Annotated in this window: 103 protein-coding genes (1 of these 103 only partly in view); 44 read left to right on the plus strand and 59 right to left on the minus strand. The window is 61.1% G+C overall.

From position 1 onward, the window contains the following. Positions 1–417, plus strand: the 3' portion of a protein-coding gene (gene chrA / locus ACX3M4_RS29185) for a chromate efflux transporter (protein ID WP_459356435.1). 912 nt of this gene lie to the left of the window's left edge; 417 of the gene's 1,329 nt are visible here — the last part of the coding sequence; its start codon lies off the left edge, out of view; it ends in the stop codon at positions 415–417. Between the two features lie 4 nt (positions 418–421). Here chrA and ACX3M4_RS29190 read toward each other — a convergent pair whose 3' ends face one another. The 8 genes from ACX3M4_RS29190 to ACX3M4_RS29225 all read right to left on the minus strand — a co-directional run bounded on the left by ACX3M4_RS29190 (position 422) and on the right by ACX3M4_RS29225 (position 7,504). Next, complete coding sequence (locus ACX3M4_RS29190; RefSeq protein ID WP_459356436.1) at positions 422–1,051, minus strand: lysophospholipid acyltransferase family protein; 630 nt, start codon at positions 1,049–1,051, stop codon at positions 422–424. A gap of 245 nt (positions 1,052–1,296) precedes the next feature. Next, the gene (locus ACX3M4_RS29195) at positions 1,297–2,223 is read right to left on the minus strand and encodes a phosphatidate cytidylyltransferase (RefSeq protein ID WP_459356437.1); all 927 of its coding nucleotides are present in this window, start codon (positions 2,221–2,223) and stop codon (positions 1,297–1,299) included. Continuing rightward, complete coding sequence (locus ACX3M4_RS29200; protein ID WP_459356438.1) at positions 2,220–2,831, minus strand: CDP-alcohol phosphatidyltransferase family protein; 612 nt, start codon at positions 2,829–2,831, stop codon at positions 2,220–2,222. Before ACX3M4_RS29200 ends, ACX3M4_RS29195 begins: the two co-directional genes overlap by 4 nt. Positions 2,832–2,927: 96 nt before the next feature. Next, on the minus strand, positions 2,928–3,623 hold the full coding sequence (locus tag ACX3M4_RS29205) for an alpha/beta fold hydrolase (protein WP_459356439.1): 696 nt from the start codon (positions 3,621–3,623) through the stop codon (positions 2,928–2,930). Further along, a complete protein-coding gene (locus ACX3M4_RS29210; protein WP_459356440.1) occupies positions 3,620–4,420 on the minus strand; it encodes an HpcH/HpaI aldolase/citrate lyase family protein in 801 nt (266 codons plus the stop codon). The genes ACX3M4_RS29205 and ACX3M4_RS29210 overlap by 4 nt, the downstream gene beginning before the upstream one ends. Beyond that, positions 4,414–5,250 (minus strand): HTD2 family dehydratase, encoded by an 837-nt coding sequence (locus tag ACX3M4_RS29215; protein ID WP_459356441.1) that lies wholly within the window; start codon positions 5,248–5,250, stop codon positions 4,414–4,416. Before ACX3M4_RS29215 ends, ACX3M4_RS29210 begins: the two co-directional genes overlap by 7 nt. 2 nt (positions 5,251–5,252) lie before the next feature. After that, positions 5,253–6,350, minus strand: a complete 1,098-nt coding sequence (locus ACX3M4_RS29220; protein ID WP_459356442.1) for a CaiB/BaiF CoA transferase family protein — start codon at positions 6,348–6,350, stop codon at positions 5,253–5,255. Continuing rightward, positions 6,350–7,504 carry an acyl-CoA dehydrogenase family protein gene (locus ACX3M4_RS29225; protein ID WP_459356443.1) on the minus strand — a complete coding sequence of 385 codons (1,155 nt, stop codon included), beginning with the start codon at positions 7,502–7,504 and terminating at the stop codon, positions 6,350–6,352. The genes ACX3M4_RS29220 and ACX3M4_RS29225 overlap by 1 nt, the downstream gene beginning before the upstream one ends. 119 nt (positions 7,505–7,623) lie before the next feature. On the opposite strand from ACX3M4_RS29225, the gene ACX3M4_RS29230 reads away from it, so the two are divergent. Then, a complete protein-coding gene (locus ACX3M4_RS29230; protein ID WP_459356444.1) occupies positions 7,624–8,595 on the plus strand; it encodes a LysR family transcriptional regulator in 972 nt (323 codons plus the stop codon). On the opposite strand, the gene ACX3M4_RS29235 is transcribed toward ACX3M4_RS29230, so the two are convergent. Both ACX3M4_RS29235 and ACX3M4_RS29240 read right to left on the minus strand, forming a co-directional pair. Next, positions 8,592–9,572, minus strand: a complete 981-nt coding sequence (locus tag ACX3M4_RS29235; RefSeq protein WP_459356445.1) for an aldo/keto reductase — start codon at positions 9,570–9,572, stop codon at positions 8,592–8,594. The two genes, ACX3M4_RS29230 and ACX3M4_RS29235, sit on opposite strands and share 4 nt — an antisense overlap. A 163-nt stretch (positions 9,573–9,735) precedes the next feature. Beyond that, positions 9,736–10,722, minus strand: coding sequence for a LysR substrate-binding domain-containing protein (locus ACX3M4_RS29240; RefSeq protein WP_459356446.1), 987 nt, complete (start codon positions 10,720–10,722; stop codon positions 9,736–9,738). Positions 10,723–10,817: 95 nt separating this feature from the next. Between ACX3M4_RS29240 and ACX3M4_RS29245 the strand changes: the two genes are divergently transcribed. The 3 genes from ACX3M4_RS29245 (at position 10,818) to ACX3M4_RS29255 (ending at position 14,482) form a co-directional block, all read left to right on the plus strand. After that, entirely contained in the window at positions 10,818–12,395 is a 1,578-nt protein-coding gene (locus ACX3M4_RS29245) for a trimethylamine methyltransferase family protein (protein ID WP_459356447.1), read from the plus strand. Between the two features lie 17 nt (positions 12,396–12,412). Further along, entirely contained in the window at positions 12,413–13,597 is a 1,185-nt protein-coding gene (locus tag ACX3M4_RS29250) for a mandelate racemase/muconate lactonizing enzyme family protein (RefSeq protein ID WP_459356448.1), read from the plus strand. A 156-nt stretch (positions 13,598–13,753) separates the two neighbouring features. Continuing rightward, positions 13,754–14,482: a S1 family peptidase gene (locus ACX3M4_RS29255; protein WP_459356449.1), complete on the plus strand. Its 729-nt coding sequence runs from the start codon at positions 13,754–13,756 to the stop codon at positions 14,480–14,482. 12 nt (positions 14,483–14,494) lie between these two features. On the opposite strand, the gene ACX3M4_RS29260 is transcribed toward ACX3M4_RS29255, so the two are convergent. Continuing rightward, positions 14,495–15,214, minus strand: coding sequence for a DUF1287 domain-containing protein (locus tag ACX3M4_RS29260; RefSeq protein WP_459356450.1), 720 nt, complete (start codon positions 15,212–15,214; stop codon positions 14,495–14,497). 266 nt (positions 15,215–15,480) lie between these two features. Between ACX3M4_RS29260 and ACX3M4_RS29265 the strand changes: the two genes are divergently transcribed. Beyond that, a complete protein-coding gene (locus tag ACX3M4_RS29265) occupies positions 15,481–16,938 on the plus strand; it encodes a diguanylate cyclase domain-containing protein (RefSeq protein ID WP_459356451.1) in 1,458 nt (485 codons plus the stop codon). Between the two features lie 224 nt (positions 16,939–17,162). On the opposite strand, the gene ACX3M4_RS29270 is transcribed toward ACX3M4_RS29265, so the two are convergent. Further along, a complete protein-coding gene (locus ACX3M4_RS29270; protein ID WP_459356452.1) occupies positions 17,163–18,203 on the minus strand; it encodes a PLP-dependent cysteine synthase family protein in 1,041 nt (346 codons plus the stop codon). Positions 18,204–18,347: 144 nt separating this feature from the next. Here ACX3M4_RS29270 and ACX3M4_RS29275 point away from each other — a divergent pair, with 144 nt between their 5' ends. Continuing rightward, the gene (locus ACX3M4_RS29275; protein WP_459356453.1) at positions 18,348–19,586 is read left to right on the plus strand and encodes a DUF1963 domain-containing protein; all 1,239 of its coding nucleotides are present in this window, start codon (positions 18,348–18,350) and stop codon (positions 19,584–19,586) included. A gap of 30 nt (positions 19,587–19,616) precedes the next feature. Here ACX3M4_RS29275 and ACX3M4_RS29280 read toward each other — a convergent pair whose 3' ends face one another. Continuing rightward, the gene (locus ACX3M4_RS29280) at positions 19,617–20,162 is read right to left on the minus strand and encodes a LuxR C-terminal-related transcriptional regulator (protein ID WP_459356454.1); all 546 of its coding nucleotides are present in this window, start codon (positions 20,160–20,162) and stop codon (positions 19,617–19,619) included. A gap of 405 nt (positions 20,163–20,567) precedes the next feature. Here ACX3M4_RS29280 and ACX3M4_RS29285 point away from each other — a divergent pair, with 405 nt between their 5' ends. Then, positions 20,568–22,097: a class I adenylate-forming enzyme family protein gene (locus tag ACX3M4_RS29285; protein ID WP_459356455.1), complete on the plus strand. Its 1,530-nt coding sequence runs from the start codon at positions 20,568–20,570 to the stop codon at positions 22,095–22,097. Continuing rightward, positions 22,094–22,897, plus strand: a complete 804-nt coding sequence (locus ACX3M4_RS29290; protein WP_459356456.1) for a 3-hydroxybutyrate dehydrogenase — start codon at positions 22,094–22,096, stop codon at positions 22,895–22,897. Before ACX3M4_RS29285 ends, ACX3M4_RS29290 begins: the two co-directional genes overlap by 4 nt. A 45-nt stretch (positions 22,898–22,942) precedes the next feature. Here ACX3M4_RS29290 and ACX3M4_RS29295 read toward each other — a convergent pair whose 3' ends face one another. The 3 genes from ACX3M4_RS29295 to ACX3M4_RS29305 form a co-directional block, all read right to left on the minus strand. Beyond that, positions 22,943–25,318, minus strand: coding sequence for an autotransporter family protein (locus ACX3M4_RS29295; RefSeq protein ID WP_459356457.1), 2,376 nt, complete (start codon positions 25,316–25,318; stop codon positions 22,943–22,945). Positions 25,319–25,548: 230 nt separating this feature from the next. Next, positions 25,549–27,621 (minus strand): recombinase family protein, encoded by a 2,073-nt coding sequence (locus tag ACX3M4_RS29300; protein WP_459359421.1) that lies wholly within the window; start codon positions 27,619–27,621, stop codon positions 25,549–25,551. Further along, positions 27,608–27,787 (minus strand): hypothetical protein, encoded by a 180-nt coding sequence (locus ACX3M4_RS29305; RefSeq protein ID WP_459356458.1) that lies wholly within the window; start codon positions 27,785–27,787, stop codon positions 27,608–27,610. The genes ACX3M4_RS29300 and ACX3M4_RS29305 overlap by 14 nt, the downstream gene beginning before the upstream one ends. A gap of 527 nt (positions 27,788–28,314) precedes the next feature. Here ACX3M4_RS29305 and ACX3M4_RS29310 point away from each other — a divergent pair. Beyond that, positions 28,315–28,638: a hypothetical protein gene (locus ACX3M4_RS29310; RefSeq protein WP_459356459.1), complete on the plus strand. Its 324-nt coding sequence runs from the start codon at positions 28,315–28,317 to the stop codon at positions 28,636–28,638. Between the two features lie 21 nt (positions 28,639–28,659). Here the strand turns inward: ACX3M4_RS29310 and ACX3M4_RS29315 are convergent, their stop codons facing one another. Beyond that, positions 28,660–29,196, minus strand: a complete 537-nt coding sequence (locus ACX3M4_RS29315; RefSeq protein WP_459356460.1) for an isochorismatase family protein — start codon at positions 29,194–29,196, stop codon at positions 28,660–28,662. A gap of 267 nt (positions 29,197–29,463) precedes the next feature. Between ACX3M4_RS29315 and ACX3M4_RS29320 the strand changes: the two genes are divergently transcribed. The 3 genes from ACX3M4_RS29320 to ACX3M4_RS29330 all read left to right on the plus strand — a co-directional run bounded on the left by ACX3M4_RS29320 (position 29,464) and on the right by ACX3M4_RS29330 (position 31,093). Beyond that, positions 29,464–30,063 carry a dihydrofolate reductase family protein gene (locus ACX3M4_RS29320; RefSeq protein ID WP_459356461.1) on the plus strand — a complete coding sequence of 200 codons (600 nt, stop codon included), beginning with the start codon at positions 29,464–29,466 and terminating at the stop codon, positions 30,061–30,063. Between the two features lie 62 nt (positions 30,064–30,125). Beyond that, on the plus strand, positions 30,126–30,608 hold the full coding sequence (locus ACX3M4_RS29325) for a VOC family protein (RefSeq protein WP_459356462.1): 483 nt from the start codon (positions 30,126–30,128) through the stop codon (positions 30,606–30,608). 41 nt (positions 30,609–30,649) lie between these two features. Continuing rightward, positions 30,650–31,093: an SRPBCC family protein gene (locus ACX3M4_RS29330; RefSeq protein WP_459356463.1), complete on the plus strand. Its 444-nt coding sequence runs from the start codon at positions 30,650–30,652 to the stop codon at positions 31,091–31,093. Positions 31,094–31,153: 60 nt separating this feature from the next. On the opposite strand, the gene lysM is transcribed toward ACX3M4_RS29330, so the two are convergent. Together lysM and ACX3M4_RS29340 are read right to left on the minus strand one after the other, a co-directional pair. Further along, on the minus strand, positions 31,154–31,588 hold the full coding sequence (lysM, locus tag ACX3M4_RS29335; protein WP_459356464.1) for a peptidoglycan-binding protein LysM: 435 nt from the start codon (positions 31,586–31,588) through the stop codon (positions 31,154–31,156). Positions 31,589–31,734: 146 nt separating this feature from the next. Next, positions 31,735–32,595 carry a DMT family transporter gene (locus tag ACX3M4_RS29340; RefSeq protein WP_459359518.1) on the minus strand — a complete coding sequence of 287 codons (861 nt, stop codon included), beginning with the start codon at positions 32,593–32,595 and terminating at the stop codon, positions 31,735–31,737. Positions 32,596–32,715: 120 nt separating this feature from the next. Between ACX3M4_RS29340 and ACX3M4_RS29345 the strand changes: the two genes are divergently transcribed. Further along, positions 32,716–34,119 (plus strand): aminotransferase-like domain-containing protein, encoded by a 1,404-nt coding sequence (locus tag ACX3M4_RS29345; RefSeq protein WP_459356465.1) that lies wholly within the window; start codon positions 32,716–32,718, stop codon positions 34,117–34,119. An 87-nt stretch (positions 34,120–34,206) separates the two neighbouring features. Here ACX3M4_RS29345 and ACX3M4_RS29350 read toward each other — a convergent pair whose 3' ends face one another. Genes ACX3M4_RS29350 through ACX3M4_RS29360 form a run of 3 tightly spaced genes read right to left on the minus strand, consistent with a single transcriptional unit; the run spans position 34,207 to position 35,558 of the window. Then, a complete protein-coding gene (locus ACX3M4_RS29350) occupies positions 34,207–34,812 on the minus strand; it encodes an ATP-dependent Clp protease proteolytic subunit (protein ID WP_459356466.1) in 606 nt (201 codons plus the stop codon). Positions 34,813–34,857: 45 nt separating this feature from the next. After that, positions 34,858–35,247, minus strand: coding sequence for an SRPBCC family protein (locus ACX3M4_RS29355; protein ID WP_459356467.1), 390 nt, complete (start codon positions 35,245–35,247; stop codon positions 34,858–34,860). After that, complete coding sequence (locus ACX3M4_RS29360; RefSeq protein WP_459356468.1) at positions 35,244–35,558, minus strand: ArsR/SmtB family transcription factor; 315 nt, start codon at positions 35,556–35,558, stop codon at positions 35,244–35,246. The genes ACX3M4_RS29355 and ACX3M4_RS29360 overlap by 4 nt, the downstream gene beginning before the upstream one ends. Before the next feature lie 185 nt (positions 35,559–35,743). Between ACX3M4_RS29360 and ACX3M4_RS29365 the strand changes: the two genes are divergently transcribed. Both ACX3M4_RS29365 and ACX3M4_RS29370 read left to right on the plus strand, forming a co-directional pair. Further along, on the plus strand, positions 35,744–36,085 hold the full coding sequence (locus ACX3M4_RS29365) for an ArsR/SmtB family transcription factor (protein ID WP_459356469.1): 342 nt from the start codon (positions 35,744–35,746) through the stop codon (positions 36,083–36,085). Continuing rightward, positions 36,082–37,005: an SRPBCC family protein gene (locus ACX3M4_RS29370; RefSeq protein ID WP_459356470.1), complete on the plus strand. Its 924-nt coding sequence runs from the start codon at positions 36,082–36,084 to the stop codon at positions 37,003–37,005. Before ACX3M4_RS29365 ends, ACX3M4_RS29370 begins: the two co-directional genes overlap by 4 nt. Here the strand turns inward: ACX3M4_RS29370 and ACX3M4_RS29375 are convergent. Next, positions 36,963–38,828, minus strand: a complete 1,866-nt coding sequence (locus ACX3M4_RS29375; RefSeq protein ID WP_459356471.1) for a CHASE2 domain-containing protein — start codon at positions 38,826–38,828, stop codon at positions 36,963–36,965. The genes ACX3M4_RS29370 and ACX3M4_RS29375 overlap by 43 nt on opposite strands. Next, entirely contained in the window at positions 38,828–42,514 is a 3,687-nt protein-coding gene (locus ACX3M4_RS29380; protein WP_459356472.1) for a FecR domain-containing protein, read from the minus strand. The genes ACX3M4_RS29375 and ACX3M4_RS29380 overlap by 1 nt, the downstream gene beginning before the upstream one ends. 260 nt (positions 42,515–42,774) lie before the next feature. Between ACX3M4_RS29380 and denD the strand changes: the two genes are divergently transcribed. Beyond that, positions 42,775–43,761: a D-erythronate dehydrogenase gene (gene denD, locus ACX3M4_RS29385; RefSeq protein WP_459356473.1), complete on the plus strand. Its 987-nt coding sequence runs from the start codon at positions 42,775–42,777 to the stop codon at positions 43,759–43,761. Next, complete coding sequence (locus tag ACX3M4_RS29390) at positions 43,758–44,531, plus strand: SDR family oxidoreductase (protein ID WP_459356474.1); 774 nt, start codon at positions 43,758–43,760, stop codon at positions 44,529–44,531. The genes denD and ACX3M4_RS29390 overlap by 4 nt, the downstream gene beginning before the upstream one ends. A 92-nt stretch (positions 44,532–44,623) precedes the next feature. On the opposite strand, the gene qhpR is transcribed toward ACX3M4_RS29390, so the two are convergent. Then, positions 44,624–45,646: an AraC-like transcriptional regulator QhpR gene (gene qhpR / locus ACX3M4_RS29395; RefSeq protein WP_459356475.1), complete on the minus strand. Its 1,023-nt coding sequence runs from the start codon at positions 45,644–45,646 to the stop codon at positions 44,624–44,626. A 241-nt stretch (positions 45,647–45,887) separates the two neighbouring features. Here qhpR and qhpG point away from each other — a divergent pair, with 241 nt between their 5' ends. From qhpG to ACX3M4_RS29435, 8 genes are all read left to right on the plus strand, one after another. Continuing rightward, positions 45,888–47,222, plus strand: a complete 1,335-nt coding sequence (gene qhpG / locus ACX3M4_RS29400; RefSeq protein WP_459356476.1) for a flavin-dependent monooxygenase QhpG — start codon at positions 45,888–45,890, stop codon at positions 47,220–47,222. 35 nt (positions 47,223–47,257) lie between these two features. Continuing rightward, entirely contained in the window at positions 47,258–48,823 is a 1,566-nt protein-coding gene (peaA, locus tag ACX3M4_RS29405; RefSeq protein ID WP_459356477.1) for a quinohemoprotein amine dehydrogenase subunit alpha, read from the plus strand. A 15-nt stretch (positions 48,824–48,838) separates the two neighbouring features. Beyond that, positions 48,839–50,275 (plus strand): quinohemoprotein amine dehydrogenase maturation protein, encoded by a 1,437-nt coding sequence (peaB, locus tag ACX3M4_RS29410; protein WP_459356478.1) that lies wholly within the window; start codon positions 48,839–48,841, stop codon positions 50,273–50,275. Beyond that, positions 50,272–50,604, plus strand: a complete 333-nt coding sequence (gene qhpC, locus ACX3M4_RS29415; protein WP_459356479.1) for a quinohemoprotein amine dehydrogenase subunit gamma — start codon at positions 50,272–50,274, stop codon at positions 50,602–50,604. The genes peaB and qhpC overlap by 4 nt, the downstream gene beginning before the upstream one ends. A 33-nt stretch (positions 50,605–50,637) precedes the next feature. Next, positions 50,638–51,741 carry a quinohemoprotein amine dehydrogenase subunit beta gene (gene peaD, locus ACX3M4_RS29420; RefSeq protein WP_459356480.1) on the plus strand — a complete coding sequence of 368 codons (1,104 nt, stop codon included), beginning with the start codon at positions 50,638–50,640 and terminating at the stop codon, positions 51,739–51,741. A gap of 167 nt (positions 51,742–51,908) precedes the next feature. Continuing rightward, positions 51,909–53,663, plus strand: coding sequence for an ABC transporter ATP-binding protein (locus ACX3M4_RS29425; RefSeq protein ID WP_459356481.1), 1,755 nt, complete (start codon positions 51,909–51,911; stop codon positions 53,661–53,663). Then, complete coding sequence (locus ACX3M4_RS29430; RefSeq protein WP_459356482.1) at positions 53,660–54,322, plus strand: S8/S53 family peptidase; 663 nt, start codon at positions 53,660–53,662, stop codon at positions 54,320–54,322. The genes ACX3M4_RS29425 and ACX3M4_RS29430 overlap by 4 nt, the downstream gene beginning before the upstream one ends. Before the next feature lie 44 nt (positions 54,323–54,366). Next, entirely contained in the window at positions 54,367–55,026 is a 660-nt protein-coding gene (locus ACX3M4_RS29435) for an AraC family transcriptional regulator (protein ID WP_459356483.1), read from the plus strand. Here ACX3M4_RS29435 and ACX3M4_RS29440 read toward each other — a convergent pair. Together ACX3M4_RS29440 and ACX3M4_RS29445 are read right to left on the minus strand one after the other, a co-directional pair. Then, complete coding sequence (locus ACX3M4_RS29440; RefSeq protein ID WP_459356484.1) at positions 54,978–55,373, minus strand: VOC family protein; 396 nt, start codon at positions 55,371–55,373, stop codon at positions 54,978–54,980. The two genes, ACX3M4_RS29435 and ACX3M4_RS29440, sit on opposite strands and share 49 nt — an antisense overlap. A gap of 97 nt (positions 55,374–55,470) precedes the next feature. Continuing rightward, the gene (locus tag ACX3M4_RS29445; RefSeq protein WP_459356485.1) at positions 55,471–56,055 is read right to left on the minus strand and encodes a TetR/AcrR family transcriptional regulator; all 585 of its coding nucleotides are present in this window, start codon (positions 56,053–56,055) and stop codon (positions 55,471–55,473) included. Between the two features lie 157 nt (positions 56,056–56,212). On the opposite strand from ACX3M4_RS29445, the gene ACX3M4_RS29450 reads away from it, so the two are divergent. Then, positions 56,213–56,641, plus strand: a complete 429-nt coding sequence (locus ACX3M4_RS29450; RefSeq protein ID WP_459356486.1) for a VOC family protein — start codon at positions 56,213–56,215, stop codon at positions 56,639–56,641. A 134-nt stretch (positions 56,642–56,775) separates the two neighbouring features. On the opposite strand, the gene ACX3M4_RS29455 is transcribed toward ACX3M4_RS29450, so the two are convergent. From ACX3M4_RS29455 to ACX3M4_RS29470, 4 genes are all read right to left on the minus strand, one after another. Further along, the gene (locus ACX3M4_RS29455; protein ID WP_459356487.1) at positions 56,776–57,270 is read right to left on the minus strand and encodes a hypothetical protein; all 495 of its coding nucleotides are present in this window, start codon (positions 57,268–57,270) and stop codon (positions 56,776–56,778) included. A gap of 158 nt (positions 57,271–57,428) precedes the next feature. Then, positions 57,429–58,904 (minus strand): hypothetical protein, encoded by a 1,476-nt coding sequence (locus tag ACX3M4_RS29460; protein ID WP_459356488.1) that lies wholly within the window; start codon positions 58,902–58,904, stop codon positions 57,429–57,431. A gap of 52 nt (positions 58,905–58,956) precedes the next feature. Next, on the minus strand, positions 58,957–59,883 hold the full coding sequence (locus ACX3M4_RS29465; RefSeq protein ID WP_459356489.1) for a DUF6384 family protein: 927 nt from the start codon (positions 59,881–59,883) through the stop codon (positions 58,957–58,959). Between the two features lie 68 nt (positions 59,884–59,951). After that, positions 59,952–61,157, minus strand: a complete 1,206-nt coding sequence (locus ACX3M4_RS29470) for a cell surface protein (protein WP_459356490.1) — start codon at positions 61,155–61,157, stop codon at positions 59,952–59,954. Positions 61,158–61,492: 335 nt separating this feature from the next. Here ACX3M4_RS29470 and ACX3M4_RS29475 point away from each other — a divergent pair, with 335 nt between their 5' ends. Next, positions 61,493–63,967, plus strand: a complete 2,475-nt coding sequence (locus ACX3M4_RS29475; RefSeq protein ID WP_459356491.1) for a DUF3772 domain-containing protein — start codon at positions 61,493–61,495, stop codon at positions 63,965–63,967. Here ACX3M4_RS29475 and ACX3M4_RS29480 read toward each other — a convergent pair. The 3 genes from ACX3M4_RS29480 to ACX3M4_RS29490 form a co-directional block, all read right to left on the minus strand. Then, positions 63,964–64,908: a pseudouridine-5'-phosphate glycosidase gene (locus ACX3M4_RS29480; RefSeq protein ID WP_459356492.1), complete on the minus strand. Its 945-nt coding sequence runs from the start codon at positions 64,906–64,908 to the stop codon at positions 63,964–63,966. The two genes, ACX3M4_RS29475 and ACX3M4_RS29480, sit on opposite strands and share 4 nt — an antisense overlap. Before the next feature lie 108 nt (positions 64,909–65,016). Further along, positions 65,017–65,940, minus strand: coding sequence for a PfkB family carbohydrate kinase (locus tag ACX3M4_RS29485; protein ID WP_459356493.1), 924 nt, complete (start codon positions 65,938–65,940; stop codon positions 65,017–65,019). A gap of 1,091 nt (positions 65,941–67,031) precedes the next feature. Further along, the gene (locus ACX3M4_RS29490; protein WP_459356494.1) at positions 67,032–67,397 is read right to left on the minus strand and encodes a hypothetical protein; all 366 of its coding nucleotides are present in this window, start codon (positions 67,395–67,397) and stop codon (positions 67,032–67,034) included. 624 nt (positions 67,398–68,021) lie between these two features. Here ACX3M4_RS29490 and recA point away from each other — a divergent pair. Both recA and alaS read left to right on the plus strand, forming a co-directional pair. Continuing rightward, on the plus strand, positions 68,022–69,095 hold the full coding sequence (recA, locus tag ACX3M4_RS29495; RefSeq protein ID WP_459356495.1) for a recombinase RecA: 1,074 nt from the start codon (positions 68,022–68,024) through the stop codon (positions 69,093–69,095). 325 nt (positions 69,096–69,420) lie between these two features. Continuing rightward, entirely contained in the window at positions 69,421–72,078 is a 2,658-nt protein-coding gene (gene alaS, locus ACX3M4_RS29500; protein WP_459356496.1) for an alanine--tRNA ligase, read from the plus strand. Between the two features lie 176 nt (positions 72,079–72,254). Here the strand turns inward: alaS and ACX3M4_RS29505 are convergent, their stop codons facing one another. Next, positions 72,255–72,380, minus strand: coding sequence for a hypothetical protein (locus ACX3M4_RS29505; protein WP_459356497.1), 126 nt, complete (start codon positions 72,378–72,380; stop codon positions 72,255–72,257). 195 nt (positions 72,381–72,575) lie between these two features. On the opposite strand from ACX3M4_RS29505, the gene ACX3M4_RS29510 reads away from it, so the two are divergent. After that, positions 72,576–73,919, plus strand: a complete 1,344-nt coding sequence (locus ACX3M4_RS29510) for a cyclic nucleotide-gated ion channel (RefSeq protein WP_459356498.1) — start codon at positions 72,576–72,578, stop codon at positions 73,917–73,919. A 281-nt stretch (positions 73,920–74,200) separates the two neighbouring features. Here ACX3M4_RS29510 and ACX3M4_RS29515 read toward each other — a convergent pair whose 3' ends face one another. Then, complete coding sequence (locus ACX3M4_RS29515; protein ID WP_459356499.1) at positions 74,201–74,674, minus strand: hypothetical protein; 474 nt, start codon at positions 74,672–74,674, stop codon at positions 74,201–74,203. Positions 74,675–74,718: 44 nt separating this feature from the next. On the opposite strand from ACX3M4_RS29515, the gene ACX3M4_RS29520 reads away from it, so the two are divergent. After that, a complete protein-coding gene (locus tag ACX3M4_RS29520; protein WP_459356500.1) occupies positions 74,719–75,414 on the plus strand; it encodes an aspartate/glutamate racemase family protein in 696 nt (231 codons plus the stop codon). Positions 75,415–75,802: 388 nt separating this feature from the next. Here the strand turns inward: ACX3M4_RS29520 and ACX3M4_RS29525 are convergent, their stop codons facing one another. The 5 genes from ACX3M4_RS29525 to ACX3M4_RS29545 all read right to left on the minus strand — a co-directional run bounded on the left by ACX3M4_RS29525 (position 75,803) and on the right by ACX3M4_RS29545 (position 79,831). Continuing rightward, positions 75,803–76,444: a glutathione S-transferase family protein gene (locus ACX3M4_RS29525; protein WP_459356501.1), complete on the minus strand. Its 642-nt coding sequence runs from the start codon at positions 76,442–76,444 to the stop codon at positions 75,803–75,805. Then, positions 76,441–77,247: an ABC transporter permease gene (locus ACX3M4_RS29530; protein WP_459356502.1), complete on the minus strand. Its 807-nt coding sequence runs from the start codon at positions 77,245–77,247 to the stop codon at positions 76,441–76,443. Before ACX3M4_RS29530 ends, ACX3M4_RS29525 begins: the two co-directional genes overlap by 4 nt. Then, entirely contained in the window at positions 77,244–77,852 is a 609-nt protein-coding gene (locus tag ACX3M4_RS29535) for an ABC transporter ATP-binding protein (protein ID WP_459356503.1), read from the minus strand. The genes ACX3M4_RS29530 and ACX3M4_RS29535 overlap by 4 nt, the downstream gene beginning before the upstream one ends. Positions 77,853–78,022: 170 nt before the next feature. Then, a complete protein-coding gene (locus ACX3M4_RS29540) occupies positions 78,023–79,240 on the minus strand; it encodes an NADP-dependent isocitrate dehydrogenase (RefSeq protein WP_459356504.1) in 1,218 nt (405 codons plus the stop codon). Between the two features lie 150 nt (positions 79,241–79,390). After that, positions 79,391–79,831 (minus strand): RrF2 family transcriptional regulator, encoded by a 441-nt coding sequence (locus ACX3M4_RS29545; RefSeq protein WP_459356505.1) that lies wholly within the window; start codon positions 79,829–79,831, stop codon positions 79,391–79,393. A 127-nt stretch (positions 79,832–79,958) separates the two neighbouring features. Here ACX3M4_RS29545 and ACX3M4_RS29550 point away from each other — a divergent pair, with 127 nt between their 5' ends. Together ACX3M4_RS29550 and ACX3M4_RS29555 are read left to right on the plus strand one after the other, a co-directional pair. Further along, complete coding sequence (locus ACX3M4_RS29550) at positions 79,959–81,416, plus strand: MFS transporter (protein WP_459356506.1); 1,458 nt, start codon at positions 79,959–79,961, stop codon at positions 81,414–81,416. A gap of 284 nt (positions 81,417–81,700) precedes the next feature. Then, positions 81,701–83,815: a bifunctional diguanylate cyclase/phosphodiesterase gene (locus ACX3M4_RS29555; RefSeq protein WP_459356507.1), complete on the plus strand. Its 2,115-nt coding sequence runs from the start codon at positions 81,701–81,703 to the stop codon at positions 83,813–83,815. A 35-nt stretch (positions 83,816–83,850) separates the two neighbouring features. Here ACX3M4_RS29555 and aroQ read toward each other — a convergent pair whose 3' ends face one another. The 4 genes from aroQ to ACX3M4_RS29575 all read right to left on the minus strand — a co-directional run bounded on the left by aroQ (position 83,851) and on the right by ACX3M4_RS29575 (position 86,063). Next, positions 83,851–84,402: a gamma subclass chorismate mutase AroQ gene (gene aroQ, locus ACX3M4_RS29560; protein WP_459356508.1), complete on the minus strand. Its 552-nt coding sequence runs from the start codon at positions 84,400–84,402 to the stop codon at positions 83,851–83,853. A 76-nt stretch (positions 84,403–84,478) separates the two neighbouring features. Further along, on the minus strand, positions 84,479–84,655 hold the full coding sequence (locus ACX3M4_RS29565; protein ID WP_459356509.1) for a hypothetical protein: 177 nt from the start codon (positions 84,653–84,655) through the stop codon (positions 84,479–84,481). 360 nt (positions 84,656–85,015) lie between these two features. Further along, positions 85,016–85,501, minus strand: coding sequence for a YHS domain-containing (seleno)protein (locus ACX3M4_RS29570; protein ID WP_459356510.1), 486 nt, complete (start codon positions 85,499–85,501; stop codon positions 85,016–85,018). A gap of 190 nt (positions 85,502–85,691) precedes the next feature. After that, positions 85,692–86,063, minus strand: a complete 372-nt coding sequence (locus ACX3M4_RS29575; protein WP_459356511.1) for a hypothetical protein — start codon at positions 86,061–86,063, stop codon at positions 85,692–85,694. Between the two features lie 176 nt (positions 86,064–86,239). Here ACX3M4_RS29575 and ACX3M4_RS29580 point away from each other — a divergent pair, with 176 nt between their 5' ends. Then, positions 86,240–87,184, plus strand: coding sequence for an AraC family transcriptional regulator (locus ACX3M4_RS29580; protein ID WP_459356512.1), 945 nt, complete (start codon positions 86,240–86,242; stop codon positions 87,182–87,184). A 14-nt stretch (positions 87,185–87,198) separates the two neighbouring features. On the opposite strand, the gene ACX3M4_RS29585 is transcribed toward ACX3M4_RS29580, so the two are convergent. Together ACX3M4_RS29585 and ACX3M4_RS29590 are read right to left on the minus strand one after the other, a co-directional pair. After that, positions 87,199–87,900, minus strand: coding sequence for an HAD family hydrolase (locus ACX3M4_RS29585; protein WP_459356513.1), 702 nt, complete (start codon positions 87,898–87,900; stop codon positions 87,199–87,201). A gap of 2 nt (positions 87,901–87,902) precedes the next feature. Continuing rightward, complete coding sequence (locus ACX3M4_RS29590; RefSeq protein WP_459356514.1) at positions 87,903–88,400, minus strand: MarR family winged helix-turn-helix transcriptional regulator; 498 nt, start codon at positions 88,398–88,400, stop codon at positions 87,903–87,905. A 248-nt stretch (positions 88,401–88,648) separates the two neighbouring features. Here ACX3M4_RS29590 and ACX3M4_RS29595 point away from each other — a divergent pair, with 248 nt between their 5' ends. Then, complete coding sequence (locus ACX3M4_RS29595; protein WP_459359519.1) at positions 88,649–89,470, plus strand: alpha/beta fold hydrolase; 822 nt, start codon at positions 88,649–88,651, stop codon at positions 89,468–89,470. A 54-nt stretch (positions 89,471–89,524) separates the two neighbouring features. Here ACX3M4_RS29595 and ACX3M4_RS29600 read toward each other — a convergent pair whose 3' ends face one another. The 5 genes from ACX3M4_RS29600 to ACX3M4_RS29620 all read right to left on the minus strand — a co-directional run bounded on the left by ACX3M4_RS29600 (position 89,525) and on the right by ACX3M4_RS29620 (position 95,503). Then, on the minus strand, positions 89,525–90,121 hold the full coding sequence (locus tag ACX3M4_RS29600) for a hypothetical protein (RefSeq protein WP_459356515.1): 597 nt from the start codon (positions 90,119–90,121) through the stop codon (positions 89,525–89,527). Continuing rightward, the gene (locus ACX3M4_RS29605; RefSeq protein ID WP_459356516.1) at positions 90,108–90,599 is read right to left on the minus strand and encodes a hypothetical protein; all 492 of its coding nucleotides are present in this window, start codon (positions 90,597–90,599) and stop codon (positions 90,108–90,110) included. The genes ACX3M4_RS29600 and ACX3M4_RS29605 overlap by 14 nt, the downstream gene beginning before the upstream one ends. A gap of 189 nt (positions 90,600–90,788) precedes the next feature. Next, positions 90,789–93,005 carry an NADP-dependent isocitrate dehydrogenase gene (locus ACX3M4_RS29610; RefSeq protein WP_459356517.1) on the minus strand — a complete coding sequence of 739 codons (2,217 nt, stop codon included), beginning with the start codon at positions 93,003–93,005 and terminating at the stop codon, positions 90,789–90,791. Positions 93,006–93,290: 285 nt separating this feature from the next. Then, the gene (locus ACX3M4_RS29615; protein WP_459356518.1) at positions 93,291–95,162 is read right to left on the minus strand and encodes a putative bifunctional diguanylate cyclase/phosphodiesterase; all 1,872 of its coding nucleotides are present in this window, start codon (positions 95,160–95,162) and stop codon (positions 93,291–93,293) included. Next, entirely contained in the window at positions 95,159–95,503 is a 345-nt protein-coding gene (locus ACX3M4_RS29620) for a hypothetical protein (RefSeq protein WP_459356519.1), read from the minus strand. The genes ACX3M4_RS29615 and ACX3M4_RS29620 overlap by 4 nt, the downstream gene beginning before the upstream one ends. A gap of 282 nt (positions 95,504–95,785) precedes the next feature. Between ACX3M4_RS29620 and ACX3M4_RS29625 the strand changes: the two genes are divergently transcribed. Both ACX3M4_RS29625 and murI read left to right on the plus strand, forming a co-directional pair. Next, positions 95,786–96,595 carry an RNA methyltransferase gene (locus tag ACX3M4_RS29625; RefSeq protein WP_459356520.1) on the plus strand — a complete coding sequence of 270 codons (810 nt, stop codon included), beginning with the start codon at positions 95,786–95,788 and terminating at the stop codon, positions 96,593–96,595. 227 nt (positions 96,596–96,822) lie between these two features. Then, positions 96,823–97,614 carry a glutamate racemase gene (murI, locus tag ACX3M4_RS29630; protein WP_459356521.1) on the plus strand — a complete coding sequence of 264 codons (792 nt, stop codon included), beginning with the start codon at positions 96,823–96,825 and terminating at the stop codon, positions 97,612–97,614. A 590-nt stretch (positions 97,615–98,204) separates the two neighbouring features. Here the strand turns inward: murI and ACX3M4_RS29635 are convergent. Next, positions 98,205–99,950, minus strand: a complete 1,746-nt coding sequence (locus tag ACX3M4_RS29635) for an EAL domain-containing protein (protein WP_459356522.1) — start codon at positions 99,948–99,950, stop codon at positions 98,205–98,207. Between the two features lie 534 nt (positions 99,951–100,484). On the opposite strand from ACX3M4_RS29635, the gene rpsD reads away from it, so the two are divergent. After that, positions 100,485–101,102, plus strand: coding sequence for a 30S ribosomal protein S4 (rpsD, locus tag ACX3M4_RS29640; RefSeq protein ID WP_459356523.1), 618 nt, complete (start codon positions 100,485–100,487; stop codon positions 101,100–101,102). Positions 101,103–101,169: 67 nt separating this feature from the next. Here rpsD and ACX3M4_RS29645 read toward each other — a convergent pair whose 3' ends face one another. The 6 genes from ACX3M4_RS29645 to ACX3M4_RS29670 all read right to left on the minus strand — a co-directional run bounded on the left by ACX3M4_RS29645 (position 101,170) and on the right by ACX3M4_RS29670 (position 107,002). Then, complete coding sequence (locus ACX3M4_RS29645; protein WP_459356524.1) at positions 101,170–101,787, minus strand: hypothetical protein; 618 nt, start codon at positions 101,785–101,787, stop codon at positions 101,170–101,172. 49 nt (positions 101,788–101,836) lie between these two features. Beyond that, positions 101,837–102,325 carry a LysM peptidoglycan-binding domain-containing protein gene (locus ACX3M4_RS29650; protein WP_459356525.1) on the minus strand — a complete coding sequence of 163 codons (489 nt, stop codon included), beginning with the start codon at positions 102,323–102,325 and terminating at the stop codon, positions 101,837–101,839. 151 nt (positions 102,326–102,476) lie between these two features. Continuing rightward, positions 102,477–102,803, minus strand: coding sequence for a peptidoglycan-binding domain-containing protein (locus ACX3M4_RS29655; protein ID WP_459356526.1), 327 nt, complete (start codon positions 102,801–102,803; stop codon positions 102,477–102,479). Positions 102,804–102,965: 162 nt separating this feature from the next. After that, positions 102,966–103,325 (minus strand): hypothetical protein, encoded by a 360-nt coding sequence (locus ACX3M4_RS29660; RefSeq protein ID WP_459356527.1) that lies wholly within the window; start codon positions 103,323–103,325, stop codon positions 102,966–102,968. A 137-nt stretch (positions 103,326–103,462) separates the two neighbouring features. Beyond that, positions 103,463–104,746, minus strand: coding sequence for an L-rhamnose catabolism isomerase (rhaI, locus tag ACX3M4_RS29665; protein ID WP_459356528.1), 1,284 nt, complete (start codon positions 104,744–104,746; stop codon positions 103,463–103,465). 153 nt (positions 104,747–104,899) lie between these two features. Then, the gene (locus tag ACX3M4_RS29670; RefSeq protein ID WP_459356529.1) at positions 104,900–107,002 is read right to left on the minus strand and encodes a bifunctional rhamnulose-1-phosphate aldolase/short-chain dehydrogenase; all 2,103 of its coding nucleotides are present in this window, start codon (positions 107,000–107,002) and stop codon (positions 104,900–104,902) included. Positions 107,003–107,186: 184 nt separating this feature from the next. Here ACX3M4_RS29670 and ACX3M4_RS29675 point away from each other — a divergent pair, with 184 nt between their 5' ends. The 5 genes from ACX3M4_RS29675 (at position 107,187) to ACX3M4_RS29695 (ending at position 112,782) form a co-directional block, all read left to right on the plus strand. Then, entirely contained in the window at positions 107,187–107,993 is an 807-nt protein-coding gene (locus ACX3M4_RS29675; RefSeq protein ID WP_459356530.1) for a DeoR/GlpR family DNA-binding transcription regulator, read from the plus strand. Positions 107,994–108,137: 144 nt separating this feature from the next. After that, complete coding sequence (rhaS, locus tag ACX3M4_RS29680) at positions 108,138–109,130, plus strand: rhamnose ABC transporter substrate-binding protein (protein WP_459356531.1); 993 nt, start codon at positions 108,138–108,140, stop codon at positions 109,128–109,130. A gap of 159 nt (positions 109,131–109,289) precedes the next feature. After that, positions 109,290–110,789: a sugar ABC transporter ATP-binding protein gene (locus ACX3M4_RS29685; protein ID WP_459359520.1), complete on the plus strand. Its 1,500-nt coding sequence runs from the start codon at positions 109,290–109,292 to the stop codon at positions 110,787–110,789. Next, entirely contained in the window at positions 110,786–111,769 is a 984-nt protein-coding gene (locus tag ACX3M4_RS29690; protein ID WP_459356532.1) for an ABC transporter permease, read from the plus strand. The genes ACX3M4_RS29685 and ACX3M4_RS29690 overlap by 4 nt, the downstream gene beginning before the upstream one ends. Beyond that, positions 111,766–112,782, plus strand: a complete 1,017-nt coding sequence (locus ACX3M4_RS29695; protein WP_459356533.1) for an ABC transporter permease — start codon at positions 111,766–111,768, stop codon at positions 112,780–112,782. The genes ACX3M4_RS29690 and ACX3M4_RS29695 overlap by 4 nt, the downstream gene beginning before the upstream one ends.

Here is a 112,782-nt window from a genome sequence, read left to right on the forward strand (position 1 = left end):
GGCTTTCTGGCTGCCTATCACGGCGGCGGGCTTTTATTGGGTTTTGCGGGTGGCCTCGTCGCGCTCTGGGCGACCTTCGCGCCGTGTTTCCTCTGGATCTTTGCCGGTGCCCCCTACATCGAGTGGATCTCGGCGCAGCCACGGCTGAAATCGGCGCTGTCTGCAATCATTGCCGCCGTCGTCGGCGTCGTCCTGAACCTGTCGGTCTGGTTCGCATTGCATGTCTTCTTCGAGACGGTGACGGCGACCCGTGCCGGCTGGCTGACGTTGTGGCTGCCGGACCTTGCAAGCCTCGACTGGCGCGTACCGGTGCTGGCGGTCATCTGCGGCGTGATGCTGCTGCGGTTCCACATCAACCTGCTCTGGGTGCTGCTAGCGGCCGCCCTCGGCGGGGTGCTTTTGTCGCAAGTGGGGTAGAACCTTACTCCCAGGGGGCAAAGGTCTTTTCGCTGGAGAGTGTCTTAAAGCGCTCCTTCAATTCGGTCATGAATTGAGTCCGGTCTCCGGCCCAAGTCACTGGTTCCCCGACGAAAATATCGCAGAAGAACGGAACCAGCAGAAAGGAGCCCCGGGGGAGGGCCTTGCCGAGGCCGTGGGTGAAGACGGGCACGACCGGCGTCTCGGGAAACTTCTCGGCCAGATACGAGATGCCCTTCTTCAGCTCCGTCATTTCCTCCGGTTCGCCGCGCGAGCCTTCCGGAAAGAGGATCAGCACCTTGCCTTGGCGCAGGACCTCGTAACAGCCTTCGAGCGGATCGACATCCTTGTCCTTGCGGTCGCGTTCGACCGGGATGATGCCGAGGACATGTTCCGAGATCCACGCGGTGAGAGGCGTTGAAAAGAAGTAGTCGGCCGCCGCAACCGGTTTGATGTCCTTCAGCTTCGACAGCGGCATCAGGGCCATAAGCACCATGGTGTCGAGATGGCTGTTGTGATTGGCAACGATGATCGCCGGGCCGTTCGCAGGCAAGAGCTCCTTGCGTCGAACGTTCAGCCCGAGCAGGAACAGGACGGCGATCTTGACGAAGATGTAGAAAGCCATCTGGAGCATCAGTTGGCGCTCCGACTTTTATTGAACCTTGTGCCGATTCCGGAGCTCTCCATCGTCATCCCGGCCAAGCGCAGCACGAGCCGGGACCGGGGAGCCAACAAGCCATGCAGGTGACAACCGAACCGCTTGAGCCCCCGGGCTCCCCGGCCCCGGATCGCCGCTTCGCTGCGTCCGGGGTGACGATGGAGAGGAGCGTGCGGAAGGCGAAGGGGTACCGTTGTCGCGTTCATGCTCATCCCGCCCGCCTAATAATAAAAATATCGCGTGAAGTGGAAGAACAGCGGTGCGGTGAAGGTCAGGCTGTCGATGCGGTCGAGGATGCCGCCGTGGCCGGGGATCAGGCTGCCTGTGTCCTTGACGCCAAGGTCGCGCTTCAGTGCCGAGACGGTGACGTCGCCGACGAAGCCGGCAACCGGGATCAAAAGGCCCGCCGCTGCCGCGTGGATCATGTCGAAGGGCGTCACCAGCGGAGCGGTGAAGAGCGCCAGCACGAAGGTGGTGCCGACGCCGCCGAGAAAGCCTTCCCAGGTCTTGTTCGGGCTGACGCCGGGGATGATCTTGCGACGGCCGAAGAGCTTGCCCCAGGTGTATTGGGCGACGTCGTTGAACTGGGTCAGGAAGATCAGATAGAGCAGCAGGCCCGGCCCGCCGGCGCTGCTGGCCGGTGTCGGAGGCATGATCAGAAGGAAAGCCGCGTGGCTGATCGAGAAGACGCACAGCATCAGGCCCCAGTTGAGCGTGCCGACTGACTTCAGAAAGCCTTCCGTTTTTTGGGTCATCAGGCTGGCAAAGGGCAGGAACAGGAACATGTAGACCGGGATGAAGACCGCGAACATGCCGTAATATTCGTCATAGACCCAGAAATATTGGACGGGGATCGACAGATACGCCCAGAAGAGCACGCGCCTGTCGGCCCGGCGTGTCGGGATCATCGAGAAATATTCCTTCAGCGCCAGGAAACTGATCAGGGCGAAGACGATGATAGAGACCGTGTTGCTGACGAGGAAGGAGATGGTGAAGATCGCCACCATCACCCACCAGCTGACGGTGCGCTGGACCAGCTCGCTCATGTTCTTGGAGGAGCGCTTCGAGATCACATAGACGATGACACTGGCGATGCCGAGAATGCCCCAGATGCCGATGAGGGCCCAATGAATGGCGTGAAGGGTCATGCGGATTGCTTCTCTCTGATGGCGGCCCGGGCACGATTGAAGACGGTGACGGCGGCGAGCAGCAAAGCCACGGTGAAAACGAACTGATAGAAGTAAGCGGCCGTCAGGCCGATCGCCATCAGGAAGCCGCAGATGCCGAAAAGGGCCGCCCGGTCGCTTTTGCCGAAAGGTCCGTCATAGCGGCGGCTGGCGCCGATCTGGACGCCGATGACGCCGGTCATCTCGCCGATGATTGCAAGCACCACCAGGCCGACGACCAATGTTCCGCTCACGAAAGGCAACAACGCGAAGGGCAGGTAGAGGGCAGCGTCCGACAGCACATCGCCGAGCTCGTTCAGGACCGCGCCAAGATCCGACTTCTGGTCATGTTCGCGCGCAAGCATGCCGTCGATGGCGTTCAGCCCCATGCGCACGAAAAGAACGACGGGCAACAGGAGGAGGGGCAGGACAGCACCCGGGAAAAACCAGAGCAAAAGGCCTTCCAGAACGGAGAGGCCGAGAGCGGCAAGGGTGACCTGGTTGGCGGTGACGCCCCTGGCGGCAAGGTCCCGGCAGATCGGACGCAGAAGGTCCTGAAACCGCGACTTCAACTGATAAATGGTTGGCATTCCTGAAACTTCCCCCGAAGAATCCAGGAACGATATAGGCATTGCGCACGCGGTGCACGTCAGATTTTTCAGGGACTGCTGCCAATCCCTGACAGCTCAGCGCCTCAAAAGACCTGCGAGATGTGCCGTTACCCGCCCGGGTTCTTCCAAAGGCGTCAGGTGGCCGCTGCTTTCGAGAACAACCAGATCCGCCCCCGGAATGAGATCCGCCATGTCACGATGGAGTTCCGGCGGGGTCAGGACATCGTGTCGGCCACAAAGCACTAGCGTAGGGCAGGTGATGCCTGTGAGGGACGCACGGCTGTCCGGACGGGCGATGCGGGTCTGGCGGATGAAGACTTCGGGGCCGAGCCGTTCGGTCATGGCGCGGACCCGGTTGATCAGCTCCTCGTTCTCCCGGTTTTGCGGCGCCAGATAGGATTGCGCCAGCTTGCGTCCGAAGCCGTGGAACCTTCCGGGCTTGGCTGCCTGGGCGATGAGCTGTTCGCGTTCTGCGGCGCGTTCGGGCGTATCCGGAAGCATGGTGGTGTCCAGAAGAGCCAGATGCGTTACCCGCTCCGGCGCGCGGCGCATGATCTCCTGGGCGACGATGCCACCAAGTGAAAAGCCGGCGAGCGCAAAACGGTCCTCGCTGGTTGCCAGCACCATTTCGGCAAGCACAGCCAGGGTATCGCCTTTTGTAATGTTGGCAACGCGTGGGCGGGCAATGCTGGCAAGACCGGCAATCTGGTCGCGCCAGAGGTCCGCATCATTGAGAAGGCCCGGGATCAGGACGATCTGCGGCAGGCTCATTCGCTTTGCTCCGATGCAGCAGCAAGGATTGCCCGGGCACGGATGCGGACGGGTTCGTCGACCATGGAGCCATCGACGGCAACGGCGCCGTCGCCGGAGGCGAGAACCCGCTTGGCCCAGGCGATCTCAGCCTCGGTCGGCGCGAAGGCGCGCCTGACCTCCACCACCTGTTTCGGATGGATGCAGAGCTTCCCTGTCATGCCAAGATCCCTGGCGTGTGCGGCGTCTTCATAGGTGAGGGTGAGGTCATTCAGCTCGGCTGTGACGCCGTCGATAGGCGCGGCAATGCCGGCGAGCCTTGAGGCAAGAACCAGTTCCGAGCGGACCGGCAGCAGAACCTCGCGTTTGTGTGCGCAGCCGAGATCGGCGCAATAGTCGATGGAGCCGAAGGCGAGGCGGATAACGCCTTCAAGACCTGCTATTGCCTGGGCATCGGCAAGGCCCCTGGCGCTCTCGACAAGAGCGATCAACGGGATCTTGCCCCCCAGCGACTGCCAGAGCCGATGGATCTCGCACGGGTCTTCCGCCTTGGGCAGCATGACGCCGGCAGGCTTCAATGTCCGGAGGACTTCGGCATCGTCTGCGTGCCAGGGCGTGGCCGCAGCGTTCATGCGAACGATCACGGGCTTGCCGGTGAAGTCCGTCCGGAGATTGCTGCGGGCGCCGTCCTTTTGATCGGCCGGAACCGCGTCCTCCAGATCGAGGATCACGGCATCGGCTTCCGTGACCGCGGCTTTTTCGAAACGCTCAGGCCGGTTGGCGGGCACAAAGAGCGGGGCCTGGATCGAGGTCACCATGCGGCGGATGCCTCCATTGCGAGAGGGCCGCCAAGCTGTGCGGTCCAAAGCTTCAGGCTCTCTCCCTCTTCTGACGCGTTGATGGTGAATTCGGCGGTGTCGAAGATGGTCGCAAGGCTGCGGAAACGGAAGAGCTTCGGATTGGATCCCCGCAGATCGGCGGCGAACTGGCAGAGCAGGGTGGCCTGCAGCGGGCCGTGCACGATCAGGCCCGGATAGCCCTCGACATCACGCGCATAGTCCTTGTCGTAGTGGATGCGATGACCGTTGAAGGTCAGCGCCGAATAGCGAAAGAGGTAGGGGGCGGTCGGCGTGATCCGGCGGCTGTGCGCGCCGGTCTCTGCAGGCTCCGGCTCAGCCTTGACGACGACCTTGCCTTGCGCCTCCCGGTAGACGATATCCTGGCGCTCGGTGAGGACAGGTTCGCCGTTCGCCGTGACGTCATGGATCACGGTCACGAAGCACAGAGGTCCCGTACGCCCCTGTTTCAGAACGACGTCCTCAACGCGCGATACCCTTGTAACCTCGTCGCCGATGTGGATATCGCCGTGAAAAGTGAATTCGCCGCCCGCCCACATGCGCCGAGGCAGTGGCACCGGTGGCAGGAAGCCGCCGCGGGCGGCGTGGCCGTCCTGGCCAAGACCGGCGGTCGGCGCGGCCGGCTGGGCAAGACAGAAGTGGATCAGCAGCGGGGCGATGTCGCCCCCTGCTTCGCCAGAAGTGTGGTCGAAGGTGGCATTGAACTGGCGCACGAGGGCCGGGCTCAGGACCTCCGAAGCGCTGTCCTCGCGCCCGATCCAGCTGCGGAGGTGTGGGATATCAAGATCCATGGTCACGCCTCCAAAGGCTTCAGGGCCGGGATCGGGCCGTAGGTCCGGTTTTCACCGGCAAAGATGGCCGCCGGTGCGGGGAAGGAAACCGGGCCATTCGGGCTGTCGACAGTGATGCGGCGCAGGTGCGGATGGTGCGACAGGCCTTCCATGTCGTTGACAGAGGCCAGGGCGATCCCGGCTTGCGTCAGCAGGCGGATTGCCTCATCTGCATCATAGCTCGCGAAGGCCTCCGCAACCGCGCCGTCCGTCTCCTCCCGGTTGTTGACCCGCTCCACATTGGTGGCGAAACGAGGATCGGTGCCGAGTTCAGGCTTGCCGATGAAGCCGGCGCAGAGCGTCCGCCATTCGCGGTCGCTTTGAATGGCAATCAGGACCGGAGCGCCGCTTTTGGGGTGAAAGACGCCATAGGGGGAAATCGAGGGATGGGCGAGGCCGATCCGCTTCGGGCTCTTGCCGCCCTCGTGGTTGAGCAGCGGCACTGTCAGCCAGTCGGCGAGGACGTCGAACATGGAGACGGAGATGCGCGCGCCCTTGCCGGTGATGCCGCGCTGGATGAGTGCTTCCAGGATGGCGGTATAGGCGGTGGCGCCGGTCGCGATATCAACGAGGGAAATGCCGACCCGGGCCGGTTCGTTCGGTCCGCCGGTGATGGAGCAAAGGCCGGTCTCTGCCTGGATCAGCAGATCATAGGCCTTGCGGTCCGCCATCGGGCCGGTCTCGCCGAAGCCGCTGATCGAGCAAATGATCAGGCGCGGGTATTGCCGCGCCAGATGTTCAGGGTCGAAGCCGAGCCGGGCGAGGGCGCCGGGTTTCAGGTTCTGGATAAGGACGTCGGCGTTCGTAATCAGATCGCCGAGGGTCTGCTTGCCCTTCTCGGAGCCGAGATCGAGCGAGAGGCTGTCCTTGCCCCGGTTCAGCCATACGAAATAGCTCGACTGGCCTTTTGCGACATCGTCGTAGCCCCGCGCGAAATCGCCTTCCGGCCGTTCGATCTTCGTGACATGAGCACCTGCATCGGCAAGCCGGGAGGTGGCGTAGGGGGCAGCGACCGCCTGTTCGATCGCGAGAACCTCCAGTCCTTTCAGCGGCAACGTCATCAGAAGGACCTCGGCAGGCCGAGCACATGTTCGGCGACATAGGAGAGGATGAGATTGGTGGAGATCGGCGCCACCTGGTAAAGCCGCGTCTCGCGGAACTTGCGTTCCACGTCATATTCGCAGGCAAAGCCGAAGCCGCCGTGGAACTGGATGCAGGCATTTGCCGCCTCCCAGCTCGCCTTGGCCGCAAGATACTTGGCCATGTTGGCTTCCGCGCCGCAGGGCGCGCCGGCATCGTAGAGGCTGCAGGCCTTGTAACGCATCAGGTTGGCGGCCTCGATCTCGATGAAAGCCTCGGCAATCGGGAACTGGACGCCCTGGTTCTGACCGATCGGGCGGCCAAAAACCTCGCGCTCGCTGACATAGGCCGTCACCTTGTCTGTGAACCAGTAGCCGTCGCCGATACATTCTGCGGCAATCAGAGTGCGCTCGGCGTTGAGGCCGGTGAGGATATATTTGAAACCCTTGCCTTCCTCGCCGATGAGGTTCTCTTCCGGGATCTCCAGATTGTCGAAGAAGAGCTCGTTGGTCTCGTGGTTGACCATGTTCGGGATTGGCCGGACCTCCATGCCGAATTGCATGGCTTCCTTGATATCGACCAGGAAGATCGACAGGCCTTCCGACTTTTTCTGGACATCCTTCAACGGCGTCGTGCGGGCCAGGAGGATCATCAGGTCGGAATGCTGCACCCGGCTGATCCACACCTTCTGGCCGTTGACGACGTAGCGGTCGCCCTTCTTGACGGCCGTCGTCTTGATCTTGGTGGTGTCCGTCCCGGTGGTCGGTTCGGTCACGCCCATGGACTGAAGGCGCAATTCGCCGCTGGCGATCTTCGGCAGGTAGCGCTGACGCTGCTCTTCCGAGCCATGCCGGACGAGCGTGTTCATGTTGTACATCTGGCCGTGACAGGCACCCGAATTGCCGCCGGCCCGGTTGATCTCCTCCATGATGACGGACGCCTCCGTCAGCCCAAGGCCCGATCCGCCATAGTCTTCCGGGATCAGTGCCGCCATCCAGCCTTCGCGGGTGAGGGCGTCGACAAAGGCTTCCGGATAGGCGCGGTCCGCGTCGACCTGACGGTGATAGCTGGCGGGAAAGGACGCGCAGAGGGCACGGATGCCGTCGCGGATGTCCTGAAAAGTGTCTGAAGTCATTGTCTGGCGGCCTTGCGTCAAGGAATTCGGTTGGCCGCAGTTAAGCCCTCTCGGTGACATTAAACAAATATATGTTTTGGATAGTTTTCATATAAAAATGATATGGTAATCTCCGGCGCATGGACGTCAGGCAACTGCGCTATTTCCTTGAGATCGCTGAGCAGGGCTCGCTGACACGGGCAGCGGAAAGCCTGCATGTGGCGCAGCCGGCCTTGTCGCTGCATTTGAAGAACATGGAGGAGCAGCTCGGCACGCAGCTTCTCACCCGCAGCCGGTCCGGCGTGACACCGACGGAGGCGGGCGAGCTGCTGCTGCGGCGGGCGCGCGGCATCCTGGAGGATCTGGCCCGGACGGAAGACGATATCCGCAACCTCGAAACAGATCCGGCAGGTGTCGTCCGGATAGGACTGCCGGGCACGATCAGCGCCATGATTTCCCTGCCGCTGATCCTGGCCGCGCGCGAGCGTTATCCGCGCATCACGCTCAACATCACCGAGGCGATGAGCGGTTTCGTCGGCGACTGGCTGAGCGAAGGCAAGGTCGATCTTGCGGTGCTTTACAGCAAATCCAAAGATCCACGCATACGCTCCGAACTGCTTCTGGAGGAGGAACTGGTGGTTCTGTGGCCGGGTGGCAGCGCACAGCCACCGGAAATGGACCTTGCCGCCCTGGAAGGCGTACCGATGGTGCTGCCGAGCGGGGCGCACGGCTTGAGGCTGCTGATCGACCGGAAGTTCCAGACGCTCGGTTTTTTGCCCGAGATCGCGATGGAAATAGATTCCTTCAACAACATCAAACGCCTGGTCGCCGCAGGGTTCGGGCCGTCGATCCTTCCGCTTTATGCGGTCAGTGAAGAGGTTGCGGCCGGCACGCTTTGCGTCAGCCGGTTTTCAGCACCGGGGCTCTGGCGTGGGGCCCATCTGATGTCGCCCGGAGGCAGGCCGGTGACACGGGCGCTGGAAGCTGTGCGGGAGCTTCTGAAGACTGTCATTCTGGAGCTGCGCGACACGGGCGCATGGGCAGCCGCACGGCCGCCCAGCTGTGCGATGACGGGAGATGAGTTTCTCCGGACCCCCTCGGTGCCGGCTTAACGATCGATCCTGGACTGCATCTGTGCAGTGTATCGGTCACCGGCAATCGCGATCTCAGAGAGGACTGCCTCGATCCCCTCGAGATCGGCCGCACTCAGAACGACATTGAGGCTCGCAAGGTTCTCCTCCAGCCGGTGCACTTTGGTGGTGCCGGGAATGGGAACGATCCAGGGCTTCTGATGCCGGATCCAGGCAAGGGCGATCTGGGCTCTCGTCACACCTTTTGCGTCCGCAAGTGTACCGAGCTTTTCGACCAGAGCGGCATTGGCCCGGCGCATTTCGACGTCGAAACGCGGCACGTTGTTGCGGAAGTCGTTGGCATCGAGCTCCGTCGAGGCATCGATAGCTCCTGTCAGGAAGCCTCTTCCAAGCGGGGAATAAGGCACGAAACCGATCCCGAGTTCTTCCAGCACGGGAAAGATTTCCGCTTCCGGCTCGCGCCACCAGAGCGAATATTCGCTCTGAAGCACGGTGACAGGCTGCACCGCATGGGCCCGGCGGAGCGTGTTCACACCCGCTTCCGAAAGGCCGAAATGCTTGACCTTGCCTTCCGCGATCAGGTCCTTGACCGCTCCGGCGACATCCTCGATCGGAACGTCGGGGTCGACCCGGTGCTGGTAGAAGATGTCGATCCGGTCGGTGCGCAGCCGCTTCAGGGACGCCTCGCAGACGGTACGGATATGGTCGGGGCGGCTGCAGGAGGCAAACTCGGCTTTTTCGTTGATCAGGCCGAACTTGGTGGCAATCACCACGTCTTCGCGGATCGGCGCCAGCGCTTCGCCGACGATCTCCTCGTTGGTGAAGGGGCCATAGGCTTCGGCCGTGTCGAACAAGGTAACGCCAAGCGCGTGCGCCTTGCGGATCACGTCAATCGCGTCCTCGTGCCGGATCGGCTGACCGTAGCCGTGATTGAGCCCCATGCAGCCATAGCCGAGCGCGGAGACTTCCAGGCCTTGTCCGAGAAGGCGTTTTTGCATGATGAGGCTCCCGTTTCGGTATTTTGCAAATGGACGGGCGATTGTGGCCAGCGTCAAGGGGCAACCGGGGAAGAGTTAGAAGTCGTGTTCGGTCAAGCGGGGGCCGGGATGGCTGGAGGTTCGAGCGAAGTCTGAGAAGTGCTGCCACGTGCGACCCTGAAGCTTACGACGGTCCCGTCGACCCCATCTGCAGCATGTTCAGCCGCCTTTCGGCATTCGTGCCCGCTGAAGCCGGGTCTGTCGCCAGATCCGGCTGCGCCAGGATCCAGTCACGCACTTTGCGAGCGTTCTCCGTCAGGGGCTTTCTGCGGGAGCTGATGACATGGAAACTGTTGCCCGTCCGGAAAGCATGACCGGTCACCTGCCGCAAGCGCCCCTTGCGGATGAATTCGTCGACGAGATGCCGCCATCCGAGCGCGATGGCATCGCCGTCGAGGGCCATCTGCACGACGGCGACATATTCGTTTGCCCTTGTGCCGCGAACCTTGTCGGCGCCGCTGACACCGGCAGACCGCAGCCAGTCCTTCCAGGTGGCGGCATAGCGGTAGGGTTCGTCCAGATGTGCCAGGTGATGGCCCAGAAGATCAACCGGCCGCGCAGGCGCGCCTTTCGCTTCCAGATAGGCGGGGGAGGCGACGGCGATGATTTCTTCCACTGCGAACGGATGACTGTCGTAGCCCGGCCAGTTGCGGGGGCGCCCGCCTCTGATGCCGAGCGGAATGTTCTCGGCGGCAATGTCGAGATCCCGGTCGGCTGTGTGGAGGCGCAGCTCGATCTCAGGCAGGTCGGTACGCATCTGCTGCAGGCGCGGCGCAAACCAGAGAGTGGCGAAGGCGGTGGAGACAGAGAGGGTCACCACATCGTCGGACGGTTTGGTGCGCACCGCGTTAACGCTCTGGATGAGCAAGTGCAGGCTTCTGGACACCTCGACGTGAAGCTGTTTGCCGGCCGAAGTCAGCCGGACCTCCCGGTGTCCTCGCTCGAACAGGGACTGGCCAACCTCCTGTTCCAGTGACTTGATGGAATAGGAAACAGCGGACTGGGTCATGCCGAGGTCCTCGCCCGCCCGGGTGAAGGAGCCGAGACGGCCGGCGGCCTCGAAGGCGACGAGACCACGGAAGGAGGGGAGGAGACGGCGCAGGTTTTCCATGAAAAAATCATATGCGAAACATGACTATTTTCAAGCATCACAAGGCTTTCAAATCCGCCTAGCATCGAAAATGAAGATGCCTGGGAGGAGACGTCATGACGATTGCTGGAGAAGCTGCGGGTCTGAAGCAGCCTGTAGAGACGCCGCCACACGGCCGAAGTGGCGGCAGGGCCGCGCGGCGGGAGAAACGGTCGCGGACTGTTGCTCCCCTTCGAAAGCCCTTCATCGTCCGGCAATTGCCGCCCTACGACATTCTGACGGAAGAAAACCTCATTCGCATAGAAACGGCAGCCGAAACGCTTCTGGCAGAGATTGGCATCGAGTTTCGCGACGATCCGGAGACACTGGAACTGTGGCGGACTGCCGGAGCCGAGCTCGACGGGGTTCGCGTTCGTTTCCCGAAAGGCTTGATCCCCGAGCTTTTGAAAACCGCTCCGCGCCAATTCACCCAGCATGCCCGCAACCCGGCCAACAGCGTCGGGATCGGCGGCAACAACGTGGTGTTTTCACCGGCTTATGGCAGTCCCTTCGTCATGGACCTCGATGAAGGCCGACGCTACGGCACCATCGAGGACTTCCGCAATTTCATCAAGCTCGCCCAGTCCTCGCCCTGGCTGCATCACTCAGGCGGAACGATTTGCGAGCCTGTCGATGTGCCGGTCAACAAGCGGCACCTCGACATGGTGCTTGCCCATATGACCCTGTCCGATCGAGCGTTTCTCGGATCGGTAACGGCGCAGGAGCGGGCGGAAGATTCCGTCGAGATGACACGGATCCTGTTCGGCAAGGAGTTTGTCGAGCACAACTGCGTCATCATGGGCAATCTCAACGTCAATTCGCCGCTGGTCTGGGATGGCACCATGACGCGGGTGCTGAGGGCCTATGCCGGGGCCAACCAGGGCACCGTGCTGGTGCCCTTCATCCTGGGCGGGGCCATGGGGCCGGTGACGACGGCTGGAGCCATTGCCCAGGCCCACGCCGAAACGCTGGCCGGATGTGCACTGACCCAGCTGGTACGACCGGGCGCCCCGGTCATCTACGGCAACTTCCTCTCCTCGATGAGCCTGCGTTCCGGTTCGCCCACCTTCGGCACGCCGGAACCGGCGGCAGGCTCACTGGTCATCGGCCAGTTGGCGCGCCGCGCCAACCTGCCGCTGCGCTGTGCCGGCAACTTCACGACCTCCAAGCTGCCGGATGCCCACGCCATGAACGAGGGCACCATGTCGATGCTCTCGGCCATCCATTGCGGCGCCAATTTCATCCTGCATTCCGCCGGGTTCCTCGACGGACTGCTTTCCATGTCCTACGAGAAATTCATGCTGGACGCGGATTTCTGCGGCGCGCTGCACACCTATCTCGGCGGTGTCGCTGTCGACGACAATGCACTGGCACTCGATGCCTTCCGCGAGGTCGGGCCGGGCAATCATTTCTTCGGCTGCGCCCACACGATGCGCAACTACGAGACCGCCTTCTTCGACTCTGCCCTTGCGGACAACGAATCCTTCGAGAAATGGGAGGAAAACGGCTCTGTCGATGCGGCAACCCGGGCGAACAAGGCCTGGAAAGAGACGCTGGCCGCCTATGAGGCGCCGCCTCTGGACGCTGGCATTGCCGAAGCGCTGGCCGACTTCGTCGCCAGCCGCAAGGCCTCCATGGACGACCGCTGGTACTGAGGGGAGGGGCTCCCAAAATGAAGATCACCAATATCCGCGTCACCCATGTGAACGTGCCTTTCGACGCGCCCTTCTGGTGGACCGGCGGGCTCTATCCCGGCGCTTCGAAGTCGATCATCGAGGTGGAAACCGATGAGGGCGTCGTCGGTCTCGGCGAAGCGCCCTGGTACCATTTCGGCGAGGTCATCAAGGCCGAAATCGCCCCGGCGCTGATCGGGGCAGACCCGCTCGATATTGCCGATTGCGAAAGCCGCTGTGTGCCACCGTGGCAGATTACAGCGAATACGGGCGAGGGGGCGGCTTCGGTTGCCTTCGGCGCGGTGGAAGTGGCGCTCTGGGATATCAGAGGCAAGGTCTTCGGGTTGCCGCTCTACAAGCTTCTTGGTGGGGCGGTGCGCAAGGAGATCAGGTTCTCCGAGTATTTCTCCTTCCGTCCGGAACACAACGGCGCCGGCGGCGAGATGAGCCCGGAAGCAATCCGCGACTATTGCCTCAAAATGCGCGACGAGCATGGGTCCAGCATCTTCGAGGGCAAGCTGATCCTGGGCGACCCGGAGCTGGAGATTCGAACGGTGCGCATGCTGCGCGAGGCGCTGGGGGAGAACGCCCAGATCAAGCTCGATTCCAACATGCAGTATTCGTTGACGACGGCCCGCTGGCTGCTTCGGGAGCTGGAACCCTTCAACATCCGCAATTACGAGGACCCGGTCGCGACTTTCGAGGAAATGGCAGCGCTGCGCCAGCACAGCTTCATCCCTTTCTCGACCCATGTGCCGGACCTGCGGCGGGCCGTTGCGCTGGGTGCGCCCGACAATTTCGTCTGCAATTTTGCGGCTCTCGGCGGGATCTCCCGGGCGCTGAAATTCATTGCCGCCTGCGAGGCGATGGGCAAGGGCTTCTGGTGCTATTCCAACGATCTCGGCATCATGACGGCGGCTTACCTGCATGTCTCGGCGGCAACGCCGTTGATCTCGGAGGCTTCGCAATCCCTGTTCCGCTGGCAGATCGGCGACGTGATCAGGGATGGGCCTTTCCGGCAGACAAACGATGTCGTCGCCGTGCCCGAGGGACCGGGACTTGGTGTGGACCTTGATCCCAAGAACATGGCGCGCTGGGCGGCTGAGTTCCGCGAGAATGGGCCTATGAGCCATTTCCACAATCCGGCGCAACCGACGCACCACCGGACGCTGCCGCTGCATTAGGTGAGAGATTCTGACCGGGCACTGAACTTTGCGTTTCGCCCGACAGGAACAAAAACACCGTCGTATCGTTTTCCCGTGACTGCGTTAGGGTAGCTGTGAAGGCGGGCCGTTTGGTCTGCCAGCGTGGCTTTTGGCCTATTGGAGAACCGACCGACAATGATCGACCCCGTCCTGCTCACGTCGCCGCGCATTTCCACCTTCAACGACCAGGTCCATTTGACCAACGCAAGCAGCTTCTTCTTTGAACGGGGAGAGAGGCTTTTTCTGGTCACCGGCCGACATGTCATGGTCGACGAGGCGAGCGGTCACCATCCGACCCGGATCGAAATCGAGCTTCACAATAAGCCGGAGAATCTCGCCGTCTCCGTCGGGTTTTCCATCCCCCTGTACCGGGAAGGCGTCAGCCTCTGGCGGCAAGGGGGAGACGGCGGCGGCGACATAGACGTGGCAGTCATTGAGATCGACCGGGGAGCATTTCCGCAGAATGTTCTCTACCGGTCGTTCACTCCGGATCATCTGTGCGGTCCGCAGGAAAATATCGAAATCGGCAGTTCGGTGCTGATCGTCGGCTTTCCGCTCGGCTTTCACGACACGCTGCACCACATGCCCGTCGTCCGTCACGCCGTAATTGCATCCTCCTACGGCTTTCGCTTTCAGGGACTGGGGTATTTTCTGACAGATGCCCGTACCCATCGCGGCACGAGCGGCGCTCCCGTCGTTCTCAGAGCACCGGACCTGGAGGGAATGCCGGGAGACTTGCCCTGGAAGCTGCTCGGTGTGCATTCGGCGCGGCTCGATGTCGGCACACGCGACATCGTGCTGGACGAGGCGCTCGGGCTTAATTGTGCCTGGTACGCCGATATCCTGATGACGCTGACCGATTGAGGCCCCAAAGTATCAGCTTTCCGAGACTTCCGCCGGGCGGAACCGGTAATGTCCGGTTATCTCGAACTCGAAGAGCCGGTCTTCGAGGCGCGTGCCGGCGCCGATATTGTGGATCAGCATAGGCCTTTTGCCGTCCGGCGAGGGGTGGTGGCTGACGATGGCAATGTGGGGAAGATTGCCGGGAAGCATCTGGGAGACGAGGTCGCCGGGAAGATAGCCGGCGGGTTCCTGGCTAACCGAAAGCGCAGCGCCCCGGCGCTTGAGATAGGTTTGCAGGTTCGGCACGCGCCGGTGGTCGATATTCCTGTCGGGGCGGCGGAGGCCCCAGATCTTCGGATAGGCGGCGAAATTCGCCTTCATGTCCGCATTGACAGCGGACTGGAGATCGAAGCCGAAGGCGTCGCGATAAGCGCGGACGACAACATCGGTACACACACCGCGCTCGCGCGGCAGGTCGCCGTTCGGAAATTTCAGGGACACATAGGCCGGATCGTAGATCACGGTAACGCCGATCTGCTCCTCCGCTGCAGCGATCAGTTTTTCCGCCCAGGGGTCAGTCGTTGCCCATGCCGCCTGAAGGGCAAGTGGCTCGGGCGGCGCGGCCGGTCCGGCCAGGGAACTGCGGGCAACCTGAAAAGCGGTTTCCAACCGATGCCGGGGCACGGCCGTCGCCGCCATTGCGCCGCCTGCAGCCAGGATGCCGAACCCGAAAAGAAAAGTGCGCCGCTTCATTTCGACCCTCCGAACATGACGGGTCAGACCTAACGGGTGAGTAAGACGGCAATTGGGCGACGGGCCGATACCTGCCGTAGGTACGTCCGCCGATTACAAAAAACTGGTGAAATTGACACGCCAGGAATTCGTGATGTTGTTTCAGGAAATTTAATCAGATCCGGCTTTACTTGACCAAAAGGTGGTCGTTTCGAATGGATTTTGGCAAAATACTGTTAAAATGGACAAGGGTACTATGGGTTTTTCTGCTGCTGCCGCAGGTGGCTGTGGCACAGGACAACCTGCCCTATGACCAGGTCTTTGTGAACCACAGTGCCGCCATGATGTTGATCGAACCGGATACCGGCAAGATCATCGATGCCAACACTGCCGCCGCAACGTTCTATGGTTATGACCGCGACCGGCTGCGGGCCATGGCCATTCAGGACATCAATCTGCTGACGCCGGAGCAGGTCCGGGCCGAGCGGCAACTGGCGAAGAGCGAAAACCGCAACTTCTTCATTTTCCGCCACAGACGCGCCGACGGCACCGCCAGGACGGTTGAGGTGCATTCCACGCCGTTGATTTTCCAGGGGCAGCAGGCGCTGCTGTCGGTCATTCACGACATTTCAGCCGATCTGCAGCGGCAGGAGGAGCTGTCGCATTACAAGACCCGCCTCGAAGAGATGGTCGACCTGAAGAGCGCGCAGTTGTCCGAGGCCTACCAGGCGCGCAACAAGTGGATGCTGGCCCTGGTTGCGACGCTGGGCCTGTCGCTTGTGGTCGTTTTCTTCCTGTTTCTGGAACGCAACGGCGCGCACAAGCGACTGCGGTCTTCGGAACAGCGCCTGCGGGAAATCATCTTCGGCACGAATGTCGGGACCTGGGAGTGGAATGTGCAGACGGGAGGGGCCGCCTACAACGAGCGATGGGCGGAAATCGTCGGCTATACGCTTGAGGAACTGCAGCCAGTCAGCACCGAGACCTGGAGGAAACTGGCCCATCCAGATGACGTCAAGCTGTCCGAGGCAAAGCTGAAGGCCGTCTTTTCCCGTGAAAAGGAAGCCTATGACTGCGAGATCCGCATGAACCACAAGGACGGCCGCTGGATATGGGTCCTGGATCGCGGCCGGGTCGTGGAATGGACGAAGGACGGCAAACCCTTGCGCATGTCCGGAACCCATACGGACATCACCTTGCTCAAATCGACGGAAGAGAAGGTCCGGCGCCTGGCGATGACGGACTATCTGACGGGCTTGTCCAACAGGGCACATTTCAGCCTTTGCCTTGAGGAAAACGTCGCCCTGGCGGACCGGGAAGAAAGCAAGTTCGCGCTGATGATGCTCGACCTGAACACCTTCAAACCGGTCAATGACAGCCATGGGCACCCGGTAGGCGATGCGCTGCTGCGCACCGTTGCCGAAACCCTGAAGCGCTGCACCCGCGACGGCGATATCGTGACGCGCATCGGCGGCGACGAATTTGCGGTGATTGTCAGCGACTATTGCGGCGAAGAGGACGTGATGGCCTGCTCAAGGCGCATCTACCGGGAAATCTGCAAGCCCATGACCATTCAGGGTCACACGATCCAGATCAGCGTCAGCATCGGTATTTCGCTCTATCCCGACGACGCGGATTGCGCCGAGGGCCTTATCAAGGCCGCGGACCAGGCCATGTACGAGGCCAAGCGGACCGGTGCGAACATCCAGACCTTCAAGCGGTTGCGGCTGCAGGCGGCGAGCTGAACGGATCCCCGTACTCAAAGAGGCTGCTGTTGCTCAGGAGTATGTGGCCCATCCTTCGAGACGCGAGCAAGCTCGCTCCTCAGGATGAGGTTGAAATTGCTTGGAAAGTCCAAACCACCTCATCCTGAGGAGCCGCGTAAGCGGCGTCTCGCCGGATGGGGCACTTGTTCGCGCTTGCCCTTTTGAACCAGTTTCCCCTTTTCGGTCAGACGGGACCTGACGTCTCAGCACCAGCTCTCCAACTCGGCTGCAAAGGGCGAAATGTCGCCAATCCTGGCCGCCACCCAATCCGGATTGTAATAGGTATCGAGATATCGCTGGCCGCTGTCGCACATCAGCGTGACGATGGAGCCCTGTTCATCGCGTTCGATCATTTGCCGCGCGATCTGCAGCGTGCCCCAGAGATTTGTGCCGGTGGAGGCGCCAGCCTTGCGGCCGATGAGATTTTCCAGCCACAGGATGGTGGCGACGCTGGCGGCGTCCGGCACCTTGATCATGGCGTCGATCACATCCGGCAGAAAAGAGTGCTCCACTTGCGGCCGGCCGATGCCTTCGATGCGGCTGGAGCAGTTTTCGGTAAGGCTGCGGTCGCCGGTCCGGTAGGCATCGTAAAAGACGGAGTTTTCCGGATCGACGACGGTAAGGCCCGTGTCATAGCCTCGATAGCGGACGAAGCGGCCGAGGGTTGCCGAAGTGCCGCCGGTGCCGGCACTCATAACCAGCATCTTCGGAATGGGATGGGGCTCGAATTCCATCTGGCTGAAGATGCTCTCGGCAATGTTGTTGTTGCCGCGCCAGTCGGTCGCCCGCTCCGCATAGGTGAACTGGTCCATGAAGTGCCCGTTGAGGGAGGCGGCCAGTTCCACGGCGGCACCGTGCATTTCCGGAGCGGAGCCGACGAAATGCGGTTCGCCGCCGAACAATTTGATCAGTTCGATCTTGCTTGCGGCCGTGCTTTTCGGCACGACGGCGATGAAGGGCACGCCGATCATCTGGGCGAAATAGGCTTCGGAGACCGCGGTGCTGCCGGAAGAGGCCTCGATCACGGGCGTGCCTTCGCGGATCTTGCCGTTGCAGAGCGCATAGAGGAACAGGGAACGGGCGAGGCGGTGCTTCAGGCTGCCGGTCGGGTGAGTGCTCTCGTCCTTGAGGTAGATGTCGACGTCGCCGCAATTCAGCCCGTGAAGCTTGAAGAGATGCGTGTCGGCGGAGCGGTGCGCATCCGCATTGATCTTGGCAACCGCATCCCGCACCCATCTGTCCATCTGGTTCCTCACTCTCCCGTTTGCCACGCCGGTGCTGGCTTTTCGCAAGACATCACCATACCCCGATTTTCAATGGTTGCACTTTAGAACAAAACAAGTACAAATGTCGGGCTAACTTTTTTTTGCTCCAACCGAAAGTTGCTCATGTCATACTTGATTGCTCGTTGCCCGCTCGGAAAAAGTTCCTCCAGCTGGATCGGAGGGGTTCCAAGAATAGAGGCAAGCCAATGGCCACGTTGCTCGGTGACGGGACTGCCCCTGCATTTCCTTGCCCAGATTGATTTGTCTGCGGTGCCGGAAGGTGCAATCGAGGCAGGTTTGCCGGAAAAAGGTTGGCTAAGCTTTTTTGCGGATACGGAATTTTCGTTCTCGGCGATTGAAAATGATTTTCCGGCCAGCATCGTCTATAGCGAACACCACGCCGAGCCGTGTACGCCGCCTTCAGACCTGCCGCAGCCCTACGGGCAGGATTTCGAATACGCGTTGGAGTATCACGTCTTTCATCCACGCGATCGTTTTCTAAGCAGTCCGGTTGAGCTGGTCGAAGTTGCGGAAACTCCCGCTGCGAAAACGGCGAAAGCTGCGAGCCTGAGCTATGACAGTATCTACGATCTGGAACGGGACGGCTTGCCGTTCCGGGAGGCGGCTGCAGCCTGGCGCCTGTTGCTGCAGCGTGCGATAGAAAAAAAATACATCGAGTTCGACGTGGAAAAAGAACAGCAGCGGGTCGACTGGCTGTCAAACGCGCTGGACGCCATCCGACAGTTTGAACACATGGAAGACGACGCGTTCAAAGCGGCGATCAACGCCGCCGGGTATGGGAGTTTCAGCTACACACCTGTCCGGGCCGGGGAAAAGTGCGAAGAGCAACTCGAACATGCGCGGAACATGCTGTCGTCTGAAAGGAGAAATGAGGAAACACTTCCCAAGTTGATGGCGGAATTGCTTCGGATCTCCGAGGAGGGCGAGGCGCACTCATCGATTCCGCGACAGGATTATGAAATCCTTCTTGAATTGGCGGACGCTATGACTGCCATCTCTTCCAAGGTTTACCAGGCGCTGCCAAGGCATATGCGAGGCGTTCTGAGTATATTGGCCTTTGGTGCTCAGCCAAAACCTGTTCTCTTGCCGCCGACTGTTGCTAGTCGCTGGAACAACAAGCCTTATTCCGACGACGGACCGCATCTTTTCCTTGGCGCCGGGAAGCCGGTCCAGAAGATTGACAAAAAACTCAAGAGCTATCAGCCGCTGCTTCACCTGAGCGGTGATTCAGTTCTAGGATTGTCATGGGGCGATAACGGCGTGGTGCAATTCTGGATGCATCCCGATGACATTCGGGAGCGAAACTGGGATAAGGTGAAACTGCGGATGGCCGGGCACTGACACGTCCGCCGTTAAAGGATCTTCACTCAACTACAGCGGTATTCCCGCAATGTGGGCGATCAGCTCCAGGCTGTTGCGGGCACTGAACTTTTTCATCAACCGCGCACGGTGCACCTCCACCGTGCGCGGTGACAGGTCCAGGAGGCGGGCAATTTCCTTGGTGGTGTTGCCTTCGGCAAGAAGCTTTGCCACCTGCCGCTCGCGCAGGCTCATGACGGCAATCGGCCGGTCTTCGGAAATGTCGGCAAAGCTCCACACTGCCCTTGCGAAAGGGGCGTCGGGGTCAAGCGACTGGCCGCGCACCCTGCACCAGAACAACTGCCCGTTCTTCCTGCGCATGATGCGCTCGTCGCGGTAGCGCCCGGTTCCCTTCATGGCAGCAACGCCGACACGGCCGATGTGCTGAAACTCCTCGGAAGACGGGTAAAGGATCGATAGCGAGGCGTTTGTCAAGGCCTCCAGCGGAAAGCCGAACATCTCCGCGAGGCGCGGATTGCAGCGCCGGATCTCTCGGTTTTCGGTAAAGGCGAGGCCGACCGGGGCAAAGTCGAAGGCAAGGGCCGCGAAGTCTTCCATGATCTTCCCGTTAGGTGTTTTGACGGAATTTTCCGCCCAAGGGCCAAAAGGGTATCAGATAGACACCGATGGAGGCTGCTTTTCTGAAGACCACACCATGGCGGAAAATGGCAGCGATCCGAAGGGATGAGGCAGGCGTTGGGAGGCGCGTCTCCAAGACAAATGAAGCTACGGCTGGTGGTTTTGAAACCTCATCCTGAGAAGGACCGTCATATCCGCCTCGAAGGATAGTCGGCACGCTCCGTGGAAAGCGGCCCATCCTTCGGGACACGGGCAAGTTCGCACCAGAGGATGAGGTTTCCGGGCGGATAGCTTCAAATCCGGCGGCTGTCAGCGAATGCCGCCGTCGGCAAAGAATGCGGTTTCGAGATCTTTTGCCCGAAACCGCTTGAGGGGAGGAAAATCATGAACCCGGCAGAATGGCTGCATCGGACTGCATTGAAACACCCGGCAAACCCGGCGCTGCTCAGTGGCACCGAGCGCAGGGCCGATTACGCGGAGTTTGCCCGAAGCGCCGCGGCGATTGGCGCAGCCTTGGCGGGTCATGGGGTTAAAAAGGGCGACCGCGTGGCGCTTTTTGCCGGCAATTCCACGCAATATCTGGAAGCGCTCTACGGCATCTGGTGGGCGGGAGCCTGCGCGGTTCCGATCAATGCCAAGCTGCACGAGAAGGAAGCAGCCTGGATGATCGAGAATTCTGCCGCTTCCCTCATCTTTGCCGATGAAAAATCCGCAGCCTCTCTAAGTCCTTTACTTCCCTCCAGCGTCCCGCTGCTGGTCTTGGAAAGTGCCGCGTTCGATGACATGCGGCTGACCCAACCAAACGGGCCGCCTGTGGCTTTGGAGACGGGCGATCTTGCCTGGCTCTTCTACACATCCGGCACCACGGGCAGGCCCAAGGGCGTCATGCTGACCTGCGGCAATCTCACCTCGATGGCGCTGAATTACTTTGTCGATGTCGACGATGTGAAACCTCAGGACGCGATCCTTTATGCCGCGCCGATGAGCCATGGTGCCGGGCTCTACAATTTCATGCATGTGATGAAAGGCGCCCGCCACGTGGTGCCGGCGAGTGGCGGTTTTGACGCCGCCGAGATCCTGTCGATCGCCCCGGTGATCGGGTCGATCTCGATGTTTGCCGCTCCGACCATGGTGCGCCGCCTGGTGGATGTTGCCAAGGCGAAAGGCATCACGGGGAGGGGGCTCAGAACCATCGTCTATGCGGGTGGCCCGATGTATGAGGCCGACATTCTGGAAGCCGTCGAGGTAATGGGTGGGCGCTTCGTGCAGATCTACGGCCAGGGCGAGTGCCCGATGGGCATCACGGCGTTGCCGCGTGCCGAGGTCAGCGACCGGGCCCATCCGCGCTGGCGGGAACGGCTGAATTCTGTCGGGACCGCGCAATCCGGGGTGCGGGTGGCCATTGTCGACGGGGAGGGCAGGGAAGTCCCGCGCGGTGAGGCCGGTGAGATTGTCGTCCACGGCGAGACCGTGATGGCCGGTTACTGGGACAACGCGGAGGCAACCGCCAAGACCATCCGTGATGGCTGGCTCTGGACCGGCGATGTCGGCCGCATGGACGAAGACGGTTATGTCACCCTGCAGGACCGGTCCAAGGATGTCATCATCTCCGGCGGCTCCAACATCTATCCGCGCGAGGTGGAAGAGGTGCTGCTGGCTCATCCGGCGGTGCACGAAGTCGCGGTCGTCGGACAAAAGGATGCCGAGTGGGGCGAAGTGGTGGTCGCCTTTGTCGCCTGCCATCCGGGCAAGAGCGTCAGTCAGGCGGAACTCGACGCGCTCTGTCTTGACCGCATCGCCCGCTTCAAGCGGCCCAAGCACTATCACTTCCCGGCTGCACTGCCCAAGAACAACTACGGCAAGATCCTGAAAACGGAGTTGCGGGCCGAACTCAACACGAAGGAACTGGCATGACGGATCTCAGTGGAAAAACGGCCCTTGTCACCGGGTCCGTGCAAGGCATCGGGCTTGCCATCGCCAGGGCCCTGGCAGGCGCGGGCGCCCGCATTGCCGTGCATGGCCTTGCCGGCCCGGCGGAAGCGGAGGCCGCAGTGGCGGACATCCTGGCGGCCGGTGCTCCGGATGCCCGGTTCTTCGACGCCGACATGTGCGATGTTGCTGCGGTCGAAAAGATGATGGCCGAGGTCGAGGCCTGGGGCGGCGTGGACATCCTGGTCAACAACGCGGGGATCCAGAAGACCGCCAGCCTCGCCGATCTGAATGCCGACACCTGGGATGCGATCATCGGTGTCAATCTGTCCGGCGTCTTTCACTGTATGCGTCTCGCCCTGCCGAAGATGGCGGAGCGCGGTTTCGGCCGGGTGATCAACATTGCCTCGGTGCACGGGCTGGTCGCCTCGATCAACAAGGCACCCTACGTGGCGTCCAAATTCGGTGTCGTCGGCATGAGCAAGGTGGCTGCCCTGGAATATGCTGCTGCCGGTTCCAGGGCGTCAGGCGGTGTCACGGTCAACTGCATCGCGCCGGGCTGGACGGAAACGGCCATCATTGAACCCCAAGTGGAAGCGCGTGCTGCCCTCTTTGGCGGTGATCGCGACAAGGGCGTTGCCGATCTTCTGGCGGAAAAACAGCCTTCCCGGCGGCTCTCAGACCCGTCGGAAATCGGCGCCCTGGCCCTCTGGCTTTGCGCACCGGTGGCGCACAACGTTACCGGGGTGACCATCCCGGTCGATGGCGGCTGGACTGCGCAGTAGGCAGGGTCCGAATGCGATGTCCTGTCGAAATCAGAGCCAACGCATTCAGAAGCGGTGCAGATAGCCGAGCCGGGCGGAACCGGAGACGGTATTGGAGCTGTCGTAACCACTCTCCAGCGTTGCCGTGAATTCCGAGTGGGCGCTTGTCAGCAGTCTCGCACCGGCCTTCGCAAAACCACGCACGACCGGGTCGTCGTCGAGCGACAGATTGATCGCGGCTCCGTTCAGACTCGTGTCGGCGGTGTTTGCGGCGGTGAAAATGCCGTCGACACCGGTGGTCAGATCGAGATGAAGGGACGCGTTTTCGAACTCGATCGCCTTCAGCCCATAGGCAAGCTGGCCCCGAAGTTCGATGACATGAAGGGCCTGATCGCTGACGCCGAACCGTGTCGTGGTGTCATAGGCATCGTTCAGCTGGAACAGTCCGGAATAGCGAAGGCGGGCGCTTGGAGTAAGAGTGCTGCCGCCTTGAACGGCGAGGATCCGGCCAAGTGTCAGGGTGGGGCTGACAAAAACGCTGTCATAGGACAGGGAGACGTCCTGCAAGCCACCGGTCACGGAATTGTTGAGGATCGTGACGTCGTCATTCCGGCCAAGGTATCCAATTGTACCCGATAGCTCGGCAAAGGCCGCATCAAACTGCGCCGTCCAGTAGGCTCCGGCAAAGACACCCGTTGCATCGGAGCCGTAGCTGTCGTCGTTGCTTTCGGTTCTGCCAAAGGAGGCGCCTGCAAAAAGACCTGCACGGCCATTGGAGCTGAGGCGTGTGTCGATACCCGCCAGCACGCCACCGAACGCATGAACGAAGCCGCTCGAACCGTCACGCTGCAGCACCGAACCGATCGACGATGCCCAGAGCGTAAGGTCATCCGGCTGCGCTGCCGTGCCGTGCGTCGCGATCAGGCCGCTTGCCTGCCCTTCGGTCCGAGAAGTCTCCAGGTGTTCTCCTAATGTGTCGGCGATGCCGCCGGTAAGTGAATTCAACACCTCATCTACGGTGTCGAGCCGGAAATCGGTCGGATTTACGAAGCCGATGACTGAGCCGTCGGTCCAATGGGGGAGGCCGCCAGTTTGCAAACTTCCCGGGAGGTCGGAAAAGCGCAGAACAGCTGTCTGCCCGGCCGAATAGGCCAATGTGGCGGAATCGGCGTCGTCAAAGGAGATTACGCCTTCCAGAACGCTGCCTTCCATCAAGGATAGAACTGCGTCGGAACCTTCCAGTTGGAACGAGGAGCCGGTCCTGCTGATCACGGTGCCGCTGTTGCTGACGTTGGCGTTGTCGCCGGAGACGAAAATGGCATGGGCGCCAGAGCCGCTGGCAACAATGCGGCCGCTGTTGCTGATGGTAGCAAATTCGTTTTCGACCGAGATGCCATGAGCTTCGGCTCCCGTTGTCGTGATCGAGCCGGAATTGCCGATCCGGGCAGCAAATCCCTCGACATGAACGCCATGCGCCCAGTCGCCCGTTGTTGCAACGGAGCCGGAGTTGGTGAAGGAGGAATCGTCACCGGAAAGACGGGTGCCGAAGGATTCCTCCCCGAAGGTGGCGATGGAGCCGGAATTCGTCAGCGACGCGTTCGCGCCAAGCATCGAAACGGCTTCCGCGGTCTCGCCCGTTGTCATGATCGATCCGCTGGTGACAATTGTCGTTCCGTCGCTATCGGAGACGATACCATTGGCGAGAAACCCGGTTGTCGAAATCGACCCGCTGTTGGCGATTGTACTATTTTCCCCGTTTGCGGCGATACCGAACGCGGCAGCCCCAGTCGTCTCAATCGAGCCGCTGTTTACGAATGACGAGCCAGAGCCCGACGAAATCATGCCAACGGCATCGTCTCCGACGGTCGTCACGTTGCCGTTGTTGATGAGTTCGATCCCTGTCGCGGAGCCGATCAGGCCGCTGGAGGAAGCTCCTTGCGTGGTGATCGTACCGTTATTGATCAAGGTCGCGGTGTCGCCTGACGCAGAGAGGCCTCCGGCATCCATTCCGATCGTGGCGACGGTGCCATTGTTGGTGACCGATGTGTTTTCCCGAGACGCGAATATCCCGGTGGAAAGATCGTCTTCCGTTCTGATGGCGCCATTGTTGACGACAGTTGAGTTGGCGCTTTCGGACGAAATCCCGGTGGCGTTGGAACCGCTCGTTGTGATCGTTCCGTTATTGGTGATTTGATCCCGAAGACCGAAGGTGCCGATAGCGACAGAGTCGGTACCGGTCGTTGCGATGCTGCCGTCATTGACGATGGTACCATCCGCTCCGACGAGAAATATCGCGATACCGTTGTTGGTGGAAATGTCGCCGCTGTTGCGGACCGTTTGCGTATCGTTGTTCATCTCGACGGCTGAGACCCCGTCGGTTTCGATCCCGCCGCCTGCTTCAACTGTACCTGTGTCACCGGCATCGCCGAGGGTCTGAGTCACGGTTGCGATCGTTCCGTTCGAAACGGTAAAATCCGCGCCCGATCCCTGGTTGATAAGAGTCAGGAGGAACCCGGTGGCAAGAGGAAGAAGGAGAATAAATCCGGTCTGTTTGTTTGGGGTGGAAAGGTTACCGTTTGCACTGACTGACATATTACGGCGCTCTTAAGAAAAAAATGTTGATCAGGCCTTTTATCACACCCGGGACGCGTGTTTCATTATGCACTCCATATTCAAGTGTCTGTAAACATTGGAAGTGTGTCCGCGTCGAGTTTGCGACACGGGCGACCCTTTCGGGCTATCGCAGTTTTGACGGACTCCGACGCCAGGTCGTCAGCGCGAATTTGATACGGCGCGCCCGGCACGACCTGCACAGCTGGAAGAATACCGGTCTTGATAAGTCGCCGTACGGCGTGGTGTGTCACGCCTAAAGCCCTTGCGGCTTCACTCATGGTGAGCCAGTCGCCACCTTTTTCGGCAGAACGGTAGGCGTGGATGCCGCGAACCCGTCGAACCGATGAGACACGGTGCGCCGTCCACGTCTTGCCCTGGCCAGTAGGCAAACCCATACGATTAAGCGACGCGGCGATATGCTCGTCAGACCAACGGCCAGCCATGCTGCGCATCACTGCCAACGCATCGTCAGTTGTCGCGCAACCATGCTCTCCCGGTTGGGGTTTGCGAACGCGCAACTCTGAATGCTGGCCACCTCGCCAGTGGATCGTAAGGACAATGTCGCGCACCGTATCGTCGACATCGACGATGATGTCGGCGATTAAAGTCCGTAGCAGCTGCTGACGGGCACGCATTGTGACATCGGGGGCGTTCCAGGCTGCGGACAGGTTTTCCGCCATGTTGGCAAAAGCGCTTGGGTCAACCTCGATGGTCGATGAGTTTTCGGCCGGCTTGCGTGCTTCAAGATCTCGCACACGGCGTAACGCTATTTCCCAGTTTTTCTCCAACTGGGCGGCGATTAGACGATTGTCGGGATCACAGGCTGCGTAGCGGCGCTCGGCGAGATTGGCGTCGTAGCGCGCTTGCCGAAGTTCCAGATCGAGGATCTGGCGTTGATCATCTTGTCGTTCCCGGTGCATCCGCTCCGCCTCAAACGCAGCCTCGATCGCCAAGGGTTCTACCGCGCGCAGCAGTTCACGCGCAACAGCCGCATCCGCCCGGGGCCCACCGAAGGTCATGCACCTGGGCAAGCCCATCATCAGGTTGGGCTTGTCGCAGCGATAGACCGGCCGACTTTGCGGGTTCCCTGTATAGGTAACGGTCAGCCGCCGGCCACACCGGCCACATGTAAGGATGCCTGAGAGCAAAGCTCGGCCTCCGCGGCCCGATTTCACACCGTCGGCGCGACCGTAGTTGTTGAGCGCCAACTGTTTTTGGTTTCGTTCGTATTCGTCCCAGCTGATGTACCCTTCGTGATGATCCTTGATAAACACTTCCCAGGTCCCAACCGGCTTGCGGTGGCCATAGCTCCGCCGCGCGCGCCCATCGACGATGGAGGTCCGTTTCTCGCTTTTCCCGTAAACATAAACGCCTGCGTAAAACGGATTTTTGAGAACGGATATCACGTTGCGATAGCGGATCGGCAACCAGGTAAAGCTGGTCATACGACCCTCATCCGAAGGTCGAGGGAAGTGGATTTGGTCAGCCGTCATCGATAACAACACCTGGCGCGCGCTGCCCAACTCCCCGAAGCGGGCGAATATGAGCCGGATCACCTCCTGCAAGCGTAGATCAGGATCGAGCCCCAGACCCGCTTCGCGGTGCCAGATGTAACCGAATGGGACTGATAAGCGTAGTTCGCCCCGGCGCGCCTTCGACCTGGCGGCATCCAGCATCCGCGTCCTGAGCACGCCGAGCTCGAACTCGCTGATGCTGCCTTTCATACCCAAGAGCAGACGATCATTGGGTTGGCTGGGATTGTATATGCCGTCGTGGTCAAGGACACGGGCTTCAACGAGTCCGCACAACTCCAGAAGATGGTGCCAGTCACGGCCATTTCGCGCGAGCCTTGACGCATCCTGGCACAAAACAGCGCCCACTTTGCCTGCACACAGCCATGCCACCAGACGATCAAAACCGGGGCGCGCCACTGTCCCGCTCGCGGATCGCCCGAGATCGTCATCGATAACCTCAACGTCGATGAATCCGTGCTGGCGGGCAATGTTGACGAGGTCGTATTGCCGCCGCTGGCTCTCCAGGTTGGTCATGACCTGGGACTGCGTCGATTGCCGCACATAAACGACGGCTTTGCGCTTCAGGAGTTGCGTGGGGATCAATTCAACGCCGGTCATCATCGAGATCCTCCACGATGAGGCCGGCTGCCTGCATCAGAACTTGCGCAAGCGCGGTTACGACCTCCGTCCGCTCCGCCTCGTTCATCCCGTCCACCTTGCAGGGCTCGAACATCATGCTCATCTGCCTTCCCGCAGTCGGCGCGGGCGCGTTGTGCTGCTTCATCGACTTTCTCCCTTGCGATTCCATTTTCGCTCTGGGAGTGTGCGGGAGCAGCAGACGGCGTGACCAGCCTCTTGAGATCCGACAGCGCTGCAAGATCAACCTGTGGCTGGCCAATTCTCATGTCGGCGCAGACGAGGGGATCCACCATCCAGCCAGGAACGGAGACAACAATGCCAGACGGTCCTTCTATTTTGAGAAACTGACCAGTGGCCCGCTGCTCTACCTGCCGCACGATAACCTTCTGACCGAAATAGGGATGCCAACGATAATGAACTTCCCACTCTTCGCCGACATGGGCAGAATGAACGGGTGATGGGAACTTTGTGGGATACATGATTTTTTTTGAACGTCTGTTATCAATTTTTGCAGTAAGGTTATGAAAAATATGATTTAATTCCTCTACTTGAGGTTATTTTCAAGTCAGCCATTTTTGTGTGGCGGATCGAACCGCCGTCTCATGACAAGGAAAAAGCATCTGGGTGGTTTGCACACTTATATGGTGCCACTGGGGACGAGGTGTCGCAAAAATGAAACCGGCAACTTCCTCACCACCAGTCAGGCAGAAAATCCTTCCCGGCACCAACCGTTTTTGCAGCAAAAGGGGGCTGCATTTTCAGGTCCAAACAGCATTCCACTTCGCATTGCCGCTGGCAGAGGATTCGCCGGGTCGAGGTCGTCCCACAGTGTGCGAAATCAATCTGCCGCGGATCTTTTGGGCAGAAATGCATCTGTTGGTGCGCCTGGCCGACCCATTCGAAATCGGCGCCGTGGCCCTCTGGTTTTACGCACCGGTGGCGCACAACGTTACCGGTGTGACCATCCCGGTCGATGGCGGCTGGACAGCGCAGTAGAGAGGTTGCCCTGATAGCGGATTAACCGGCAAGCGCCTCGGACGTATTCACCATCCGGGCAAAATCGGCTTCCAGAAACGCCATGGTGACGTCGAAGGCGTTCTTCGCGGAAACACCCGCATCGGGCAGGTCGAAGCCAAGCACCGCGTCGCGCACGACCGTCATGTTGAAACCAAGATCCGCGCCTGCCCGCACGGTTGAATTGACACAGAAGCCGGCGACGGCACCGGTCACCACAAGGTCTTTGATGCCTTCGTTTTTCAGGTGTTGTGCCAGATCCGTCGAGGCAAAGCTGGAGGAGGTCGTCTTGATGAAGACTGCCTCGCCGTCCAGTGCTGCGTCACAATCCATCGGCTCATAGCCGGCGCCGTCGGGATGCATCGGCGAGGCCGGGTCTTCGTCGCGGTGGCGGACATGGATGACGGGCAGGCTCTTCGCACGGAAAGCCGCAGCCAGAGCCGTGATATTGGCCGGTGCGTCCGGATTGACATGGTCCAGTCCGGCCTCGAGGCGGTGCTGCATATCCATCTGCATGTCGATTATGACCAGAGCTTTCATGTCGGCACCTCCCGCAAATCCGCTGCAGAGCTAGCACCTATCTGTAGACCTGCAAATGGGTCATGGGCTCTTTCAACCGGATTATCAAATTCCGATGGTGTGCCAGATGAAAGGCACACAGCCGGAAGCGCATCTGCAGGCATCGACATTTCTCTTGCTAACATACCGACTAGTTGGTATGTATCGAGATATCAGGTGGCGATTTTACCCGAAGCGACGGGGAACGGTTTGCTGCCAGTCGAGCCGGTAACCTTGGAGACGAGCTTGATGCGCAGGATCACGATTATCGAGCATATCTCGCTGGACGGTATCATCCAGGCGCCCGGTGCACCGGACGAAGACGGCGACTATCCGCATGGCGGCTGGGCCGTGCCCCTGGCCGATCCGGCCGTCGGAGATGTGATTGCAGACCTTCATGGAAGAGAATTCGACCTGCTGCTCGGCCGGCACACCTATGACATCTGGAGCGGGTATTGGCCGGAGGCAGAGGGCGGCCCGATTGCGGACGGTATCAATGCGGCGACAAAATTCGTTGGGACCCACCGGCCGAAAAGCCTTGCCTGGGGACCGGCTGAGGGGCTGGGCACCGATATCGTTGCCGGCATCCGGCGTCTCAAGGAGCGGGCCGGTCCCGACCTGCTGCTCTGGGGCAGTTCCAGTCTGACGCCCGTTCTTCTGGAACACGGCCTTGCAGACGACATTATTCTGCTTGTCTTTCCGGTTCTGCTCGGCACCGGCAAGCGGTTTTTTCCTGCCAGCACGCCACCGCGGGAACTTGCTTTGACCGTTTCAAAGGCTGCCGCATCCGGCGTCCTCATCAACACTTACCGGCCTGCCGGACCGTTGAGGACGGGATCTTTTGCCTGAAGAGTGCATTGACCAAGAGGCGGTGGCGCCGGACATTTCATTCAACTTGAGGAGGAAACAACATGAGCGATCTCATCACTTGCATCTGGTACGACCACGGTGAAGCCGGCAAGGCGGCCGCGTTCTACGCCGAGACCTTTCCGGACAGCTATGTCGACAGCCGGAACGCCGCTCCGGGAGATTTTCCGGGCGGAACAGAAGGCAGCGAGCTGACGGTCGAATTCACGGTTCTTGGCCGCAAGTTCGTCGGCCTCAACGGCGGGCCGAATTTCAAGCCGAACGAGGCGGTGAGTTTCATGGTGGTGACAGAGAGCCAGGAGGAGACCGACCGCTACTGGAACGCCATCCTGGAAAACGGCGGCAGCCCCAGTGCCTGCGGCTGGTGCAAGGACCGCTGGGGCGTCGCCTGGCAGATCACGCCGCGGATCCTGCTCGAACTGATGGCAGACACGGATCGCGCCAAATCCAAGCGCGTCTTCGAGGCAATGATGCAGATGGTGAAAATCGATATCGCCACGCTGGAAGCCGCTGCCGGCAAGGCTTGACCGCGCTTCCCGGCAGAATATTCAGATCAAAGGAAAATCCGATGCCGAATACCGTAAACCTGTACCGCGTCTTGCCGGTTTCGCCGGACAAGATCTACCGCGCCTTTGTCGAGGCAGATGCCGTCGCAAGCTGGCTGCCGCCCTTCGGTTACCTTTGCACGGTGCATGAACTCGATGCCCGGGAGGGCGGCAAACACCGCATGTCCTTCCGAAATTTCACCACGGGGCAAGGCCATTCCTTCGGCGGGACCTATCTGAAGCTCGTTCCCGGCGAGACGCTTGTCTACACCGACAGTTTCGACGATCCGAACCTGCCGGGCGAAATGAAGGTGACGGTCAGCTTGAAGGCTGTTTCTGTCGGCACGGAGATGACGGTCGTGCAGGAGGGGATCCCGGACCTGATCCCGGTGGAGGCCTGTTATCTCGGCTGGCAGCAGTCCCTGCGTAAACTTCATGACCTGGTTGAGCCGGACATCCGGAACTAGGACGAGGACCTTGTGCCGGCAATCAGGCTGCGGAAAACACCGCAGCCTGATTTTGTTGGTTTACAGAGCGGGAATGCGCAGGACCTGGCCCGGATAGATCTTGTCCGGATGGCTGAGCATCGGCGTGTTGGCTTCGAAGATCGCCTGGTATTTGGAGCCATTGCCATAGGCTTTTTCGGCAACCTTCCACAGCGTGTCGCCCTTTTCCACCGTATGAAAGGTGGCTTCCGGCTCAGCGGCGGCGACCGTGATTTCTTCCTCGACCTTGGAAATGCCGAGCACGTTGCCGGCAGCCAGGATCAGCTTCTCGCGGGCTTCCTGGGTCGGGGCAGCTCCGGCGATCTTCACCGTATCGCCACTGACCTCCACCTTGACGTCGCCGTCGAGACCGAGATCCGCAACTTCCTTTTCAATCGCTTCCGCGCTTGCTTCCGGCGCTTCGTCGTCGCCGAACAGCTTCTTGCCGGCGTCCTTTACAAAATCAAAGAAACCCATGTCTTTTCCTCATAAATGTCTGTCTCGACGTGAAATAACGCCTGGCGGCGCATCTTCATGCTGCGGAACCATATTGCAAATATCTCCGGGGCGCGGAAGCAACTTTGGCGGGAAGACGTTGAGCGGTCCGTGCACGCAGGTCCGGTTCAGCAGAACCGTTTGGCCCCGGCAACACACCCTACAACGGCCAGCGTGACGCCGACCATCGCCACCGAGACCGGTTCATGCAGCAGGAACCCGGCCAGCATCAGCCCGAAAAAGGGTTGCAGCAGCTGCAACTGACCGACGCCGGCAATGCCGCCGATGGCAAGCCCCCGGTACCAGAAGATGAAGCCGACCAGCATGGAAAAGACCGACACGTAGCCAAAGCCGATCCAGGCGGAGGTGCCAATGCCCGCAAAGGTGCCGGGCAGGGTCACCAGCGCCAGCCCGCCCATCACGGGCAATGACAGGGCAAGCGCCCAGGAAATCACCTGCCAGCCGCCGAAGCGGCGGGAGAGGGCGCCGCCTTCCGCATAGCCGAGGCCGCAGGCGATGATCGCCGCGAGCATCAGCAGCGTGCCGGGCAAAGGCAGGTCCGCATTCTGCGCCAATGCAAATCCCGCTACTGCCGCGCTGCCGCCACAGGCAAAGACCCAAAACAATGGTCTCGGCCGCTCCAAGCCGCGCAGGACGCCGAAAAGAGCCGTCGCCAGGGGCAGGAGGCCGATGAAGACAATCGACTGCGCGGCAGTGATGTGCTGCAGGGCCAGCGCCGTCAGCAGCGGGAACCCCACCACGACGCCAAGAGCGACGACCGTGAGAGAAAGGAGATCGCTGCGCGCAGGCCGGGGCTGGCGCAACAGCAGCAGAACGGTGATGCCGATAAAGGCGGCCACAACTGCGCGGGCGGAGGTGAGAAACAGCGGGCTGAACCCGCCAAGCGCAACACGGGTTGCCGGCAGGGAACCGCTGAAAATGAGAACCCCCAGGAGGCCGCTGCCCCATCCCGCCATCGATCCTTGCATGATCATCTTCCTCTCTTCCAGTCTCGCCGATTGTCACTGGACTAGGTCAAGGAGGCTTTCCAGACCAGCTACAGATCAGTACAATCCTTGAAAACTGTACTAATACTTGGAGCCATACACTTGACCGGTAACGCAACGCAGACCGACACACGCACGGATCAGGTGGTGGCGGCAATCCGGCGCAGGATTGCCAGCCGGGCGCTGGAGCCTGGCGAAAAGCTCCCCTCCATTCGTGGACTTGCAAAGACAATGCAGCTGTCACCCTCAACGGTGGTGACTGCCTATGACCGCCTGGCGGCGGACGGTGTCATCTTTGCCCGGCGCGGGTCCGGTTTCTTCGTTGCCGACGTCGCGCGGCCGTTTTCTGTGGCGGAGGCCGGTCCACAGCTGGAACGGGAAATCAATCCTTTCTGGGTATCGCGGCAGTCACTCGACAGTGGCAGGGACGTCCTGAAACCCGGCTGCGGCTGGATGCCGGCCGACTGGATGCCGGAAGCGGCGATCCGGAAGGGGCTGCGCGCGCTGGCGCGGGCCGACGCGAGCCTCCTGACCGATTACGGCGAAACCCGAGGGGCAGTCGCCCTGCGTCAGGTTCTGGCACGCCAGACGGCCGAAGAGGGCCTGCCGGCCGGGCCGGAGCAGATCCTCCTGACGTCGACCGGCACCCAGGCGATCGACCTGATCTGCCGGTTCTTTCTCAAGCCCGGCGACACGGTGCTGGTGGACGATCCCTGCTATTTCAATTTCCAGGCGTTGCTGCGTGCCCACAGGGTGGAGGTCGCGGGCGTTCCCTTCACGCCCGCCGGGCCGGATATGGCGCACTTTGAGGAGGCGCTGCAAAGGCACAAACCCAAGCTCTACATAACCAATTCGGCGCTGCATAATCCGACCGGCGCGACGCTCTCGGCCCAGACCGCCCACAAGCTGCTGACCCTGGCGGCAGCCCATAACCTCATCATCATCGAAGACGACATTTTCGCCCGGCTTTCGCCCGAACCGCAGCCGAGCCTTGCCGTGCTCGACGGGCTGGACCGGGTAATCCGCATCGGCAGCTTCTCCAAGACCGTTTCCGCCTCCATCCGCTGCGGATATATCGCCGCGCGGGCGGACTGGATCGAGGCCCTGGTCGACCTGCAGGTCGCCACCAATTTCGGCGGTCCGAGCCCAATTGCCGCGGAGCTTCTCACAAGCGTCCTGACCGACGGCAGCACCCGCAAGCACCTGCAATCCCTGCACAGCCGCCTTGCCAAGGCGAGGCGTGAGGTTGCTGGAAGGCTCAAACCGCTCGGTATCACGCCCTGGGTCATGCCAAAGGGTGGTTTTTACCTCTGGTGCCATCTGCCGGACGGCCTGGATGCCACGCACATTGCCCGCGCAGCGCTGGCCGAGAACGTTGTTCTTGCTCCCGGCAACGTCTTCAGTGTCTCCCAGTCGATGACAGGCTTCATGCGGTTCAATGTCAGCCAGATGAGAGACGGGCGAGTCTACGAGGTGCTGGGGCGGGTAACGGGAGGCCTCCGGTAGCCGCACCGGTGGCAACCGGCGGCCGATCCAAAGGTTTGCCAGGCGGACAGCGCGAAGAGTTCACGACCCGGGGGACAAGGGCAACAATCATGCACCGGCTTCGCGTTCGGTCAGGATGTAATCGATCAGCCCCCAATCCAGTGCCTCTTCCGGCGTCATGAAGCGGTCCCGGTCCATGGCAAGTTCGAACTCCTCGTAAGTCCGGTTGCAGTGCTCGGCATAAAGCCGTGTCATGCGTTGCTTGGTGCGCAGGATTTCTTCTGCGTGAATGGCCATGTCAGAGGCCTGTCCCTGAAAGCCGCCGGATGGCTGATGGATGAGAATATTGGCGTTGGGCAACACGGCACGCTGGCCTGGCTCACCGGCCATCAGCAGAAACGAACCCATCGACCTGGCCGTGCCCATGCACAACGTATGAACGGGTGCCCGGATGTAGCGCATGGTGTCGTACATGGCAAAACCGCTTGTGACCATGCCGCCGGGGGAATTGATGTAAAGCTGGATCGGCTTTTTGGGACTTTCCGCTTCCAGGAAAAGCAATTGTGCGCAGATGAGCGCCGACACCGTGTCGTTCACTTCCCCGTTCAGGAAGACGATCCGCTCGCGCAGCAGCCTCGAATAGATGTCGAAAGAGCGTTCGCCACGGCTGGATTGTTCCACGACCATTGGGACGAGCTGCATCGCTTCGCGCATGGGCGAACTCCTGTGTTTCGATGTTTATCAGTGTTTGAGGGGAGATCAGGCTGCCAGCATCATCATCGGCTCATTGCTGTTTGCTGCACTCGTTTTCCGCGAATCCAGGCGGTCATCGGCAAGACGGTGCAGGATCCTCAGGATCGTGCCGCCGTTGCTGCCGGGACGAAGTTGAAACGCCACGACGCTTTCCAGAAAGGGAGGCTGGTCATCCCGCATTCGGTAGAAGATCTCTTCGCCAGGGATTTCGGCCAAGGGAGTTGCTTCGGCGAGATCCCGCCCCGGTAACCAGCTCTCCCTGATTGCTGGGATCGAGATCGCCCGCCAGACCTTTTCCGGTGGAGCATCCAGTGCGTATTCCTGCACAAGGTCCGCCGCGGATGCGCCTGTGCCCGGGGCTGTTTCGAACTCCTCGCCGGTCATCCGGTTGCTCATTGGTCCATGTCCTTCAAAAGGGTCTTCAAGGCATCGATACGGGCTGGCCAATAGGCACGATACTTGGAGAGCCAGCCGGCAATGAGGGCTAGTCCCTCGGGGTCAACCTCATAGTTCACGAACCGGCCGTTCCGTTCCTGCCGCACCAGCCTTGCGTGGCACAGGACGGCGAGGTGCTGCGACATCGCGGGTTGACTGATCTCCATGCCGTCGCGCAGCGAGCTTGCGTTCATGCTGCCATCGGCCAGCTTTTCGAATATCGCGCGCCGCGTCGGATCGGCCAAAGCCTTGAATATGTCATTCTCAATCATGAGAACACATAAGCATACACTTATGTATCATGCAATGGCTATGTGACCGGAACTCCACGAAGCAAGTGGGAAATGACTGAAAGCCCCGGTTCCGGCTCCGTCCGTATTCTCCACACTTCAAAAAAACTTAGCCAAGTGACGAAGTATTGCTTGCGCATCCGTCGATGTGTGTAATAGTTAGCAACATGGCTAAGCATGATCCTGATCTCTCGCTGCTCTTCCACGCACTCGCCGACCCGACGCGTCGCGCAATGCTGACGCAGCTCGCCACGGGGCCTGCAAGAGTGACGGAACTTGCCGAACCGACCGGGCTGCGCCTGCCGACGGTCATGCGGCACCTTTCCGTGCTGGAGGAGGCAGGCTTCATATCGACGTCCAAAGACGGGCGGATACGGACCTGCGCCATCGTGCCGGAGGCAATGGAACCGGTGCGGACATGGATCGACGAGCAGCGGGCCATCTGGGAGAGCCGTCTCGACCGGCTCGATGCATTTGTAATGAAGGTCATGAAGGAGAGCGGAGAATGAAAGAGAACGTGGCTTCAGGCGCTGCGCAGGTGCTGGCCGAAGAAAGTGGCACCAGGTTCGCGACCCTCACCTTCGAGCGCGAGGTGGCAGCCCCCGCGGCAACCCTCTGGCAAGCCTGGACGGCTCCGGCGGCAAGAGCCGTTTGGGCGGCTCCGACGCCCGCTGTCACGGTGGAGTTTCTGGAGGCGGATACCAGGGTCGGTGGACGTGAAGTTTCGCTCTGCAAGGTGGCGGGACAGCCGGATATCCGCTGCGAATGCGGCTGGCTGGAACTGCAGCCGTCACAGCGCAGCGTCAATTACGAGGTGATCTCCTGCGAAGGGGCGACGCTGTCAGCCTCACTGGTGACGGCGGAGATTTCCGGGGCGGAAGACCGCAGCCGCCTGGTCGTGACGGTGCAGCTCTCCTCGCTTGCCGCCGACATGGAGGGGGGATACCGCGCCGGTTTCAGCGCGGGCCTCGACAATCTTGCCGGTACGGCGGAGCGGACGATGATCCTGCAGCGGGTGATCAAGGCACCGCGCGCGGCCGTCTGGGGCGCCTGGATGAACCCTGAAACATTGCCGCAATGGTGGGGACCGGACGGCTTTTCCTGCCGCACGGAGCGTATCGACCTGCGCGCTGGCGGAGAATGGCTCTTCGACATGATCGGACCCGACGGCACGGTTTATCCGAACCATCACCTCTATCACGTCGTCCGTCCGCAGGAGCGTTTCAATTATTCGCTGCTCTGGGGCGAAAACGGCCCCAAGCATGCCGATGCCTGGGCCTCATTCGAAGAAGAGGGCGGGGCGACGAGGGTCACGCTCGGCATGGTCTTCAGCACGGCAGCGGAATTCCAGAACGCCAAGGGCTTTGGCGCCGTGGAACTGGGGTATCAGACCCTGGGCAAACTGGAGCGGTTTGTCGGGGCGGGATAGGTTGCTTCGATTTCCGAGTGTTCCAGGCCGGAAATCTCTACCGCTTCGGTTCGACCCTTGACCGTCACCCGGTCCAGTACCCTCAATCGAAGCCGCTCCTTCACCAGCTTCGCCGTTGTCTCTCCGAGGATCACCGGTACGCCATAGGTGCGGGTGAGGCCTTCGAGGCGGGAGGCCAGGTTGACCGTGTCGCCGAGGGCCGTGTAGTCGAAGCGGTGGTCGGAGCCCATGTTGCCGACCACGCACGTGCCGGTGTTGATGCCGATGCCCACCCTGATGTCCGGAAGGATGTCGTGGGCGAAAGCGGGGTCGCTCCGAAGGTCCTTGTTGAACTGGTTCATCGCCTTCAGCATGGCGCGGGAAGCCTCCACAGCGCGCCAGGCATGGTCGGGATCGTCAAGCGGCGCGTTCCAGAAGGCCATTATGGCGTCGCCGATATATTTATCGATCGTGCCGCCGTTCTCCAGGATCGCCTGCGAGAGCGGGTTCATCACCCGGTTGACCAGCGCCGTGAGACGCTGCGGATCGTCCTTCATTCCTTCCGCGATGGTGGTAAAGCCGTGGAGGTCGCAGAAAAGGACGGTCAGTTCCCGCTTTTCGCCGCCGATGCTCAGAAGTTTCGGTTCGCGCGCCAGCCGTTCGACGAGGACAGGCGGCAGATATTGCGAGAAGGCCCGTGTGATTGACCGGCGCAGGCGCCGCTCGGCGGCAAAATCGCGCGCAGCCTGCACTCCCAGAACCAGAAGAAAGGCGAGGGACGGGGCCGCGGGAGCAAGATAGAAGCGGCCGAACCGCAGCAGCTGGTAGGACAGGACCGTGATGATGAGAACACCCACAAGGCCCGTCAGTACGGTTCTTAAGGTTGTGCCAAGAAAGACCGCAAACCCGCCAAGAAAAGCGGCGGTAGCAATGGCCAGAATGGTTGCAAGGCCGGATGCCGGGGCGATCAGGTGTCCAAGGCGCAGGTTGTCGAGGATGGTCGCCTGGATCTCCGCGCCGGAAACAAGCTTGGAAGAGCGCAGGGTCCATGAGGTTGCATAGGCGTCCGGGCCGCCCTGCTCGGGCGAGGGGGCGGACTGCAGCGACAGGCCGACAATGACGATCCTGCCGGAAAAGAACGCCGGTGGCAGGAAGGCCTCCGGATCGAGCGCCTGATAATAGGAGACCGTCGGATAGGTGCGGGCGGGACCATAGGTCTGCAAGAGCCTTCCGCCGGGAAAGGATTTGACGGGCACTTCGGCCGCGTTCAGCAGTTCACGGGCGAAGCCTGCCTCATAGGCCGGGAGCCTTCGAATTGTGCCGTCGGCGTCGAGCGATACTGTGGAAAGGCCTATCCTGACGCCGGAGGCGACAATGTCCGGTAACGGTTCGGTGCGCAGAAGCTGATCGGCCTGCGGCGTTTCGATCAGCGTCTCGTCGGCGGCGACGGTAACATCGGGGCCAAGCGCAGCAGCCAGGGCATTGTCGGAGGCCTCTGTCGTCGGTTCGGCAAAGATGATGTCGAGCCCGACGGCTCTTGCGCCCGCTGCCCGCAATGCCGAAACGAGACGCGCATGGACTTCGCGCGGCCAGGGCCATTGCAGACCGAGTTCGGCAAAGGCAGGTTCGTCGATGGCGACGATCACGGGGCCGTCCTCCGGCAGAGGCGGGGCGAAGAGTGTCGAGAGATAGTCGAAGCTTCTGAGGTCGATCAACCGCCAGGCAGGCAATTGGACAAGACCGAGCGTGAACAGGAAGGCAAGCAAAGCCACACCGGCGACGCCGGTGCCGCGGCCCGACGCCGGCCGCCCGAAGTCCCGCCACCAGGGTCTTCTATCGCGCATCAGAAACGGACCTTGACGAGGCCGGTGAAGGTGCGGCCCCAACCGGCGGTGTTGGTCGCGACCTCGAAATCCTCGTCCAGCAGGTTGAAGGCGCCGAGTTCCAGCGAGAAGCGCTTGTCCATCGGCTCGAATGCGAGCGCCGCATCGACCGTCCAGTAAGGATCGAGTTCGGTGCCGGTGCTGTCGCCGACGCGCGTTCCGATATAGGTCGCCGCGAGCGTCGCCTTGACATTCCAGGGATGGACGTAGGTCAGGCCGAACCGGCCGCTGACTTCGGGCACAAAGGGAAGGGCAATGCCGTAGGCTGGACCCGATGTCGTGTTCCTGGAGGGCGCATAGACGGCGGTGGCGAATGCGCCGACGCCGTGACCCAGATGCAGGTTTGCCGCCGCACTGAGACGGTCAATTGTGCCGTCATCGAAACCGAGGCTGGAACTGATCGGAATGGTTGAAGCAGGCACCGGGATGGACAGCGTGTTGAGTTCCTGGTGCTGATAATTGATCGTGGTGAACAGCCAGTCCGCCCATTCCGCATCCCAGCGGGCGGCAAATGTGTCCGCATAGCCGCCAATGTCGAGCGGAGCGGCGTTGGCCTGGAGGCCGACAATGCCGAGAGGGGCGAGTGTAACCGTGCTCGGGATGACGGACTCGCGTATGTAACCCGCCCTCAGCCAGTGTCCGTCAAGCGGCGAGATCGCCAGTCCTGTGCGCGGCTCGAACCTGGCAGTATCGAGCGTGCCGGAAAGCACTGTTCCGAAGGCTCCGGCCTCTACCTTGAAGTCCTGGGTGATATCGTAAGATGCATCGAGATAGGCGCGTCCGAAGCGCAGGTCTGCCTTGCTCGTTTCAACCGTTATGGTCGGCGGTGGGAACAGGAAAAGCGTGTTCGTGCGTTCCGTGCGTGTCTGCTCGAACAGTCCGCCTTCGACGCCGTAGCTCACGGTCAGGTCATCGATACCGAGCGAGTGGTTGACCGCGGCAAGGTAGGTGGTCTGTTCCGTCGACGCATCGAGCGAGCTTGTGCCGAGGAAGAAGGGCAGCAGATAAAGCTCTGTTTCTTCTTGCGTATCTTCGTCCAGATAGGTGCCGAAAAGGCCTGCTTTCAAAACGTTTCGATGGGCAAAGGTGTGGCTCCAGGCGGCACCGGTCGAGACGAACTTCCGGTCAACATCCTTGCCATAGGTGGTTGCGTCTATGATCACGGCCGGAATGTTCAGCAGCGTGACTGCGTTTGAGAAGGTTTCCTCTTCGCTTCGCGCATCGACGAAGCTGACAAAGGTGTCTGCCGGTGTCGGTCTGGCTGTCAGGTAGGCGAATCCGTTGAGGGACTTGAAGCGCAGATCGAATTCGGAGAACGGCACTTCGGTTCCGGGCGCGGAATAGGTTCTGGTACTCTCGTCGTTGCGCGCCTTGAGGCCGCCGTAGAAGCTCCAGGGAAAGGGGGTGTTGGCGAAACTCTGAACCTCCGCTTCAGCGATCCAGCCCCAGTGGTCGCCGGTCTGGACGAAACCACCGCCGATGCTTGCCTCGACGAACGGACGGCGCAGCAGCGCGCTGCCGAGGGTCGGGCGGCTCAGAAGCTCGGGGGCAAGCAGCAAACCCTGCAAAAGGGCCGCCTGGGCGTTGGAATTCGCGATTGGCTCTACTTCGGTTTCTCCGGGGCTCAGTGAAGAAATGTAAGGGTCGGCGCTGCCGGAAATGGCCTGATCGATCAATGCCGAACCGTCAAAGAGGTCAAAGGCCTGGTCTCCATAGCTGCGCGCCCAGGCATCCAGTCCCTGCAGGCGAAAGGCAGCGGCGGCGACTGAACCGCCCTCTCTGCGAGCGCCGAGTGAAGCGTAATCGCCGCCGCGGGCCGTCAGCCGGCTCACCGCCTCACGAGCCGCCGCGATCGCCTTGTCCGTGTCATAGTCGTCAATGGCGACGGAGGTTTCGATGATCTTCGTGACCGGATCATTGGGGTCGATCCGGTCGGCATTCTCCAGCGCCTGCCGGGCGGCGTCGCTGTCATTTTCCGCATAGTGACCGGCGGCGAGCAGCAAAAGGCCCTGAGAATAGGCGGGATTGGCGGTTGATCCGGCGAGCAGGTCGCCGATGGCGGCTTCCGTGTCACCGGCCTGGAGGGAATACCTGCCGCGCGCAATCAGCGCGATGTCGAAGGCCGGGTCAAGTTCAAGCGCGCGGTCGATGTTCGCCTTGGCCTCCTTCACCCGGTTCTGGTCGAGGTAGAGGATGGCAAGGTTGGTGTAGGAAACAGGATCCTGCGGGTCGAGCTCAATGGCACGCTTGAGTGCTCGTTCGGCTTCGAGATTTGCCCCGCGCGCGCCCTGCACGAGTCCGATCGCATTCCAGATTGAGGTGGAACCCGGCGCAATTGCAACAGCTGTCTCAAGGTCTTCCAATGCGCCGGTCAGGTCGCCCTTGATCCCGGAGCGATAGTTGGCCCGCGCTTCCAGCGCGGTCGGATCGTCCGGTGAGATGGAGAGGGCTTTGGCGATTGCCTCCTCGACCTGCTCGCGATCGTCCAGGAGCAAGGCCAGCTGCGCGCGGAACGCGGGAAGGGAAGGTTCGTCCGGATAGCGCGCCTCGTTCCGTTGGATAATTTCGATGGCCGATCTGATGTCTTGCAGGAACCCCACTGTCCAGGCTTCGGCGAGCACCGCATAGGCTCCGCCGCCCGAGGGCGCCGGACGTGTCTGGTGGCGATTGGGGTCGGCGAGGGCGCGGGCGAAATAGGCGCCGTAGCGGGCAACGGCACGTCGTTTGGGATCAAGGTTCGGGGCTGCCTTTTCAAACAGCCGGGCCGCATCTTCATAGCGCCGCTCCGCGCCGGCGTTCAGGGCCTCCAATAGCAGGATGCGGCTGTGTTGTGCCGGCGTCAGGCGTTTGCCTTTCAGGCGGGTGAGAAGGTCACCCGCCTTTGCCCGGCCGTCATAGGTCTGGGCTGCTTCCGCCAGCAACAGCCAGTCCTCGTTCGATCGCTTTTCTTCCGGGATGGCTGCAATCCGGTCGCGGTCGCTGCGCATCCGCGGGGTTGCAAGAGGCGATGCCGGCATCCAGCCGAAGGCACCGCCGACCGAGATATAGTAGAGCATCTGCTCCCGGTCCTCGGGATCGACGATGACCACGCGGACCGGTGCCTGGCCGATCTCGGCAACGGCAGCCTCGCCCGCGCCCACGCTGATGGTGCCGAAGTCATTGGAGAACTCGATCAGCCCTTCGAGCACGATGATGGAGGTCTTGCCGCTACCATCGACAGTCATTGTCCAGTCGGTGCCACGGATTGCGGCGGAAGCCGCAGGCGCCTCGATCGTCAGGCTTTCCCCGCCGCGCTGAGCACGCGCCCAGAGGGAGCCCGCCCGTAGATCCAGGATCGTTGGCGTATCTGCGCCGATCTGCTTGACCAGCAAGGTGGCGTTCCGGCCGAGTCGAACCTGGGTACGGTCGGAAAAGAGAAGTGCAAGCTGGCCGGTGGCATTGGTCCGAAGAACGTCTCCCGGCAACAGGTCCTGCCGCAGCTCCACCGGCGACCAGTTGGCAAGATCGATGAAACGGATCTCCTCGCCGATCTTGCGGGCAATGACCGACCCTGCCGGCGCGCTGTTACGCGGCACCGGATCGGCGATCGCACCGGGTTGGACCCCCAGCACAAAAAGCGCGGCCACGAGCCACGGCGCTCTTCTCATGTTCTGAAACCAGAGGCAAAAATATACCAGCCGCCATTAGAGAAGGACCGGGAAAACTGTCAAGCCGAACGTAAGGGTAAGTGGTGCGATGTTGTGGGCGCGGGCAGGAGGTCTCGGACAATGTACAAGTCGCTGACTTTCCGCAAGAACGTGGCGACGCAGTCCGGCCGAGCCGGAAATCGCCCTTGCCCTTCCGGCCAATCTCCGCAATTCTCCCCGGGAACTCACTTTCTCCAACCCGGGCACCGCGGAGCCTTTCCATGCATATCCTCGTCATCGGTGCTTCCGGGATGGTCGGCCGCAAGCTTGTGGAGCGGCTGGCGAAAGAGCCTGAGGCACTTGGGGCCGGGATCAGCCGTCTGACGCTGGCCGATGCGGTGGCGCCGCTTGCTCCCAAGGCCTTGGCGGGACTTTCATCGACCGTCACCATCGATCTTGCGGCAACGGGAACCGCTGAAAACCTGATTGCCGAGCGGCCGGATATCATCTTTCACCTGGCCGCCATCGTTTCCGGTGAGGCGGAGGCGGAGTTCGAGAAAGGCTATGCGGTGAACCTGGATGGAAGCCGCCTGTTGCTGGAGGCGATCCGGCACGAGGCGATGCGCGAGCCCTATTGCCCGCGGCTGGTCTTTGCCTCGTCGCTCGCCGTCTTCGGCGCGCCGTTTCCGGAGCGCATCGATGACGAGTTCCTCACCGCACCGCTAACGAGCTACGGCACGCAGAAAGCGATCACCGAGCTGCTTCTGGCCGATTACACCCGCAAGGGCATCCTGGATGGGGTCGGCCTGCGGCTGCCGACAATCTGTATCCGCCCGGGCACGCCCAACAAGGCGGCCTCCGGCTTTTTCTCCAACATCCTGCGCGAGCCGTTGTCAGGCAAGGAAGCCGTTCTGCCGGTGGAGGAAAGCGTGCGCCACTGGTTCGCCGGACCGCGCGCTGCCGTCGGTTTCTTCCTGCATGCGGCACGCCTGGAAACGCTCAGGATCGGGCCACGCCGCAGCCTGACCATGCCGGGTCTCTCGGCAACGGTGGCGGACCAGATCGCGGCGCTCCGGCGGGTAGCCGGCGACAAAGCGGTGCAGTTGATCCGCCGGGAGCGCGATCCCCTGATCGAGCAGATCGTCTCCGGCTGGCCGCAGAGTTTCGATGCCAGGCGGGCGCTGGAGCTGGGCTTCCGGGCCGAGGCCAATTTCGACGAAATCATCCGCACGCATATCGAGGACGAACTGGAAGGCAGGCTGCCATGAGCGCAGGATTTGAGGTGAAGGGCAGGATCGCACTGGTGACGGGCGGCGGCAGCGGCGTCGGTAAGGCGATTGCCAAGGGCTTGAGCAACGCCGGCTGGCGTGTGGTGCTGACCGGCAGGCGCAAGCAGGTGCTGGAAGATGCCGCAAGCGAGATTTCCGCCGCGAGCGGCAACGACGTGTCGTGGATTGCCGCCGATGTCGGCGATCCGCTGTCTGTCCGGGCGCTCTTCGACGAGATTGATGGGACATTCGGCCGGTTGGACCTTCTGGTGAACAATGCCGGCATTTCCAATGCACCCGTGCCGCTGGAGGAGATCAGCTTCGAGGAATGGAGCAACGTTGTTGCCGCCAACCTGACGGGAGCGTTCCTGTGCACCCAGCAAGCCTTCAGGCTGATGAAGGCACAGGACCCTCGTGGCGGGCGGATCGTCAACAACGGCTCGATCTCGGCAACGACGCCGCGGCCATTCTCAGCGCCTTATACGGCGACCAAACACGCCATCACTGGCCTCACCAAGTCCTCCGCGCTGGACGGCCGCCCGTTCGACATTGCCTGCGGCCAGATCGATATCGGCAACGCGGCGAGCGACATGACAAAGAAGATGGGGGCGGGCGTTCCCCAGGCCAATGGCGAGATCGCCGCTGAGCCGACCATCGACCCGGCCCATATAGCCGACGCCGTCGTCTACATGGCCGGCCTGCCGCTCGACGCCAACGTGCTGAGTCTGACGGTGATGGCGACGAAGATGCCGTTTGTCGGGCGGGGGTAGCGCAGTATTACCCGGCGCGCTCCAGTCATCCCGGACACGTGAAGCAGCAGCCGAATGCAGATCCGGAATGACGATGGAGCGAGGGATGGGACCTAAACCCGGCTCGTCGAAAACGTCTGCCGGTATTGCTTCGGCGTCAGGCCGGTGCGGCGTTTGAAGGCGCGCTCGAAGGCGGTCTGGTCGGAATAGTCCAGTTCGCAAGCGATCTGGGCAAGGGAGTGGGGCGTGTCGATGAGGGCGTGGCGGGCGATGCGGTAGCGGCAGTCTTCCAGCAGGGTGGAAAAGCGGATGCCTTCGTCGTTCAGATGGCGGTGCAGGCTGCGGCGGGAGAGGCCGAGGCGGCGGGCGACGGCCTCCTGATCGGCAGTGCCGGTGCCGAGCCCTTCAAAGATGGCGGTGCGGGTGCGGGCGGTCAGTGATTTGGCGCGGGCCTTGTCGGCAAGCGCACGGCTGAGACTGACCAGCGCGTGGCGGTGCCGGCCTTTGTCTTCAGGCGGCATCGGCAGGGAGAGCACGCTTTCCGGAAAGCTCAGCGCATTCGTCTCGCAGTCGAAGAGGCAGAGGCTGCCGGGTGTGTCCCGCCAGCTGGAAAGCGGCCTTGTCGCCGTGTGTTCGAGGCAGATAAGGTCCGGCTGCCAGTTGGGGCCGGCACCGCGGCGGATCAGCTCGGTCAGGACCGAGAGCGTGAACTCCGCATCCTGGCGGCGCGGCCAGATATCCGGGTTGAGAATGCGATAGGTGAGGGTGGCAACGCCGTCCTCCACGCTCAACTGCAAGTCTGTTTCGCTCTGGATATATTTGAGGAAGCGCTCGAATGTTCTGAGCGCAGAGCCGACGGTCGAGGCCGTCAGCAGCGCGTTGCCCAATTCGCCGAGGTCGCCGAGCTCCAGCATCGGTCCCGATTGCCAGCCGATGCCGGGCTGGCCGAGCATCGCGGCGCCCTGTTCGTAGATCTTGACGAAGGCCTGCAGCGGGATCTCGAAGCTCGTGTCTTCCCAGGCATCGCCAGGCACACCGTTCTGCCGTCCGAGAGCCAGCGGCTCCAGGCCCTTGTCGACCAGCATCGACTGCAGTCCGTTCAACGCGCCGGATATGATCGTCGCGCTTGTCGGCATGAACTCTCGCCCTCCTGAAAGTCCGGCAGCTCGCGCCTGACGCAGCAGACGGGAAGCTGACATCTCAACTACAACAGAGTTTTTGCGCCGGTGCAATTGACAGGACCGGGAATTCAAGGGCCGGGCGCAGATTGGCCGAAATTGTCGAGAAGCAAGTTTTGCCCCTCTCTCTAATGGTGGACACAGAGAGATCCGGTTCAGCACCTTCAAAAAACATGGGCGGCCGGACGAGGGAACAGTATTGGCAGCCTTTTACGATGTGGCAGTTGCCGGCGGCGGACCCGCTGGCGCGTTCGCAGCGCGTGAGCTGGCGCATGCCGGGCTCAGCGTATGCCTGATCGATCCGGGCACCGGGCGTCCACGCCTGGAGGGACTTGGCGAACGGGTGATACGACTGCTCGGGACCCGGGGGCTTGATGACGCGCTGGCGGCCGCGAGCGCGAAACGTCTCCCGCGCAGCGTGACCTGGGCCGGTCTCACCGGCACGGAAAACGGCGAACACCTTGTCCAAAGACCCGCCTTCGATGCCGCGCTGAGACAGGCCGCTGTCGCGGCCGGGGTACGGCTTTACCCGGCGCGCGTCGGCCGTCTTGCAAAAAAGGACCCGGCGGCGGGGTGCCTCCTAAACCTTTCCACCGGCGAGACGATCGTGGCCCGGCTGCTGGTCGATGCACGCGGCCGCCAGGTCCCATCCGCCCAGCGCCTCAAGGGCCCGCGCACCCTGGCGATTTCAGGCAGGGTATCGAGCTTGACCGGCACCGACGGAACCCATGTGGAGGCAACGCCGCAAGGCTGGCTCTGGACGGCGGAGCAGACTGACTTCGGCCGGTTCCTGCAGATATCCATCGACGTGGACGATCTTTCCGGTGCGGGGCAAGCGGCCCTGCAGTCCCGCTTGGCGCGGTTTCTCGACCAGACACAATTGAGCACCCGTTTCGGCGCGCTTTCCTTTGAGGGCCGGCTCATCGCCCGGAATGCCGGGCTGGTGTTGAGCGCGCCGGAGCTGACGCTTCCGGTGATCCCCATCGGCGATGCGGCTGTTGCCATCGATCCGCTCTCCGGTCACGGCCTCTTCTGGGCCCTGTCCTCGGCGTTGTCGGCCGTTCCTATCGTGCTCACGATCCTGGAGGATGCCCGAAAGGGACCGGAGCTGGCAGCAAGGTTCTACAGGTCGCGCGTCATCGACACTTTCTGGCGGCAGGCGCGGACGGGAAGGGACTTCTACCGGCTGGAAGAAGGCCTCGCCGGACAGCCGTTCTGGTCGACCCGGGCCGCCTGGCCGGACGGCGAACCGTCGCATTCAACAGCCGGCGAAGCTCGCTTCGAGCAGCGCGTCGTTGTCGACGGCAATCGCCTTCAGGAGCGCGAGGTGCTGGTGACGCCCCGCGATCCGGACGGCGTTGCCTTCGTCGCCGGCATCCCTGTCGGGGAGCTCGCCGCCTTCATTGCCAGGGACGGAGAGCGCCGGGCGCTCCCGGCGAGACCGTCCCCGGCGCTTTTCATCGCCCTTCGCTGGCTGGAAAGCCGCGGTCTCGGCAGCGCGCTCTCGAGCGGAGCTTCGAGCCAAGCACATTGATCACCCAAAACACCGATCCAACAGAGGGAAACAGCATGATCAGAGGATTGCGAAAGGGGCATGCCGCCGGCCTTGCCGGGTTGCTGCTTCTATTGCCGTTACCGGCGCTGTCGCAGGATGGGGCGACGCTCCTGGATGAGAACTGCGGCGGTTGCCACATAGCGGATGAAAACGGCGCACTCAGCCGCATCAGCGGTCAACGCAAGACGCCGGAAGGCTGGCTGATGACCATCGTTCGCATGCGGCTCTTCCACGGAATGGAAATCGAGCCGGACGTGCAAAGCCAATTGGTGCATTACCTGTCCGACACGCAGGGACTGGCCCCAAGCGAAACGGAAGGTCTGCGCTACATCCTTGAACGTGAACCGGCGGTGACGGAGGAAGTCGAAGCGCCTCTGGGAGAAATGTGCTCCCGCTGTCACTCCGCGGCCCGTTTCAAGCTGCAGCGGCGCACGCAGGAAGAATGGGCGCTGCATATCGATTTCCATGTCGGGCAATGGCCAACACTGGAATACCAGGCTCTCGGCCGCGACCGGGAATGGCTGAAGCTGGCGCGCGAGGAAGTGGTGCCGCTGCTGGCAGAGCGATATCCATTGGAAAGCGAGGCCTGGACCAACTGGCTCGCGACGCAAAAGCCGGGCGCGACGGGAAGCTGGGTGTTCGCCACCAGCCTGCCGGAGAAGGGTGAGGCCTATGGAACCCTTGAGGTTTCCGGCGACAGTCAGCCCTATTCCGTTGCCGGCACGCTTGTAACGGCTGGCGGCGAGGAACTCGCCGTTTCAGGCAAGCTGAATGTCTACACGGGATACGAATGGCGCGCCAATCTCGACATCGGCGGCACAAAATACCGGCAGATCCTGGCCATTTCCGAAGATGGCACCAGCCTTGACGGACGCCAGTTCCTCCATGCCGAGGACAGTCTCGGCGGTGCGTTCAAGGCGGTGAAGGCTGGTGGTGGATCTTCCATTATCGGCGTCGTTCCCTCGACCCTGCCGGCGGGCAGCACCGCCAAGGTGCAGGTGGTCGGCACGGGTCTCGGCGATATTGCCCTTTCCGGCGCGGTTGACGCTTCAGGCGGGGCTGCCAACGCTTATGGGGCTGCCATCGAGGTGTCGCCTGCAGCCGGTTCGGACGGCCTGATCGCCGTCTCTGCGGGCGATGTTTCCGCCGCAGACGCCCTGGCAGTCTACAGCCACATCGACAGCCTGAAGGTGGAGCCGGCCTTTGCCGTTGCCCGTGTCGGCGGCGGTGGCGGGTCCGCTGGGAAGCTTCCCGCCGGGTTCAGCGCGATTGGCTACTGGAACGGCCCGGACGGGCAGCCCGGAACGGAGGATGATATCCGCATCGGTGCGGTGCCCGCCACCTGGTCGGTCGAACCCTTCAACGAAGAAGCCGAGCACCTGAAGGACACGGAACATGCCGGTCAGATGGACCAGACGCTCGGCATCTTCATGCCAGCTGTCGCCGGCCCCAATCCGGAGCGTCCTTTCTCCACCAACAATGCGGGCAATCTGAAGGTGCTGGCAACGAGCGGCGAGGCGACCGGTGAAGGTCAGCTCATCGTTACGGTGCAGCGCTGGAACAACCCGCCGATCCACTGAAGGAGGAGACGAAACATGGGTTACCTTTTCTTTCAGCCGCAGAACGCGCACCGGGTCGAGGTCGAGGGAAGGCATCTGCTTTTCCATGTGCCGACAACGTCGCTCTTCGAAATCGACCGGCTCGACAATGACGTCATCGATCTCTTCCGCGACCGGACAAGGGTATCGGAAGAGGACGTGAGAGAGCGCTTCGGCGGCCGGGTCGATCCGGAAGTCGTCACCGAGCGGATCCGTTCGCTGCTCGATCTCGACATCATCACCGACGGCCGCCCGCCAAGGGCGGAGCGGCCGCCGATCCATATCCAGAACTTCCCGCTGACGACAATCGTTCTAAACGTCAACACGGGCTGCAATCTCTCCTGCACCTATTGCTACAAGGAGGATCTGGATACGCCGTCGAAAGGCCGTCGCATGGCCTTCGACACGGCAAAACGTTCCATCGAGCTGCTCCTGGCCGAAAGCCCGGACCGGGAGAGCTACAACGTCGTCTTCTTCGGCGGTGAGCCCTTGAGCAACCTGGGCCTCATCAAGGAAGTCGTCGCCTACTCGGAAGAGCGCTTCGGCAGCCTCGGCAAGCGAGTCGACTTCACGCTGACCACCAATGCGACGCTTCTGAACGAGGAAATCGTCGACTGGCTGAACGCCCATCGGTTCGGCCTGACCGTATCGATGGACGGCCCGAAGGCTCTGCACGACAAGAACCGCAAGACGGTCGGCGGCAAGGGCACATATGACGTCGTTGCCTCCAAGACGAAGATGCTGCTGGAACGCTACACCTCCCGGCCGGTCGGCGGGCGGGTGACGCTGACCCATGGCGTGACGGCAGTCTTCGACATCTGGGATCACCTCAAGAACGAGATCGGCTTCCATGAAGTCGGCTTCTCGCCGGTGACCTCCGGCCCCATCGCCCCGTTCAACCTGACCGGCGACGAGCTGCAGACCGTCTTCGAAGAGATGAAGCGGCTTGGCCGGCACTACCGGGACGAGGCGCTTGCCGGCCGCAATATCGGCTTCTCCAACATGCACCAGCTGATGACGGACCTCTATGAGGGCCGTTCGAAGGCGCTGCCCTGCGGAGCGGGGCTCGGCATGCTGGCTGTCGATCATGAGGGCGGGCTCAATCTCTGCCATCGCTTCACCGGCTCGGACATGGAGACCTACGGCACGGTCGATGGCGGGATCGAGAAGGCTAAACTCGCCCGTTTCATCGAGGACCGGGCCGACCGCACCGACAAGGGCTGCTCGACCTGCCGCATCCGCAACATCTGTGCAGGCGGCTGTTACCACGAGAGCTACGCCCATTTCTCCGACCCGATGAAGCCGACTTACCACTATTGCGACCTCATGCGCGACTGGGTGGATTTCGGCATCGGCGTCTATGGCGAGCTGATCGCCGGGGCTCCGGCCTTCTTTTCCGATCACATCATGCCTCGGAGGGCATACGGCAAATGAAACACCTCAAGCCTTTGAACCAGAAAGCGGATCGCGTCGTCGGCGCGGTCGAGACCGGAAAGATGGACGAAGTCCGGGCGATGCAGACGATCGTTGCCGGCTGCACATCGACGCTCGATCCCGGCTGGGAGGTCGATCCGTTCGGCGGCGTAGCGGCGCTCTGCCAGCCGATGGAGGCAGATCTTTATGGATGTTCCGACCCGTGCTGGTGGCCGGCGCAGGTGCCGGACACGATCAATTCCTACAAGGACTGGAACGCGGACGCCGACAATGCCGGCAAGGACTGGCGCTCGCTCGGCACCGTCTTCCCGTCCGACAGCGAAACCTGACCGGCTGAACCCGTTGAAATTCGGAGAAACCCGATGCGAAACCTGATTGCTGCGGCAAGCGCAGCCCTGACGCTTACAATGGCCGCAAGCCTTTCGGCATTGCCGGCCCTCGCCAAGGACAAGATCGTCACTGTCGCCAAACCGGACCGGCTCTACGTCATCGATGCCACGTCCCGAACCGTCGAGACCGACTGCAAGCTCGACTTCAACCTCATGCCCGGCGTCATTGTCATGTCGCCGGACAACACGATTGCCTACATCCTCGGCAATCGCTGGGAGGACGTCTTCGGTGTGGAATTATCCACTTGCAAGACTGTGTTCTCGGCGTATCAGTCCGAGGGAGACGTCAGGCGGAAATCCATCGCCTCGCTCGCTGTCTCCAAGGACGGGTCCGAGCTCTACACCGTCCGCAATCCGGTCCGGCTCCTGGCGGATCGCTACGAGGTGTTGGAACCGGAGATCGCCGTCTATGAAACGGGGGCGGGGCTCGATGCGGAACCGGCCCGGACCTTCCCGAGCCCGCGCCGCATGACGGTGATGGCGACCGACCGCAACGGCGTGCTTTACGCTGCCGGTCATGAGATCTATGCCATCGATCCCAAGACAGGCGACATCTCGGTGAAAATCAAGAACGCATCCTGGGATCGCCCAGCCTTTTCGCCGCCGGACGTGCTTGCCTTCTGGCCGATCGGCTCCCAGGCAGACGAGTTCCTGCTGCTCTATTCTGCGGCAAAATTCACCGACGAGACCATGAGCGAAATCGCCGACTTCGTCTGGGGCTACCAGGCTGTCGATCTGACGACCGGCGAGAGCGAGATCGAGGATTTCACCAGCTTCGAAGTGATCATGTTCTCTGCCGTCCGCGATCCGAACGACAAATCGAAACTCTATGGTGTCTATACCCAGCTCTCCAAGCATGACGTGACCACCAAGGAGCTGATCAAGCGGGTGGATCTGCCGCACACCTATTACTGCGTCAACATCTCCTCCGACGGGAAGGAGATCTATGTCGGCGGCACCAATGAGGACATCGGCATCTATGACGCGGACAGCCTGGAGCGTATTGGCGAGATCCTGCTGCCGTCGGGCGGCGATATGGCCGCCGGTACGATGCATGTGATCAGCACGGGAAGTTAGGGTGCCCGCCATAACCCCCACCGTCATCCCGGGCGACCGCAGGGAGACCCGGGACCCAGGACACCGTGAGCTCTCAATTTGAGTGACGGCGTCATGAGGTTCCTGGGTTCCCGCTTTCGCGGGGATGACAGCCGGGGGAGTGGTGAGCCTGGCAAGAAAACGGGACGATGAAGCAGACGGTACCATTGACAGGGTCAGCGAAGGTGGGGGGAGAGACAACCCGGCCTTCGCTGTTGCGCGGCCTGTTCAACCGTGTCTTCGGCGCGCGCGAGGCGGGGTGGCTGGTGCCGCTGGTGACGCCCTACCGGAGGCCGTTGGCAGCACTCTTTGGTCTATCGCTCATCACCGCGGGCACGGCCCTGGTGCCGCCCTATCTCACCAAGCTGGTGATCGACCGCGGCCTGATGACCGGCGACAAGCAGGCATTGGTCTTCTTCGTTGCCGTGCTCTTTGGCGTCGGGCTCGCGGCGCTGGCGCTGGGCGCGCTCAACTCGCTGCTGCATTTAAGGTTTTCCGCCAGGCTTTTGGCGGATCTCCGCCGGGCGGCGGTGGCGCAGATACTCCTCCAGTCACCCCGCTGGCAGGCGAAGCAGAAGCTCGGCGAGCTGATGAGCCGCCTCGACGGCGATGCCGGTGAGGTGCAGCAATTCACCTTTGCGGTTCTGGTCAATGGCGGCGGCAGCCTTCTGAGGCTCATCGGCGGCCTGGTGATGCTGTTCGTGCTGGCACCGAAGCTGGCGCTGTTGGCCTTGGCACTCGCTCCTGTCGAACTCTGTTTCTTTGCCTGGGCCCGTCCCGTGACCCATGCCCGGGCCCGTGACGTGCGTCAGGCACGCGGACATCTTGCGTCCGGTCTCGCCGAGACAATCACCGGCCTCGGCGCGCTGCAGGCCCTTAATGCGACGCGCACCACCGAAGACAGGATCGACGAAAAACAGCGGGGATTGATCTCGGCGCTGGTGTCCGCCCAGGTCTGGACCGAGACGACACGTGCGGTGCCGATGATTTTGACGGCGGTCCTGCGGGGGGCGGTGTTCCTGGTTGGCGGTCTCGCCGTGATCGACGGAACCATGCCACTGGGCTCGCTGATCGCCTTTATTGCCTATCTCGCCTTCCTGATCGGGCCGATGCAGTCGCTGATCGCCCTCTGGCACGGCCAAGCCCGAATGAAGGCGGCGCTTGACCGGCTCGACGGGATCATGAGCACTGTCCCTGATGTCCTTGAGCCGCGCAAACCGTTGCTGCTGACACCCGGTGGCGGCGATCTGGTTCTGTCTGGTGTCGGCTATGGCCACAACGGCAAGGTGGATCTTTTCAGCGGAGTCTCCTTCAAGGTGGCGAAGGGACAGAAGGTGCGGCTCACCGGTCCGTCCGGCACTGGCAAGTCGTCTTTGCTTTCGCTGCTTCAACGCCAGGACGATCCGGCGGCAGGAGCCATCTCTTTCGGTGGCATCGACCTGCGCCGTCTGGCCTTGCAGGACCTGCGCCGTGCCATCGCGCTTGTACCGCAGAAGGGACATGTCTTTTCCGGAACGGTGGCGGAGAACCTGCACCTGGGGGCGCCTGAAGCCGGTAATGAGGACATGTGTTCTGTCCTGGAAATTGTCGAACTTGAAGAACGTTTTGTCAGAGACGGACTGGAGACACGCCTTGGCGAAGGCGGGCTGGACCTGTCCGGCGGCGAACGCCAGCGCCTTTGTCTGGCCCGGGCGCTGCTGCAGCCTTTCCAGGTCCTCATTCTCGATGAAAGCCTGTCGGAAGTGGACGGAGACCGGGTGTCCCGGATCATGGCTCGTATCGACAAACGGTTCGGTGACCGAACGCGCCTTGTCGTTACGCACGGGGATGCCGCACGCTACGGGCACTTCGACGGTGAAGTAGCTCTGGGAAAATTCGTTGAGGTCCACGGTGGTACGTCATGATCCGGGTCGGTCTCATCGACGGCGCATTGCCGCAAACCTGGCCGGGGCTTCGGGCGCAGGCACGTTTCTGCGAGGCTGATGGGGTTTCCCTGGCACAAAACCACGCGGAAGCCATGGCGCAGACCGTCGCTTACCACGCGGGAGACGTCGACTTCCTGAATGCGGTGATTTTCCCCGGGCAGCTGTCGACCCGTGTTGAAAGCGTCTGCGCCGCGCTGGACTGGCTGGCCAACGATCCTCCCGAAATCGTGCTGTGTGCCTTTGGCATGGCGCGGTCTTCCATTGACCTTGCCGTTGCCGTGGCAAGACTGCAGCGCGCCGGTTGCCTCGTTGTTGCCTCGGCGCCTGCGCGGGGCGGGCAGGCCTATCCGGCAGCGTTTGACGGTGTGCTGTCCGTCCAGGGCGATGCGCGTTGCGCGCGCGGGGAGCTCTCCCGGCTGGATCTGCGGCAGGCAACCTACGGCGCTTGCCCTGATGCTGCCGGCGCTCAGGGCATCAGGGGCGCCAGCGCGGCAGCAGCGCATTTTGCCGGGATGCTGGCAAAATCGATGAAACCGGAAGGGGCGGCACCCATGGCGGGACTGGAACCGTTCATCCGGTTTCATGGCCGCGAACGGCGGGACAGGCAGCAGACCTCCAGCCCGGCCGAACGTGTTTGAGGCAGGCACTTCTCTCTCCGCGAAAGGGCTGTTAGTGCTTGCAAATGGACAGCGGCATATTCCAGAAATGGCATTACCGGGTTGAGGCCCGAGGTCAGGCACTGATCTTTCCGGACGGTTGCCGGGACGTGATCGTTGCGACGAGACCGGGGGAGCCGGACAAGGTTTTTCTGACGGAACTGGATTTTCAAACGCGGCAGGTGGACCTGGCTCCCGGAACCGAGATGAGAGGCTACCGCCTGCGTCCCGGTGCAATCGTCGATGAGAGAACGCTCGTAGCGATTGCGGTTCGAACCGAGGCCGCCGAAGATATTCTGGGCAATGCACTTGCCGATGAAAACGATCTGGATGACGTCATCGTTGCACTGACCTGGCCGCAAGCGAATGCCGAGGCCGTTTCGAAACAGGCCGGCGTCTCCTTGAGGACCTTGCAGCGGCGGTTCCGGGAGGAGGCTCTGCCGCCTCCCGAATACTGGCGTCTTCTCGGGCGGGCCCGCCGGGCAGCCTGCCTGCTGCCGTCCTCTCTGCCACTGGCGGAAATTGCCGCCGATTGCGGTTTCTCGGATCAGGCGCACATGACGCGGGATCTACGGCGATGGTTCGGCAGGTCTCCGGCGCAACTGCGCCGGGACCCGGGTGCCCTGGAACTCCTGTCTCAACCCGCGCTTGGCAACTGGACCGGCGAGCAGATCTCGACGAGATAACCGAATGGATCGCTGACATAGGCCGTGATCTGGCCCCAGGGCTCTTCGCGAACGTCCTGCACCTTTTCTGCACCCGCGCCGACAGCCAGGTCGAGGGACGTGGCAACGTCCAGTGTTTCAAAGGCGAGTTCAAACACTGGCGATTTGGGATCGGGTACGCCCGGCGCCTTGCCCAGTTGCCGCATCAGCGTCTTGGAGGAAAAAGCGAGTTTGGTTTCACCGGTCGAAAGTTCGCCATAGTCGCCGGATTCGTGCAGAAACAGCCTCTCCAGGCCAAAAGCCCTTTCGTAGAAATCGAGTGCCGTGGCAACGTCCTCTACATAGAGGATCGTGTATCTGAGGATCACGCGGGTCTCCCTGTCTTGTTTTCCGGAGTTGTCTTAGACCGTCCGTGCCAGGCCGTCTTGAAGGATCGCGACAGGGTGCTGTGTGGAAAGGCGGCTTTCACTCCGACAGGATCCCGGCCAGAAGCTTGCGTGTCGCGGTTTCATAGGCCTTCCGGTTACCGCCATTGGCGATGGCAAGCGCTGCCCGGTCGAAGGCGGACGAAAGCAGGTCGGCGAGCGGTTCCAGCGGAATGTCTTTCAAGGCTCCGTGGCGTGCCGCGTGGCGCAGGCCTTCCAGAAGTGTCGCGCCGCCTGTCTGCCGGTCGATCTCCGCCATTTCGCCCAAGCCCAGCACGGCCGGTCCCTCCAGCAGCATGATCTTTGCCCGGCCGGGTACGGACATGGCGGAAAAATAGGCCGTTGCGCCTGCCATGAAGGCATCCAGCGGGGTCTGGCTCGTGTCCGTGTGCATATTGATCTCATCCGCGATCGCAGCCGATTCCTGCAGCACCAGAGCGCGCATCAGGTCGGCTTTGTCGGCAAAGTGATGATAGAGCGCGCCCCGGGTGACGTCCGCCTCCTTGACGATTTCCGGCGTGCCCGTTTCCGCATAGCCCTTTTCAACGATCAGCGCCCTTGCGGCCTCCAGCAGGGCTTTGCGCGTTTCCGCACGCCGTTCGGCCTGGGTCCTGCGCTCGGTCATGGTGTGACAATCTTCTCTTGCATACATGCAGCCTGTATGTTAGTTGAATAATACATACAGACTGTATGTCTTTTTAAGTCGCATGGGAAGCCCGGTGACACAACCGGAAAATCTGATGGGTGAGAGCCCCTGAATGGGGCGAAACAGGAGAGAAACGATGAAATGCACGCAGTATTATCCGGTCCTGATGACCGACAAGGTCGCCGAGACCGTTCGCTTCTTCCGGGAAAACTTCCGTTTCAAGGCGATGTTCGAAGCGGACTGGTACGTCCATCTGCAGTCCGAGGACGACGAGAAAGTCAACCTGGCGATCCTGGACCAGAGCCACGAAACCATTCCAGCGGCCGCTCGCGGAAGGGGGGCGGCGGGACTGCTGCTCAACTTCGAGGTGGAGGATGTGGACGCGGTCTATGAGGCGTCGGTGGCAAACGGTCTGCCGATCCTGCTGGCGATCAAGGACGAACCTTTCGGCCAGCGGCATTTCATTACCAAGGATCCAAACGGTGTACTGATCGACGTGATCAAGCCGATCCCGCCAAGCCCGGAATTCCTGAAACAGTTCGCGCCGGAAGCTGTGCCCGTCTGAGCACACATGCCGCGGCCTTTCAGGACAGGGGAAGTCTCCCACAGCTGTGATCTGCCCTGACGGGTGGCATGAAAGAGGCGTGACCGGTTTCCGGTCACGCCTCGAAATCGTTCAAGAACAGTTGCCAGTGCTCCTCAGGAAGCGAGCGGCGGGCAGGTGCTGCTTTTTTCGGCGCGGGATTTCAGGCCCTGCAGGCTCTGCATGGTGTTGGGATTGCCCGGCAGCACGAAGCTCTGTTCCAGGGCGGTGCGCACGTTGTTGATCACTGCCAGGTCCTGGACCGCCAGGGTCTGGCATTGTGAGCCGGAGAACCGCACGCGGATGCGGATCACGCGCTGGCCATTGTCGGAAGGGCCGAACTGGGAATCCAGCGCCGGGTTTTCGCCAGTCATCGGACGCTCCAGAACCACCATATTTGGCTGATCCTGCAAGACGACGGTTCCCCGCTCCTGCGCGCTGGAAACAAGGGCGCTGCGGACCGTTACCGGGTCTGCTGCGATATTGACCGACTGTGCGCCAACCGGCACATCCAGTTTCGGCTGCTCTGGCAGCGAGGACTGCTGGGGGGAGCCCGACTGGCAGGCAGCAAGGGCGAGGGCGCAAAGGCCGGTAGCAAGAATACGTCGCATAAGCAGTCCCGGAAGTCTGGATCGTCAAATAAAGGGCCGGTCTAACCGACGGCTACGTCAACTACAACAAAACACCGCAGGACCGCCATTGGTTCCTGACAAAAAACTCGCACAACACTCCTAACGAAGCCTTGTGGCCGCAGCGGGGCAGCTGTCCCTTAGAACGTGTCTCCGGTCTTGAAGCCGCCGCTGCCGCCAAAACTGCCGCCCGACTTGAAGCCGCCGCCGCCAAAACCCTTGTCCTTGCCGCCGCCGGTATTGCCGCCGAAACCGCCCCCAAATCCACCCCCGAATCCACCCATGGATTTCGGCAGGCCGGAACCATTCGGAAAGGCCACCTGGCGGCCACGCGGCTTGCGGCGCTTGTGGGAACGCTCCGCCCGTTGCCAGTATTCCGCGCCCGTGATCGCGCCCTTGATCAATTCGCCGAGAAGCACGGTCGTCAGCTTGTCATCAGTGAAGGTCGATTCCCAGCTGCCGTAATCCTTGGCGCGGAACCGCTTGATCACGTCGGCAAGTTCTCCGCGCCGCCGCCCGATATCCCGCTGCAGTTCCCGGTCCTGCCGGATCTCGCGGCTGACCTGGTCGATCCGTTCCCTCAAGTCCTCGATCCGCTGGACGATCTTTTCGTCTTCCGGCGACGGCGTATCGAGGGCGGCTTTCCAGAGATCGTTCAGATCGTCGGATTGCAGCGACACCGACAGGTGTTCCTCGGCCTTCTGGAAGTCGTTGTCTTCGCCGCTGGCAAATTCCGCCAGCGCTCCCGACAGGGTTTCGATGCGCCGGTCGAGCTTGTCCAGTTCGCCATCGATGCCGTCGATGCTGCCACTCATTTCCTCTATCGAGCCGACGAGGTCAGTGCCCGCGGCGTCCGTCATGGCATTGCGGCTGAAGTCGGCAAGCTTGGCCTGTTCTTCCCGCGCGATTTCCGCGCAGTGTTCGGCATGCCGCCCCATCTTCTCCGGAATGCTGGTCAGCATGGCGAAATTGGCGCGGGCATTCTGGAAGCCGATCAGACCGGCAACCCAGCGATCGAGAGAACGGACGAGACCGCGATGGCGATAGTCGGGTGTGCCAAAGCCGCGTTGCCACAGATAGATGAAAAGCGGATCGGCTTCATAGGCCTTGCCCTTTTCCTGGCGGCTCTCCTCGGACGTCGCCGCCTTGGACGCCGCCGCTTCCGCGGTGGCAAGCGCCGCCTCCGCCCTGTCACGCTGGACCTGGTATGCAGGGTCCGCTTCCAGACGGGTGTCGACGGCCTCCATCAGGTCGTCCATCTGGTTTTCCGCCGCATCGCGCGTTGCATCCAGATCCGAGCGCTTCTTCTGCAACTGGCTGCGTTCGCTTTCACATTGACGCAGCTGATCGGCCAGGACCTTGTAGTCGGCGCTGCGTTTGTCCAGAAGCCGGCGCGCCTCGCGCGCCGCGCTGTCGAGCCTGGTGTTCAACGTCCCGGCGCTGTCCGTATCAAGGCGGAAGCGGGCGAGATCGCGATAGGCTTCGCTCTGTCTTTCCTGCAGGTCGGTCAGCGCCCGCGTCGACCGCTCGATCCGCTTGCTCAGCTCCGCTTCCTCGCGGCGCAGATCCGCCATGGACTGCTCGATCGTGCCCAGGGTCTGGCGTCCGGTCAGCATGTGCGCGCCTCCGCTGAACGTGTTTCGCAAACGGCCGGACCGGGTCTAGCGGCTACCATGTCGTGATCGCTCCGTCCTGGACGCCGCTGCGCCATTTGATATCGAGGTCGCCGCGACGCTTCTGGCCGAGGACACCCTTTTGCACGATGCCGTCCTCCATCTTGTCCCGGCGCACCGCGTTGTAGATGGTCTCCGTCACCCGCTGTCCCCATTTGTCGACCAGCTCCGCTTCGCTGCTTTCTTCGGAGAGGATCTTGCGCTTCAGGACGTTGCCGTCCGGATCGATGGCCTCGACCACGATATAGTAATTCTCCGTATCCGGGTTTGTCTCCGGAATGCGGGAGACGCCTGTCGGGACGCCTTCGCGGGAGACGATCCGGACTTCGAAGACCTCCTGCAGCCGCGCCGCCAGGTCGCGCAGGTCCGCTTCCGCCTTGAAGGCGGCTTCGGTTCGCCCGTCGGCGAGCGCCAGTTTGCCGTCATCGGCAAGGGTCCTGGCGCTTGCTTCCACCTCGGCGTTCTCCGTCAGGTCGTCAACCCGCCCGACCAGCTCGGTCAGTGTTGCCGGCAAGGCAGCCAAACGGTCCTGCAGCTCTGCCGCGGCCTGTTGCGCCGGCAGTTTGACAAGGAAATACCAGGCACCCGCACAGACGATGAGCACCGCGGCGGCGGCGGCCAGCCACTTCGACCAGCTCCCGCGGGAAATATAGATGAGAGCCAGGGTTCGCTGGAACCCGGCGGCCGGCGGCGAATAGACGAAGCGGTCCCGCTTCAGGTCTTCCACGCCCGCCTTCAGGATGTGGTCGGGAACCTCGATGCCTTGCGAGGCATAGACCTGACGCAGCCGCTCGATCATGGCGGCATCGCGCGCGTCTGAATCCAGTTCGCGTGCAATCTGGCCTTCCTCGTGGCGCAACGTGTCGACCACGTCCATCACCATCATCATGTCGTCGAGTGGGGCGTCGGAATTGCTTGCCATGAAATCAGGTCTTCTTGAAAAGGGGAGGCGGCCGGACGGGGCCCGGCCGGCCGGAACGTCCTACACGGTCAAAGGGCGTTGCCCTGGGCAGTCAGCTTGGCGAGCCGGCGCTTGCCGTCTTCCACCGCATTGCGGATCTCTTCCGAATTCTTGGTCGACATGTCGCGCATCTCGTTGATGATTTCGCGCGACTGGACCTGGAAGTTGACGACGGAGTCGACCAGCTTCTTGACCGAAGCGGCGGCAACGGTCGGGCCGTAGCCGGCTTCGAGCGCCTTCTTCTGCACCGCGTCGCCGATATCGGCCAGCGTTTCCAGGCTCTTGTTGATGCCTTCCTTCATGGCGTTCAGCGTCTCGGTCGATTCATGCAGGCCCTGCAGGCCGGTGAAAGAGGCGTTGAGCGCGGTCAGGACGGATTCGTTGGTGGAGAAGAAGCTGACCGACTGGGCATAGACCCGTTCCTTGGCATTGGTGGTCTGTACCAGCCGCGCCATGATCACTTCCGAAGTGTTGTAACCGATGGTCAGGTTGTCGGAGAGGTCCTTGGCGATCTGGTAGCGCTTTTCCTCGTCCTGCATTTCCCGCAGCCGCTCGTCGCGCGCCAGTTCGAGGCGGGCCTTCTGGGCCGGGTCGTCACCGGTGTAGTTCTGCACTTCGCTGGACGCAGCTTCAAGCGCAGCCTTGGCGGCGGACAGCTTTTCGGTCGCCAGGTTGAGGAGTTCCAGCGCGGTGACTTCCGCCTGCTTCAGCGCGCCGCGGAAGTCGCGATAGGCTTCCAGGATCGTCTGTTCGCGCTCGATCTGGTCCTTGGTGTCCCGGGCGACTTCCTTGTAGGTGCCGCGGATGTCGTCGAAACGGTCGGAGATCGTGCCGCGGCGGAAGTCGCGCCACTTGTTGGACAGGTTCTCGGTGAAGGAGATTTTGCCGTCGGCCAGCTGGTCGACCAGGGCCTTGGCATCGTCGCGGATGGAATCGAAGGCCGAGGTGATCTGTTCGTAACGCTCGCCGATATTCATCTGCTGCACCTGGGTGCGCACGACCTCGTTGAAATTGGAGGCTTGAGAAAGGGTGCGCGAAATCACCAGAACCTTGTCCGGGGAGAGATCGGAAATCTGCTGCAAGAGCGCGTTGATCGGCGCATCCTGCTCGCTTTCCGGGGAAATACCGATGTCGCGCAGGGTCGACAGGGCGCGGTCGAGATACTGCAGGGGCGTGAAGCCGCCGGCCGGGGCCGCTGCATTTGCCGGGGTTTCAGGTGTTGCCGCGTCTGTCATGTCTGACCTCCTGAAGAGACGGCGGCTTGTTTTGATCGAGTGCCGCAACGTCCTGTTAACGTCGTAATTCTCGCATGTTAGGGCAGGCTTACGCCGCCCTGTCAACGGCTTGGCATGCTTTTCGCCGGAATGTCCTGCACGCGCGCCAACCGATTTCGCAATCCATAGGCGGCTTTTGCGACAGACGTGTTTCGACGGGGAGGGTATCGCCAAAATTGCGCTTCATTCTGGCGATACCGGCAGGGTCCGCGTTCAAAGCAACACCTTTTACGTTGACTGAAGCCCAAAGCCAGCCAGTCTGGGGGGCAGAGCGGAACGGTCCGATTGGCGATTTCATGAAGTTTCTCAAAACCCTTCTTCTTTGCCTCGTACTCGCAGCAAGCCTTATCGCCGGTCTGCCGTCCGGGTCAGTCCAGGCCCAGACGCAGGTTCAGACACAGGTCCAGGGCGACGCGGGCACGGAACCCGAGGGGGAAGCGCAGGCAGGCAATCTCTTCAGCCGCGCGGCCACCGCGCTTGAGGAACGCAGCGTGTCGGCGAAGACGCTGGATCAGTTACGCTCGCAGCTTGTCGAGATGAGGGACCGCAATGCCGCCATTGCCGACCGCGGCAATATCCGGGCCGAGGCCCTGGATGCCCAGTTGAAGAGCCTGGGGGCCCCACCGCCGGACGGGCAGAAGGAAGCAGATGAGATTGCCGCGCGGCGCACGGAACTCACCAACGCGCTGGCGCAGGCGAATGCGCCGGTGCGCCGGGCAGGAGAGATTGCCGGCGAAGCGGCGTTCTATATCCGCGAGGTCGACCGGCAGCTGCGTCAGAAGCAGCTGGACAAGGTGTTCGAGCGCTATCCGTCGCCGCTTGCACCGTCCACCTGGCGCCTTGGATTTCAGGAAATCGGCCAGTTCGTCCAGCGGCTGCAGCGCGATATCGACAGCGAACTGACCCGGCCGAGCGTGTCGAAGAAACTGAACGAGACCGTGCCGCTGACGATCGGGCTCACGCTTTTCGGCGTCCTCTTCCTGCTGGTGTTGCAGCATCCGGTGTCGCGGGCCCTGAAACGCTTCTGCGACAGACCTGCCTCCGGCATGAAGGCGCTGTTTCTGGCGGTCCTTTACAACGCAAGTTTCATCGTGCTGCCGACGATCGGCGCCCTGGCACTCGTCGCCGTCTTCCCGGTCCTCGACATCCGTCCCAATGCCGTCCAGTCGGCTGTCCTCGCCATTCCTGCGATGGCGCTTTTCATGATCATCGCCAACTGGATCGGCCACACCCTGTTTGCCCCCGGCCAGAGCCGCTGGCGGCTTCTGGATCTCGGCGACCGGGAAGCCCGGCTGGGCTTGCGGCTCTGTCAGGGGCTGGGTGTCTTCCTGATGCTGGAAATCGCCATTGAGGCTTTCGAGCTCGACAATGCGTTCGGGTCGGCGGCGATCTCGGTCCTGTCGGTTCCGCCGATTGCACTGGCCGCGGCCCTGCTGTGGCCGCTCGCCGGCATCATCCGGTCGCCCGGAGGCGCTGTCAGCCTGGCCGGTCAGAGCGAGCAGAGCGCGGAGGAGCCGGAAGACGCCTCCGTCAAGCCGCGGGAATCCGGCTTTCTCCTGTTCCTGTCCCTGTTGATGCGGACTTCGGCGATCCTTGCCGTCAGCGTGACGCTTGTCGGCTATGTGCAGCTGGCGCGGGTGGCGATCATTCCGGTGATCATGACGGCCGCCCAGCTCGGCCTCGGCTTCATGATCTATCACCTGGTGCTCGTTATCGTGAAGACGGCAATGGGACGCAAGGAAGAGGACGAGGCACCCTTCTGGCTGTCGATGGGGCTGATCTGCGCCCTGACCCTGGTCTTCGCTCCGCTGATCGCGCTGACCTGGGGGGCGCGGGCGATTGACATCGTGGAGGCCTGGCGGCTCTTCACCGAAGGCATACAGTTCGGTGACATACATCTGTCGGTCGATACGGTGCTTGTTCTGGCCGGCATCTTCGGCGTCGGCGTCATCGTCACGCGCTGGCTGCAGAACCTTCTAAAGACAACGGTCCTGCCGCAGACCCGCATGGATCCGGGGGCCCAGAACGCTCTGGTGACGGGGCTCGGATATGTCGGGCTGACGCTGGCCTCGCTGATTGCCGTTTCCACCGCCGGGCTGAACCTTTCCAATCTTGCCGTCGTTGCCGGTGCGCTTTCCGTCGGCATCGGCTTCGGCCTGCAGACCATCGTCTCCAACTTCGTTTCCGGCATCATCCTGCTGGTGGAGCGGCCGATCAAGGAGGGCGACTGGATCGAGGTTTCCGGCCAGTCCGGCTATGTGCGCAAGATCTCCGTGCGCTCCACCCGCATCGAGACCTTCGACCGGCACGACGTCATCATCCCGAATTCGGACCTGATCTCCGGCACGGTGAAGAACATGACGCTGTCGAGCAAATCCGGCCGGCTGATCCTGCCCGTTGGCGTTGCCTATGGCTGCGATCTGGAGAAGGTGAAGTCGATCATGATCGACGCGGCGAAGGCGCACACCACCATCACGCGCTACCCGGCGCCGGTGGTGCTGTTCATCGGTCTTGGCGACAGTTCTCTGAATTTCGAGCTGAGGTGTTTCCTCAAGGATGTCGGCAACGTGCTGACGACCAAGTCGGATCTCTATTTCACGATCTACGCCGAACTCGGCAAGGCGGGGATCGAGATCCCGTTCCCGCAGCGCGACCTGCACTTGCGCGATATTGACAGGCTGGTGGAAGCGCTGGAGCAGAAGCCGTCCGGCCGGGGGCAGAAAAAGGCACCGGCCGAAGCGGTGGTCAAACCGGATGGCGAGGAGGCTTAAACCAGTTTGGCCGCGATCCGCGCCGCAAGCCGTGCGTTGTTGCGCACCAGCGCGATGTTGGTGTCGAGGCTGCGCCCGTCCGTCAGCTTCAGGATGGCACCCAGCACGAAGGGGGTGACGTCCTTGCCGCGCACGCCCTTTGCCTCGGCTTCCGCGATCGCCGCATCGATATAGCCGGTCATCTCGTCGCGCGGGATTTCACTTTCCTCCGGCACCGGATTGGCGATCAGGACGCCGCCATGATCGGCGAAGTTCTCGCGCATCTTCAAAAGTGTGCCGATCTCCGCCGCAGTGTTGAGGCTGTATGGGGCCTTGAGGCCGCTGGCGCGGGACCAGAAGGCGGGAAGTTCTTCCGTGCCATAGGCAATCACCGGCACGCCCTTGGTTTCCAGCACTTCCAGCGTTTTCGGAATGTCGAGCAGCGCCTTGGCACCGGCGGAAACGACGCAGACCGGGGTGCGGCCAAGCTCGTCCAGGTCGGCGGAAATGTCGAAGGACTGCTCCGCACCCTTGTGGACGCCGCCAATGCCGCCGGTGGCAAAGACCTTCAGCCCGGCCGCATGCGCCGCCATCATGGTCGCGGCAACGGTGGTGGCGCCATAGCGGCCGGTGGCGAGCGCAAAGGTGAGGTCGGCGCGCGAGCACTTCATCACGTCCTTGGCTTGCGCGAGGCGGTCGAGATCGGCATCGGACAAACCCACCATTATCTTGCCGTCCATCAGCGCGATGGTCGCCGGAACGGCGCCCTCGGCGCGGATATCCGCTTCCACCTGGCGCGCGGTCTCGACATTCTTCGGGAAGGGCATGCCGTGGGTGATGATGGTCGATTCCAGCGCAACAATCGGTTTGCCGCTAGCAAGCGCCTCGCGCACCTCGTCGCTATAGACGATCAGAGCCTTCAGAGAGACTGTCTGTGCGGCGGTGCTGGCGGTCGGTGTCACGGGCGGTTGCCTTTCTTCTTTTTTCAGGTCCGGCTGCAGGCCGGTGGAACATTGAGGTCTTATAGGCGCAAGTCTTTCAGGCGCCAAGAATGGAATTTGTCCGATTGGTCAAATCTGAGCCAGCGCGTCCCAGGAAAGATCCCTGGCGAGTGCGCCGGTGGTGCGCAGCGTCAAGGCCGCTGCAGCGAGTCCAAAAGGAACCGCATCGGGCAGGGCAGCCCCACGCACCAGCGCCGCGACAGTTCCGGCGCACAGCGCATCTCCGGCCCCCGTCACATCGACAATCTCGCTCACCCTCGTGGGCAGGCGGTGAAGCTCGCCGTCATGGCACAACAGGACATCCTTGCTGCCGCTGGTAAGGACGAAGCTCTTGAGTCCTGTGCGACCGAGCGCTTCCGCCAGATCTTCCGGGTCGCTCTCCTGCGGCAAACCGGTGAGGCTCGCGGCTTCGCCCCGGTTCAGCATCAGGCAGTCGAGCCGGGAGAGAACGGGCTGCAGCCGCGGCGCCTTGGCATCCGAAACAGCATTCGCCATCACCCGGCCGGTGCCGATCCGGCTCGCAACGCGCACCAGCATTTCCTCCGGCAGATTGGCATCGAGGAACCAGATGGCCCCCTCCGGCACGTCCCCGGCAATTGCCTCCAGAACGGCGTCGAAGAGATCGCTGGGCGCTTCGGAGAGAACCCGGTCATCCACACAGGCCGCCGCCAGATCGCCTTCCGGATTATGAAGTGCCAGATACTGTCCGGTGGCAAAGCCGGCCCGCTCGACGACGGACAGCGCCAGCCCTTCCCCCAAAAGCTGCCGCCTCAGGATCGCCGCCGCCCCATCGTCCCCGACCGTGCCGACCAGCCGCACCGGCACGCCAAGCCGCACCAGCGAGCGCGCCAGATTGGTAGCGACCCCCCCGGGCTTTGCAGTGAAGCGCGCCGGCGTCGACGTCTCCGGCCGGATCGTCTCCCGCGCATGCGCGATCGTGTCGTAATGAATGGCACCGATGGCAATAACCGGGGGGAGGGAGGCGGAAGTCACGGGTGCGGGCTTCTCTTCAAGGGCGCGGTGGGCTCGTCCGGGTTAGCATGGGTCCGGTCGGCGTCGGCACGGGTAGTTGGCGAAGAGGCGGGCTATCAGATTAGGGCGGTGGCGGCAAGCTGGGGGGCATTAAACCGCAGTACCCTAATCCACTTGTAACGTGTAGGAACAGATCATGGTAGCTGGCAAAACCGGGATTGGGTGGGAACTGATCGAAGGAAGGGATACGAAAAAATTCAGTTTGTTGATCTTTAACTACTAGTGGTTCGATTCTGACATTTGCATCCCCCTGCTGCTAGCGCTGGAGCAAATGTCAGAATCATAAGAACCACTAGATAAATATATGATTCTAGTGGAGCTTTTGAATTTGACATTTGAGAATCAGCCTAGCCGCGAGCGGGACTCAAATGTCAAATTCGCTCCACTAGGTCGAAGTTGCTCAAGTAGACGCAAGCCGCGTTCCCGCCGCTCGTGAGAGACACGCTGTCTGCTAACGTCGTCCCAAATTTGAAGCTTCTCAAGTAAAGGTTTCTCTGGGAATTTATATGCAGCCGTATTCTCAAATAGAGTCGACCAACATTGATCACCGGCTCCAGTTAAAAACCGACAATACCCTTCAGTGTTGTTGAGTATTCCTGGATTGGACAACGCGGATAAGCAAAAATCACGATATGCTAAATGCGTTTCTGATGGGTTTCGAAATTGGTTTCCTGTCAAAAATCCAATAAAAAGACATATTGTGAATGTAATTGTGCTTATGGATACAATAACTGTTTCGCTGCGGCGTCGATCAAACAAATATACAGTTAAAGCGCCAACTAAAGTTAACACGGATGGGATAACACTGCCGACTACACCGACTCTGCTCCATCCACTTAAGATGCCTACTGCGGTACCCAGTAGCGATAACGTGAAGATCAAGCTGAGCAAGAACCTAGAAGACTGCATTCCAACGGGAGTTTTGGACCTAAATTTTGTTCTGCTTCCAATTAATTGAGTCACAATAGTGACAGATAAAGAAACAAATATACTAACAGTTAGGAAAATGACTAGTAAATTTACCCCTGCGGATTCTGGTAAAATTTCAAGTATCATCCCCAGCCACCTCCTCGAAACTCGCCTTTAGGGTCCCTATAGATGTCACGTCGTATTTCTTCTTCCAAAAGATCTCTAGGGCGATTGTTTTCAGAACCTAAAGGTCTATCCTCAGCGCCTTGTTCTGGCGCCAAGGTTCCGCGTTGCGTAGTGCTGTTTGGTCCCTCGGAATCTGCAGATGGTGGTACCTTTGAATTTTGAATACCCAACTCTTTTTCTAGGCAACCAAATAATTTTCTAGTTGTAGTATCATCTGGTCGTTGAAGATATTGATACGCGAGATTCTCGCAACTCTGGCTAAAGGCGGGCAAACTAGAGCCGTTAATCAATGCAACTATGCAACAGACTATAATCGTCTTCATTGGTTCGCTCTTGAAGTTTGCGTTTTTCCAAATGTGCCAATTTAAAATTATTCAAACCCTACTTCAAAAAATGAAGGAATTCAAATATTTATAAAAAGTGAGGGTAATTGATTTTGATCAATTCCTTGCTTTTGCTTCTGCTTATGCAAATTACTGAACAGGAGAAAAATTTTGAAGTCCTCCGGTCCACTGATTGTGCATTGCTTGTTCCCTTGGTTGGGGCTGCATCTGTTGCAAAGGCATCAAAATGCACGGTTTTGAAGACGGGGTGCAGATAGTGTCCAGTGACGACTCGCTCGATTTTCAAATAAACCTTACCTTTAGGCCTGAAGTTCGCGAATGTGCGAATTCGGAAATTCTTGTGACACCATGGTTGCCGGCTTGGGGTACTAAGGCGGTAACGAAGTTCACAGTCTGATTCCCCCACCCCGCAGAATCACGAGATGTTCCATTTTTCGCTAACGTTACGGAAATTTCGTTTCGGCGTATGCGGAACATATTGGAAACAAACGGGCATTTCTATTTAAATACCAATCGGTTTTGATGACTTGTCAAATGAGAACAAAATGTGTACAAACCTCTCATTGAAACGGCGCGTCCATCGTGGAATAAGGAACGCAAGCTATGTCGCAAAGTACACTTCGTCTCGTAGAAAGCAGCCAGATGGATAAGACAAAAGCGCTGGACGCAGCGCTCAGCCAGATTGAACGCGCCTTCGGCAAGGGATCCATCATGAAGATGGGCCAGGGGCAGGTTGTCGAGGTCCAGGCGGTCTCGACCGGATCGATCGGCCTTGATATCGCCCTTGGCATCGGCGGCCTGCCGCGCGGCCGCATCGTCGAGATCTACGGGCCGGAATCCTCAGGTAAAACCACGCTTGCCCTACATGCCGTCTCGGAAGCCCAGAAGGGCGGCGGCATCTGCGCCTTCATCGATGCGGAACATGCGCTGGATCCGATCTATGCCCGCAAGCTGGGCGTCGATATCGACAATCTCCTGATCTCCCAGCCGGATGCAGGCGAGCAGGCGCTTGAGATCGCCGACACGCTGGTGCGCTCCGGCGCGATCGACGTCCTCGTCATCGACTCCGTCGCGGCTCTGACACCGAAGGCGGAACTGGAAGGCGAGATGGGCGACAGCCTGCCGGGCATGCAGGCGCGCCTGATGAGCCAGGCGCTGCGTAAGCTCACAGCCTCGATCTCCAAGTCCAAGTGCATGGTGATCTTTATCAACCAGATCCGCATGAAGATCGGCGTCATGTTCGGCTCGCCCGAAACCACGACCGGCGGCAACGCGCTGAAGTTCTATGCCTCCGTCCGCCTCGACATCCGCCGCATCGGCGCCATCAAGGACAAGGACGAGGTGGTCGGCAACCAGACCCGCGTCAAGGTGGTCAAGAACAAGCTGGCGCCTCCCTTCCGCCAGGTCGAATTCGACATCGTCTACGGCGAAGGCGTTTCCAAGACCGGCGAGTTGATCGATCTTGGCGTCAAGGGCAACATCGTTGAGAAATCCGGTGCCTGGTTTTCCTATAACAGCCAGCGCCTCGGCCAGGGCCGCGAAAACGCCAAGCAGTTCCTGAAGGACAATCCGGAGATCGCGGAAGAGATCGAACTGGCTATCCGCCAGAACGCCGGTCTGATCGCCGAAGCGATCATTGATCCGGATGGCGCCCCGGAAGAAGAATCCGAGGATTGATTTTTCGAAGGCCTCATTGGCCTGGCCGTAATCGGCCATCTTAAAGCTCCGGACGCTTGTCCGGTCTTCCAAGGGCCTTCTCCCGAATACCGGGAGGGGGCCTTTTGCTGTTCAGGTGTAATCAGGCAGTAGGGCGGTGGATCGGTTCTTCGGTAATTCCGAGAAAACGCAGCGGCTTCCGTAGCGTCGCGGGGCGCAACCGCTGGACAGGGTTGGTGCTCAAAGTTAAAAGGCTGTTCCGGCGCGGATCGGCGACAAGATCCCGCGCACTTCAGATTTACAACAGGCCCTGTTTCGAGAGGGCTGGGACCGATGCGAGACCCGAATGACCGGCGTAAATGAAATCCGCTCCGCCTTTCTGGACTATTTCAAGAAAAACGACCATCAAGTGGTCGAGTCCGGACCGCTGGTGCCGCGCAACGATCCGACACTGATGTTCGCCAACGCGGGCATGAACCAGTTCAAGAATGTCTTCACCGGCCTTGAGAAGCGCGACTATTCCCGCGCGGCGACCTCGCAGAAATGCGTGCGCGCCGGCGGCAAGCACAACGACCTCGACAATGTCGGCTACACCGCGCGCCATCACACCTTCTTCGAGATGCTCGGCAACTTCTCCTTCGGCGACTATTTCAAGGACCGCGCGATCGAGCTCGCCTGGAACCTGGTGACGAAGGAATTCGGCCTGCCGAAGGACAAGCTCCTGGTGACCGTCTTTGCCGAAGACGACCAGGCCTTTGACCTGTGGAAGAAGATCGGCGGCCTTTCCGAAGACCGCATCATCCGCATTCCGACCTCGGACAATTTCTGGTCCATGGGCGATACCGGCCCCTGCGGCCCGTGCTCGGAAATCTTCTACGACCATGGCGACCACATCTGGGGCGGCCCTCCGGGCTCTCCGGAAGAAGACGGCGACCGGTTCATCGAGATCTGGAACCTGGTTTTCATGCAGTATGAGCAGACGCCGGAAAAACGTCTCGACCTGCCGCGTCCGTCCATCGACACCGGCATGGGCATCGAGCGTATCGCCGCCGTCATGCAGGGCGTTCACAACAACTACGACATCGACCTCTTCAAGGCGCTGATATCCGCCTCCGTCAATGCCACCGGCGTCGAGGCGGAAGGGGCCGCCGCCGGCAGCCACCGGGTGATCGCCGACCATCTGCGCTCAACCAGCTTCCTGATCGCCGACGGCGTGCTGCCGTCGAACGAGGGCCGCGGCTACGTGCTGCGCCGGATCATGCGCCGCGGCATGCGCCATGCGCATCTGCTGGGGGCCGCCGAGCCGCTGATGCACAAGCTGGTGCCGGCGCTGGTGCGCGAAATGGGCCGGGCCTATCCGGAACTGACCCGCGCCGAGGCGCTGATCACCGAGACGCTGAAGCTTGAGGAAACCCGTTTCCGCAAGACGCTGGAACGCGGCCTCGGCCTGCTCGATACGGCAACGGACGGCATGGAGGCCGGTGCCCGGCTCGACGGCGAGACAGCCTTCAAGCTCTACGACACCTACGGCTTCCCGCTCGATCTGACCCAGGATGCTCTGCGCGCCCGCGACATCACCGTCGACACCGACGGCTTCAGCGCTGCCATGGAGCGCCAGAAGGCGGAAGCTCGCGCAGCCTGGTCCGGTTCGGGCAGTGCTGCCACCGAAGCTGTCTGGTTCGCGCTGAAGGAAAAGCACGGCGCGACCGACTTCCTCGGCTATGAGACCGAGAGCGCCGAAGGCATCGTTGCCGGCCTTGCCGCCGACGACAAGGAAGTGGCCGCCCTGAAGGCCGGCGAGAGCGGCTTTGTCGTTCTCAACCAGACGCCGTTCTACGGCGAAAGCGGCGGTCAGGTGGGCGATACCGGCCTGATGCTGGCAAACGGCGTCAAGGTGGTTGTCACCAACACCCAGAAGAAGGCCGAGGGCCTCTTCGTCCATGCGGTCACCGTCGAGGAAGGCACGCTGGTGCCGGGCCTGGCGCTGGAGCTGAAGGTCGATCATTCCCGCCGCACGGCGATCCGCGCCAACCATTCGGCAACCCACCTGGTGCATGAGGCTCTGCGCGAAGTCCTCGGCAATCACGTTGCCCAGAAAGGCTCGCTGGTGACGCCGGAGCGCCTGCGCTTCGACTTCTCCCATCCGAAGCCGGTCAGCAACGAGGAACTCGCCGTGGTGGAGACTTTCGCCAACGAGATCGTGCTGCAGAACGCGCCGGTGGACACAAGGCTGATGGCTGTCGACGATGCCATCGAGGCAGGCGCCATGGCGCTTTTCGGCGAGAAATACGGCGATGAAGTGCGTGTCGTTTCCATGGGCACCGCGCTGCACGGGGACAAGGAAGGCAAGCCTTACTCCCTGGAACTTTGCGGCGGCACCCATGTGAAGCGCACCGGCGACATTGGCCTGGTGACGCTGGTCTCCGAAGGCGCGGTTGCAGCCGGCGTGCGCCGTATCGAGGCGCTGACGGGCGCTGAAGCGCGCATGTATCTGGATGCCCAGGACAAGCGCATGCGCGAGCTGGCAGCCCTTCTGAAGACCGGCGCCGACGATGTTCCGGCGCGCGTCGCGCAACTGGTGGAAGACCGGCGCAAGCTGGAACGCGAACTCGCCGATGCCCGCAAGAAGCTAGCCATGGGCGGCGGCGGCGAGGGCGGTTCTCCGGTGAAGGACGCCGGCAGCTTCAAGCTGATGGCCCGCACGGTCGACGGCATCAACCCGAAGGATCTGAAGGGCATGGCCGACGAAGCCAAGACCCAATTGGGCTCCGGCGTGGTTGTGCTGATCAGCGTTGCCGAGGACGGCAAGGCGGCTATCGTGACCTCTGTCACCCAGGACCTGACCGACAAGGTCAGCGCCGTCGATCTGGTGCGGATCGGTTCCGAGGCGCTTGGCGGCCGTGGTGGCGGCGGCCGGCCGGACATGGCCCAGGCCGGCGGCCCGGACGGTGCCAAGGCCGATGAGGCCGTGGCGGCGATCGAAGCCTATCTGACGGGGCTCTGAGACGTAGAAGCCGGCCTTAAAGCGTGTCGCGTTCATTTGAATTCACGTGACCCGCTTTATCTCTTTTTTGACACACGTCTTTTTGCGAAAAACCGGATCCCACTTTTTCGCGACGTGCTCTAAAAAACGAAAGGCGTGCCCGGAGGCACGCCTTTTTCGTTTTGGTGATGGGTCGGTCAGTTGAACAGCGCGGCCAGTGCGAGCGCGGCGGCGGCGACGGCTGTCGAGACGACCAGCATCTTCAGAACCACGTGATGCGGCGTCGTTTCGGCGGAACGGACCTTGTCGGTATCGTAGGTCATTGTCTCCTCCTTGAGTTTGGCTACTTTGTTGAAATGGGGTCCGGCGGCCTTTTGCCCAATCACGTTCCGGTCACCGCCCTGCACAGCTTTGTGCAGCGGGCGAAGGTTCGGGAGGAGGATCTGTTGCAGGCTTTGTCCCGGCGGCGTCTTCGGCTATTGATGAAAAGGTGAGCTTTTTCAGCGGCAGGGGGCCCGGTGCACAGTCTCGATATCAAGCGGGCGCTCTACGAAGTGCTGGAAAATACCGGCAAGCGCAAGGTTGCGTCCGCCATCGTGCGGCATACGCTGGTCTTCCTGATCCTCCTCAACATCGCCTTCGCGGTCCTGGAAACGGTGCCGGAAATCAGGCAGGCCTTCGACACGCATTTTCGAATCATTCAGCTCCTGAGCGGCCTGATCTTCCTCGTCGAATATGTGCTGCGGCTCTATGTGGCCGATCTCCATCCGCCGCTGCGCCGCTACGGTCCGGTGATGTCGCGCCTGCGCTATGCGGTGCAGCCAGACGCGATCATCGATCTCATCGGCGCGCTGCCACTGCTGTTCGTGCTGTTCCTGCCCAATGAGGCGGTCACGATCGTGATCATCCTGCGGCTGTTGCGCTTCCTGAAGCTTGCGCGCTATTCGCCGGCCCTGCGCTCCCTCATTTCCGCCGTCGGCAACGAGCGGCGCGCGCTGATCGGCTCCAGTATGATCATCTTCGGCGTCATTCTTCTGGCGGCAACGGTGATGTATCTGATCGAGCATGACGCGCAGCCGGAGAAGTTCCGCAGCATCCTTCACGGCATCTATTGGGCGATCACAACGGTGACGACAGTCGGTTATGGCGACGTCGTGCCCGTCACCAGCCTTGGCAAGATGATCGCCGGCATTGTCATGCTCATGGGCTACGGGCTGATCGCCCTGCCGGTCGGCATCATCGCCTCGGCCTTCGCGCGCGAGATCCACAGCCGCGACTTCGTCGTCACGTGGTCGATGGTCGCCCGCGTGCCGCTGTTCGAGGACCTTAAGGCAACCGAAATTGCCGAAGTCGCCAAACTGCTGCAGTCGCTGCGCGTCCGCCAGGGCGGCACCATCGCCGAGAAGGGCGATGTCGCCGACAAGATGTATTTCATCTCCGACGGCGAGGTGGAGATCCGGTTGGAGCACGACACGGTTTATCTCGGAGAGGGAAGTTTTTTTGGCGAACTGGCGCTGATAAACCAGACCCGGCGTACGGCAAAGGTCATCGCCTACAGCGAATGCCAGCTCTTGGTGCTGGAGGCTGGAGCGCTCAGGCACCTGATGGACCGGGATGAGGCGCTCGCCAAGAAGATCATGGACGAAGCCCGCGACCGGGTCGCCGCCGGTAAACGGGTTCTTGGAGAGCTTGCGGAAGAGGAGCTGGAACAGGCCGGTGTCTTCGCCTCCTCCGACAATGCCAGCACCGAGCCCGGTCTTTTTCCGGGTGGGGAGACTGATGAGGTTGCCGAGGATGAGGACATGGCAGACCTGGAGCCGGATGCCGATGCGCAGGACAAGGTGAAAGATCCGGACAAATAGAGACATCGTCGGCGTATTTGAGGGTGTAAAACCGGCTTTGCCCACTTCAGCCACCCGAGAGGTGTCCTGTTTGCATAAACCCTTGGAGCCGCCCCTGAAATCGAATTTCCGTAAAGTTGTCATCTCCGTGAAAGCGGAGACCCAGGACACTGCATAGTGTGCGATTTCCACCAGGTGCGCCCGGGAGTCCTGGGTCCCGGCTCTCCGCTGCGCTTCGGCCGGGATTGTTTCATATTTGGCGAGCCAAATCAGCTGCGACTAAGCTGATGAAACACAGACCCTCAATAAGGCGTCAGGCCTTGCGGTAGCTGCACATAGAGCGGATCGCCGTGCCAGAAGGCGTCCGTCGGGCCGACGACAAAATCGACCAGGTTCCAGCGGCCATAGTCGTAACGTAAAAGAACAAAGGAGATCAGCCCGTCCATGTAGTCGGCCTGTGCCGCCAGGGTCGTGTTCGCCAGGTCGATGGCCGCACCGCCGGGACGCTGAGGCGAGACCTGAACAAAGGCCCAGCCGTTGCCGGAGCGCATCCAGTCGACAACAAATTCCACAGGCTTGCCGACGCGGACCTCCAGTAGGGGCCGCACCGCATCCAGCAACTCCTGGCGTTCACCGCTGCCCCTGGCAGGTTCGTGGACGGATTGCGCGGAAGCGCTTAAGCTGAAGGGCGCAAGCAGGAAAATACATAATAAAAAGCCTGCAACTGTCTGAAATCGTGGAAAGAAACCGCTTTCTTCAGAAACTGATTCAATCATGTCCGGCTCCAGTTTTTGCCGCAAATCATTCGCAGGGTTCTATCATGAAAACCATCGGCCTGCTGGGTGGAATGAGCTGGGAAAGCACCGCAATCTACTACCGGCTCCTGAACCAGATGGCGCGTGAGCGGCTCGGCGGCCTGCATTCGGCCAAGTGCCTGCTCTGGTCCGTCGACTTTGCCGAGGTGGAAGCGGCGCAGGCTTCCGGCGACTGGGGCCGGGCAACGGAGCTTATGGTTGCGGCTGCACGAAACCTGGAGCGGGGCGGCGCGGAGTGTCTCGTCATCTGCACCAATACCATGCACAAGATGGCACCGGAGGTCGAGGCGGCCACCGGCTTGCCGCTGATCCATATCGCCGATGCGACAGCGCCCGCGATCAAGGCGGCGAACTGCACCGCACCACTGCTGCTTGCGACCGGCTATACGATGGAGCAGGACTTCTACAAGGGGCACCTCAAGGAGAAACACGGCATCGATGTACGTGTGCCGGAGCCGGAGGACCGGGCGGAGATCCACCGGATCATCTATGAGGAGCTTTGCCGGGGCGAGATCTGGGCCGATTCCAAGCAGACCTTTCTGGAGACCGTCGTCAGGGAGATCGCCAAGGGCGCCGACGGCGTCATCTTCGGCTGCACCGAAATCGGCCTACTGGTGAAACGGGAGGACTTCAGGATCCCCGCCTTCGACACCACGGCCCTGCATGCAGAAGCCGCCCTGGACTTAGCGCTGGGGGATTAGGTGTCCGCATATGGTCGAGGCTAGGTGAAAGTCACCTTCCTCCCTTGTGGGCAGGGCAATCGCAATTGGAATAGGCATGCAGAAAACACCGGCGTCACCCCGGGCGAGCATTGCGAGACCCGGGGCCCACTCGTTTCCAGAGAGTTGGTGAGGGCAGCACGTCTTCAAGAAATGTCGCTCGCTTCGGCAAGTGGCTTTGCGAGTAGGCCCCGGATCTGCGCTTCGCTTGTCCGGGGTGACGCCGTAGCGATCTGTCAAACGCACCGAATGAGGATAGATTTCAAATGCGATTGCCCCGTCTTGCAGAGGTGACAATGCCGTGCGGAGGAGGGCATTTCTTGTCCTGTTTGCTGCTGAGAGAAAATCTCCAGAACAAACAACGCTTCAATCAACCGGCGCTCATCGCCGGCTCCGTCGCAACAAAACTGTCCCGTTCCCTGAACCCGGCCAGCCAGGCGGAGAGCTTCGGGGCGGAGCGCAGAAGCAGGCGGCCTTCTTCGGCCTTTTCGAAGAGGGCCAGCATCGGGGCGGTGTGGCAATCGGCGAGGGTCAACCGGTCTCCCAGCAGAAAGGGGCCGGCGTCCGTGAGCGTTTCGAGTGCTTCGACGATTGTCCGGGCAGGCCCCAGCGCGGAGGCGATCCTGACCTCGTCGGCCGGTGCGCCGTTCCGGGTTTTGGAGGCCCGTTCCACATAGATGTCCCAGACCAGCGTCCGGTAGGCGTGATTGTCGAGGATGGCGAGGATCTGGGCCATCCGGGCTCGAGCCCGCGGGACTTCCGGCTGCAGGTCAGGTCCGTCGAAGGCCTCGTCGATATAGCGCAGGATGGCCGCTGTCTCGTAGAGCGTGAAGCCGTCATGTTTCAGGGCCGGGATCTTGCCAAAGGGCTGCACTGCGAAATAGTGCGACGGCGGACCTCCGGGGGCGAAGACATCTATCGGCACCAGCCGGTAGGGGACGCCTTTTTCGGCAAGGGCCAGCCGGGCGGAGCGCACATATACGGAATAATCGGCACCGAAGAGCTCTATCACAAAGTTCCTCCACTAAGTCGGTCGAGGCGCAAGCGATGGCGGGCGTCTGTCAGGCGCCACAGGCTGGCAAAGGTCGCACCAAGCACGCCGAGCCCAGTGGAGCCGCCAAGGAGAAACATGATCAGGAGCTGGTACTTGACAGCCTCGCGCGGATCTACACCGGAAAGGATCTGGCCGGTCATCATGCCCGGCAGCGAGACGACCCCCGTCGCCGCCATGGCATTGATGATGGGCGTGAATCCGGCTCTGAGCGCCTGGCGGGTGAATGGGCGGGTCGCGACCCAGTAGCTGCGCCCCAGCAACAGTTGCGCCTCGACTTCGCGTTTGCCACGGGCCAGGGCCGTGTGCAGCGTATCGAGGCCGAGGCTGACGCCGGTCATGGTGTTGCCGAGAACCATGCCGAAGAGCGGGAGGGCGTATTGCGGCAGCCAGACTGGATCAGGGCCGATCAATCCGGCAAGGGCGTAGGCGGTTACACTCGTGCCGGCGACCAGCATGGCGGCGGCGCCGAGGCCGGGACCCCAAAGCCCGGTCAGTCGCCGGTCCTGACGGGCCCAGATTTCGCGTCCGGCAAATGCCAGCATCACGCTTGCTGCCAACAGTGTCCACAGCAAGGAACCGGACAGGAAGATCATCTTCAACACAAGCCCAACGAGAATGAGCTGAACGGTCATTCGAAGCGCCGAAACCACAAGCGTGCGCGCCAATCCAAGATCGAGGAGGATGGAAAAGACCGCGTTCAGGATCAGGAACACGGAAGCTGCGACGAGGTCCCAATAGGAGAGCGCCAGATAGCCGGTCACAAGGCCACCTCCGATCTGGTATCGCTGGCGAGCCTGCCACGCTCCATCCGCAGGCACTTGGCGTCGAGCCGTCCTGGCTGCGACGGATCGTGGCTCACAAGGAGGAGGGACAGCCCCTTCGCCAGCAGGCCTTTCAACAGCGTTTCGACCCTTTCGACGGAGGCTGGGTCGAGTGCGGATGTCGGCTCGTCCAGCAACAACACCTGTGGTTCGGTTTCGAGCGCGCGCACCAGCGCGAGCCTCTGGCGCTCACCGCTGGAAAGCCGAGAAACCTGCCAGGGCAGCGCATCGGCGAGGCCGACACTTTCCAGCCGGTCCCTGAGGCCGGGCGACGGAGCAAAATGATCGCCGACCCTCTCCGCCCACCAGCCGCTTTCGGCCGGTACGCAGGCGATCTTGCGCCGCCAGCTTGAAGCCGGCACCGAAGAGCGGTCCATGCCGTTCAAGGCAACCAGGCCGGTATTTTCATCGAGATCCGCGATAGCTCTCAACAACAGTGACTTGCCTGCGCCGGATGGGCCGGCAATCGCGGTGCACATGCCTGGTTCAAGCGTCAGATCGATCGGTCCGATCAGGGGTGTTTTCAACGCGCGTATCGTCAGCACCCCTATTTCTCCTCAGGCATCGAATTTGCATAACCTAGCGCGATGAGGAAAAGGGGACAATCGGCGGGGGATTGTCGATATTGTGGAGCAGTCTGGAAGTGTCCTCAAATAAACAAAACGCCCCGGAGTAACTCCGGAACGCTTGCATCTTCAGGTGCTTGCGGATCGCCTCAAAGATCCGACATGGCCTTTTGCAGGTTCTCGTCGATCTTGTCGAGGAAGCCGGTGGTGGTGAGCCATGCCTGGTCCGGACCGACCAGCAGGGCGAGGTCCTTGGTCATGTGGCCGGATTCCACGGTGTCGATGCAGACCTTTTCCAGCGTCTGGGCGAACCGTGCCAGCTCCTTGTTGCCGTCGAGCTTGGCCCGGTGGGCAAGGCCCCTTGTCCAGGCGAAGATCGAGGCGATGGAGTTGGTGGAGGTGCTTTCGCCCTTCTGGTGCTGGCGATAGTGGCGCGTCACCGTGCCGTGGGCAGCTTCCGCTTCCACCGTCTTGCCGTCCGGTGTCATCAGCACGGAGGTCATCAGGCCGAGCGAGCCGAAGCCCTGCGCCACCGTATCGGACTGGACGTCGCCGTCATAGTTCTTGCAGGCCCAGACATAGCCGCCGGACCACTTCAACGCGGAAGCCACCATGTCATCGATCAGCCGGTGCTCGTACCAGATGCCGGCTTCGGCATACTGGTCCTTGAACTCGGCCTCGTAGATTTCCTGGAAGATGTCCTTGAAGCGGCCGTCATAGGCTTTCAGGATCGTGTTCTTGGTCGAAAGATAGCAGGGAACCTTGCGACCCAGCGCATAGTTCAGCGAGGCACGGGCAAAATCCCGGATAGAGTCGTCGAGATTGTACATGGCCATGGCGACACCGGCGGACGGGGCGTCATAGACCTCGTGCTCGATCACCTTGCCGTCGTCGCCGGTGAAGGTGATGGTCAACTTGCCCTTGCCGGGAAAACGGAAGTCGGTGGCGCGGTACTGGTCGCCGAAGGCATGACGGCCGACGATGATCGGCTGGGTCCAGCCCGGAACCAGACGCGGCACGTTCTGCATGATGATCGGCTCGCGGAAGATCACGCCGCCGAGGATGTTGCGGATGGTGCCGTTGGGCGAACGGTACATGCGCTTCAGGCCGAATTCCTCCACCCGGGCCTCGTCCGGCGTGATGGTGGCGCATTTGACGCCGACGCCATGCTCCTTGATGGCATTGGCCGCATCGACGGTGATCTGATCATCGGTCTCGTCGCGCTTCTGGATCGACAGATCGTAGTAGAGCAGGTCGATGTCGAGATAGGGATGGATCAGCTTGTCCTTGATGAAGGCCCAGATGATGCGGGTCATCTCGTCGCCGTCGAGCTCGACGACCGGGTTGTCGACTTTGATCTTTGCCATGGAAATTCGGCCTCGCAGGTTGGAAAAAGCGGTGTTGGACGAACGGAAATCTGCGGCACCCGTTGTACCGGATTTTCATTGTGTGCGCTTGTATACAATCTTGTGGGGCAGGGCAAGAGGCGGAGTAGCTTTCGCGGTGGCGCTTCGAATTCAGCGTTGCTCCTGGTGCTCCCTGACCGTTTCCGCATGCGGCCGCAACAAATCCGCGACCGATACGGTCTTCAGTTCCGCCTGAAATGTTTCTCGCGCGGCTTCAAGCGCGGCTGACGTTGCCTGGTTGGCAGCCCGTTCCAGGAGGCAGCTCGGGGCGTCGTCGGAGCGGCCGAGGGCGAAGAGCTGGGGCGAGCCGAGGGCGGTGTAGACGTCCGCGAGGGAAATCTCCTCCAGGCTCTTCGCCAGCATCCAGCCGCCGCCATGGCCCTTGCTGGCGACAACGAAGCCAGCCTCGCGCAGGCCCGCCATGGTGCGGCGGACGAGCGACGGGTTGGTGTTCAGCATCTTGCCGATCAACTCGGACGTAACCGGTTCGTCGGTCTGGTCCAGGTGCAACAGCACATGGAGCACCCGGGGCAGGCGGCTGTCGGTGCGCATCTCTTTCTCCGTTTCGCCGAGACTATGCCGGATTCGTTCAAGTGACAAATCGAGATACGTGAGATTGACGTGCCAGGATATGTAACTTAAAAAGTAACAAATTCATTTCGAAGCTCGGGAGAGGCCGATGTCACTGGCGCTGGACGGTACGAATGCGAACAAGGGCAAGGGCAAGGGCAAGGGCAAGCGTTGGGCGGCACTCCTTGCCCTCTACCTTGCCATGTTCATGAATGTGCTCGACGTGTCCGTCGTCAATCTGGCATTGCCGTCCATCCGGCAGGGTCTCGGCGCGACGGAGACAGAGCTGGAATGGGTGATCGTCGTCTATGTGCTCGCCTTTGCCGCCGGTCTGCTGCCCTTCGGACGGTTCGGCGATGTAGCCGGCCGGGACCGGGTGTTCCGCTGGGGTGTTGCCGGGTTCAGCCTCAGTTCGCTGGCCTGCGGTCTTGCGCCCGATATTGCGGTACTGATAACGGCCCGCGCGGTGCAAGGGTTCTTTGCAGCCATGATGGTGCCGCAGGTGCTGGCCATCGTGCATGTGCTCTTTCAGGGGGGCGAGAAGGGCAAGGCCATCGGCCTCTTCGGCTCCGTCAGCGCGCTTGGGGCCGTTGCCGGTCCGCTTGTCGGCGGGGCGGTCGTAGCAGTGGATCTCTTCGGGCTCGGCTGGCGGCCGATTTTCCTGATGAACCTGCCGATCGGCGTGTTCTCGTTTCTGGCTGCCCTGCGCTTCTTGCCGTCTCTTGAAAGCGACAGCCGTGTCCGTCCTGACTGGCCGGGAACGGTGCTGTTTACGCTGGCGGTGCTGGTGCTGGTGTTTCCGCTGGTCGAGGGACGGCGGTTGGGTTGGCCGATCTGGTGCTTCGCGTTGATCGGGGCGGGGGCCGTTCTTGCCGTTCTGTTCTTCCGCCAGCAGCAGCGGAACGCGCGGCGAGGGCGGGCCCAGCTGCTGCCGGTTTCGCTGACGCGGGACAGGGTATTCGTCTCCGGTCTTGTCTTTCTCCCCCTGTTCTTTTCCTGCCTGATGGGTCTGTTCTTCATGCTTGCCGTGCTGCTCCAGTCCGGTCTTGGCCTCAGCCCGATGACGGCCGGACTGACGCTGGCGCCGCATCCGGCCGGTGTCATCCTCGCTTCAGTGCTGACGGGGCGCTTGGGCGGGCGCTGGCTGGCGCAGCGGCTTGCCATCGCGGCTCTGATTGTTCTTGGCGGCTTGATCGCTGTCCGCCTTGCGCTCTCGGGAGGCGCAGCACCAGTGGCATTGATGCTGCCGTTGCTGGTGGTCGGGCTCGGCACGGGCACGGCCATTCCGGCGCTGTTTCAACTTGTCCTGTCGCGGGTCGCCCCCACGGATGCCGGCGCAGGCTCCGGTGCCCTTCAGGCGTTTCAGCAGGTGGGCATGGCTCTCGGCGTTGCGATCCAGGGGCAGATCTTCTTCCAGGGACTTGGTCTTGAGGCTGGTGAGCCGGCCTATGTTGGGGCGGCCATGGCGACGCTGCTTTACCCGATCGGCGTCTGCGGCCTGCTCGCTGTTCTGTGCCTCATATTCGTCGTTCGCTTCAGTGCGGGTCGCACTGAAAGTTCAGCTTAACCTGGACGGCAGCTTCCGTCTCTTTCTTCCGGGGTGACCGGTTTGGCGGCAAAGGCCGGTGAAAGTTCGGAAAATTCCTCAAGGGAACATGGCTTAATACGAAAAAATAACGATGATAATATTTCGTTTGTCGGCGGGGAAAGATCAGGTTTTAGGAAAATTTCCATAAAGCACTGTCTTTCTACTATTGCGTTTATTGTTTGTTGAGGGCGCGCCGAAACACTGAGGGTTCGGGGCTCGCAGAAGCCGGGCCTGTCGAAGCCGGTGACTGAGGAGCCTTCGGCGTGCTCATTTCGGTTCGTTCTTGGTTTTTCCGCCTGTACAAGCGTGTCTTCATACGGGCGACGCTCTATGGTGTGTGCGGTCTGTTCGTGTTCTCGCTAGTGCTGGTCGGCATCGACTACTACACACAGCTGGACAAGATCGGCGACCGCCTGGCACGTACGGCCTATGACCGGGCGATGTTCGTCACCAACATTGCGGCGCGCGAGATCGAGCACAAGAATTACGGCGAAGTCGAACGGCTTCTGAATGCGATTGCCGGTGACAAATACATCATCGCCGCCAAGGCCTACAGCCGGTTCGGGCAGGAGTTTGCCAGCGACTTCACCTCCAAGGAACCGTCCAGCGCAGAGAAATTCAACGAAAACGCGCTCGTTGCGGCCCAGCAGCGCCAGCCCCAGTACCGGGAAACCGCCGCCACGATCGAGTATATCCTGCCGGTATTCCATGGCGGCGACGCCGTCGGCAGTGTTCTGGTGCGCATTTCCAAGCACGAGATGGCTGGCGTCTTGCGTGCCTCGATCTACCAGGTGGCGCTGGTTCTGGGCTTGCTGCTGCTGGCCTTCGTGCCGGTGCTGGCCTTCCTGATGTATAGGGCGACGGCCGGTGTCAGCCGCGTCACCCAGGCGGCCAACGAAGCCGCGGCAGGGTTCCTGGACTGCAATCTGGAAACCGACGCGCCGGGGGAAGTCGGCGAGTTGCAGTCCGCTTTCCGCGACATGATGGTCAAGCTGCGCGAGAACATTGTCCGGATCGAGGAGCTGGCCTATACCGACGCAATTACCGGGCTGCCCAACCGCGCCAAGCTCGACAATCTGGCCCTGACCCACATTGACCTCAAGCCGAATGGCAAGGGCAGCGTGATCTATATCGGGCTCGACCGGTTCAAGCTGATCAACGATCTGCACGGCCATGCGGTCGGCGACAAGCTTCTGCGTCTGATCTCGCATCGCCTGGCGCGGATCATCGAGGAGATGGCGGGGCCGATGACGTCCAGACCGCCCTGTGTGGCGCGGTTTTCGGGTGACGAATTCGTGGTGCTTCTGCCCGGGCTTTCGGATCCGCAGGCGCTCGATAGCCTGGTGAAGATCGTCGTCGCGCGCCTTGGAGGATCGCACCGGATCGGGCGCCTGTCCCTGTCGATCACCATTAGCGCCGGCGTTGCGCGCTATCCCGAGCACGGGCGCACTTCGGAAGAAGTGCTGCGCAACGCCAACATGGCGATGTATGAGGCCAAGGCAGCCGGCCGCGGCCGGTCGGTCATCTATAACGACCGCATCCGCGAGCGGATGACGGAACGCGAGCAGATCCGCAACCGGCTTCAGACCGCGTTGAAGGAGCGTTCCCTGTCGGTGCACTACCAGCCCAAGGTGGATATTTCCTCCGGCAAGATCGTCGGCTCGGAAGCGCTGCTGCGCTGGAACGATGCGGAACTGGGAATAGTGCCCCCTTGCAAGTTCATCCCGGTGGCAGAGGAATGCGGCCTGATCGTGCCGATCGGCGAGTTCGTTCTGGCTTCTGCGCTGAAGGATATGAAGCAGCTGAACGACCGCAACGCGGACGTATCGATCGCCGTCAATGTGGCGCCGGCCCAGTTACAGTCCCCCGGATTTTCCGAGCGCGTGCTCGGCATAATCGCCGAAAGCGGGTTCTCCACCGACAAGCTTGAGCTGGAGGTGACCGAGTCGAGCCTAGTCGACTATTCGCAGACCCTTCTGGACAGGATCATGCCGATCAAGAAGGAGGGCGTGAGATTTGCCATCGACGATTTCGGCACCGGCTATTCCTCCCTGCACAGTCTGGCGAGCATGCCTTTCGACACGCTCAAGATCGACCGATCCTTCATCATGGATATCGACGACAGCGAGGACCGGCGCACCATCGTCGAGCTGATCCTGTCGCTGGCCCGCCAGCTGCACCTGAGCACGGTTTCGGAAGGTGTCGAGACCCAGTTGCAGATGGACTATATCAACCTGTGGGGCGGAACCCTCGGCCAGGGGTACCTGTGGAGCCCGGCGGTGCCATTCAGCGACTTCTCCAGGATGGTCCTGGAAGAAACCTCGGGGCATATTGGGCAAGCCGCTGTGGCTGAATTCAGCCGCAAGGCCGCGTCCTGATACGGCAGCGGATTTGGGGATGCCTGCCGAGCCACTCAGCGCCGGATATTCATCAGACCGTCAAACAAGGCATCCTGCGAACCCTGCGAGAGACAATCGACGGTCAGCGCGGCGTCGAAGCCGGCCCTGTCCGCCGCACCGACAGGCGTTTCGGCAAGTTCCTGCAGAATATCGTTGCCAAGTTTCAGGAGCGCGGGCCGCACCTCCTCGACAAGGTCCGGTACGTTGTCCGGCCGGGCGGCGCCGCCGTCCCAGCGGCTGATCCAGCAGGACTGGATATCCTTGGCGGCATCGATCTGAGCCTGAAAGAACAGCGTGACGCTGTCCGCGGAAAGGCCGACTTCTTCGGCCTGCTTGCGGGCGGCTTCAAGAACAACCTTCTCCCGTTCCAGATCCTCGACGGGACTGTTGTTGTCGACCTTCCAAGCGGCGACGGCCTGCATATAGGACAGGCGGTCGTTCACGGCCTCGAAGAGGTTCTCGGTAGAGGCCTTGCCGCTGTTGGTGGCGGCGAGGGAAGCCGTCAGCAGGGCGGCGGCAAAGAGGACGGCTTTCGCCGGACGGGCAAGGGGAATCGGTGTCATCATCCGTGCAGGGTTCCACAGCGCCCGGTGCCAGGCAAGAGCGGGCGTGCAACAAGGGTGTGTTTCAACCCAGCGCTGTCTATCTGCGTTCAACCGACCGGCTGATTTCGGTGATGATGCCGAAGGCCACGGCCGCCATGATCTTCATCAGGCCGCTGTCGATTGCCTGCTCGCGGGTATGGGTTCCGAGGAAAAACCCGGGATGCGGTTCGATGATGAGTCCCATGGACACGCCGGCCGCTAGGGCAACCTGCATGCATCCAAGGAAAAAGACCACCCCAGCGATAAACGTTCCCAACTTCGTAAAGGGCATTGCGACGTCTCTCGATGCGTTTCTATACGGTCGAGGTTACCTTTGGTTATGGTTTCTGCAAGTAAAAACCCCAATTACCCTAAATATGGAAAACTTTAATAAAAGATATTTTCGATTTGTTTTTACTTTTTCTGTTTCATCTTGCGAAAACTCATAAATCAAGATGGCCTGTCTGTGTTGTTTCATTTCGTTTGTCGTGATCGGCAATCATCCTTTCAATTGTTGCCGCGACAAGTCGACGTAACATTTGGTGCTGTCAATTCGAAAAGGAGGCCGGACAGGGGTCTGTCCGGCCTGCCGGTATCATAGGGCAGTTGCCGCGGTGGAGCGGATCTTTTTCCAGTTGGCATCGGCCTTGGTGATGGTCCCGGCCGGATCTTTCTGGAATTCGCGGAAGATGTCTTCGTTGAGGAAGAGGTACAGTTTGTCGTTCAAGACCGCAGCAAATTGCGGGTCGCCGTCGAACTTCTTGCCGACCGATACACCGAAGGTGCAGAAGCTGCCGTTTTGAGGCAGGTAGGTATCGGGATGCGCTGCGAATGCGTCCATCGCTTCCTGCGAGGCGAAGTAATAGGCGACGCCGTCATGTACCGCCGTATATTTTGCCGTGCCGTCGATCCGGTTTCCAAGGTTCACGAATGCGACCGGGTCGACGCCATGCAGGCCGAGGGGGCTGCCGGCAGCCGTCAGGCCGCTCGATGTGTTGTATTCATCAGCGGCGAGGGCCGGGGCGGACAGAGCGGCAAGAGCGAAGAGCGTTGCGGTGGCAAGGGTTTTCATCGAAGTCATTCGTTTCTCCTGAAGAGATGATTTTGGACTGTGACCGGAGGTGTTCCGGTGGTGTTACCTTGCGTCCGTGGATGCGGTTTCTCCATGCTCCGTCGTTCGTTCTGATTTGCAGATCGTCCGGGCCTAGGCGCAAAAAAACACCGGCTGATGTGCCGGTGTCTTGTTCTTCAGCTTTGTTTCAGTGTGGGCTTCAGGCGGCGTGAGCAACTGCCTCTTCCGGCTTGTGAAGGCTGACGACCGTCAGGACGGCCAGACCGTTGGCAAGATAATAGGCGAAGTCCAGGCCGGTGAACCCGAGCACGAAGGGAGCGGCGAGGAACACTAGTCCGACAGCGAGATCGACCGCGAGATGGACGGAATAGGGCAGGACGCGAATTATCCCGGTGTGATGATCGGTCAGGATGGTCAAGGCGAGGGCCGCGAAGCCGGTCAGGAAAGACAGCCAGAAGGCGATCGGGTTCGACTGGCCGAGCCCCAGCAGAAACGGCAGGGTGATGAGGCCGAATGCGACAGGATAGTCGAGATAGGCATGCATGGTCTTGGTGACAAAGCGGACAGACATCTTCAAATGCTCCAGGTTGAGTGTGTTCTGGGCGGGTGCCCGGAACCAAAGATGTTGGCCGCAGCCAGTTTGATCCATGTATGAAAGTCCCTCAGAATTGACTGATCGTCCGGAAGGCTTGCGTTTTTATAGGGGGGGACAAAAATGGCATCCTGGGACAAACCGGATAGCCATTGATGAGACACGACGCCCTGACACAGATCCTGGATGCGCTGAAGCTGCGCGGATCGGTTTATTTCCACACCAGCTTCTCTCCGCCCTGGGCGGTGCGGGTTCCGGATTTCGGCAACGTCGCGCGCTTCCACATGGCTATGCGCGGCAACTGCTGGCTGGCGGTAGAAGGGCTTGAAAAACCGCTCTTTCTCTCGACAGGAGATCTCGCGGTCATTCCGCATGGTGCCGCCCACGTTCTCAGCGATGAGCCGGGGCGAGTGGCGGCGGATGTCGATGACGTCGTCAGGCAATCCGGATATGCCGGGGAGGGGGCGCTCTATTATGGCGGGCCTGAAGAAGACCAGGCCTGCAAGCTCTTTTGCGGTCATTTCGAATTTGAGGAAGGCTCCGTTCACCCGCTGCTGGATTCCTTGCCTGCTGTTATTCAGATACCCAACACCCAGACCATGAACGCCTTCTGGCTGGATGCGGTGATGCGGTTCGTCGCCAGCGAAGTGCGGGCCGGTCAGCCCGGCTCGGAGGCGATCGTCCACCGGCTGACGGAAATCATTTTCATCCAGGTGGTGCGGACCTTTGTCGATCGGGAGGGAGACAGGGCCGGGTGCCTCGCGGCTGTTCTGAACCCGAAGCTCGGGCGCAGCATGTCGAAGATCCATCTGGCGCCGGAAAGACCCTGGACCGTGGAGAGCCTTGCGCGCGAGGCCGGCATGTCCCGGACGGTCTTTGCCGACCGGTTCACGTCCCTCGTCGGCATGCCGCCGCTTGCCTATGTCACCCACTGGCGCATGGAGCGGGCCCGCCGTGAGATCCGGGAAACCGATCTGCCGCTGATCGATATCGCGGAGACGGTCGGCTACAGTTCGGAAGCCGCGTTCAATCGCGCCTTCAAGCGGCAGTTCAACCAGACGCCGGGCCAAGTCCGCCGTCAGGCTGCGGGATCTGTATAAAGAAGGGATGAAGTTCAGGCCAGATAGGCGGGAAGATCCGCGGCGCTTTCCAGGACGGCGTCCGCCATGTGCTCCAGGTCGTGCCGATGGCTGGTACCGGACAGGACGCCGATGGCAAGGCCGGCACCGGCAGAGCGCGCCATTTCCAGATCATGGGTATTGTCGCCGATGACCGCGATCTCCGAGGGCAACATCCCGAGCGCCGCGGCGAAGCCGTGGACCATGCCCGGTTCCGGCTTCGGGCCGTGTCCGGTGTCGTAACCGGTGACGAAGGCGAATTTCGGTGCGAGGCCCGATCCTTCCAGAAAGGCGCGGATCGCCGCCTCGCTGTCGCTGCTGGCCACCCCGAGCGTGAACCCTTGTGTGCTCAAGGTTTCCACCGATTGCGCAATTCCGGGCAGGGCGGGGGCATCATGCATGTGGCCTATGAAGATGCGGTCGAGTTCTGCCGCAAGAATGGAAGGCGCGAAAGCGGCCCCGGCCGCAACCCAGGCTACCGCGATCTCTTCGGAATTGCCGGCGGCAAGCAGCGAGCCGGCTTTAGAAATCCGGGTTTCAAGGTTCATGCCGGTTGCTTCAAGGAACCTGTCAGCCGTGTCCCGGTCGCCTCGGGCGGCAAAAAGGGCTGCCGCCGCGTAGGCGGGCGCCCAGGCTGCGTTGAAATCGAGCAGCGTGCCGTCCTTGTCGAAGAGAACTGCCTTGATCCCGGCTCTCATGCCTATCTTTCTCCGTCCGGCAGAAGGTTGGACCGCAACCGGTTCAGTGCGGCCTTCAGGTCGCCAAAGGCCTCGCCGGAGAGGCCTGAGGCCTCCGCAACACAGCCTGGTATATCCCTTGCCTTGTCGTGCAAGGCCTTGCCCTCTGCAGTCAGCGTGACATTGACCACGCGCTGGTCGGTCAGGTCACGGACCCTGGAGACAAGCCCCATGGCTTCCAGCCTTTTGATCATCGGCGTCAGCGTGTTGTACTCCAGACTTAGTGCCTCGCCGATTTCCTTCACCGTCCGCTCGTCCCGACGCCAGAGCAGCGTCATGACAAGATATTGCGGATAGGTGAGGCCGATCCCGTCCAGAAGCGACCTGTAGAGTTGGTTGAACGCCAGATTGGCCTCATAGATCGCGAAGCACAGAAAGTCGTCGAGATCCGATCCGGACGAGCCGGATCGCTGGTCCGGCGCAGGCGGGCGTTTGGTCTTGGGGCTGGTGCTGTCTGACATGATCCGTTCCTAAGCAGCATTTTTTTTGTTGGCAAGCATTGACGTCCTGGCTTGATGCATCCATATAGCTCGTACACGATTAAATCGTGCGCGATATAAATGGAGGCGATCTGATGGAAATCAAGATCAGCGGGCCGGACCTGGACCGCCGTCAGACCCTGATCGGGGGCGGGCTCATCGGTCTCGGACTGGCACTGGCGCCGCGACTGTCCGCGGCAAGTGAGTTACTGCAACAGGAGAATTTGAAAATGACGACGTTCACCACATCCGACGGGACGGAAATCTTCTACAAGGACTGGGGCCAGGGACAGCCGATCGTTTTCTCGCACGGCTGGCCGCTGTCAGCCGATGCCTGGGACGCGCAGATGCTCTTCTTCGGCCAGAACGGCTTCCGGGTCATCGCCCATGACCGCCGGGGTCACGGCCGCTCGGCCCAGCCCTGGGACGGCAACAACATGGACCGCTACGCGGACGACCTGGCCGAGCTGATCGAAGAGCTCGACCTGCGTGACGTCATCCTGATCGGCCATTCCACGGGCGGCGGTGAGGTCTCCCACTATGTCGGCCGGCACGGGAACGACCGTGTCGCCAAGGTCGTCCTGGTCGGCGCGGTACCGCCCTTGATGCTCAAGACGGCGGATAATCCGGACGGGACACCGATGGAGGTCTTCGACGGCATCCGCCAGGGCACGGCCTATAACCGTTCGCAGTTCTTCAAGGATCTGACGGTGCCCTTCTACGGCTTCAACCGCGAGGGTGTCGAGACCAACGAAGGCCTTCAGCAAAGCTTCTGGCTGCAGGGCATGGCCGGCGGCATCAAGGGCCAATACGACTGTATTCGCGAGTTCTCTGAAGTCGACTACACGGATGATTTGAAGGCCATCAAGGTGCCGACGCTGATCATCCATGGTGGCGACGACCAGATCGTGCCGATCAAGGCCTCGGCCCATCGGGCTGCGGAAATCGTCGCCGATGCGACCTTGAAGATCTATCCGGACGGCGGTCACGGCCTGGCGCAGCTGCAGGCGGAAGAGTTCAACAGGGACGTGCTGGCGTTCATTAGGGGATAGGCGGACATCGCCAACAAGGGGGCGGCTTGGGCTGCCCCTTTTGTTGTGAGGAATTCAGGTCAGGTCGAGTGCTTTTTTTCCACGAAGCCGCGAGGCCGGAAGTGCTATCCGATCCAATTTTCTGACGCCGGGTTTCGGGCGGTCGGAGGTGAGGGTGAACCACATCTGACGCTGCGACATGGTATCCACCGAGCCGACGAGAGACAGGTCAACTCCATCGATTTCCATGCCTTCGGGAGACATAAGGCAGGTGTAGTCCGAATACGTGAACCGGACGGAACAGTTGCGGGTTGCCGCCCAGTCTGCAAGGGATGCCATCATGAGGAACGGTTCCGAAGGTGCGCCGAAAGAAACACCGCCCTTGGGGAACCAGCTTTTCGAGGAGTCGATCACCGCCGAAGCCATCATGAACGGGCAAATTCCGATAACGCCGAACCCTTCGTCCTTACGAGGCTTAAGGCTCTCCGGTCCGTGATGGGCGATAGCAACGAGATAATTGATGAGCCGTGCCACTCCATCAAAGTTCCGGTCCTCCAACCAGAGGGCCGACCAGGCACCTGTTTCAGCAAGCAGCCTGTTGTAGCCGAAGCTGAGCATGGAATTGCGAAGGATGACTTCGCATCTCTTTCGCGAGACTTCAACGGAGTTCATTTCCGGACGCTCTTTTTACAACAAGCAGCAGGAACGTCATGAAGCCGTAGACCCCGGCCATGCCGACAATTCGGAAGCCGGCGGGGACAATCATGTTGCCGGTAAACAGCTGGCTGCTGATGAGATGGAAACTTGTGTCGACGAATGTACCGCAGACACCAATTCCTGCGCACACCAAAAGCCGGGTGTCCACAAGGACACGGTCATAAACGAGCGGGCCAGGGAACCTTCCCAAACGCGCCTGCACCCCTCTTGTCGTTGCCAGGAACAGAGCCAGGAAGAAGGCTGCCATGTTCAGGGCAAAACCGATGTTCTTGCCGACGCCTGCTCCCAGACCGCTCAAGTCCACTGTCCTGGAAACAACGTAGAAAAGCGAAAAACCCGTAGCAATCGCAAGTGCATAGGAGACGAAGAACACGGCGATGATTCTGAGATGCATGAAGAGCACCCACCTTATGTTTATGATTTGTTCTTTCATTTAGTTTCACAATGCACTAATTGCAACTAAAATTGTTGCAACTGAAAGCCGATAGCGATGATCGGTTGTCGCACCGGTCAGCGCTCAATTGATGCCAAATTGTTGCATGCGGGCAACGAATACGCACACCAACCCAGAGAAAAGGCGGCCCGAAGACCGCCTTTTCAATTCTGCTGCTGACCGGAAGGTTCAGCCGATGATGCCGTTCAGCGTTGCGCTCGGGCGCATCACCGCGTTCACCTTGTCCTGCGGGGCGTGATAGTAGCCACCGGTTTCGGCCGGGGAGCCCTGGACGCCGTTGAGTTCGGCAACGATGGCCGTCTCGTTGGTTGCAAGGGCTTCCGCGATCGGCGCGAAATGCGCCTTCAGCTCGGCGTCCTTGTCCTGGGCGGCAAGAGCCTCGGCCCAATAGAGCGCGATGTAGAAGTGGCTGCCGCGGTTGTCGAGTTCGCCGACCTTGCGGGCCGGGGACTTGTCGTTGTCGAGCAGCTTCTCGATGGCCTTGTCGAGCGCGTCGGCCAGGACCTGGGCCTTGGCGTTGGACTTGACGTTGGCCAGATGCTCCAGCGACGCACCGAGGGCGCAGAATTCACCGAGGCTGTCCCAGCGCAGGTAATTCTCTTCCATCAGCTGCTGAACGTGCTTCGGGGCGGAGCCGCCGGCGCCGGTCTCGAACAGGCCGCCTCCGTTCATCAGCGGCACGATGGAGAGCATCTTGGCCGAGGTGCCGACTTCCAGGATCGGATAGAGGTCCGTCAGGTAGTCGCGCAGCACGTTGCCGGTGATGGAGATCGTGTCCTCTCCGCGCGCGATGCGCTCGGTGGAGTACCGGGCGGCATCGGTCGGAGCCATGATCTGCAGGTCGAGGCCGGTCGTGTCGTGGTCCGGCAGATAGGCTTCCACCTTCTTGATCAGCTCCGCATCATGAGCGCGGGTCTTGTCCAGCCAGAAGACGCCCGGCATGCCGGAGAGGCGGGAGCGGGTGACGCCGAGTTTGACCCAGTCGCGGATCGGCGCGTCCTTGGTGCGGCAGGCGCGCCAGATGTCGCCGCCTTCGACGGCATGTTCCAGAAGCGTTTCGCCGCTCGCGGAAACGACGCGGATGGAGCCGTCGCTTGGTGCCTTGAAGGTCTGCGGGTGAGAGCCGTATTCCTCGGCCTTCTGGGCCATCAGGCCGACATTCGGTACCGTGCCCATCTTGGCCGGATCGAGTGCGCCATTCTCGCGGCAGAAGTCGATGACGGCGGAATAGACACCGGCATAGGAGGAGTCCGGGATCACGCACTTCGCGTCATGTTCCTTGCCATCCGGGCCCCAGCCCTTGCCGCCGGCGCGGATCAGGGCCGGCATCGAGGCGTCGATGATGACGTCGGAGGAAACGTGCAGGTTGGTGATGCCCTTGTCGGAGTTCACCATGTACATGGCCGGACCGTTGTCGAGCGCTGCCTTGATGTCTGCATTGATTTCGCTTGCCTGGTCGGCCGGCAGGCTCGCGACCTTGGCTTCCAGATCACCGATGCCGAGATCCGGGTTGACGCCGAGTTCAGCGAAGGTGGCAGCGTGCTTTGCGAAGACATCTTTCAGGAAGGTCTTGACGCAATGGCCGAAGATGATCGGGTCGGAGACCTTCATCATGGTGGCCTTCATATGCAGCGAGAACAGAACGTCCTGGTTCTTGGCATCCTGGATTTCATGCTCCAGGAAGTCGGCAAGGGCCTTGACGCTCATGTAGGTGGAGTCGATGACGTCGCCTTCCTCAAGCGGCCAGTCGGCCTTCAGGATGGAGCTGCTGCCGTCCTGGCCGGCGAATTCGATCCTGGCGGTGCCGGCCTGCGCGGCGGCGATCGTCACGGACTTCTCGTTGGAGCGGAAGTCGCTCTCGCCCATGGTGGCGACGTGGGTCTTGGAGGAGGGCAGCCAGGCACCCATGCGGTGCGGGTTCTTCTTGGCGTATTCCTTAACCGCCTTCGGCGCACGTCGGTCGGAATTGCCTTCGCGCAGCACCGGGTTCACAGCGGAGCCCTTGATGGCGTCATACTTGGACTTGACGGTCTTTTCCTCGTCCGTCTTCGGCTCGGCCGGATAGTCGGGCAGCTTATAACCCTGCGCCTGCAGTTCCTTGATGGCCGCGTTCAGCTGCGGCTGCGAGGCGGAGATGTTCGGGAGCTTGATGACGTTCGCGTCCGGATGGGTCACCAGTTCGCCGAGTACGGCCAGATCGTCAGACTGCTTCTGGGCGTCGGTCAGGTATTCCGGGAAATTCGCCAGGATACGGCCGGCGAGCGAGATGTCCTTGGTGCCGATAGTCAGCCCGGCAGCCTTGGTGAAGGAGCGGATGATCGGCAGGAACGAGGCGCTTGCCAGTTCCGGTGCTTCGTCGACCTTGGTGTAGATAATGTCGGCCATGGCTCTCACATTTCCCGAGTTTCGAAGTGTGGACGGTCGGGGCGGCGGAGCCTCCCCGGAGGATTTTCGCAATGCGTATACAATTGTACGCAATCAATTGAAAGCCCTTCGGAAGGCGAAGGGCGGCAAGTTGAGGCAAGTTCTAGCAAACGGGCGGGAAAAGGCAATTGGGGAGGGGTGGGAAGCCGGGAGGAACTCTGCGGCTGCCCAACTGGTGCAGGATTGTTGAAACTGGCCCGGAACGGTCGCTGAGATAGCTTGCGGGTAAAGCGAAAATCTCGTCGTTCAGGCGGACGCCCGCAACAAATACCCTTGCAGACCTTCGATGCTGACCGGCTTGCTGAAAGCGTAGCCTTGCACGTAATTCACGCCAACGGATCTGAGAAGGTGGATGTCTTCGCGGGATTCCACGCCTTCGGCCAGGCATTCGATGCCGAGTCCCCGGGCCATTTCAACGATTGCCTTGACCAGCTGCAGCTGCTCCGGATGCTTGGCGATGGGTGAAATCAGGGCCCTGTCGATCTTGATCAGGTCGGGTTTCAGGCGTGTGAGCGCGACAATCGAAGCGTGGCCGGTGCCGAAATCGTCAATCTCGATCTGAATTCCGTTTTCCCGCATCGCCTTGACGGCTTCGATCTCCTCGGAGTTGAGATTGTCGAAAAAGACGGATTCGACAAGCTCGAACGCGATGTCCGCCCGTACCTTTTGCAAGTGGGTCAAAGAGGGGATCAGACCAGGGTCGGACAGTCGCTGAAAGCTGACGTTGAAGCTGACTTTCGGCAGGTGGAACCCTGCATGTTCCAGTGCGGCGACACGCTCAAGAGCGCGTGTCAGGATATGTTCGTCAAGAACAGCCGCCTTCCCGGTCACGTTGACGGCATTCAGGAATTCCGCCGGACCCAGGACACCCCGTTCGGGATGAAGCCAGCGCGCGAGCACTTCGACACCGACGATAGCGCCGGTCAGGCAGTCGTGCTGGGTCTGGAAATAGGGTTCGAATTCGCCATTTTCGAGCGCCCGCACGATCTCGTCGGCAGCGTGGTGGAGGGTCTGCGCGTCCGTCTTCATTCGCGGACTGAAGGTGAGCGCGCGGTTCTTTCCCGCTTTCTTGGCTTCGTAAAGGGCAATGTCTGCATCGATCATCATGGTGTCGAGCCGGCCACCGCTCAGCATCGAATTTGTTATCCCGGTGGAGGCTCCGACACGCAGCGGGGGGCTGGCAACCGGGTGTGCCCGCTGGGTCCAGCTTTCCAGCCTGCTTACGAATTTCCGTTCCTCCAGGGGATCGATCGCTGGCGATACCACGACGAATTCGTCGCCGCCGATGCGGCTGATTACCGAATTCTGGGGGGCGATCGATCTGAGCAGTTCTGCAACCAGTACCAACAACCTGTCGCCTGCTGCGTGTCCCGCCGTGTCGTTGATGCCCTTGAAGCCGTCCAGGTCCAGCTGAAAGAGCGTGACGTCCGACCTCGCCCCACCGGTGCCGACAAGTTCCTCGAAGCTTTGACGCAATCCGCGCCTGTTCAAAAGCCCTGTCAGATCGTCATGGATGGAGCGATGCTGCGCCTCGATCTTCAGTCTTTCCATGTTATCCAGGAAACGTTTGAGCATGACGGCAATGAAAATACCGCCGATGCAATTGACCGTCCCGAGCGAGTAGTGGTTCAAGAGATGCCACCAGGCATAATCCGAACTCGGCCAGACAAGCTCCGGGTAAAGCACCGTCAGGATCGAATGATGGGCGAGCGCGGCAATCGTGGTCATCAGCACTGACCGCCAGCACACATAGGCAAGAATGATCGACGTGTTGATGAAGTACAGCATGTGCACTTCGAGCATGTACTCGCCGCCGTGAATGTCGGAGGCGACGTAGAGGCCGAACATCCAGGTCGAGTTGATGGCGACCGTCATCGTCAGACGCGTTGAAAGTCCGGCGGGATCTCGCAGGACCGCGAGTGTGGAAATGACCCCGATCAGCGTCAACGGCAGGGCGACATAAAGGGTTGAGCCACTTGTCCAGTAGGTCGCAAGAACAGGAACCGCGGCCGATATCCAGAAGTACCACAGCAGGATCCGGCTGACGGACTGCCGCAGCCGTCTCACGTTTTCACCCGGGGTATCGACCCAGATATCCTTGAAGAGAGTGGGTGTCATGAGCGTGATTTCGCCTCGCTCAAGCTTGCATGAGACTGGTCAGCTCCGCAAAGCCTGGCGAAATTCGCGTTCATGAGAATGAGGCCGGAAGCCGACTTCAGGTGTGCAGCGGCGCTTTCCGACTGCGGTACAACCACGACCATCCAGCCGTAAGGGCCGGGAGCGGCGATGGAAGCGCCCGTTCCGGCAATCGTGCCAAAGCTTTGCTTCTCGGACCACCAGGGCGGAAAAACCGCAACGGAAAGCATGTCCTTTTCGCCGGCATTCTTTGTCACCAGCATGCCTATGCTGGTTGCAAGGGCTATGAGCAAAAGCGACAGGGCCGGCAAGTAGGGTTTCATGACCTCAAAACGTTTGTTTGTCAGGAACTTGACTTAACTCTACGGGAAAATGCTTACACATAAATTTTTATGACGGGTAAATTTGTGGTGTCGGATTCATTCGAATTTTTCAACAGGTGATTGTATTTCCGACGAACTATCGTCACTTCTTGCGAGGGGAAACGGGTGCGTGCCGGGACACTGGCCGTTCCATTCCGGCAAACTGTGAAGCTGGATGAGCCTTGCGGAAATCCCCCTGAAGCTGCTTCCCATTTTGGCGAAGAAACGCTAAATCCCCGCCTCATGAGCAAGAATGCACACATCAGAGAAGAAGCCCGTGCAGTAACGGCAAGGCCGCCGGCGGTGATCCTGTGCGAGCCGCAGCTGGGTGAGAACATCGGCACGGCCGCGCGCGCCATGGCCAATTTCGGCCTTGTGGATCTCCGGATCGTCAATCCGCGCGACGGCTGGCCGAGTGAAAAGGCCCGGGCTGCCGCCAGCCGGGCAGACCATGTCATCGACAAGGTCCAGGTGTTCGACAGCGTCGAGGCGGCCATCGCCGACCTGCAATTCGTCTTCGCCACCACGGCCCGCTCGCGCGAAGTGCCCAAGCCTGTGCGCGGTCCGGACGAAGCGGCGAAGAAGTCCGTCGAGCTCGGCGAAAAGGGGGCTGCGACCGGCTATCTTTTCGGCCGTGAGCGCTGGGGCCTCAACAACGAGGAAGTGGCGCTCGCCGACGAGATCGTCACGCTGCCGGTCGACCCGGATTTTGCCTCGCTGAACATCGCCCAGGCGGTGCTGGTCTGCGCTTATGAATGGCGCAAGACGGCGACTTCCGGCGCATTGCCCTTCGTCCTGTCTGAAGAAGAACATCCGCCGGCAAAAAAGGACGACGTGCTGCGGTTCTTCGAGCATCTGGAAGGGGCTCTCGACAAGGCGACCTTCTTCCGCCCGCCGGAGCGCCGCCCGCATATGGTGCGCACGCTGCGCAACATCTTCCAGAAGGCGGAACTGACAGACCAGGAAGTGCGCGCGCTGCGCGGTGTCGTAGCTTCGCTCGAAAAGCGAGAGACCCGGCCGCGCAAAGACCATGGAGATGGCGGCGAGGAATAGAACTTCAGGTCCGTCATATTTCGACCGCCCTGTGCCGATTTAACCTCTCCCGTTGGGAGAGGTCGGAGCAAAGCACCGGGTGAGGGGGCAGACTTTGCGTGGATACGGACAGGTTTGCTCCCTCACCCTAACCCTCTCCCAGTGGGAGAGGGGACAGGCAGTCCCTTTTGGAGTGGTTTGCTTGTTCGTCCAGCCAAGTCTGGCGACAGGGAGGCGGAAGGCGTGTGATGGCGGATGACGGGCCGGTTCTCTTTTTCGATTCAGGTCTCGGCGGGCTCACGGTGCTGCGCGAGGCGCGGTATCTGTTGCCTTATGAGCCGCTCCTCTATGTGGCGGACGACGCCGCCTTTCCCATCGGACGCTGGCCGGAGGCAGACCTGAAGGCACGCCTGCTCGCCCTCTTCGACGAGCTGATCGCCGAGCACAGGCCGAAGGCAATCGTCATTGCCTGCAATACGGCCTTTACGCTTGTGGGCGATGCCCTGCGCAAGGCCCATCCGCAGGTGCCCTTCGTCGGCACGGTGCCTGCCATCAAACCGGCGGCAGAGCGTACGTCCTCAGGCCTCATCTCGGTGCTGGCAACACCCGGCACGGTACGCCGGACCTATACGAGAAGCCTTATCGACAGCTTCGCCAGCCAGTGCCATGTGCGTCTCGTCGGGTCGGATCTCCTTGCGGAACTCGCCGAAAAGCATCTGCGCGGCGAAGCGGTGCCGGACGAAGAGCTGCTGCCGGAAATCTCCGACTGTTTCCTGGAGCAGGACGGGAGGCGTACGGACATCGTCGTCCTTGCCTGCACGCACTATCCGTTCCTCGCCAACCGCTTCCGCCGGATTGCCCCCTGGCCGGTCGACTGGCTCGACCCCGCCGAGGCGATTGCGCGTCAACTTGTAAGGATACTGGGCGCGGGGGCAGCCCAATCGCCTTCACAGCTGCCGGACCGGGCGATCTTCACCTCGAAACCGAAGGACCCGTCGCTGGTTCGGCTCCTGGCCGGGTTCGGTCTGGTGCTGGAGTGAAGCGACAGCTGATCAGCGCCTAACACATCCCCAACCTCATCCTGAGGAGGGATGAAAACCAGTCTCGAAGGATGGGCCGCATATCTCCGAGCAAGTTGCCTATCCTTCGAGACGGACCTTACGGTCCTCCTAAGGATGAGGTTCGATATGTGGAAATCCATGGTGCGGCGCTAAGATAGACAGCCGCGCCGGGTTTGGACTGGTGCTGGACAGAAGCGACAGCTGATCGGCGCCAAACACATCCCCAACCTCATCCTGAGGAGGGCAGAAGGCCCGACTCGAAGGATGGGCCGCACATTCCTGAACAAGTTGCCCGTCCTTCGAGACGGACCTGACGGTCCTCCTCAGGATGAGGTGGGATTTGTGGCAATCTATGGTGCGACGTACAGATAGACGGCCGCGCCGGATTCTGGTTGGTGCTGGACAGAAGCGACAGCTGTTAGCTCCCCCAACCTCATCCTGAGGAAGGCCGCAGGCCTGTCTCGAAGGATGGGCGGAATTCTCCTGAACAAGCGGTCTATCCTTCGAGACGCGAGAGAGCATGCTCCTCAGGATGAGGCTTCAGGCGTGGCAAAGTAGACTTCGGAAAATCAGGCCGCGAGGCACTTTACAGCGAGACCGTCGTCGGAGCGTTTGGCGGCGCGCTTCAGGGCCATGATTTCATGATTGAGCGATTCCGGATGCAGGGTCGTGCCCTTTGGCAGGCTCAGGATGGAAATGGACACCTGAAGCAGCGGGAATTGCCGCATTGTGCCGAAACGGTCCTGGGCCTCGATAAAGCCACGATCGCGGTGCTCGGGCTCATAGAAGCTTTCGACATCAAGCCGGAAGGCACGCTTGAGCGCCAGCATGCGGGCGGCGACATCCGTCTGGTCGACATTCTGGAAACCGGCGAAGAAATCGTCGCCACCGATATGGCCGAAGAAGGTGCCTGACCCGGAAATGTGCCGCTGCAGAAGTTCACTGAAAAGGATGATGGCCCGGTCGCCCTGGCGATAGCCGTAGGTGTCGTTGAAGGGCTTGAAATTGTCGAAGTCGAGGTAGCAGAGATGCCGGTCGTGATTGCCCTTGCGGCCGCTCTCGGCGATGAACCTGGAAATGGCGCCGTTGCCGGGCAGGCGCGTCAGCGGGTTCTGGTCCTGGGCTTCCTGAAGACGTTTTTCGTGAATGATCTTCAGGAGCGAGGTTGCCGACAGAAACCCCGCATAGCGGAAGTTCTCGGTGATGATGATGCCGTCCGAGTTGATCGAAGAGGCAAATGTCACCAGCAGCATGTCGGCGTTTGAATCGATGTCTGCAATCGGGCAGGCGCGCACGAAGGAGCGCAACGGGAAATCGAGTGCCGCCTTGGCGTCGTCGTCGTCCGGACCGCCGGCATAAAGATAGGCCTTGAGGTCGCGCTCGTGGATCAGGCCGCGCGGCTCGTTGTTGGTGTCGAGCACCGGCACGACGCTGGCGTCCTGGTTGTGGACCACCATGTCGAGCAGTTCGTTCATGGAAGCGTCGAACTGGATCGTCGGCAGCTTGATCAGCTCGTTGCGAATCCGGTCCTGTTCTTCGCGGCGCTTGCGGCCCATGCCCGGCGCACGCACGTGATCGTAGAAGAGCTTCGCGCCGGACGCTTCCTGGAACGGCTTGGCAACGAAATAACCCTGGATCAGGTCGCAGCCGGCCTCGCGGCAGGCCTTGAACTCGCGCTCGGTCTCCACACCCTCGGCAATGACCCGGGCGCCGAGAACATGGGCCAGGTTGGCAACGGTCGTCACGAAGAGCTTGCGTCTGGCATCGCAGTCGATGCCGTTGAGGAAGAACCTGTCGATCTTCACGTAGTCCGGCGACATGTCGTGCAGAAGGCGCAGCTCGGACGAGCCGCGGCCGAAATCGTCGAGCGCGATCAGGAAGCCCAGCTGGCGCAGGTCGTTGATGGCGTGGTGCGTGACGTCGGTGAAGGTCTGCTGGTGGCGCTCGGAGAACTCCAGGCAGATCTGGTTCACCTGCAGGCCGGCGTCCTCGACGATCCTTGCAATGCGCATGCGCGGATCGTTTTCCAGACCGAGGTCGCGTCCGTCCAGCTTGAAATAAAGTTTGGTTCCTTGCGCGATCTTCAGATTGCCGAAACGCGCCAGTGCCTTTGTCAGCAGTTTCGTTTCCAGCTGTGGCAGGTAACCTGCCACATGGGCGCTGTCGATCAGGTCGTCGGGCGACTGTGCGCCGGCGAGGTCGCAATTGCGGACCTGAGCCTCGTAGCCATAGACAACACCGGTGCCGATATCCACGACCGGCTGGAGTGCATAGTCGAGTGCTGCAAGCGTCGCCTTCGGCGTACGACAGATCATGCCGGAAACCTCCGGTTCAGTCTGAAGAGCTGATTGACGATTCGCTGACATTCTTGATCCTATTGCCAGGTCGGGCTGCTGAACTTCCGTACTAATGTGATGGGGTTCGATGCGTGCCGCTTTACTGATATTATTCGCTAGGGTTGCAGCGGCGATTGCATAGTGAAAAGCTGCAATTAAAAATTCCTAAATGTATGCATTAATTTTCGGATATTGTGAACGCAACGTCACAGAAAATGATGAGAATGTCCCTTCAAACCGTTAACCCTGCCTCTTTGTCCAACAAATATCGCGGGATTGGCCGGTTTTGCGGCGCTTTTCGCAGGCCTCGCATTGACAATTCCGGGACCTCCCTGTATGTCCGCGCGGTCCGGCGGGCTTTGTCCTCCGGAACCACGCACCCGTGGGCATCCTGCCGGCGCAGTCGAGCTGGATCCCTGTCGATCAGACCAATCCGTCCAAGGACAGGTTGCAACGATAAAGGAGGGCGCGTTTCCTTTTAAATAAAAACGCGAATTCAAAGGAAACCGCGAAATGTCGAAGCGCCATAGCGTTAAGTACAAAATTGACCGCCGGATGGGCGAAAACATCTGGGGTCGTCCGAAGAGCCCGGCCAACAAGCGTGAATACGGCCCGGGCCAGCATGGCCAGCGCCGCAAGGGCAAGCTGTCCGACTTCGGTGTTCAGCTCCGCGCCAAACAAAAGCTGAAGGGCTACTACGGCAACATTTCCGAAAAGCAGTTCCGCAAGGTCTATGCAGAAGCGTCCCGTATGCGCGGCGATACTTCCGAAAACCTGATCGGCCTGCTGGAGCGCCGTCTGGACGCAATCGTCTACCGTGCGAAATTCGTCCCGACCGTCTTTGCTGCCCGTCAGTTCATCAACCACGGCCACGTGAAGGTGAACGGCAAGCGCGTCAACATCGCCAGCTACCAGGTCCGTCCGGGCGACGTGATCGAAGTTCGCGAAAAGTCCAAGCAGCTCGCCATCGTTCTGGAAGCTGTCCAGTCCGCAGAGCGTGACGTGCCGGACTACATCGACGCCGACCACGGCAAGATGACCGCGACCTACTCCCGCGTTCCGGGTTTCTCCGATGTGCCGTATCCGGTGCAGATGGAACCGAACCTGGTCGTCGAATTCTATTCGCGCTAATCGGCGCCGAATACGGATTGACGGAAAGGCCCGCCTCCCGGCGGGCCTTTTCTTTTTTTGAAACGCCCTATTGCGACATCAGCTTGTTGAAGTGCTTGTCCATTGTCTTTTGAAGCGGTGATTTCCGCGTCTTGTCGGCAGGCACGTAAATGTCGTCGTTCGCCAGTTCCGCCCAGAGAGCTGCCTGCTGCGCCTTGCTGTGGGGCCGTGTCTCCTTTGCCATCTCCCGCATCATGGTCCTGGTCTCGAGCGCTTCCTCAAAATAGAGCCTCCGGCCGTTGTTGAGGTCTGTCTCGGCAGGATCCGATGTCTGGGTAACATGGGCGGAAAAATAGAGCAGGGTTCCGGAGGGCGTTTCGCCCGTGAAGAGGCACCGGAACCTTGCCCCGCCATATGTGCGGGCTCCGCTGCCGTATCTTCCCGGGGTGGAACCCCATGTGCTGGAGAGTTTGGGGCAGTCGAGCGCCCGGACCTTCTGCAAAACGGAAGGCGGTGCTTTCGCGATCTCTCCGTCGGGCGCAATGGTCTCGATCCGCTCCCGTTCGAAGGGGAGCGTGCGCACAAGCAATTCTTCTGCATCGGCCGTGCTGATAGGGCCGGTGCCGCGGGTGACCTGAAAGGTGTAGATCGCCACCGCGAGACAGACCGCCATTACCACGAACACCTTGCGGGAGGGGCTCGTCACCGATGTGTTCCTCCTTCAGCAGGCACTTTCCGCCCGGTTCGGAGAGGCATCATATATCGTTGCGTGGAATGCGCAGCACCTGACCGGGAAAAATGACGTTCGGATTGTTCAGGATGTGCTGGTTGGCCTCGAAGATCGGCTGGAAATTGGCATTACCGTAGTGGCTCTGGGCGATCTTGGTCAGCGTGTCGCCGGCCTTGACGGTATAGGGTTGCCACCCCTTGTAGCCGGGCAGGATTTTCGGCCCGAACAGGACCGGGATCACCACGGAAGGTCCGTTTTCGTTGCCGGTGTCATCGGCAAGGGTCAGGAACAGCCGGTTCAGCTGGAAGCTGTTTGTTTCCGGTATGTCGATAAATCCCTGGAACTGCCGCAGACCCAGAGACCCGACCTGGGTGAAGGAGGCATATTCGTCATGGCCCTCCGAAACGCGGATCGACAGGGTACCCTCAAAGGCGGTGGCGTTTCCGGCAATCAGGATCTTCGTGCCGACAAGGTCAAAAGGCTGGGGCTGCTGAATATCAAGGGTCACGGTCATATCAATCTCCTCCAAAAACGTCTCTCATCAAAAAATCGGCCCCCCGGCCAACATCAGCAGAACACAACGTTTTGGCGGAAGATTGGCGAACGCAACCTTTAGTGAAACTGTAACCGGTGCCAGGGCAGGGGAGCGAGGCAGCCAACCATGGTCAAACGGTCAGCTTCGACTTGGTCTTTGGGCCGACGACGCCGTCAGGCACAAGACTGTTGCGACGCTGAAAATCGAAAACGCTTGCGGCTGTCTTCTGGCCGAAGACACCGTCCGTCTTCAACTTGACCGCGCTCGGCCCTGCCTTGTGGTTCAATAGGTGCTGCAGGGCAGATACGTCCTCGCCGTTCGTGCCCTGTTTCAGCATCTTCGGACTGCCGTTCAGCTGGGCGATATATTGCTTCAGAACCTGGAGCATGTAGTCGTCGCCAAGCGGAAAAAGGATCGGCCGGAACGTTGCTTCGACAGTCTTGAAATTGCGGGCCATGTGGAGGCCTTTGATAATCTCGTCGTGGTGGTAGCCCTGATGGAAGTAGGAGAGGTGCTTTTCGCAATCCAGCCATCCCTGGATAATCTGCAGCCGCTTCTGCTTGGTGAGGCCGGAAGGGCCGGTGTAATAGACGCCGCCATAGACATAAAGGGCGTCCAGCTAGTTGTGATGGCGCGAGTAGTAATTGTGCCGGAGGGCTGCGGAAACAACCTGTACCGACTGGTCGTCGGTGAGCTGGCCGAGAAGCTTTGTCGAATTGCCGGACTTGATCCGCCGGGGCAGGTTGGCGACGTAGTAGCCGCGCTGCTTGGCCTCTTCGGTTTCGAACTTGTAGAACTCGGACGGTTCGACCTGGCCGAAGCCCCAGGCGCTGCCGCCCTGCTGTTCCCTGTTGTTGAAGAGTGACTCCTCCCAGCAGATGGCGATCAGCAATTCCCAGCTGAAGACATAAGGAATGCCATGGTTCTTGATGATGAGGGCCTTCATTTCGTCATAGGACTTGCCGGGCAGTTGAGACATCGCATTCCCCCTGGAGGAACCGGCTGAACGCGCAAGGCGCCGTGCCGGATTACGCCGCGGCAGCATATGCCTCCCGACTGAAGCAGACGAGAAGAGTTTTTGTCTGGGGCTACTTACCTCCGGGGCGTGCCAGTCTCCTAGACGATCCCGCCGCCGGCACCGGAGACCTCCGGACGAATTTCCGCGACCTTGGCCCGGTAACCGGCGGCCCGATAGGCGGCGACAGGGTTGATGGCACCGCCGCTTTCAAGGCGTGCCATCGCCAGGATCGGCTCGACATCGGTGCGGAAGGCGGTCTTCAGCGTCGTCGTCGCCATCAGGGCGTCGTTGCCGTCCTGGTAGCCTTCCAGTGCCTTGCGATCGACGAGAAGTGCCTGGGCATAGGCGCGCTGGACTTCCATGGCGGAAGTCATGAGGCTTTCGATGGGGTCGGTGACGTTGTGCGACTGGTCGAGCATGTGGGCCGGATCGAAGCCGGGCGCCTGCCGCTGCTCAGCATCCACCAGCTCGTTGAAGACCAGGAACAGGCGGTAGGGATCGATGGAGGCGGTGTCGAGGTCGTCGTCGCCATATTTGCTGTCGTTGAAATGGAACCCGCCGAGCTTGCCGAACTGGATCAGCCGGGCGACGATCATCTCGATATTGATGTTGGGCCCGTGGTGGCCGAGATCGACGAGGCAGAAGGCTTTCTCGCCGAGCTCCCGCGCGATCATGTAGTTGCTGCCCCAGTCCTGGACGACGGTGGAATAGAAGGCCGGTTCATACATCTTGTGTTCGGTGAAGAGCCGCCAGTCATCCGGCAGTGCTGCGTAGATCGTCCTGACGCTGTCGAGATACCGCTCGAACTGGTGGGTGAAATTCGCCTGGCCCGGGAAATTGGAGCCGTCGCCGATCCAGACTGTCAGTGCTTTCGAGCCGACCGTCCTGCCGATCTCGATGCATTCCAGATTGTGCTCGATGGCTTGCTGGCGCGTGGCCGCGTCCGAGTGGGTGAGCGAGCCGAATTTATAGGAGAGGGGCTGACCGACCTGATCCTGGAAGGTGTTGGAATTCATGGCGTCGAAGCCGAGCCCGAGTTCGCTGGCCTTGGCTTTCAGCTCGGCCGGATTGGCCTTGTCCCACGGGATATGCAGCGAGACAGTCGGCGTTGCCCTCGTGAGTTGCTGAATGACGCCGCAATCTTCCAGCTTGTCGAAGATATGGCGTGGCTCGCCCATGCCGGGGAAACGGGCAAAGCGCGTACCACCGGTGCCGACGCCCCAGGAGGGAATTGCGACACCATAGGCGGCGACCTTCTGCTTGATCGCGTCGATGGCAATGCCGCGCCGGTCGAGTTTTTCTCCGAGGGTTTCGTAGTCGCGCTTCAGCTCCTGGGTTCGCGCTTCGTTTTCCCGGGTGACCAGCGTTGTGTCGATCATCATCTTGAGATCCTTTCCGCCCCAAAGAACCTCATCCTGAGGAGGGCCGCGAGGCCCGTCTCGAAGGATGGGCCGCTTGTTCGGAGTATGCCGCCCATCCTTCGAGACAGCGCTGGCGCGCTTCCTCAGGATGAGGCTGTGCCTTGTTGAATTGCCTTACCGCGTGAAGGCCTGGACGTTGCCGGCATCGACATTGAGGATGTTGCCGGTCGATTTTGCGGAAAACTCCGAGGCAAAGAAATAGGTCGCCTCGGCAATGTCCTCCGGCAGTACCGACCGCTTCAGGAGCGACCGCTGACGGTAATGCTCCTCAAGCTCGGTCGTGTCCTTGCCATAGGCCTCGGCCCGTTCCTTCAGCCAGTCGCCGGACCAGATCTTGGAGCCGCGCAGGACCGCATCCGGATTGACGACATTGACGCGGATGCCGTCCGGTGCCCCTTCGAGGGCCAGGCAGCGGGCAAGATGCAGTTCCGACGCCTTGGCGGTGCAATAGGCGCTGGCACCGGGGGAGGCGGCGAGGCCGTTCTTGGAGCCGATGAAGACGATGGAGCCGCCGATACCTTGCTGTTTCATGGTCAGGAAGGCGGCGCGCGAGACAAGGAAATAACCGGTCGAAAGGATCGACATGTTGCGGTTCCACAGATCCAGCGTCGTCTGCTCGATCGGCGCCGACGAAGCAATGCCGGCGTTGGAGACGAGGATGTCGACGCCGCCGAATTCCAATGCTGCGCGGGCGAAACTGTCGGCAACTGCCTCTTCGCTGGTGACGTCCATCGTCACGGTGCGAACCACATCCTTCGAATGCCGGGAAGTCAGGTTCTCCGCGGTTGCGGCGAGTGCTTCCGCATCGATATCGGCGAGGACCACGCAGGCACCTTCGCGCAGGAAGCGTTCAGCCGTCGCGGAACCGATGCCACCGGCGCCGCCTGTGACAAGGGCGATCTTGCCGGCAAGGCTTTTCGGCTTCGGCATCCGCTGGAGCTTTGCTTCTTCCAGGAGCCAGTATTCGATGTCGAAGGCCTCCTGTTCGGGGAGGCCGCAATAGGTGGAGACGCTGGAGGCACCACGCATGACGTTGATTGCGTTGGTGTAGAATTCGCCCGAAATGCGGGCCGTCGCCTTATCCTTGGCAAATGTGATCATGCCGACACCCGGAACCAGATAGACGACCGCATTCGGATCGCGGAGTGCTGGGCTGTCGGCGTGTTTGCAGCGCTCGTAATAGGCGGCGTAGTCGTCGCGATAGGCTTCCACGGCCTCACCGAGACCGGCAAGCGTTGCTTCCACATCAGGCGCGGCGGGATCTAAATCTACAACAAGCGGGCGGATTTTCGTGCGCAGGAAATGGTCCGGACAGCTGGTGCCGAGCGCTGCCAGCGCTTCCATGTCATTGGCGCAGACGAATTCCAGCACCGCATCGCTGTCGTCGAAATGGCCGACCATGTGATGCTTGCCCGAGACCATGCCGCGGATTGCCGGCATCACGCGGGAGGCAATCGCCCGGCGTTCGGCGGGACCAAGCGCGCGGTGCTTCGAACCGCCAAAGGCAGCCTTGCCCTCGGTCTTGCCTTCGAACCAGGCAATCGCCTTGTTGATGATTTCGAGCGTCGTCTCGTAGCAGGTCCTGGCATCATCGGCCCAGGTGAAGAGACCGTGGCTTTCCAGAACGACGCCCCGGGCATCCGGATTTTCCAGGCAGAATTTCTCCAGCCACAGGCCAAGCTCATAGCCGGGGCGTTTCCAGGGCAGCCAGCCGATGTCGTTGCCGAAGATCTCCTGCGTGATGGCCTTGCTGTCGGCGGCCGCCGCGATTGCGATGATCGCGTCCGGATGCATGTGGTCGACATGTTTCTTCGGGACATAGGCATGGAGGGGCGTGTCGATGGAAGCCGCGCGCGGATTGAGGTTGAAGGTGCAATGGGGCAGGTAGCCGACCATCTCGTCTTCAAAGTCGACGCCCCGGTAGATGCCCTTCAGCGCCCGGAGTTTCTCCATATAAAGCGTCGCGAAACCGTCCATCTTGATGGTGCCGACGTCGCCGCCGGAGCCCTTGACCCAGAGAACCTCCGCCAGGTCGCCGGTCAGCGGATCCTTTTCCATGGCCTTGGCAGAGGTGTTGCCGCCGCCATAATTGGTGATGCGCTTGTCGGAGCCGAGGAGGTTGGAGCGATAGAGCAGCAGCTCCGCTTCGCTCATGCCGGATGCCTTCTGATCGTCCCACAGGTTTGCGAGCCGGGACCCGGCGGCGGAATTCAACATCTTTTCCTCCCAAGAAAGCCTGACAGCTTACATCTCATTGTCTAGAAACTCGCCTGATCGGATCCTGATGTCAATCAAAAACGATCAATATCGATCATATTGCACTGCAAAATGATTATTTATGATTTTTTATGATTGACAATGACCGGTATTGGTGGAAACGTTTGATCAACGGGAGGACTACATGCACGAGAAAGAGCGCCACAGGATCATCTTATCCGCAGTCCAGGATCGTCCGGTCGTGACGGTGCAGGAACTGGTGGCGTTGACGGATTCCTCCGAGGCGACAATTCGCCGGGACATTGCCCAGCTTCACGTACAGAAAAAACTGCGCCGGGTGCGGGGCGGGGCGGAGAGCATTCATCCGCCGCAATTCGTCGGCCTGGCCGGTCGCCCCTTCAGCGTCAACGAGACGATCAATATCGCTCAGAAACGCGCAATCGCGCAAAAGGCGGTCGAGCTCTGCGAGGACGGCGACGCGATCATCATTAACGGCGGCACGACTACTTTCCAGATGGTGCATCCGCTGGCGACCAAGCGCTGCCAGGTGTTCACCAACTCGTTTCCGATCGCCGAGCATCTCCTCAAGAATTCCAAGAACACCATCATGCTCTCGGGCGGGGTGATCTACCGCGAACAGAACATCATCCTCAGCCCCTTCGACAATGATGTGACGCGGAATTTCTACGCCAAGCGCATGTTCATGGGGGCGCAGGGCCTGGGGCCGCTCGGTCTGATGGAAGCCGATCCGCTGCTGATCCAGGCAGAGCAGAAGCTGATCGGCCAGGCGGACGAACTGGTTGTTCTGGTGGATTCGTCCAAGTTCAGCGCCCGTTCCAGCCTGATCCTGTGCCCGCTCGACCGGATAACGACCGTCATCACCGACGACCGGATCCCGGACAATGCGGCCAACATGCTGGAACAGGCCGATATCAATCTGATCGTGGCGGAGGTTAACGTCACACAGAGTAAGGCAACCTCGAACGGGTAGCCGGCATTCTGCCGGAACCCAGGGAGGGCCGGCAGCTTACTGGGGCATCCCGCGTTCTATGATCGCGGACAAGAGGCTCCAGCACTTGAGAACGATCAACTTCCTGCATTCCGGGGAATGCTGGGTGATCTTTGGGAGGAAGCAATGAAACTCTGGAAATCTCTTCTGGCTGCAACGGCTGTCGCTGCGGTCTGCATGGCCGGTCCGGCGCAGGCGGAAACCAAGCGCATTGCGCTTGTCGTCAAGGCCCTCGGCATCGGCTTCTTTGAAGCGGCCGCAAAGGGTGCCGAGGAAGCGGCCAAGGAACTCGGCGATGTCGAGATCATCTATACCGGCCCGACCGACACCACGGCGGAAGGCCAGATCGAAGTCATCAATGCACTGATCGCCCAGAAGGTCGATGCCATCGCGATCTCCGCCAACGACCAGGATGCACTGGTTCCGGCCCTGAAGAAGGCCATGGACCGCGGCATTACCGTCATTTCGTGGGATTCGGGCGTGGCACCGGATGGCCGCCAGCTGCATCTCAACCCGTCTTCCAACCCGCTGATCGGCAACATGATCATCAAGCTCGCTGCCGATCACCTGCCGGATGGCGGTGACGTCGCCGTGCTGTCGGCTTCCGCGACCGCCACGAACCAGAACACCTGGATCGAGGAAATGAACAAGGTCAAGGACAACTATCCGGGCATCAACGTTGTGGCGACCGTCTACGGCGACGACCTTGCCGACAAGTCCTATCGCGAAGCCCAGGGCTTGATGCAGACCTATCCGGACCTTAAGGCCATCATCGCTCCGACCTCCGTCGGTATCGTTGCTGCCGCCCAGGCTGTCTCCGATGCGGAGAAAGCCGGTCAGATCAACGTGACGGGTCTGGGCCTGCCGTCCGAGATGGCCGGTCACATCGAATCCGGTGCGTCCAAGTCCTTTGCGATCTGGAACCCGATCGATCTCGGCTATTCGGCAACCGTTCTTGCCTATAACCTTGCCTCCGGCGCTGCGGAAGCAAAGCCGGGTGCGGAAATCCCGATGGGTCGCATGGGCACGCTGACGCTTAACGACAACAACGAAGGCGCCATGGCCGATCCGTTTGTCTACGACAGCTCGAACATCAACGACTTCAAGGACATTTTCTAAGCGCAACGCTTGGATCGGCAGCAATCGCTGATAGTGTCAAAAGACCCGGTGCCTCGGCACCGGGTCAAGCAAACCGGAAACCACTCAAGACTTCGGGACATGGTCATGCTTGCGAACACGCAGGGCATCGCGGACGTGCATCCGCAATCAGGAGAAGGCATGGCGCCCGTACTGTCCCTGACAGGCATCTCCAAGTCCTTCCCGGGCGTGAAGGCGCTCTCGGAGGTTTCGCTGGAGCTTTTTCCGGGCGAGGTCACTGCGCTCGTCGGCGAGAATGGCGCCGGCAAGTCGACCATCGTCAAGATCCTCACCGGCATCTACCAGCCGGACGAGGGAGAGGTTTCCATCAACGGCCTGCCCATGATCTTCCCGACCGCGCAGGATGCGGGCCGGGCAGGGGTGACGGCCATCCACCAGGAAACCGTCCTTTTCGACGACCTGTCGGTGGCCGAAAACATCTTCATCGGCCATGCGCCGAAAATGCGTTTCGGCCTGATCGACCGCAAGGAAATGGTGCGCAAGGCCAAAGCGCTGCTCGACCGGATCGGGGCGCGCATCGATCCGAACGTGACGCTGAAGGAACTCGGCATTGCCAACAAGCACCTGGTGGCGATAGCCCGGGCGCTCTCCATCGACGCCAAGATCGTGATCATGGACGAGCCGACCGCATCTCTCTCCCACAAGGAGATCGAGGAAACCTACGAGCTTGTCGAGCGGCTGAAGGCCGAGGGCAAGGCAATCCTCTTCATCAGCCACAAGTTCGACGAGATCTTCCGCATCGCCGACCGTTATACGGTGTTCCGGGACGGCCAGATGGTGGGCAGGGGTATGATCGCCGATGTCGGTGAACAGGAACTGGTCAAGCTCATGGTCGGCCGCTCGGTGGACCAGGTGTTTCCGAAACGGACGCCGAAGCTCGGCAAGGAAGTGCTGAAGGTCGTCGGCTATTGCCATCCGACCGAATTTGAGGATATCGGCTTCACACTGCGCGCGGGTGAAATCCTCGGCTTCTATGGCCTTGTCGGCGCCGGGCGCAGCGAATTCATGCAGGCGCTTTTTGGTGTCACCAAACCTTCGAAAGGCGCAATCCGCATCGACGATCAGGTTGCCGTCATCCGTGATCCCAACGAGGCGATCCGGCACGGCATCGTCTACGTGCCGGAAGACCGCGGCAAGCAGGGCGCCATCAAGGGCCTGCCGATTTTCCAGAACGTGTCGCTGCCGTCGCTGAAGGAAACGTCGCGCAAGGGCTTCCTGCGGCTGGCGGAAGAATTCAAGCTGGCGCGAGACTATACGCAGCGGCTGGATCTGAGGGCGGCTGCGCTCGACCAGGACATCGGCGAACTTTCCGGCGGCAACCAGCAGAAGGTGGTCATCGCCAAGTGGCTGGCGACGAAACCGCGGGTGATCATCCTGGACGAACCCACCAAAGGCATCGACATCGGCTCCAAGGCGGCCGTGCACGAATTCATGGCCGAACTTGCCGCCGAGGGCCTCGCTGTCATCATGGTCTCCTCTGAAATTCCCGAGATCCTCGGCATGTCGGATCGGGTGATCGTCATGCGCGAAGGCCGCATCGCGGCAGAGTTCGAAGGCGACGACCTGACGCCGGAACATCTGGTGCGGGCAGCGGCCGGCATCACGGAGGTGCACTCATGATCCGGTCTCTTATCAAATCGCGTGAAGCCATTCTGGCCGCAGCCATTTTTGTTCTGGTCGTTGCCATTGCCTCGCGCTTTCCGGCTTTCGTCACGCCGTCAAACCTTGCCAATGTCTTCAACGACACCGCGCCGCTGATCATTCTGGCGCTGGGCCAGATGGCGGTGATCCTCACCCGCTGCATCGACCTGTCGGTTGCTGCCAATCTGGCGCTGACCGGCATGGTGGTCGCCATGTTGAACATGGCGATGCCCGGTCTGCCGGTGCCTGTCATTCTCGCTGTTGCGGTGTGTCTCGGTGCGCTGATGGGGCTGGTGAACGGCCTGCTTGTGTGGAAGCTCGACATCCCGCCGATCGTGGTGACCCTCGGCACCATGACCATCTATCGCGGTATCATCTTCGTCATCTCCGGCGGGGAGTGGATCAACGCCCATGAGATGAGCGATGCCTTCAAGGCATTCCCGCGCGAAGTCGTTCTCGGCCTGCCTGTCCTTTCCTGGATCGCGATCCTCGTCGTTCTTGCCTTCGTGCTCCTGATTGGACGCACGCCACTCGGCCGCGCCTTTTTCGCCGTTGGCGGCAACCCGCATGCGGCGGTTTATACCGGCATCGATGTCGGCCAGACCCAGTGCGCTGCCTATGTCATCTCCGGCGCGCTCGCCGGGCTCACCGGATACCTTTGGGTCGCACGCTACGCGGTCGCCTATGTCGATATCGCCGGCGGATTCGAGCTGGAAGTGGTCGCAGCTTGCGTCATTGGCGGGATTTCGATTGCCGGGGGCATCGGCTCGGTCGGCGGGGCGCTACTCGGAGCGCTGTTCCTCGGTATCGTCAAGAATGCCCTGCCGGTGATCAATATCTCGCCCTTCTGGCAACTGGCCATTTCCGGCAGCGCCATCATCATCGCCGTTGCCTTCAACGCCACATCCAGCCGGACAAAAGGCCGGGTGATCCTGAAAAAAGCGGAGCACGCAGCATGAGCCTCGCCTCGACAGACCAGAAGGCCGCCCACCGCCAGATCCCCGACAGGCTGAAGACGCCGTTGCAGCGCTTTATGGTGAGCTGGGAAGTGCTCCTCCTTGCCGTCGCGGTCGCCGTCTTTACGCTCAACAGCTTTGCCTCGCCCTATTTCCTCGATCCCTGGAACCTCTCGGACGCGACCTTCAACTTCACCGAAAAGGCGATGATCGCCTTTGCCATGGCACTTCTGATCATCTCCGGCGAGATCGACCTGTCGGTCGCCTCGATCATCGCGCTGGCATCGACGGCGATGGGCTTTGCTGTGCAGATGGGGGCCGATACACCGGCGCTGGTGCTGATCGGTCTTGGTGTCGGTCTGCTCTGCGGTGCCTTCAACGGCTTTCTGGTCACCGGCCTCGGCTTGCCGTCCATCGTTGTTACAATCGGTACGATGAGCCTTTTCCGAGGTCTTTCCTATATCGTTCTCGGCGACAAGGCCTATACCGGCTATCCGTCCAGCTTCGCCTTCTTCGGCCAGGGCTATGTCTGGTGGGTGATCTCCTTCGAGTTGCTGCTTTTCGCTTTGCTGGCGGTGCTCTTTGCGGTCATCCTGCACAGGACCAATTTCGGCAGGGCGGTCTATGTGGTCGGCAACAATCCGGTCGGGGCGCTCTTCTCCGGCATCCGCGTGCCGCGCGTGAAATTCGCGCTGTTCCTGCTGACGGGCCTGATGTCGGGTGTCGCTGCCATCTGCCTGACCTCTAGGCTTGGCGCGACCCGGCCCTCCATCGCATTTGGGTGGGAACTTGAGGTGGTGACCATGGTGGTGCTTGGCGGGGTTAATATCCTCGGCGGCTCGGGATCGATCCCGGGCGTCGTCATCGCCGCTTTTGTTATGGGAATGGTGACCTTCGGCTTCGGCCTTCTGAATGTGCCCGGCATCGTAATGTCCATCTTCATCGGCCTGCTGCTCATTGCCGTCATTGCCCTGCCACGCATTGCCGGGCGCATCCTTGCCAAAAGGAAGGCGTAG

The organism is Roseibium sp. M-1, assembly GCF_054515675.1.

Excerpts from the sequence above, each read along its gene's own strand:
- ACX3M4_RS29475 (WP_459356491.1), top strand. The coding sequence starts at position 61,493 with ATGAAGTTTCTCAAAACCCTTCTTCTTTGCCTCGTACTCGCAGCAAGC.
- ACX3M4_RS29540 (WP_459356504.1), bottom strand. The coding sequence starts at position 79,240 with ATGGCAAAGATCAAAGTCGACAACCCGGTCGTCGAGCTCGACGGCGAC.
- ACX3M4_RS29620 (WP_459356519.1), bottom strand. The coding sequence starts at position 95,503 with ATGAAACCCTACTTGCCGGCCCTGTCGCTTTTGCTCATAGCCCTTGCA.
- ACX3M4_RS29605 (WP_459356516.1), bottom strand. The coding sequence starts at position 90,599 with ATGAAAGAACAAATCATAAACATAAGGTGGGTGCTCTTCATGCATCTC.
- ACX3M4_RS29305 (WP_459356458.1), bottom strand. The coding sequence starts at position 27,787 with ATGAAGCAGCACAACGCGCCCGCGCCGACTGCGGGAAGGCAGATGAGC.
- ACX3M4_RS29450 (WP_459356486.1), top strand. The coding sequence starts at position 56,213 with ATGAAATGCACGCAGTATTATCCGGTCCTGATGACCGACAAGGTCGCC.
- ACX3M4_RS29460 (WP_459356488.1), bottom strand. The coding sequence starts at position 58,904 with ATGCTGACCGGACGCCAGACCCTGGGCACGATCGAGCAGTCCATGGCG.
- ACX3M4_RS29340 (WP_459359518.1), bottom strand. The coding sequence starts at position 32,595 with ATGCAAGGATCGATGGCGGGATGGGGCAGCGGCCTCCTGGGGGTTCTC.
- ACX3M4_RS29250 (WP_459356448.1), top strand. The coding sequence starts at position 12,413 with ATGAAGATCACCAATATCCGCGTCACCCATGTGAACGTGCCTTTCGAC.
- rpsD (WP_459356523.1), top strand. The coding sequence starts at position 100,485 with ATGTCGAAGCGCCATAGCGTTAAGTACAAAATTGACCGCCGGATGGGC.
- murI (WP_459356521.1), top strand. The coding sequence starts at position 96,823 with ATGGCGGATGACGGGCCGGTTCTCTTTTTCGATTCAGGTCTCGGCGGG.
- ACX3M4_RS29675 (WP_459356530.1), top strand. The coding sequence starts at position 107,187 with ATGCACGAGAAAGAGCGCCACAGGATCATCTTATCCGCAGTCCAGGAT.
- ACX3M4_RS29315 (WP_459356460.1), bottom strand. The coding sequence starts at position 29,196 with ATGAAAGCTCTGGTCATAATCGACATGCAGATGGATATGCAGCACCGC.
- ACX3M4_RS29390 (WP_459356474.1), top strand. The coding sequence starts at position 43,758 with ATGAGCGCAGGATTTGAGGTGAAGGGCAGGATCGCACTGGTGACGGGC.
- ACX3M4_RS29600 (WP_459356515.1), bottom strand. The coding sequence starts at position 90,121 with ATGAACTCCGTTGAAGTCTCGCGAAAGAGATGCGAAGTCATCCTTCGC.
- peaB (WP_459356478.1), top strand. The coding sequence starts at position 48,839 with ATGGGTTACCTTTTCTTTCAGCCGCAGAACGCGCACCGGGTCGAGGTC.
- ACX3M4_RS29565 (WP_459356509.1), bottom strand. The coding sequence starts at position 84,655 with ATGCAGGTTGCCCTAGCGGCCGGCGTGTCCATGGGACTCATCATCGAA.
- ACX3M4_RS29520 (WP_459356500.1), top strand. The coding sequence starts at position 74,719 with ATGAAAACCATCGGCCTGCTGGGTGGAATGAGCTGGGAAAGCACCGCA.
- ACX3M4_RS29285 (WP_459356455.1), top strand. The coding sequence starts at position 20,568 with ATGAACCCGGCAGAATGGCTGCATCGGACTGCATTGAAACACCCGGCA.
- ACX3M4_RS29695 (WP_459356533.1), top strand. The coding sequence starts at position 111,766 with ATGAGCCTCGCCTCGACAGACCAGAAGGCCGCCCACCGCCAGATCCCC.
- ACX3M4_RS29260 (WP_459356450.1), bottom strand. The coding sequence starts at position 15,214 with ATGAAGCGGCGCACTTTTCTTTTCGGGTTCGGCATCCTGGCTGCAGGC.
- alaS (WP_459356496.1), top strand. The coding sequence starts at position 69,421 with ATGACCGGCGTAAATGAAATCCGCTCCGCCTTTCTGGACTATTTCAAG.
- ACX3M4_RS29200 (WP_459356438.1), bottom strand. The coding sequence starts at position 2,831 with ATGCCAACCATTTATCAGTTGAAGTCGCGGTTTCAGGACCTTCTGCGT.
- ACX3M4_RS29660 (WP_459356527.1), bottom strand. The coding sequence starts at position 103,325 with ATGTCTCAACTGCCCGGCAAGTCCTATGACGAAATGAAGGCCCTCATC.
- ACX3M4_RS29245 (WP_459356447.1), top strand. The coding sequence starts at position 10,818 with ATGACGATTGCTGGAGAAGCTGCGGGTCTGAAGCAGCCTGTAGAGACG.
- ACX3M4_RS29570 (WP_459356510.1), bottom strand. The coding sequence starts at position 85,501 with ATGACTTCGATGAAAACCCTTGCCACCGCAACGCTCTTCGCTCTTGCC.
- ACX3M4_RS29365 (WP_459356469.1), top strand. The coding sequence starts at position 35,744 with ATGGCTAAGCATGATCCTGATCTCTCGCTGCTCTTCCACGCACTCGCC.
- ACX3M4_RS29425 (WP_459356481.1), top strand. The coding sequence starts at position 51,909 with ATGAAGCAGACGGTACCATTGACAGGGTCAGCGAAGGTGGGGGGAGAG.
- ACX3M4_RS29445 (WP_459356485.1), bottom strand. The coding sequence starts at position 56,055 with ATGACCGAGCGCAGGACCCAGGCCGAACGGCGTGCGGAAACGCGCAAA.
- ACX3M4_RS29375 (WP_459356471.1), bottom strand. The coding sequence starts at position 38,828 with ATGCGCGATAGAAGACCCTGGTGGCGGGACTTCGGGCGGCCGGCGTCG.
- ACX3M4_RS29615 (WP_459356518.1), bottom strand. The coding sequence starts at position 95,162 with ATGACACCCACTCTCTTCAAGGATATCTGGGTCGATACCCCGGGTGAA.
- ACX3M4_RS29685 (WP_459359520.1), top strand. The coding sequence starts at position 109,290 with ATGGCGCCCGTACTGTCCCTGACAGGCATCTCCAAGTCCTTCCCGGGC.
- ACX3M4_RS29465 (WP_459356489.1), bottom strand. The coding sequence starts at position 59,883 with ATGGCAAGCAATTCCGACGCCCCACTCGACGACATGATGATGGTGATG.
- ACX3M4_RS29515 (WP_459356499.1), bottom strand. The coding sequence starts at position 74,674 with ATGATTGAATCAGTTTCTGAAGAAAGCGGTTTCTTTCCACGATTTCAG.
- ACX3M4_RS29670 (WP_459356529.1), bottom strand. The coding sequence starts at position 107,002 with ATGTTGAATTCCGCCGCCGGGTCCCGGCTCGCAAACCTGTGGGACGAT.
- rhaS (WP_459356531.1), top strand. The coding sequence starts at position 108,138 with ATGAAACTCTGGAAATCTCTTCTGGCTGCAACGGCTGTCGCTGCGGTC.
- ACX3M4_RS29225 (WP_459356443.1), bottom strand. The coding sequence starts at position 7,504 with ATGACTTCAGACACTTTTCAGGACATCCGCGACGGCATCCGTGCCCTC.
- ACX3M4_RS29350 (WP_459356466.1), bottom strand. The coding sequence starts at position 34,812 with ATGCGCGAAGCGATGCAGCTCGTCCCAATGGTCGTGGAACAATCCAGC.
- ACX3M4_RS29360 (WP_459356468.1), bottom strand. The coding sequence starts at position 35,558 with ATGATTGAGAATGACATATTCAAGGCTTTGGCCGATCCGACGCGGCGC.
- ACX3M4_RS29690 (WP_459356532.1), top strand. The coding sequence starts at position 110,786 with ATGATCCGGTCTCTTATCAAATCGCGTGAAGCCATTCTGGCCGCAGCC.
- ACX3M4_RS29290 (WP_459356456.1), top strand. The coding sequence starts at position 22,094 with ATGACGGATCTCAGTGGAAAAACGGCCCTTGTCACCGGGTCCGTGCAA.
- ACX3M4_RS29310 (WP_459356459.1), top strand. The coding sequence starts at position 28,315 with ATGAAACCGGCAACTTCCTCACCACCAGTCAGGCAGAAAATCCTTCCC.
- ACX3M4_RS29610 (WP_459356517.1), bottom strand. The coding sequence starts at position 93,005 with ATGGCCGACATTATCTACACCAAGGTCGACGAAGCACCGGAACTGGCA.
- ACX3M4_RS29545 (WP_459356505.1), bottom strand. The coding sequence starts at position 79,831 with ATGCGCACCGACAGCCGCCTGCCCCGGGTGCTCCATGTGCTGTTGCAC.
- ACX3M4_RS29270 (WP_459356452.1), bottom strand. The coding sequence starts at position 18,203 with ATGGACAGATGGGTGCGGGATGCGGTTGCCAAGATCAATGCGGATGCG.
- ACX3M4_RS29650 (WP_459356525.1), bottom strand. The coding sequence starts at position 102,325 with ATGACCGTGACCCTTGATATTCAGCAGCCCCAGCCTTTTGACCTTGTC.
- ACX3M4_RS29195 (WP_459356437.1), bottom strand. The coding sequence starts at position 2,223 with ATGACCCTTCACGCCATTCATTGGGCCCTCATCGGCATCTGGGGCATT.
- ACX3M4_RS29505 (WP_459356497.1), bottom strand. The coding sequence starts at position 72,380 with ATGACCTACGATACCGACAAGGTCCGTTCCGCCGAAACGACGCCGCAT.
- ACX3M4_RS29210 (WP_459356440.1), bottom strand. The coding sequence starts at position 4,420 with ATGGTGACCTCGATCCAGGCCCCGCTCTTTGTGCCCGCCAACCGGCCT.
- ACX3M4_RS29255 (WP_459356449.1), top strand. The coding sequence starts at position 13,754 with ATGATCGACCCCGTCCTGCTCACGTCGCCGCGCATTTCCACCTTCAAC.
- ACX3M4_RS29595 (WP_459359519.1), top strand. The coding sequence starts at position 88,649 with ATGACGACGTTCACCACATCCGACGGGACGGAAATCTTCTACAAGGAC.
- qhpC (WP_459356479.1), top strand. The coding sequence starts at position 50,272 with ATGAAACACCTCAAGCCTTTGAACCAGAAAGCGGATCGCGTCGTCGGC.
- ACX3M4_RS29655 (WP_459356526.1), bottom strand. The coding sequence starts at position 102,803 with ATGGCCCGCAATTTCAAGACTGTCGAAGCAACGTTCCGGCCGATCCTT.
- ACX3M4_RS29280 (WP_459356454.1), bottom strand. The coding sequence starts at position 20,162 with ATGGAAGACTTCGCGGCCCTTGCCTTCGACTTTGCCCCGGTCGGCCTC.
- ACX3M4_RS29355 (WP_459356467.1), bottom strand. The coding sequence starts at position 35,247 with ATGAGCAACCGGATGACCGGCGAGGAGTTCGAAACAGCCCCGGGCACA.
- ACX3M4_RS29550 (WP_459356506.1), top strand. The coding sequence starts at position 79,959 with ATGTCACTGGCGCTGGACGGTACGAATGCGAACAAGGGCAAGGGCAAG.
- qhpR (WP_459356475.1), bottom strand. The coding sequence starts at position 45,646 with ATGCCGACAAGCGCGACGATCATATCCGGCGCGTTGAACGGACTGCAG.
- ACX3M4_RS29370 (WP_459356470.1), top strand. The coding sequence starts at position 36,082 with ATGAAAGAGAACGTGGCTTCAGGCGCTGCGCAGGTGCTGGCCGAAGAA.
- ACX3M4_RS29380 (WP_459356472.1), bottom strand. The coding sequence starts at position 42,514 with ATGAGAAGAGCGCCGTGGCTCGTGGCCGCGCTTTTTGTGCTGGGGGTC.
- ACX3M4_RS29430 (WP_459356482.1), top strand. The coding sequence starts at position 53,660 with ATGATCCGGGTCGGTCTCATCGACGGCGCATTGCCGCAAACCTGGCCG.
- ACX3M4_RS29320 (WP_459356461.1), top strand. The coding sequence starts at position 29,464 with ATGCGCAGGATCACGATTATCGAGCATATCTCGCTGGACGGTATCATC.
- lysM (WP_459356464.1), bottom strand. The coding sequence starts at position 31,588 with ATGGGTTTCTTTGATTTTGTAAAGGACGCCGGCAAGAAGCTGTTCGGC.
- peaA (WP_459356477.1), top strand. The coding sequence starts at position 47,258 with ATGATCAGAGGATTGCGAAAGGGGCATGCCGCCGGCCTTGCCGGGTTG.
- ACX3M4_RS29590 (WP_459356514.1), bottom strand. The coding sequence starts at position 88,400 with ATGTCAGACAGCACCAGCCCCAAGACCAAACGCCCGCCTGCGCCGGAC.
- ACX3M4_RS29235 (WP_459356445.1), bottom strand. The coding sequence starts at position 9,572 with ATGCAAAAACGCCTTCTCGGACAAGGCCTGGAAGTCTCCGCGCTCGGC.
- ACX3M4_RS29575 (WP_459356511.1), bottom strand. The coding sequence starts at position 86,063 with ATGTCTGTCCGCTTTGTCACCAAGACCATGCATGCCTATCTCGACTAT.
- ACX3M4_RS29300 (WP_459359421.1), bottom strand. The coding sequence starts at position 27,621 with ATGACCGGCGTTGAATTGATCCCCACGCAACTCCTGAAGCGCAAAGCC.
- recA (WP_459356495.1), top strand. The coding sequence starts at position 68,022 with ATGTCGCAAAGTACACTTCGTCTCGTAGAAAGCAGCCAGATGGATAAG.
- ACX3M4_RS29580 (WP_459356512.1), top strand. The coding sequence starts at position 86,240 with ATGAGACACGACGCCCTGACACAGATCCTGGATGCGCTGAAGCTGCGC.
- peaD (WP_459356480.1), top strand. The coding sequence starts at position 50,638 with ATGCGAAACCTGATTGCTGCGGCAAGCGCAGCCCTGACGCTTACAATG.
- rhaI (WP_459356528.1), bottom strand. The coding sequence starts at position 104,746 with ATGATGATCGACACAACGCTGGTCACCCGGGAAAACGAAGCGCGAACC.
- ACX3M4_RS29240 (WP_459356446.1), bottom strand. The coding sequence starts at position 10,722 with ATGGAAAACCTGCGCCGTCTCCTCCCCTCCTTCCGTGGTCTCGTCGCC.
- ACX3M4_RS29490 (WP_459356494.1), bottom strand. The coding sequence starts at position 67,397 with ATGAAGACGATTATAGTCTGTTGCATAGTTGCATTGATTAACGGCTCT.
- ACX3M4_RS29325 (WP_459356462.1), top strand. The coding sequence starts at position 30,126 with ATGAGCGATCTCATCACTTGCATCTGGTACGACCACGGTGAAGCCGGC.
- ACX3M4_RS29205 (WP_459356439.1), bottom strand. The coding sequence starts at position 3,623 with ATGAGCCTGCCGCAGATCGTCCTGATCCCGGGCCTTCTCAATGATGCG.
- ACX3M4_RS29635 (WP_459356522.1), bottom strand. The coding sequence starts at position 99,950 with ATGATCTGTCGTACGCCGAAGGCGACGCTTGCAGCACTCGACTATGCA.
- ACX3M4_RS29190 (WP_459356436.1), bottom strand. The coding sequence starts at position 1,051 with ATGCTCCAGATGGCTTTCTACATCTTCGTCAAGATCGCCGTCCTGTTC.
- ACX3M4_RS29230 (WP_459356444.1), top strand. The coding sequence starts at position 7,624 with ATGGACGTCAGGCAACTGCGCTATTTCCTTGAGATCGCTGAGCAGGGC.
- ACX3M4_RS29585 (WP_459356513.1), bottom strand. The coding sequence starts at position 87,900 with ATGAGAGCCGGGATCAAGGCAGTTCTCTTCGACAAGGACGGCACGCTG.
- ACX3M4_RS29625 (WP_459356520.1), top strand. The coding sequence starts at position 95,786 with ATGAGCAAGAATGCACACATCAGAGAAGAAGCCCGTGCAGTAACGGCA.
- denD (WP_459356473.1), top strand. The coding sequence starts at position 42,775 with ATGCATATCCTCGTCATCGGTGCTTCCGGGATGGTCGGCCGCAAGCTT.
- ACX3M4_RS29220 (WP_459356442.1), bottom strand. The coding sequence starts at position 6,350 with ATGACGTTGCCGCTGAAAGGACTGGAGGTTCTCGCGATCGAACAGGCG.
- ACX3M4_RS29330 (WP_459356463.1), top strand. The coding sequence starts at position 30,650 with ATGCCGAATACCGTAAACCTGTACCGCGTCTTGCCGGTTTCGCCGGAC.
- ACX3M4_RS29455 (WP_459356487.1), bottom strand. The coding sequence starts at position 57,270 with ATGCGACGTATTCTTGCTACCGGCCTTTGCGCCCTCGCCCTTGCTGCC.
- ACX3M4_RS29275 (WP_459356453.1), top strand. The coding sequence starts at position 18,348 with ATGTCATACTTGATTGCTCGTTGCCCGCTCGGAAAAAGTTCCTCCAGC.
- ACX3M4_RS29470 (WP_459356490.1), bottom strand. The coding sequence starts at position 61,157 with ATGACAGACGCGGCAACACCTGAAACCCCGGCAAATGCAGCGGCCCCG.
- aroQ (WP_459356508.1), bottom strand. The coding sequence starts at position 84,402 with ATGATGACACCGATTCCCCTTGCCCGTCCGGCGAAAGCCGTCCTCTTT.
- ACX3M4_RS29215 (WP_459356441.1), bottom strand. The coding sequence starts at position 5,250 with ATGGATCTTGATATCCCACACCTCCGCAGCTGGATCGGGCGCGAGGAC.
- ACX3M4_RS29435 (WP_459356483.1), top strand. The coding sequence starts at position 54,367 with ATGGACAGCGGCATATTCCAGAAATGGCATTACCGGGTTGAGGCCCGA.